Source organism: Paenibacillus sp. PastM-3, from assembly GCF_029893965.1.
Lineage (GTDB): Bacteria > Bacillota > Bacilli > Paenibacillales > Paenibacillaceae > Paenibacillus_AQ.
In genome coordinates this window covers 1-115343 of the sequence record NZ_JARXXP010000018.1, presented here as the reverse complement: position 1 = coordinate 115343, position 115343 = coordinate 1, and the positions used below count along the sequence as shown (strand labels likewise).

General features: G+C 48.9%; 100 protein-coding genes, 1 tRNA gene, 4 pseudogenes and 1 riboswitch (1 of these 106 running past the window's edge). Of the genes and pseudogenes, 21 read left to right on the top strand and 84 right to left on the bottom strand.

Translation table 11 applies throughout. The features are described 5' to 3' along the window. From M2108_RS22260 to M2108_RS22225, 8 genes are all read right to left on the bottom strand, one after another. Positions 1–206, bottom strand: partial view of a LacI family DNA-binding transcriptional regulator gene (locus M2108_RS22260; protein WP_277471543.1) — the 5' end (the start) only. The gene continues 847 nt to the left of window position 1, outside the view; only the first 206 of its 1053 coding nucleotides appear in the window; the start codon lies at positions 204–206; its stop codon lies beyond the left edge, outside the window. A 189-nt stretch (positions 207–395) separates the two neighbouring features. Then, positions 396–7589 (bottom strand): S-layer homology domain-containing protein, encoded by a 7194-nt coding sequence (locus M2108_RS22255; RefSeq protein ID WP_277471542.1) that lies wholly within the window; start codon positions 7587–7589, stop codon positions 396–398. 19 nt (positions 7590–7608) lie between these two features. Then, on the bottom strand, positions 7609–8892 hold the full coding sequence (locus tag M2108_RS22250) for a glycoside hydrolase 5 family protein (RefSeq protein ID WP_277471541.1): 1284 nt from the start codon (positions 8890–8892) through the stop codon (positions 7609–7611). A gap of 123 nt (positions 8893–9015) precedes the next feature. After that, positions 9016–10344: an ABC transporter substrate-binding protein gene (locus tag M2108_RS22245; RefSeq protein ID WP_277471540.1), complete on the bottom strand. Its 1329-nt coding sequence runs from the start codon at positions 10342–10344 to the stop codon at positions 9016–9018. Between the two features lie 180 nt (positions 10345–10524). After that, positions 10525–11697, bottom strand: a complete 1173-nt coding sequence (locus M2108_RS22240; protein ID WP_277471539.1) for a glycoside hydrolase family 130 protein — start codon at positions 11695–11697, stop codon at positions 10525–10527. A gap of 33 nt (positions 11698–11730) precedes the next feature. Beyond that, positions 11731–12564, bottom strand: coding sequence for a carbohydrate ABC transporter permease (locus M2108_RS22235; RefSeq protein WP_277471538.1), 834 nt, complete (start codon positions 12562–12564; stop codon positions 11731–11733). Beyond that, the gene (locus tag M2108_RS22230) at positions 12564–13448 is read right to left on the bottom strand and encodes a carbohydrate ABC transporter permease (RefSeq protein WP_277471537.1); all 885 of its coding nucleotides are present in this window, start codon (positions 13446–13448) and stop codon (positions 12564–12566) included. The genes M2108_RS22235 and M2108_RS22230 overlap by 1 nt, the downstream gene beginning before the upstream one ends. 243 nt (positions 13449–13691) lie before the next feature. Then, a complete protein-coding gene (locus M2108_RS22225) occupies positions 13692–14999 on the bottom strand; it encodes a glycoside hydrolase family 130 protein (protein WP_277471536.1) in 1308 nt (435 codons plus the stop codon). A 409-nt stretch (positions 15000–15408) separates the two neighbouring features. Here M2108_RS22225 and M2108_RS22220 point away from each other — a divergent pair, with 409 nt between their 5' ends. Further along, positions 15409–15600 (top strand): hypothetical protein, encoded by a 192-nt coding sequence (locus M2108_RS22220; protein ID WP_277471535.1) that lies wholly within the window; start codon positions 15409–15411, stop codon positions 15598–15600. Positions 15601–15823: 223 nt separating this feature from the next. Here M2108_RS22220 and M2108_RS22215 read toward each other — a convergent pair whose 3' ends face one another. The 7 genes from M2108_RS22215 to M2108_RS22185 all read right to left on the bottom strand — a co-directional run bounded on the left by M2108_RS22215 (position 15824) and on the right by M2108_RS22185 (position 23721). After that, positions 15824–16219: a hypothetical protein gene (locus M2108_RS22215; RefSeq protein ID WP_277471534.1), complete on the bottom strand. Its 396-nt coding sequence runs from the start codon at positions 16217–16219 to the stop codon at positions 15824–15826. Positions 16220–16549: 330 nt separating this feature from the next. Continuing rightward, complete coding sequence (locus tag M2108_RS22210) at positions 16550–16954, bottom strand: GNAT family N-acetyltransferase (protein WP_277471533.1); 405 nt, start codon at positions 16952–16954, stop codon at positions 16550–16552. A gap of 309 nt (positions 16955–17263) precedes the next feature. Continuing rightward, on the bottom strand, positions 17264–18004 hold the full coding sequence (locus tag M2108_RS22205; RefSeq protein ID WP_277471532.1) for an SDR family NAD(P)-dependent oxidoreductase: 741 nt from the start codon (positions 18002–18004) through the stop codon (positions 17264–17266). A gap of 256 nt (positions 18005–18260) precedes the next feature. Next, positions 18261–19490, bottom strand: a complete 1230-nt coding sequence (locus tag M2108_RS22200; protein ID WP_277471531.1) for a mannitol-1-phosphate 5-dehydrogenase — start codon at positions 19488–19490, stop codon at positions 18261–18263. A 42-nt stretch (positions 19491–19532) separates the two neighbouring features. Beyond that, positions 19533–20198 (bottom strand): HAD family hydrolase, encoded by a 666-nt coding sequence (locus tag M2108_RS22195; RefSeq protein ID WP_277471530.1) that lies wholly within the window; start codon positions 20196–20198, stop codon positions 19533–19535. A 445-nt stretch (positions 20199–20643) separates the two neighbouring features. After that, positions 20644–20782: riboswitch (cyclic di-AMP (ydaO/yuaA leader) on the top strand. A gap of 68 nt (positions 20783–20850) precedes the next feature. Then, the gene (locus M2108_RS22190; protein ID WP_277471529.1) at positions 20851–22431 is read right to left on the bottom strand and encodes a ClC family H(+)/Cl(-) exchange transporter; all 1581 of its coding nucleotides are present in this window, start codon (positions 22429–22431) and stop codon (positions 20851–20853) included. A gap of 51 nt (positions 22432–22482) precedes the next feature. Then, positions 22483–23721 (bottom strand): cation:proton antiporter, encoded by a 1239-nt coding sequence (locus tag M2108_RS22185; protein WP_277471528.1) that lies wholly within the window; start codon positions 23719–23721, stop codon positions 22483–22485. Positions 23722–24112: 391 nt separating this feature from the next. On the opposite strand from M2108_RS22185, the pseudogene M2108_RS22180 reads away from it, so the two are divergent. Continuing rightward, positions 24113–24610, top strand: a pseudogene (locus M2108_RS22180) (MFS transporter); the annotation flags it as partial. A 15-nt stretch (positions 24611–24625) separates the two neighbouring features. Here M2108_RS22180 and M2108_RS22175 read toward each other — a convergent pair. After that, positions 24626–25426, bottom strand: a complete 801-nt coding sequence (locus tag M2108_RS22175; protein WP_277471527.1) for a helix-turn-helix transcriptional regulator — start codon at positions 25424–25426, stop codon at positions 24626–24628. Between the two features lie 251 nt (positions 25427–25677). Here M2108_RS22175 and M2108_RS22170 point away from each other — a divergent pair, with 251 nt between their 5' ends. From M2108_RS22170 to M2108_RS22160, 3 genes are read left to right on the top strand one after another with little or no spacing between them, the layout of a single operon-like run. Next, positions 25678–26598: an ABC transporter permease subunit gene (locus M2108_RS22170; RefSeq protein WP_280768207.1), complete on the top strand. Its 921-nt coding sequence runs from the start codon at positions 25678–25680 to the stop codon at positions 26596–26598. Further along, positions 26595–27554, top strand: a complete 960-nt coding sequence (locus M2108_RS22165) for a carbohydrate ABC transporter permease (RefSeq protein ID WP_277471525.1) — start codon at positions 26595–26597, stop codon at positions 27552–27554. Before M2108_RS22170 ends, M2108_RS22165 begins: the two co-directional genes overlap by 4 nt. A 53-nt stretch (positions 27555–27607) precedes the next feature. Further along, the gene (locus M2108_RS22160) at positions 27608–29398 is read left to right on the top strand and encodes a type 2 periplasmic-binding domain-containing protein (RefSeq protein WP_277471524.1); all 1791 of its coding nucleotides are present in this window, start codon (positions 27608–27610) and stop codon (positions 29396–29398) included. 67 nt (positions 29399–29465) lie between these two features. On the opposite strand, the gene M2108_RS22155 is transcribed toward M2108_RS22160, so the two are convergent. The 14 genes from M2108_RS22155 to M2108_RS22090 all read right to left on the bottom strand — a co-directional run bounded on the left by M2108_RS22155 (position 29466) and on the right by M2108_RS22090 (position 49805). Beyond that, positions 29466–30254, bottom strand: coding sequence for an alpha/beta hydrolase (locus tag M2108_RS22155; protein ID WP_277471523.1), 789 nt, complete (start codon positions 30252–30254; stop codon positions 29466–29468). A 33-nt stretch (positions 30255–30287) separates the two neighbouring features. Beyond that, on the bottom strand, positions 30288–31721 hold the full coding sequence (locus M2108_RS22150; protein WP_277471522.1) for a family 43 glycosylhydrolase: 1434 nt from the start codon (positions 31719–31721) through the stop codon (positions 30288–30290). Positions 31722–31899: 178 nt separating this feature from the next. Then, a complete protein-coding gene (locus M2108_RS22145) occupies positions 31900–32817 on the bottom strand; it encodes a carbohydrate ABC transporter permease (RefSeq protein WP_415841092.1) in 918 nt (305 codons plus the stop codon). Between the two features lie 21 nt (positions 32818–32838). Then, positions 32839–33813: an ABC transporter permease gene (locus tag M2108_RS22140; RefSeq protein WP_277471521.1), complete on the bottom strand. Its 975-nt coding sequence runs from the start codon at positions 33811–33813 to the stop codon at positions 32839–32841. Between the two features lie 94 nt (positions 33814–33907). After that, complete coding sequence (locus M2108_RS22135) at positions 33908–35617, bottom strand: type 2 periplasmic-binding domain-containing protein (protein ID WP_277471556.1); 1710 nt, start codon at positions 35615–35617, stop codon at positions 33908–33910. A 110-nt stretch (positions 35618–35727) separates the two neighbouring features. Next, positions 35728–37500 (bottom strand): sensor histidine kinase, encoded by a 1773-nt coding sequence (locus tag M2108_RS22130; protein WP_277506332.1) that lies wholly within the window; start codon positions 37498–37500, stop codon positions 35728–35730. Positions 37501–37519: 19 nt separating this feature from the next. Beyond that, positions 37520–39091, bottom strand: coding sequence for a response regulator transcription factor (locus tag M2108_RS22125; protein WP_277471519.1), 1572 nt, complete (start codon positions 39089–39091; stop codon positions 37520–37522). Positions 39092–39311: 220 nt separating this feature from the next. Continuing rightward, entirely contained in the window at positions 39312–40940 is a 1629-nt protein-coding gene (locus M2108_RS22120) for a response regulator (RefSeq protein WP_277471518.1), read from the bottom strand. Then, the gene (locus M2108_RS22115) at positions 40894–42606 is read right to left on the bottom strand and encodes a sensor histidine kinase (RefSeq protein ID WP_277471517.1); all 1713 of its coding nucleotides are present in this window, start codon (positions 42604–42606) and stop codon (positions 40894–40896) included. The genes M2108_RS22120 and M2108_RS22115 overlap by 47 nt, the downstream gene beginning before the upstream one ends. 60 nt (positions 42607–42666) lie before the next feature. After that, on the bottom strand, positions 42667–44370 hold the full coding sequence (locus M2108_RS22110) for an extracellular solute-binding protein (RefSeq protein WP_277471516.1): 1704 nt from the start codon (positions 44368–44370) through the stop codon (positions 42667–42669). 96 nt (positions 44371–44466) lie between these two features. Continuing rightward, positions 44467–45345 (bottom strand): carbohydrate ABC transporter permease, encoded by an 879-nt coding sequence (locus M2108_RS22105; RefSeq protein WP_277471515.1) that lies wholly within the window; start codon positions 45343–45345, stop codon positions 44467–44469. A gap of 18 nt (positions 45346–45363) precedes the next feature. Continuing rightward, entirely contained in the window at positions 45364–46323 is a 960-nt protein-coding gene (locus M2108_RS22100) for an ABC transporter permease (protein ID WP_481856939.1), read from the bottom strand. 484 nt (positions 46324–46807) lie between these two features. After that, a complete protein-coding gene (locus M2108_RS22095; protein WP_277471513.1) occupies positions 46808–48754 on the bottom strand; it encodes an alpha-L-arabinofuranosidase C-terminal domain-containing protein in 1947 nt (648 codons plus the stop codon). A 37-nt stretch (positions 48755–48791) separates the two neighbouring features. After that, positions 48792–49805, bottom strand: a complete 1014-nt coding sequence (locus M2108_RS22090; protein ID WP_277471512.1) for a glycoside hydrolase family 5 protein — start codon at positions 49803–49805, stop codon at positions 48792–48794. Between the two features lie 187 nt (positions 49806–49992). Here M2108_RS22090 and M2108_RS22085 point away from each other — a divergent pair, with 187 nt between their 5' ends. Then, on the top strand, positions 49993–50769 hold the full coding sequence (locus tag M2108_RS22085; protein ID WP_277471511.1) for an AraC family transcriptional regulator: 777 nt from the start codon (positions 49993–49995) through the stop codon (positions 50767–50769). Here M2108_RS22085 and M2108_RS22080 read toward each other — a convergent pair. From M2108_RS22080 to M2108_RS21930, 31 genes and pseudogenes are all read right to left on the bottom strand, one after another. Then, complete coding sequence (locus tag M2108_RS22080) at positions 50718–51038, bottom strand: hypothetical protein (protein WP_277471510.1); 321 nt, start codon at positions 51036–51038, stop codon at positions 50718–50720. The two genes, M2108_RS22085 and M2108_RS22080, sit on opposite strands and share 52 nt — an antisense overlap. After that, positions 51035–51307, bottom strand: a complete 273-nt coding sequence (locus M2108_RS22075) for a hypothetical protein (protein WP_277471509.1) — start codon at positions 51305–51307, stop codon at positions 51035–51037. Before M2108_RS22075 ends, M2108_RS22080 begins: the two co-directional genes overlap by 4 nt. Positions 51308–51525: 218 nt before the next feature. Next, complete coding sequence (locus M2108_RS22070; protein WP_280777183.1) at positions 51526–51690, bottom strand: hypothetical protein; 165 nt, start codon at positions 51688–51690, stop codon at positions 51526–51528. Between the two features lie 150 nt (positions 51691–51840). Next, the gene (locus M2108_RS22065) at positions 51841–52296 is read right to left on the bottom strand and encodes a GH39 family glycosyl hydrolase (RefSeq protein ID WP_277471507.1); all 456 of its coding nucleotides are present in this window, start codon (positions 52294–52296) and stop codon (positions 51841–51843) included. 141 nt (positions 52297–52437) lie between these two features. After that, positions 52438–52695 (bottom strand): hypothetical protein, encoded by a 258-nt coding sequence (locus M2108_RS22060; RefSeq protein WP_277471506.1) that lies wholly within the window; start codon positions 52693–52695, stop codon positions 52438–52440. 111 nt (positions 52696–52806) lie between these two features. After that, a complete protein-coding gene (locus M2108_RS22055; protein ID WP_277471505.1) occupies positions 52807–55083 on the bottom strand; it encodes a GH32 C-terminal domain-containing protein in 2277 nt (758 codons plus the stop codon). Positions 55084–55086: 3 nt separating this feature from the next. Beyond that, the gene (locus M2108_RS22050) at positions 55087–57528 is read right to left on the bottom strand and encodes a PfkB family carbohydrate kinase (protein ID WP_277471504.1); all 2442 of its coding nucleotides are present in this window, start codon (positions 57526–57528) and stop codon (positions 55087–55089) included. 29 nt (positions 57529–57557) lie between these two features. Continuing rightward, entirely contained in the window at positions 57558–59183 is a 1626-nt protein-coding gene (locus M2108_RS22045; RefSeq protein ID WP_277471503.1) for an ABC transporter substrate-binding protein, read from the bottom strand. A gap of 109 nt (positions 59184–59292) precedes the next feature. Further along, entirely contained in the window at positions 59293–60189 is an 897-nt protein-coding gene (locus tag M2108_RS22040; RefSeq protein WP_277471502.1) for a carbohydrate ABC transporter permease, read from the bottom strand. Between the two features lie 13 nt (positions 60190–60202). Continuing rightward, entirely contained in the window at positions 60203–61153 is a 951-nt protein-coding gene (locus tag M2108_RS22035) for an ABC transporter permease (protein WP_277471501.1), read from the bottom strand. Positions 61154–61316: 163 nt separating this feature from the next. Then, positions 61317–62285 (bottom strand): LacI family DNA-binding transcriptional regulator, encoded by a 969-nt coding sequence (locus M2108_RS22030; protein WP_277471500.1) that lies wholly within the window; start codon positions 62283–62285, stop codon positions 61317–61319. A gap of 654 nt (positions 62286–62939) precedes the next feature. Further along, the gene (locus M2108_RS22025) at positions 62940–63746 is read right to left on the bottom strand and encodes a Nif3-like dinuclear metal center hexameric protein (RefSeq protein ID WP_277471499.1); all 807 of its coding nucleotides are present in this window, start codon (positions 63744–63746) and stop codon (positions 62940–62942) included. A 28-nt stretch (positions 63747–63774) separates the two neighbouring features. Then, on the bottom strand, positions 63775–64668 hold the full coding sequence (locus M2108_RS22020) for a carbohydrate ABC transporter permease (RefSeq protein WP_277471498.1): 894 nt from the start codon (positions 64666–64668) through the stop codon (positions 63775–63777). A 12-nt stretch (positions 64669–64680) separates the two neighbouring features. After that, positions 64681–65610, bottom strand: a complete 930-nt coding sequence (locus M2108_RS22015) for an ABC transporter permease (protein ID WP_277471497.1) — start codon at positions 65608–65610, stop codon at positions 64681–64683. A 71-nt stretch (positions 65611–65681) separates the two neighbouring features. Further along, the gene (locus M2108_RS22010; RefSeq protein WP_277471496.1) at positions 65682–67223 is read right to left on the bottom strand and encodes an ABC transporter substrate-binding protein; all 1542 of its coding nucleotides are present in this window, start codon (positions 67221–67223) and stop codon (positions 65682–65684) included. A 145-nt stretch (positions 67224–67368) separates the two neighbouring features. Next, positions 67369–68964, bottom strand: a complete 1596-nt coding sequence (locus tag M2108_RS22005; protein WP_277471495.1) for a helix-turn-helix domain-containing protein — start codon at positions 68962–68964, stop codon at positions 67369–67371. A 1-nt stretch (position 68965) separates the two neighbouring features. After that, the gene (locus M2108_RS22000) at positions 68966–70678 is read right to left on the bottom strand and encodes a sensor histidine kinase (protein ID WP_277471494.1); all 1713 of its coding nucleotides are present in this window, start codon (positions 70676–70678) and stop codon (positions 68966–68968) included. Positions 70679–70976: 298 nt separating this feature from the next. Continuing rightward, positions 70977–71771, bottom strand: a complete 795-nt coding sequence (locus tag M2108_RS21995; RefSeq protein WP_280777180.1) for an alpha/beta hydrolase — start codon at positions 71769–71771, stop codon at positions 70977–70979. A 23-nt stretch (positions 71772–71794) separates the two neighbouring features. Then, entirely contained in the window at positions 71795–73261 is a 1467-nt protein-coding gene (gene gtfA, locus M2108_RS21990) for a sucrose phosphorylase (RefSeq protein ID WP_277471492.1), read from the bottom strand. 11 nt (positions 73262–73272) lie between these two features. Continuing rightward, positions 73273–74229, bottom strand: a complete 957-nt coding sequence (locus M2108_RS21985) for a carbohydrate kinase family protein (RefSeq protein WP_277471491.1) — start codon at positions 74227–74229, stop codon at positions 73273–73275. A 128-nt stretch (positions 74230–74357) separates the two neighbouring features. Continuing rightward, positions 74358–75293, bottom strand: a complete 936-nt coding sequence (locus M2108_RS21980; protein ID WP_277471490.1) for an alpha/beta hydrolase — start codon at positions 75291–75293, stop codon at positions 74358–74360. 52 nt (positions 75294–75345) lie between these two features. Further along, complete coding sequence (locus M2108_RS21975; RefSeq protein ID WP_277471489.1) at positions 75346–76320, bottom strand: LacI family DNA-binding transcriptional regulator; 975 nt, start codon at positions 76318–76320, stop codon at positions 75346–75348. 119 nt (positions 76321–76439) lie between these two features. Further along, positions 76440–77429, bottom strand: coding sequence for a LacI family DNA-binding transcriptional regulator (locus tag M2108_RS21970; protein ID WP_277471488.1), 990 nt, complete (start codon positions 77427–77429; stop codon positions 76440–76442). Between the two features lie 74 nt (positions 77430–77503). After that, positions 77504–78328 (bottom strand): carbohydrate ABC transporter permease, encoded by an 825-nt coding sequence (locus M2108_RS21965; RefSeq protein WP_277471487.1) that lies wholly within the window; start codon positions 78326–78328, stop codon positions 77504–77506. Further along, a complete protein-coding gene (locus M2108_RS21960) occupies positions 78328–79209 on the bottom strand; it encodes a carbohydrate ABC transporter permease (RefSeq protein WP_277471486.1) in 882 nt (293 codons plus the stop codon). The genes M2108_RS21965 and M2108_RS21960 overlap by 1 nt, the downstream gene beginning before the upstream one ends. An 88-nt stretch (positions 79210–79297) precedes the next feature. Further along, on the bottom strand, positions 79298–80662 hold the full coding sequence (locus M2108_RS21955; protein WP_277471485.1) for an ABC transporter substrate-binding protein: 1365 nt from the start codon (positions 80660–80662) through the stop codon (positions 79298–79300). Positions 80663–80762: 100 nt separating this feature from the next. Further along, a pseudogene (locus M2108_RS21950) lies at positions 80763–81119 on the bottom strand (ATP-dependent DNA ligase); the annotation flags it as partial. Positions 81120–81781: 662 nt separating this feature from the next. Continuing rightward, a pseudogene (locus tag M2108_RS21945) lies at positions 81782–81925 on the bottom strand (N-acetylneuraminate synthase family protein); the annotation flags it as partial. Continuing rightward, positions 81921–83144, bottom strand: coding sequence for a glycosyltransferase family 2 protein (locus M2108_RS21940; protein ID WP_277471484.1), 1224 nt, complete (start codon positions 83142–83144; stop codon positions 81921–81923). The gene M2108_RS21940 and the pseudogene M2108_RS21945, both read right to left, overlap by 5 nt. 32 nt (positions 83145–83176) lie before the next feature. Then, positions 83177–84727 carry a glycosyltransferase gene (locus M2108_RS21935; protein WP_277471483.1) on the bottom strand — a complete coding sequence of 517 codons (1551 nt, stop codon included), beginning with the start codon at positions 84725–84727 and terminating at the stop codon, positions 83177–83179. 163 nt (positions 84728–84890) lie between these two features. After that, the gene (locus M2108_RS21930; RefSeq protein ID WP_277471482.1) at positions 84891–85244 is read right to left on the bottom strand and encodes an LbetaH domain-containing protein; all 354 of its coding nucleotides are present in this window, start codon (positions 85242–85244) and stop codon (positions 84891–84893) included. A gap of 388 nt (positions 85245–85632) precedes the next feature. Between M2108_RS21930 and M2108_RS31660 the strand changes: the two genes are divergently transcribed. The 7 genes from M2108_RS31660 (at position 85633) to M2108_RS21905 (ending at position 91085) form a co-directional block, all read left to right on the top strand. Then, positions 85633–85740 (top strand): DegT/DnrJ/EryC1/StrS family aminotransferase, encoded by a 108-nt coding sequence (locus M2108_RS31660; RefSeq protein WP_481856937.1) that lies wholly within the window; start codon positions 85633–85635, stop codon positions 85738–85740. Between the two features lie 13 nt (positions 85741–85753). Further along, positions 85754–86131: a DegT/DnrJ/EryC1/StrS family aminotransferase gene (locus tag M2108_RS31655; protein ID WP_346780780.1), complete on the top strand. Its 378-nt coding sequence runs from the start codon at positions 85754–85756 to the stop codon at positions 86129–86131. A gap of 120 nt (positions 86132–86251) precedes the next feature. Continuing rightward, the gene (locus M2108_RS21925) at positions 86252–87043 is read left to right on the top strand and encodes a Gfo/Idh/MocA family protein (RefSeq protein ID WP_277471481.1); all 792 of its coding nucleotides are present in this window, start codon (positions 86252–86254) and stop codon (positions 87041–87043) included. Further along, positions 87040–87702, top strand: coding sequence for a glycosyltransferase domain-containing protein (locus M2108_RS21920; RefSeq protein ID WP_277471480.1), 663 nt, complete (start codon positions 87040–87042; stop codon positions 87700–87702). The genes M2108_RS21925 and M2108_RS21920 overlap by 4 nt, the downstream gene beginning before the upstream one ends. A gap of 85 nt (positions 87703–87787) precedes the next feature. Continuing rightward, on the top strand, positions 87788–88735 hold the full coding sequence (locus M2108_RS21915) for a glycosyltransferase (protein WP_277471479.1): 948 nt from the start codon (positions 87788–87790) through the stop codon (positions 88733–88735). Between the two features lie 12 nt (positions 88736–88747). Continuing rightward, positions 88748–90070 carry a UDP-glucose dehydrogenase family protein gene (locus M2108_RS21910; RefSeq protein WP_277471478.1) on the top strand — a complete coding sequence of 441 codons (1323 nt, stop codon included), beginning with the start codon at positions 88748–88750 and terminating at the stop codon, positions 90068–90070. A 1-nt stretch (position 90071) separates the two neighbouring features. Further along, on the top strand, positions 90072–91085 hold the full coding sequence (locus M2108_RS21905; protein WP_277471476.1) for an NAD-dependent epimerase: 1014 nt from the start codon (positions 90072–90074) through the stop codon (positions 91083–91085). A 205-nt stretch (positions 91086–91290) separates the two neighbouring features. On the opposite strand, the gene M2108_RS21900 is transcribed toward M2108_RS21905, so the two are convergent. The 5 genes and pseudogenes from M2108_RS21900 to M2108_RS21885 all read right to left on the bottom strand — a co-directional run bounded on the left by M2108_RS21900 (position 91291) and on the right by M2108_RS21885 (position 95770). Next, the gene (locus tag M2108_RS21900) at positions 91291–91800 is read right to left on the bottom strand and encodes a glycosyltransferase family 2 protein (protein ID WP_277471475.1); all 510 of its coding nucleotides are present in this window, start codon (positions 91798–91800) and stop codon (positions 91291–91293) included. 105 nt (positions 91801–91905) lie between these two features. Beyond that, positions 91906–92217 (bottom strand): glycosyltransferase, encoded by a 312-nt coding sequence (locus tag M2108_RS31650; RefSeq protein WP_481856938.1) that lies wholly within the window; start codon positions 92215–92217, stop codon positions 91906–91908. A gap of 18 nt (positions 92218–92235) precedes the next feature. After that, a pseudogene (locus tag M2108_RS21895) lies at positions 92236–93206 on the bottom strand (IS3 family transposase). Between the two features lie 300 nt (positions 93207–93506). After that, entirely contained in the window at positions 93507–94250 is a 744-nt protein-coding gene (locus M2108_RS21890) for a glycosyltransferase domain-containing protein (protein ID WP_277471474.1), read from the bottom strand. Positions 94251–94354: 104 nt separating this feature from the next. Next, entirely contained in the window at positions 94355–95770 is a 1416-nt protein-coding gene (locus tag M2108_RS21885) for a nucleotide sugar dehydrogenase (RefSeq protein WP_277471473.1), read from the bottom strand. 770 nt (positions 95771–96540) lie between these two features. Here M2108_RS21885 and M2108_RS21880 point away from each other — a divergent pair. Continuing rightward, positions 96541–96735, top strand: coding sequence for a hypothetical protein (locus M2108_RS21880; protein WP_277471472.1), 195 nt, complete (start codon positions 96541–96543; stop codon positions 96733–96735). Positions 96736–96897: 162 nt separating this feature from the next. Here the strand turns inward: M2108_RS21880 and M2108_RS21875 are convergent. The 3 genes from M2108_RS21875 to M2108_RS21865 form a co-directional block, all read right to left on the bottom strand. Beyond that, positions 96898–96983, bottom strand: a tRNA-Leu gene (locus M2108_RS21875). Between the two features lie 479 nt (positions 96984–97462). Beyond that, positions 97463–97990 (bottom strand): WGxxGxxG family protein, encoded by a 528-nt coding sequence (locus M2108_RS21870; RefSeq protein ID WP_277471471.1) that lies wholly within the window; start codon positions 97988–97990, stop codon positions 97463–97465. A 76-nt stretch (positions 97991–98066) separates the two neighbouring features. Continuing rightward, positions 98067–98747 carry a M15 family metallopeptidase gene (locus M2108_RS21865; protein ID WP_277471470.1) on the bottom strand — a complete coding sequence of 227 codons (681 nt, stop codon included), beginning with the start codon at positions 98745–98747 and terminating at the stop codon, positions 98067–98069. Positions 98748–98964: 217 nt separating this feature from the next. On the opposite strand from M2108_RS21865, the gene M2108_RS21860 reads away from it, so the two are divergent. Next, a complete protein-coding gene (locus tag M2108_RS21860; RefSeq protein WP_277471469.1) occupies positions 98965–99126 on the top strand; it encodes a hypothetical protein in 162 nt (53 codons plus the stop codon). 3 nt (positions 99127–99129) lie between these two features. Here the strand turns inward: M2108_RS21860 and M2108_RS21855 are convergent, their stop codons facing one another. The 4 genes from M2108_RS21855 to M2108_RS21840 form a co-directional block, all read right to left on the bottom strand. Continuing rightward, the gene (locus M2108_RS21855; protein ID WP_277471468.1) at positions 99130–99432 is read right to left on the bottom strand and encodes a YolD-like family protein; all 303 of its coding nucleotides are present in this window, start codon (positions 99430–99432) and stop codon (positions 99130–99132) included. A 222-nt stretch (positions 99433–99654) separates the two neighbouring features. Continuing rightward, a complete protein-coding gene (locus M2108_RS21850; RefSeq protein WP_277471467.1) occupies positions 99655–100269 on the bottom strand; it encodes a hypothetical protein in 615 nt (204 codons plus the stop codon). A 160-nt stretch (positions 100270–100429) separates the two neighbouring features. Beyond that, a complete protein-coding gene (locus M2108_RS21845) occupies positions 100430–101893 on the bottom strand; it encodes a glycosyl hydrolase (RefSeq protein WP_277471466.1) in 1464 nt (487 codons plus the stop codon). 158 nt (positions 101894–102051) lie between these two features. Then, positions 102052–102471, bottom strand: coding sequence for a cytidine deaminase (locus M2108_RS21840; protein ID WP_277471465.1), 420 nt, complete (start codon positions 102469–102471; stop codon positions 102052–102054). Positions 102472–102609: 138 nt separating this feature from the next. Between M2108_RS21840 and M2108_RS21835 the strand changes: the two genes are divergently transcribed. The 3 genes from M2108_RS21835 (at position 102610) to M2108_RS21825 (ending at position 104297) form a co-directional block, all read left to right on the top strand. Beyond that, positions 102610–103047 carry a NucA/NucB deoxyribonuclease domain-containing protein gene (locus M2108_RS21835; protein ID WP_277471464.1) on the top strand — a complete coding sequence of 146 codons (438 nt, stop codon included), beginning with the start codon at positions 102610–102612 and terminating at the stop codon, positions 103045–103047. A gap of 410 nt (positions 103048–103457) precedes the next feature. Then, positions 103458–103634: a YjfB family protein gene (locus tag M2108_RS21830; protein WP_277471463.1), complete on the top strand. Its 177-nt coding sequence runs from the start codon at positions 103458–103460 to the stop codon at positions 103632–103634. 120 nt (positions 103635–103754) lie between these two features. After that, the gene (locus M2108_RS21825) at positions 103755–104297 is read left to right on the top strand and encodes an ImmA/IrrE family metallo-endopeptidase (protein ID WP_277471462.1); all 543 of its coding nucleotides are present in this window, start codon (positions 103755–103757) and stop codon (positions 104295–104297) included. 121 nt (positions 104298–104418) lie between these two features. On the opposite strand, the gene M2108_RS21820 is transcribed toward M2108_RS21825, so the two are convergent. The 9 genes from M2108_RS21820 to M2108_RS21780 form a co-directional block, all read right to left on the bottom strand. After that, positions 104419–105195: a 2-phosphosulfolactate phosphatase gene (locus M2108_RS21820; protein ID WP_277471461.1), complete on the bottom strand. Its 777-nt coding sequence runs from the start codon at positions 105193–105195 to the stop codon at positions 104419–104421. 192 nt (positions 105196–105387) lie between these two features. Continuing rightward, positions 105388–105522, bottom strand: coding sequence for a hypothetical protein (locus M2108_RS21815; protein ID WP_277471460.1), 135 nt, complete (start codon positions 105520–105522; stop codon positions 105388–105390). Positions 105523–105620: 98 nt separating this feature from the next. Then, positions 105621–106457: a YitT family protein gene (locus M2108_RS21810; protein ID WP_277471459.1), complete on the bottom strand. Its 837-nt coding sequence runs from the start codon at positions 106455–106457 to the stop codon at positions 105621–105623. Positions 106458–106657: 200 nt separating this feature from the next. After that, positions 106658–107152, bottom strand: a complete 495-nt coding sequence (locus M2108_RS21805; protein ID WP_277471458.1) for a DedA family protein — start codon at positions 107150–107152, stop codon at positions 106658–106660. 4 nt (positions 107153–107156) lie between these two features. Beyond that, entirely contained in the window at positions 107157–107681 is a 525-nt protein-coding gene (gene pssA / locus M2108_RS21800) for a CDP-diacylglycerol--serine O-phosphatidyltransferase (RefSeq protein ID WP_277471457.1), read from the bottom strand. Positions 107682–107721: 40 nt separating this feature from the next. After that, positions 107722–109470: a sensor histidine kinase gene (locus M2108_RS21795; RefSeq protein ID WP_277471456.1), complete on the bottom strand. Its 1749-nt coding sequence runs from the start codon at positions 109468–109470 to the stop codon at positions 107722–107724. Next, positions 109467–110147, bottom strand: coding sequence for a response regulator transcription factor (locus M2108_RS21790; protein ID WP_277471455.1), 681 nt, complete (start codon positions 110145–110147; stop codon positions 109467–109469). Before M2108_RS21790 ends, M2108_RS21795 begins: the two co-directional genes overlap by 4 nt. Positions 110148–110416: 269 nt before the next feature. Then, on the bottom strand, positions 110417–110623 hold the full coding sequence (locus M2108_RS21785; RefSeq protein WP_277471454.1) for a hypothetical protein: 207 nt from the start codon (positions 110621–110623) through the stop codon (positions 110417–110419). Between the two features lie 66 nt (positions 110624–110689). Beyond that, a complete protein-coding gene (locus M2108_RS21780; RefSeq protein ID WP_277471453.1) occupies positions 110690–111478 on the bottom strand; it encodes a class I SAM-dependent methyltransferase in 789 nt (262 codons plus the stop codon). Between the two features lie 208 nt (positions 111479–111686). Here M2108_RS21780 and M2108_RS21775 point away from each other — a divergent pair, with 208 nt between their 5' ends. Continuing rightward, a complete protein-coding gene (locus M2108_RS21775) occupies positions 111687–112181 on the top strand; it encodes an RNA polymerase sigma factor (protein ID WP_277471452.1) in 495 nt (164 codons plus the stop codon). Further along, the gene (locus M2108_RS21770; protein WP_277471451.1) at positions 112178–113134 is read left to right on the top strand and encodes a hypothetical protein; all 957 of its coding nucleotides are present in this window, start codon (positions 112178–112180) and stop codon (positions 113132–113134) included. The genes M2108_RS21775 and M2108_RS21770 overlap by 4 nt, the downstream gene beginning before the upstream one ends. A gap of 141 nt (positions 113135–113275) precedes the next feature. Here the strand turns inward: M2108_RS21770 and M2108_RS21765 are convergent, their stop codons facing one another. Next, positions 113276–114334 carry a leucine-rich repeat domain-containing protein gene (locus M2108_RS21765; protein WP_277471450.1) on the bottom strand — a complete coding sequence of 353 codons (1059 nt, stop codon included), beginning with the start codon at positions 114332–114334 and terminating at the stop codon, positions 113276–113278. Positions 114335–114386: 52 nt separating this feature from the next. Next, a complete protein-coding gene (locus M2108_RS21760; RefSeq protein WP_277471449.1) occupies positions 114387–114860 on the bottom strand; it encodes a GNAT family N-acetyltransferase in 474 nt (157 codons plus the stop codon). Between the two features lie 78 nt (positions 114861–114938). On the opposite strand from M2108_RS21760, the gene M2108_RS21755 reads away from it, so the two are divergent. After that, the gene (locus M2108_RS21755; RefSeq protein WP_042179246.1) at positions 114939–115130 is read left to right on the top strand and encodes a hypothetical protein; all 192 of its coding nucleotides are present in this window, start codon (positions 114939–114941) and stop codon (positions 115128–115130) included. Positions 115131–115343: the final 213 nt, after the last annotated feature.

Below are 115343 nucleotides of genomic sequence, written 5' to 3'. Positions count from 1 at the left end.
GGCATCAGCACCGCGATATTGCCGGTCTGAGCCGCAGAAAATTTCATTCGGGCCAGCTTGACGCGGTAGCCCATCTCCTCGGCCTTCTTCCAAATGTTCTCTTTGGTCAGATCGTTAACGCTGGGATCATTGGATAGCGCTTTGGATACCAGAGCTTTGGAAACGTTCAGTTCGTCGGCAATTACCTGCAACGTAACTTTTTTCATATGAAGCATATCCCACTTTCCGGAGAGTTATTAGTTCGTTAGCTTAAAGTTATTCTGTTATGTATAGCATAGCGCTTTATTAAACAAATTTCAACATTAGCTGAACTAAATATTAATTTTTAATAAAAATATAAAAACAGAGCAGACACCCGCAGGCATCCGCTCTGAAATAAGCATATCTCTTATTAATTATTTCTTCATTAAAAGGTAGATAAGCTGCACACTTTCCGCACGGGAAGCATTCTCCTTGGGAAGGAAGGAACCGCCGGTATTTCCGGTTACTATTCCTGCGGCAGTCAGCCGGGCAACAGCATCTGCAGCCCATCCGGAAATCGCCGCACTGTCTTTGTAGGAAACGGCTGAAGGGATGCTTGATTCAACGGCCGAACCGCTCATCCGCATGGCCCGTTCCGCCATCACAGCCATTTCCTCTCTGGAAATCAAAGCATCCGGGTCAAATTGGCCGCTGCTCCGGCCCTGCACAATTCCGCGTTCAACGGCTGCCGCTACATAAGAGGCATACCAGGAATCGGCGGAGACGTCCGCGAAACCGGAAGACGGTTGCGCCGTCCAGCCATAGGCTCTGACCAGCATCGCCACAAATTCAGCCCGGGTCACAGCACGCTGTGGACCAAACAGCAAATCTCCAGTCCCGTTTACTACGTGCTTGGCGCTTAAGGCTGTTATGGCCTGATAAGCCCAATGCGCAGCTGATACATCGCTGTAGGATTTACGGTATTCGAGCACAGCATATTTGCTGAAATGCTGCAAATCTGCAATAATGGCAGCTGCTCCGGCACGGCCGCCGGTGTACTCTGCAACTCCATCCTCATTGATGTAGTAAATGCCCAGTAACTCACGGTTCACATTATTTCCTATTGGAAGCTCTACTTGAACCGGCTGATTAAACCGGCTCAGACTGTGTCTGCTGCCATCCGCAGCTTGAACCGCCAGACTGAAGTCATACATCAGCCCCGTAGCGTTCAGCTGCACACCATTCACCGGTACCAGTGCCGGAATTGCCGAACTGTCTATGGAGAATGTAATGGTTGCGCCAGTCCACGCCTTTGGTTCCAGCGTTTGTGTAAGCTGGCTGAGCACCGCCTGAGGCAGCGTAAGCTTCACGCCCGGCGTAACAATCTGCACAGCTCTGCCATCAAGCAGATCCGCCAGCTCTGCCGGCAGTACTGCTCCCTGATCGCTGCCCTCAATAACAATCGGCGCTGTCCCGTTCACGGCCGCAGCAATCCTGCGGGTTAGTTCCTCCAGGCTATGGGACAGAGGCCCTGCAGTTGGCGCCGCACTGGAAGAAGGCATTGGTGCTGTAGGGGTTCCTCCCGGCAGTGCAGGCGGTTCCGGTGACGGCGATGACGTTGCTTCCGGCGCTGGCGTTCCCTCTGGTGTTGCCGTCGCTCCCGGCGTAGGTGTTGCTGTCGGCTTCACTGTCGGTGTCGCCGTTGCCGTTGCCACCGGTGTTGCTGTCGGTGTCGCCGTTGCCGTAGGCGTTGCTGTCGGCTCCGGTGTCGGCGTCATTGTCGGTGTCGGCGTCGGTTCCCCGCCGCCCGGCAGATCGCCAGTGCGGACCAGCTCGGTATCCTCAACAGCGAGCCAGTTGCCGCCGAGATCCTTGGAGTGGAAGCCCGCCACTACCTTCCCGTCTTTCACTTCAATGCCCGGAATCCTCATATAGGACCAGGTACCCGTGCCTGTCGGAATCGCAGCCTTCAGCGTTGCACCACCTGCTGTAGCAGTCATCTCCACAACCTGCTGCCCGCCCTTGGATTTAGTCCAGGCCCGCAGCTCATAAATACCGGCCGGAAGATCCGCTGCCTCCTGGGAAGTGGTTACTTCATAGGCACCGGCATTCCAGTGCACGAGCCGGTAAGGGCCCGTCCGGACATCTGTTGCTTCCAGCTTGACTGTGCCGTCCGTAACGTCCGCACCCGCCGCATTCTTATGCGTCCATTGCTGCGGAAGGAGCGGCCAGGCAGCAGCATCAATCACTTCATCATAGCTTGGATTCAGCAGATAATTATGCAATGCAGGCTGCGTACCGTCTTCGGTATACGGATTGTTTGCTACATCCACCTCAACTGTGTGGCTGTCAGTCTGCACGGCTGTGCCATTATACAGCTCGATGGAGGCTGTAATTTCACGCGTCCCGTTCGCCAGCTTCGAAGTTGAGTAAGACCATGTGCCGTCGCTTTTCACAGGGGCATAGAATACCTGCTTCCCGGCGTGGATGGCAATATACTCTGCTCCTGCTGCACTACCATGGATCGTATACGGCAGGGCAGTAATCTCCTTGTCCGTCTTATCCATCGTTACACTACCGCTCTGCAGCCGGCTGGTGAAATCCGCACCATTAATATCATCAATGTACATCGTACCCGATGAGGCAACAGATTCAGCAGATGCACCAAGATAGAAAGACACCGTCGAAATATTATGTCTGGTATCAGGACGGGCCGTCTGGTCACTGCTGTACCAGCTCGGGTAGCGGAAGTCATCAAAAGGAACATACATGATCCGCGGCTCCGTCCCTTTAACAACCGCCTTGGTCTCCCAGAACTTTCCGCCGGCATCGGAGAACTGGATCGCCAGCTCATTGTTCGAGCCGTCCGGCTGGAGCCAGAAGCTGAAGCCGTCATAGCCTTCAAGGTTCAGGAAGTCGGGGCTGAAGCTGCCGCCGGCATAACCCGGACCGGAGAAGTTATAATCAATCTTCAGGCCATAGCCGCCTTCCGATTTATGCCCGGCATCAAGCGAAACCTCGAACGCGCCTCCCCCGGTATTGCGGGCAAAAGCTTTTTGCAGCAAGGCGTTGTACCCGCCGTAGCCTTCGAAATTGTCCAGCTTGGCCGCATTGGCGAACCGGATATCATCCACCGTTACCGAACCGGCCGCAGGAGAACCGTCTGCCCGCTCAATAATCATCGAGAAATGAACGATGTCACTCCAGTCCGCTTCACCCTGTCCCGCACTGCGTCTGATTTCTACTGTTCTGCCCTCCGTACCACTAACCGGCACTTCGGCATCCCATACCTTGCCGTCCTGTGCAGTCAGCCGGAAAATAAGCTTGGCCGCTGAACCGTCGCCCTTTACCCAGGCATGCAGGGCATCGAACGCTGACAGATCAGCATGCTCCAGTACTCTTCCAGTCCCCGCAGAGCCATACTGCCCGAAGTCATAGGACAATTTAACCCCATAGCTTCCGTCATTTTTATTGGCTGTATCCAGTGACAGCGAAAGTTCACCTGCCCCCGGCAGAGCCGTGTAGCGGGCGGCAATATTGCTGTCCAAACCGTAATCATATTCCCCATCCTCCATAACATTAACCGGAGGCTTATCGGTCAGCGGGATACTGTTCGCACCGTAGCCGATCTCCGCAAGCGCGATGCCCGGCGCTGCTCCGGCGGCAGAGGCCGGATAGACGGCCTTGATATAACGCGTTGAAGCCGGGACGGCAAAGTCGGTGTAGATCACTTTTTTCCAGTCATCAGACACCGGGCTTTCATTGACTGCAGGCAATACTGCGGTATAAGTCTCACCATCTATAGAAGCATAGAAGCTCAGACGTTCTCCCGTATTTGCATAGGTAGTGAACCGGTAAGCATTCACATCACCGCTCACTCCATATACAACCGAGCCTTCACCGGTGCCGCTCTTGACCAGCACAGCCTTATTCTCCGTATCAGCCGAGCCTTCCTTCAGTGTCAGGCTGCCTGACTTCACCGGAGCACTGTCGAATGTGCTGTCCACTACAAAGCCGTTCTTTTGCAGCACCGGCAGTGCTTTATAGCCGCTTCCGTCATAGTGATACGTCAGCTGCACCTTATCGAGCTGAACCGTATTGCTGCCGGGAATACGGAATTTAACAAACCGGATACCGGCCGGCAGCTGATCTGCGGTGTACCTGCCTCCGGACAGCGAAGGCTGAATTTCCTTATAGGTAACGCCATCCTCCGAAATAAACCAACCGATGCTTCCGCTTCCTGCGGCCAAAAGACTGATGCTGTTCAGCGGCACAGGGGAGCCGTACACCAGAAAGCCCGGTGCTGCCGTTGAGACATAAGCCTTGTAGCCGATTCCCAGCTCATTGCCGTCCGGCGAGCTGGTCAGCACATTGGAGGAGCTGTCATACGTGTATACCTTTCGTTTCTCCGTATCGTTATAGAGCAGGCTCAGCTCATCCGTGATCACATGCTGCGCAGAGGTGGTCACAATATTGGACCAATCCGATACCCCCGACTCGTTCACGCCGCGGACCCGGTACGAATACGTAACTCCGCTAAGCGCCTGCTCATCATGGAAGGCTGGCGTACCCGCCCGGCCGCCGTCCGAAAAATCACTGGTTACCGTGATCCAGTTCTGGCCGTCCTCAGAGCGCTGCACCTCATATCCTGAGGCCCCGACTGAGCCCTGCCAGCGGATGTCCGCGACCGAAGTAACCGGGAACAGGACCGGCGGATTAGCCGGAGCCGGAATGGCCGGCACAGCCGAAGTCTTCCCTTTATCGTTTTCCTTCATATAATAAGCGTATTTGTATACTGTACGGATAATGGCAGTTTCACTGTAATAATCACTGGAGGAGAAGCCCGGCCAGTGATAGGAGGCCCAGTTGCCCGGGTTCTCATCATGCCAGAAGAACCCGCCGTCCTCCTTATGCGGACGCAGCGACCAGATCATGATACCGCTGCTGCCATTCTGCAGCGCCGCATTAAACAGCGCCTCTACCGGAGCCTGAGTCGTATAAAGGCCGAATTCACCAAGAATGTACGGCTTCTTGCCCTTGGCCATCTCCCGGTCGGCATTAATTTTATCAATGAAGTTGCCGGTATAGAAATGGTTGCCGACGATGTCGATATTGGCATCAGTCAGCGAATCCGCATGTACGGCGAACCGTCCGTCAAGCAGCAGCTGGGACGGCTGCTCCTCTTCCTTAATGTAACGGGCGATTTCGGTGGTCCAGGACTGCGGGAATTTCTCCTGGTTGTAGCCCCCGAGCTCATTACCCGTTTCCCAGGCGAGAATCGCTTTGTCTTCCTTGTAAGGCACACCTGTGATGGTATTGACCCGGTTCATCATATAATGGATGACCTGCTTGAAATCCGAAATGACCAGCGGATCGGTGTAGAATTTCCAGGCATCCTCGTCACTGGCCGCTTCGCCGCTGATCGTGCCCGGATAACGGAAGTTTACATAGCTTTCGATGCCGCCTTCCCACTGCCATTGATCCACAAACGGAATGATCAGCCGCACACCGTACTGGTTAGCCAGTGCCAGCAGATTATCCAGCTTGCGGAACCCGGCTTCGTTAAACTGCATCACGCCGTTCTCATCCGGCCCGAGCACCAGCGCATAGCTGGCATTCGCATTATCATACCGTTTGACCGGAGGAATGTAGGTACGGGTCACCTGACCGCCCATCTCAGAGAGTGTGCGGATCGCATCCTCCTGGGAGAAGTCCGGATCACGCATGCCGCCCGGATAGTTCATTGAAGCGAACCGGAAGAGCTGATCACCGTCCATGAGCTGGTCTCCGTCTACCGTAACAAAATGCTCGAACACCGAATCCTGCACACCGGCCGCACCAACCCTGACCGGCTCACTCTGCACCGGACTGCCGAATTTACCCGTAGCGTCGACCGGCGTCACTTCGAATTTGATATAGGCCTTGCTGTGCGAACGCTGCAGCACCAGCTCTTTGGCTGCTGCACCGTCAATCGGCAGATATGGACCATCTTCCGTGCTGCTCAGCAGCCAGCGGTAAACCGAACTTCCCTCCGGAGAACCGGAGACACTGCTGTATTGATAGCTGCCGGTCAGCGTTCTGCCGATCTCCGGTGTTCCTTCAATTACAGGCCGGCCTGCCGTAATGCCTTCATCCTTTCCGAGAATGGCAGCGAGCTTATCCGCCAGCTTCACATGGGCGCTCTCGTTCGGATGGGTGCCGTCGATATAATCTGCATCCGAGAGCCAGCCTGTTGTATCAATATAATGTACCTTGCTGTCGCCGGCTGCCTGGCGGGCATTTACAGCAGCCAGGGTTTCTGCTGCATACACTCCGTTGAACAGGCGCTGCGCATAAAGCTCAGCATTCGGGTACTTGCCGCGGATTCCGGCCAGAAACTCCGTGTATGCCGACTGATACATATCTGAGGGCACATTGAAATTCTTATCATTTGTTCCCACATTGATTACGACCATGTCCGGCTCGGGGCCGGAGAAGTCATACGCTGTATCGTCGCCGGAATCCGCATTTTTCAGCTTGAAAAACTGCTTGCTGAGTCCTGCTTTATTGGCAATATAGCTGCCGCCGGACCACTGGTCCACCAGCCCCATACCGGACTGGGCAATCTGCGTATGCTCGTAGCCGAGCTTTTCTGCCGCCAGCCAGCCATAGTCGGACAAAGCCTGCTTGGGCAGCAGGTAGCCTGCAATAATGGAAGCGCCCGTGAATTCAATCGTCTTCGCTCCCACCGGCGGAGCAGCTACGGAAGCGCCTTCATCAATGATCAGCCCTTTGAAGGTCAGAGACTGATCCGTATAGGGAGTAGCTATCATAAGCGTATGCGTCCCCGGAGACAACGGAACCGGCGTCAGATCAACCGTACCGTTCACACCGGTATAGCGCTGCTCAACCCCATCAATCCGTGCATAGAAGCTCACACTGGAACCGACGTTCAGCTTGACTGTTGTTCCGGTAAAGTTAACCTTGAAATAAGTACCTCCCCAGGAGGTTGAATAAGCAGAGGCATCACGGGTATCCCACCGCCCGAAATAACGGATGCTCGGATCATCCGGCAATATATTGGCCATTTCAGACTCTCCACTCTTTACTTTCTCCAGTACTACTTCATCAAAGTATACCGTACCCGTAGCTTTCAGCACAACCCGGATGGATGTATGATTACCACTGTTAAAAGAAGTAGTGTATGCTTTCCAGTCCCCGCTGGCGTCCGTCGCCGTCAGATCCTGGATGGCCGTGTTGGAGCTGTCAGCCGAGGCAACCCGGTACTGCAGGATAGCTGCTGCATTCTCCGTTTTGGCATAGAAGCTTAAACGGTAGTCCGTACCCGCCTCCACTGCAAGCGGGAGCTGCCGCACATAAGGATAGCTGCTGTCACCCTGAATCTTCAGTGAGTAGCTTCCGCTTTTGTAGACATCGCCCGTTACGGTCGTTCTGGTTTCACTTCCCGACTCCCACGGCGCGAGCTTTCCGCTCTCAAAGTCTCCGTTTACAATCAGATTGCTGTCCGCTGCCCCAGCAGCCTGCACACGGTTATCCTGCAATGGCACTACCAGACTGGCCAGCATAGAGACAATCATCAGCATGGTTATCCCACGCTGAATGAATGTCTTACCCGAACGATGATTCATAGTCCGCCTCCTCCTTCTATTAAAAAGCCTCCGACTCTATTACATCCGAATATGGCCCTTCTGCCCCGCTCATGCTCAGCGCTTTGATGCGGTAATAGGCTTTCGCTGTTTTGACCCTGACCGGATCCAGCCAGCCCCCGCCGTAATTGGACGGACTCCGCTCAATCAGAGTTGTCCACGGTCCCTCCGGACCTTCTGTTGCTTTTTCCAGCGTATAATAGGCTCCTCCGGCAACACCTCTGAAGCAGATTCTGCCTTCCGCTGCACCCAGCAGCACAGGTGCGTCTCTAACCTCCGTCTCCGGAGCCTCTTCTCCCCTCATCCGGTACGCATGAGCGCGCAGCGACTGAATACGCTCCAGATGTTCGGAATTGTAGCCGCTGCCCGGGTAGTGGGCCGTAAAGCCGTCATAATGCTGGACATAACCGCCGTGATCATTATGGCCGAACAGCGACCAGAAGCAGGTACCTGATACAGCTGCATTGCGTTCTCCCTCGTCCAGAAAAGCCTGCAGCTCCCCGTAGGACCAGCCATACTCGCCTGCAATGAACACTTTACCCGCGCCGTTTACCTGCGCCGCATCCGCCGCCAGCTCCCCGCCATCCGCCGGATAATAATGCACATCCATAATATCCAGCTCCGGAATGTCCAGTTTGTCTGAATCAACCTCGAACTGCTTCCCGTGACTGACAAGGTGGTTAGGATCAAGCTCCTTGATAAAGCGGCAGATGTCCCTCACCCACTCCGCGGGCGCATGATTCAGCTCATTCCCGAGCTCCCAGGCCATAATGGCCGGGTCATCCTTGTAGACCACACCGCTAATCGTATTGGTCCGGTTCAGCACCTGGCCGATGTACCATTTGTAATCCGAGATCACATCAGCATCAGTGTAAAAAGCGTTCTCGTCGTCAATGCCCCGCCATCCGGTAAACGTGGACTTGCCGCCGTGATAATAACTCCAGTTGCAGACGAACGGGATAATCACCCGTAGCCCGCGCTTAGCGATCTCATTGAGTGCAAAGTCAACTTTGACAAAAGCCTCCTCATTCAGCTCCCGCAGCCGCGGCATCAATGATTTGGGATGGCCTGCAGACACGCCGAGCGTATGCGATCTCAGGGCATTCGCCCCCATCATCACCGCCGTATCCAGCGCATTGGTCACCCTGAACGAAGTGGGCCAGTCAATGCCGCCGACATTCTCATCCAGCCCCAGCCAATAGATGTTGGGCCCGGCGAACCGGTACAGCTCCTCTCCAATAAAAAGCCTGCTTCCCTTCCTTCTGACAAAATTAGTTTCTCCCATCGCTGCTCATTCCTTATCTCTGTAAATTAGTTGTGTTCTAAAGCTGCCTGATAGACCTGCGGCGGATTAGCCTGATGGTCAATCCGCCGCAGCAATCATGTTATTTATTTCCTTCTGCCCTGCTTACTTCGCTACATCCTTCTTGGCCTTGGCCCAGGCTTTATTGTATTTGTCCAGGACGCTCTGCGGATCTTTGGCGAGCACGAATTCCTGTACCATGGCTTCCTTGGTAATCTGGGCTTTGTTCACTACATCGGTAACCTGAGGTTCATCCGGCACAGCTTCCAGCGTAACAGGGTTAAAGCTGTTGAATTCCTGCAGCTGCGGTACGGCTGGTTCCTTATCCTTAATAACAGGAATGAAGCCGCCAAACTCATCGAAACCAGACTCTTCAAGCATCCATTTTACAAAAGCTTTGGCCGTTTCCAGATGCTTGCTGTCCTTGTTGACCCCGTAAGCCCAGTCAGGCGCCAGCGTTACGTTAACTTTGCCGGAGTTGTCATACGGAAGCGGGAAGAAGCCGACATTGTCAGAGGTTGTTCCGCTGGAAGCGACCTGCGGGATGGCCCAGTTCCCGATCATAAACATGGCGAATTTGCCGCTGGCTACATCCTTTTTGGACTGCTCCCAGTTCGTAGAGTTCACATCCGGCTCCAGGTAGCCCTTCTCATGCATGGTACGGAGGATGCTCATCCCCTGGCCGTAGGCGTTATCCATCTGGAACGGCTCATCGCTGTTGATGCGCTCGTTGTTCAGATTGGCGTTGCCGGCAATGCTCGTCGGGATTTCAGAGGCCCACGGATACAGCGGCCACTGATCCTTGAAGTTGGAGGCCAGCGGCACAACCCCGTTTGCCTTCAGCTTTTCGCTGGCAGCGTAGAATTCATCCAGTGTCTTCGGCAGCTCGGTGATTCCGGCATCGGCGAAGGCTTTTTTGTTATAGACAATGCCCGTTGTTGTTGCGCCGACAGAAATGCCGTACAGCTTGCCTTCATAGGACTTGAAATCCTTAAAGTAGATCTTATCGGTCAAGCCCAGATCGTCCAGCGGGGCAAAATAATTCGGCAGATCAGAGTTTGGAATCGTCGGAATCAGCACAACATCGGGGAAGTCTCCGGAGGACATGCGGATCTTAGTGGTTTTGTCCAGATCGGTAATCGCTTCGAACTGAATCTCGGCATTCGGATATTTCTCTTTAAACCGTTTGGCGTAATCATCGTATTCCTTGCCGATCATATCCGTCCGGTTCGTCAGGAACGTAATGGTTCCGCTGATATCCTGGTTAGCAGCTTCGTCCCCGGAAGCATTTGAGGCCGCCGGTGCCTCACTTGCCGGCGCCGTGTTGCTGCCTGTATTACCTGCCGTGTTGCCGGCATTGTTATTATTGCCGCAAGCAGCAAGCAGAACAGAGGCCATAATCATACTTACAAGAGCGGTTGAGCTTTTTTTCATTTTAAATCCCCCTTGAATGATGTTATCGCTTACAAACCGAATATTAACATTATTTAATTTTATATTCAACAGTTTATTTTAAATATATTAAACAATTATAAATTAAGTATAATTTTGTTTCTGAAACAGCAGCCGCACCGCCATCCTGCAGCGGCCGCAGCTGTCCTGGATCAGCAGGCCCTACCGCAAATTACGCTCAATCAGCGCAGAGCGCTGCTGCACACAAGCATGGGAACGCATGGCGTCTTCAGGGGTGTTTCGGACGTAATCCGCCAGTCTGTCAACTGTAGTCGTTGCCACATGGCAGCGCGTATCCGAGGAAGCATAATACAGGAACAATTCTCCGTTTTCAGTGGCAACCATACCGTTGCTGAACACGACATTGGACACATCCCCGATGCGCTCCTCTCCTTCAGGAGCCAGCAGATGCCCGCCGGGACGGTACGTCTGCACCCAAGGCTTGTCCAGATCTGTCATAAAGGCGTACAGGACATAACGCAGTCCGGCAGCCGTATTGCGTACACCGTGGGCAACATGCAGCCAGCCGTCCGCTGTTTTGATCGGAGCCGGTCCCTGCCCGTTCTTCACTTCCTTAATCGTGTGGTAGGCCCGTTCATCCACAATAATCTCTTCCTCCACTACCGCAGGATTCATCGATTCCGCCAGTCCCCAGCCGATTCCGCCGCCGGAGCCCGTATCAATGAAGCCGTCCTGCGGACGGGTGTAGAAGGCATATTTGCCGTCTACGAATTCCGGATGCAGCACAACATTGCGCTGCTGCGCCGATCGGGTCTGCAGATCCGGCAGCCGCTCCCAGGTCTTCAAATCCGTGGTGCGCACAATCCCGCACTGCGCAACCGCGCTCGACAGATCGCCTGCAGGTGCAGCCGGGTCCTTGCGTTCCGTGCAGAACAGCCCGTAGATGAACCCGTCCTCATGCTTGACCAGCCGCATATCATAGACATTCACATCCGGATCGGACGTTTCCGGCAGCTGGACCGGGTAATCCCAAAAAGTAAACCCGTCTACGCCGCTGTCACTCTCAGCCACCGCAAAAAACGATTTCCGGTCCGCCCCCTCCACCCGGGCAACAAGATAAAACTTCCCGTCCAGATGGATCGCGCCCGGATTAAACACACAATTCACGCCCAGACGCTCCATAAAATACGGATTAGTCTCCGGATTCAGGTCATAACGCCAGGACAGCGGGATATGGCGGCTGGTCAGCACCGGCTGCTCATACCGTTCATAAATGCCGTTTTCCGAGAAAAGCGGCTCATTTTTCCGTAGGGTAACCTCCTCATAGCGTGCTTTTACCTGTTCATACCGCTGCTCAAAAATAGAAGAATTCATCTGCTTAATCCCCTTTCAAAGGTTTCAAAATGTTTATCCCTTAACCGCCCCGTTGGTTACACCGGCAAAGATGTAGCGCTGCAGGAACAGATACAGCAGAACCGTCGGGATCATGATGATCAGAATCGTGGCACAAATATAGCTCCACTGGGCCTGATTGTTGCTGGCAAACCGCATGATGGAGGTCGAGACCATCACCAGCTTTTGCTTGGGCATATAAAGGAAAGGAATATAGAGCTCGTTGTAAATATTGATCGTCTTCAGAATAACCAGTGTTACTGTAGCCGGACTGAGCAGCGGGAAAATAATCGACAGATAAATCCGGAACAGGCTGGCCCCGTCAATCATGGCGCTCTCGTCAAGCTCCTCGGGAATATTGCGGATAAACTGCAGGTAGATTGTAATCTGCAGCACGTCCGCTCCAACAAACAGCAGAATCGGCGCGAACAGCGTGTTGAACACACCCAGCGACTGAATCAGCGAGAAGATGACTACCTGGGTTGTAATGGTCGGAATGATGCTGGCAAACAGGAACAGCCCGAGAATCAATCCCTTTCCTTTAAAAGCAATTCGGGCCAGCGCGTAAGAGACCATGGTGCCGAAGAGGATATTTCCCAGCAGGGCTACCGCAATAACCAGGAACGTGTTGCCGAAAGCCTGCAGAATATTGGCCTGGTCGATGACAATCCGGAAATTCTCAAAGTTCAAAAAGCTGGCCGGCAGCGCAAACGGGCTGGAGCTCTCATCCGGTCCCTTGAAGGCGTTGAGCACGACAACATACGGCGGAAACAGCACAACCAGGCTGGCAATGCCCAGCATCACGTATTTGAGCCATTGCACGGGATCGGTTTTTCTGTTCGTTATCATCAGGCATCCCCCTTGCGTTTTAGCGCGAAATTCTGTACCAGCAGGATCACTACGGTCAGAATCAGCAGCACAATGCTCATGGCCGAGGCCAGACCATAATTATTGAAAGTAAACGCCGTCTCCGTCGTCTTCAGCAGGAAGGTCTCACTGGAGCCGACAGGCCCGCCTTTGGTGAGTACAAACGGCAGATCGAACACTGCCAGGGCACCGCTTAAGGTCAGGAACATATTCAGCTGAATAACCTGGGTCAGGCTCGGCAGCGTCAGATACCACAGGGACTGGAACCGGTTCGCGCCGTCGATGGTAGCAGCTTCGTACATATCACCGGGAATCGACTGCAGCGCGCCGAGATAAATGATCATCGTATAGCCCATGTACCTCCAGAAGCTGACCGAGGCCAGTGAAAAGTTAACGAGCGAGGTGTCCCCGAGCCAGCTGTGCTGCAGAGAAGACAGGCCGGCCATGCCGAGCAGCGCATTCAGGGAGCCGTTATTGGTGTCAAAAACATACTGGAACATAAAAGCGACCGCCACACCGTTCATAATATAAGGAACGAACAGCAGCACCCGGAACAGATTGCGTCCCTTAATCCGCGAATTCAGAATAACGGCGAACAGGATCGCCACGATATTCTGCAGCACCCCGCCGAGCACATAAGGGATCTGGTGAATAAACACCCCGAACAAATCCGGATTGGTGAAGACCTCCCTGTAGTTGTCCAGCCCGAGGAAATTAACTGTCTTGCTGATCCCGTCCCAGTCCGTAAAGCTGAGGTATAGCAGCCTGACCGCCGGATAATAAGTAAACAGCCCCAGCAAGCCAAGCGGTACAAACAGAAAAGTGATCAATATAAGAATCCGTTGTCTGTTATAGGAGCTCCCCATCTGCCGCACCGTCCTTCCCGTTGTTCAATATCCAAAAGCCCATGTCCAATCCCCCTGGTTCACTTGTTATCGCTTACAGTAGGATTTTATCATGTTGAATTTATTTCTTCAACTATTAATTAAACTTTATTCAAAAAATATTAAAAATGTTTAAATGGCGCTTACTTCAACATCCTTTAATTTCCTGTAGAAACACAAAAAAGCATCTGCTCCGTAGTGGAATAGATGCTTTTGGCCTGTACATTAGTTTGCGGACTGTTCCTGAATCAGCTTGCCCTCCTGGTCATATCTGCGGATATGGGTTACCAGCTCCTCAAGGTTCACCCAGGCTATCCCTGCTTTTTGATCGGCGGCACCGTATGACATGATTAATTCGCCGTCCATCACAATCCCCCCGGTCGTGAACAGGCAAGGCGTCGGGTAATCGGCAGGCATCTCCCATTCTCTTTCTGCAAACATAAGCCTGTCCGGACAACGGTGGCGCAGCACCGGAAAATCATCCTCCTGCTCCTCCACGATCATGAAGGATTGCGTATAGCCGAATTCGACATTCTTTTTCCCGTGATAAGGCACCAGCCATTCCCGCTCCCCGATCTGAACAGGCGGCCAGCTCGCCCCTACGCGGTGTTCTTCCCAATCAAAGATTGGAGAAGCAAGCAGACGATGCTCCGCTTCAGGTGAGGCAAAATCGTCAATGCGATCAGCCGCAGCAAGGTAAATCGAAGGCTTCTGCACCCGCTCCCCTTCCGGGAACGGCAGAACATTCATCGGCCTGTGTAGCATTACATATTTGGATTCGCCGCTGATGCTCATTTTGTCCGGAAACAGAAAGACATCACGGTTATCGCTGACCTGCCCCTCCGTTAACGGACCGATATAATGAAAGGCCTCCTCATAGCTTCCGCTCTTCAGCTTGTCCAAGTCCAGCTTATACAGCACGGTTACTGTGTCATTGGAGCGGGCTGTTTGGATAAAAGGGTCCTCATCATCTGCATCGGCAATCCAGTCCGGCACATACTCATACCGCGTCTCCACCGGCGGGTTCTGGTCACTAAGCCAGTACGGCCCCGGAGGAAAAATCCGGCAGGCAACGGTTACATAAAGCTCCCCTTCAACCGGAAAAATCCGCGGGTCCTCAATGCAGCCGTTCGCATAATTCCGGACCCTGTTTCCATTAATATCGGTAGTGTACAGCTCGTGCTCCTCATAGCCTAACGCCGGCGCGAGGGCTGGTCTGCTAAAGTCGGCATCCCAGGTCTCGCCGCGGTCGCTGCTTTTGGCATAACCCAGAAAAATCGGATACGGATCATGACAGCCTGCTCGCTTCTTCTGCGGCCAGGGGCCTGTCGCCCGGAACAGCATATGGATATCGTCTGAATCGGGGTCTTTGACGATCGCCGGATTCAGCACCATTTTGTCCGCCCAGGCGCAGCCGGGAACCGGCTCCAGGACAGGGTGATCCAGATAACGGAATTGCGGATTCATAAGTTCCTCCTTAATAAAGCTGAGAATCGCCTTCATGCTGAGCGCTTCACTTTTCCTGCTTCGCACTCACGACCTCACTTTATCACAGAGTAAACAACCATTCAATTATTTTCAACAAATTAATTAAACATTTTTATATTATAGTTGAACATACTTGAAACATTTTTATAGTGGGGCGGAATGGTGTTCCTCTCGATTCTCATCAGCGACAGAAAAGCGACTAGCCGGATACCGTGAGCTTTCAACGCGTCAATAAAAGGATACAAATCCTCCGGTTTCCCCAGATGCGGTGGGCGCATCAGAAAGACCCGCTCCACCCCTTCAAGCGCCGAAACAAACGTTTCCCGTTAATTGAAAAAGCACGCTTTCATTTATTGCACAATATCTTCGTACTGCGCATTACTACCTTTTAATAATGAAACCTACCTTTGGAATAATTCGTATTAATTTCTATATTTTATTGGGGGTGGTCATTATGAACCAAGAAAACTTAACTTGTAAAGCTTGTGGAAGTAATACCTTTGCTAAAGGTGAAATTAAGAATGGATACGGCAACGTAATGCCAATCGGTAAACCTTTTACTTTCGGATCCCCGGTTATATATACATTTTGTAAAAAGTGCGGAGAAGTAGTCTCAATTAAAATTGCAAAGCCCGAGAAATTTTGAGCCCACATAACGGGCTCTTTTTAGAATTCACTAATGAGCAGTTTGCGTCAAATGCGACTTAAAACCACCACTTATCTTTTTCAACTAAATATCCTGCCCTATAGTTGAACAAAAGCAGCCGATCACATTGATCAGCCGCTTCTTTGGCTCTTTGGTATTATTCAACTAACGTTCTCCGTTAATTTAGTAATGTATACCGAACGTGAGATCTTCTGTAATCTGGTTATATAAAAAAGGGAGGAATGATGTCGAGGCGATTCTGCTCCCAGATTCGTTTGAATGAATGTTCTCTTACATTCTCTTTGCTCTGCCATGACTGATCATTTCGGCTTACAATCACATACTTTGCATGTGGTGTCTTTGATTCCATGTAATGAGGGTGGGGGGTGTCTTCAAAGTATGCTGGAAGTCCAACACTTCCAGCATTAACAAAATCATCAATAATACATGTTCTATTAAAAGATTGAATCCAATGATTTATTTCTTGAGTCAGCAATGGCTTTACATAATGAAAAGTCAATGAATCCTTTTGATCTTGAAGCAAGTACCGGTCACAATTCCCCATAATGTTAGTTATATGTATATCAGATATGACAGCCATAGAATTACTTTTATTCAACTGCAATCGCCACTTTCTGTATGTTTATAACCAATGTACGATTCGATTCTGCAGCCGTACTCTATTTGTCAGCCGAAATTCTCGGTCACTCCTCAAGGTCTTCAAGCGCTGGAACTCATGTGACTGACGCGTGTACTCGTAGTAGAAACCTCGGCTGACCGAATCTGCGATGGTCAGTGTAACTTTTGGGTCATTCTTTGACGGGCTATTATGCTTAAACTTCATAGTAAGAGCTTCTCCCTGATGTGTTCTCGACAAACCCATCATACCGAGGCGCTCCTTTTTTTTACAAAGCTCATTTCTTAAGCTCTACAGGATTGTTTAGTTAAATCATATCAGCTCTGAAATAAACATTGGTGTGGCTCCATCCTCTGTTTTAAAGCCAACTTTATTATAGAAATTCACTGCATGAGGATAAGAAATTAATACTTTTGTTTTACACCCTTTATATCTATCAAGCATCATATTCATTAATTCCTTACCTATACCTTTACTCTGATAACTCGGATTAATAAGCATATAATGAAAATATACCGTTAAAACACCATCTGACAAAGCATTTATTAAACCGACAAGCTTTTCTCCTTCCCAAGCTGTAACAATTGAATGAGATCCTCTGATTGCTTGGAAAAGCTCATTTGGATACTTGCCAGACTCCCATTCTACCGAAAGAAATAACTCTTGGAGTGCATCCTTAGTGATATCCTCTATGCTTGAAGCGTAATAAATACTCATCCCTATATCTTCCTTTCATAAAGCTATCTACGGCTTCAATATTACCATTAAAAATATGTATAGAAATGGATTGACTGAAGAAGAATTTGTATTCATTTACATAGAGAACTCATAAAAATACTTTTCTTGCTTAAGCATACTAATCCTGAGGGCTTATAGCGTTAAACTGCCCGTTACCTCAACAAAGACAACCGATCGATAAGACCGGCTGCCTCCTTATTTTTATTCAGCTAATGTTGTCTGTTGAAGTCTTAGTCTTGTCTGATTCCGATTTTAGAAAAACTTAAATTATGAAGTCCGCTCCTGTATTTACCAGGGCAGCGTCTCTCCGGCATAATCAATCAGCGCCAGCCCCTCACTCACATACCCCGGGTCAAGCCGTTTCTCTACAAGCTTCAAGATACTCCATGCGGACTCGTCCGGTGTCAGCTTGCCCGCTGTATCCAGCTTGCCCTGCATATAAGTCTGAACATGGCCGGGATGAATGACCATCACCTTGCCGCCCTTGGGGGCAATCTGGTTGTGGATCAGATGAGACTGCATATTGAGCGCCGCCTTGGACATGCAATAGGCATACCAGGCGTTCCGCCAGCAGCTGCCGATGCTGCCTGCCTCGGAGGAGATATTGACGATGAGCTTATGTTCACTCCGCAAAAGAGGCTGAATCAGCCCGTTCGACATCCTCAGCGCCCCCAGCGCATTCACGCGGAACACCTGATCCATCTCCTCAAAATCCAGCTCGTCCTCAATCGTCGCCTGCATATCTCCCAATATAGCCCCATTATTAATCAGAATATCCAGCCGGCCGGTGACCGCCGCCACAGCTTTCAGCGCATTGCTGACACTGTCGGCGTCGCTGATATCGAGCGGAACAAGCTTTAGCCGTCCCTCATTTAACTCCTCCAGCTGCTTCAATTCACTCCCGGCTCCAGCGCTTCCGGCTCCGGCATATTGTCCGGCAAATACATGATAGCCTTGTCCCAGCAGTCCCTTAACCAAGCTGAGCCCAACTCCACGGTCTGCTCCTGTAACGAATGCCCATTGTATCAACGTTATTTCCTCCTTTCGACTAATCACAAATCCTGTCAGATAAAAGGACGCCGGTCCAGCCACCCTTATTACATTGTAGATGATTAGAATAGAGGCAGATATAATCTAATGGCCGTTGTTTATGGCATAATGACAGATCGTGCTCACCCGTACAGGCTTTGGGATCAAGTATTCCACTCGAATAGATCCAAGAAGGTTTTCCATTTTTACAAAAGCAACTATAACAGAAACAGAATTTTTTAGTATTTTTTCGTTGTTATGAGAATTTTTTAGGGGCAGATTCACGAATGCGGAGAAACATGGACTGAAATCCGCTACTTGACATATGCGGATACTGCAAACAAAGCTTATTATATCCCCTGACAATTTGGAAATGAAGCGGATGCTCCAAGGGAATTCCCAGCTTTGTTCTAATCACTTCACTAACGCCTTGATTACGGATAGCTTCCTGAAGAACAACGGCTTCCTGATCCTTGTTATCATCGAAGAAAAGCGCATTGGAAATAGCGAGAACCAGATATGTCGTCTCCAAGCCCAATTCATTAGCAAGCATAGCGGGTTTAACCAGTCTTTCTGATGGAGAAAGCTTGCGAAGCGGGGAACGCGCAACACGATTAACGGTGTCTGTAAAGTTAGGATTCGAAAAGCGGCCCATCATTTTCTGTATATACTTTTCATGAACTTCGGGATCAAATCCATACTGATGAATTAACAAGCTTCCAGTCTCACGCAGAACCCCTTGAACCCGGGATCTGATACCCGGATCTGACATGGCCTCCTGAATACTGTGATAACCTTCCATGTAACCAAAGTAAGCTGCACTGCAGTGCCCGGTGTTTACGGTAAAAAGCTTGCGCTCGAGGTAAGGATCCAGTGAATCCACATAATGTGCGCCTTTAATTTCGTTATAGTCACCAATCATATCACTGCGGGGAATGACCCATTCACTGAATGGCTCTACTAAAATTTCAAGTGGATCTTTATTTTTTTGAACGGGGACGATCCGGTCAACCATCACATTAGGAAAAGCGACAAAACGATCTGCAAGCTCCTTACAGGAGTGCTTCAAATGCCGGTAAACAGCCTCCTTCAATTGCTGACTGCTTTTCATCCCGTTCTCACAGGCAAACACATGAAGCGGTTTGGATTGCTCACCGTTGCTCAATCTCAGCTCAATTCCCCGCGCAAGCGTACTGGCGATATCTTTTAAAGCCGTTATCCCCACTGCTGTAGTCACGATTTCGGCCTTAGCGATTTCCTTTGCTACCTCTGCAGTGTCCCCCAGATTGACAGCAGTCACGTTATCGACAATATAACTGTCCCTATTCTCATTGGCAAACGTAATAGAATACTGACCCCGCCCTTGCAGCTGGGTTATTTTGTTTGTGTTTCTCCCGACAAAACAAACTCTGTACCCTGAGTTAGACAGCATTGGTCCGATAAACCCTCTGCCAATATTGCCTGCCCCAAAATGAACGGCTCTCAATATGTTGTCCCCCTTGGAATGAATTTAAATTTAAAAGCTAATTTAATTGCGGAAGTAGCTCCGGGAAGTTGCCTGATCAAAATCCAGCTGGCTTAGACATTCTATTTTGGAATACGTGTCATCAAACTCCAGCAATGAGGTAATAGCATTTGGAATAATTACGCAGTTCATCCCAGCTGCTGCCGCTGCCCTCGCTCCATTTGGTGAATCTTCAATGGCAACTGCCTCTTCAGGAGCAATATTAAGATACGCTAAGGTTTGATTATAGAGTTCGGGATCAGGCTTCACGTTTTTAACATGATCAGAAGTCCGGATGCATTCAAAATAATCGCTAATCCCCAGTTGATCCAGATATCTGCCGACCCATTCCATTGATGAGCTTGAAGCTAACCCCATGCGTAGTCCGGCATCCTTGGCAGAATCAAGATAATGCTGAATCCCCGGACGCATCTCTTCGAGCTCCATCAGTTTGCTGTGTCTCAGCTGAACATCCGTTCTAAATTTATCCCGGTCAATATCCAGCTTCAGATCCGTTATGAGATATTCGTAAGGATTGAAGCTGTTCAAACTCGTGCCTATACAGGTTGAATACTTCTCAAGAGTCAATTCCACTCCATGTTCTTCATAGGCTTCACTAAAAGCAGTGTACCAAGCAGTCTCCGTATCGATAATAGTTCCGTCGAAGTCAAAAATAATACCTTTGATCAAATCAATCATCTCCTCAGCTTAATTTGGTCAGAATAGCTCACACAAGAAAGAATAATACGCCACAAAAAGTTTGTTTTGTTTGCGTTTGTCTAGAAAAACCATAACAAAGGCTTTTAGATTACGTCAAGCACGTCAGCTAACATATCACGTAATGATTGCGGTTACATTGATGAAGAGACAAGCCTATAATCAGTGCTGTTTTTTGGATGTACTCTTCGGCTGCCCACTTTGGCAATACAACCCGAATCCTTTGATACACCAGGTTTTTCCGCTCACATTTACAATATTCACCTGTATGGTTAACTCTTTTTTCCTTCCTGCCTTTTTTACGAGCAAAAAAAAAATTCAATCCCTTCAGATTCCAGGGGTTGAATCATTTCGTCTACAACATGCAAGTGTAAGATCTTCAGCAAAGCTTTTTGACTTCTGAAAGCTTCATGGGTATAATACAATTACGCTTAGTTTCCGGTTCTTCAGCCGGAAAGCGGGGGAACCAGTTTATTGGGGCGAATCATTCAATATGAGTGTAGGGTACCATCTTACCCGAGTCCGTCAGCTAACCTCGTCAGCAGTGGATGGGTCTGCCTTATGTACTTTAATTAACCAGAGACCCTTGCTAAGGGTCTCTTTTTATGTTCTTTTGACCCGCCTGCTATTGAAACTGGCTGATATTTGCAGCTTGCCCCAAAGATTCGTTGACAACAGGAACATTATGGTCCCCCGTTAGAATAGTCAGATAATCTCCTGCTCTTAATATTAAATCGCCGTAAGGAATCATATCCTGTGAACCGCGTTTGACCGAAACAATCAGGCATTGGGCTGGCCATGAGAACTCTTTGATAGAGAGACCATCAAGGAGAGCGCCGTGATGAATGGGAATTTCCAGAATAATTTTTGACGAAGATTCCGAAGATTCAGGTGAGCGTGTTCCTCTGCCCTGGTGCAGGAAACGCTCAAGAAGCACCTCGTAAACAGGATAAGAGCGGAATAACTCTGCTGTCATGTATGCCGCCAGACAAACCACGCCAGTGGAGAGTAGATTGGTAAATGAGCCTGTCATTTCGGTAATTAGAATAATTCCTGTGATCGGAGCTTTTAAGCTGGCAGTGAGCAATCCGGCCATGGCCAAGATCAGAAAACTGCTTTCACTAAGTACAGGCGCCCCAATCAGACCATTCATCAGTTTGCTGTATATTACACCGATTAATGCGCCAATGACCAGCATCGGCAGGAATATACCGCCAGGAGCAGACGACCCGTAGCTAAACATAGTGAATAATAATTTGACTGCCAGGATAATGAGCAGAAACTTTATTTGAAATGCACCGGCTACCAGATCATTTACCAGATTGTTCCCGCCTCCAAGAACCGAAGGCAGACATAACCCAAGAATGCCAGCCATCACAAAAGGAATGACCGGTCTGTAATGAGCAGGAAGCCACGTTATTTTTCGGTACAAATCCTGAAAGGCATATATGCCTTTATTAAACCCGATTCCTGCTGCACCTACGATAAGCCCCAACAGGATCAAGTGGAAATACTGATTAAGCGGAATCGTGCTAATACTGGAAAAGTGAAACACCGGATTCAGTCCAAAAAACTCTTTCGATACAAAATCGGCCATAAGTGAGGAAGCCAGCGCGGCAATCATGACCAGAGGAGAAAAGTTCATATGCACTTCCTCTAATGCAAATATCACGCCCGCAATAGGTGCATTAAATGCCGCGGCCAGTCCTGCGCTTGCTCCACAGGTAATCAGCATATGCTCTTCCGTTTTTGTTTTTCGTAATAACCTGCTGAAGCCTTGGGCCACCAATGCGCCAATCTGAATGGAAGGCCCTTCTCTTCCGAGAGATAATCCCGCGCCAATACTAACGGCTCCTCCAATGAATTTGGCGCATACCGCTTTCCACCAGTTCACCTCTAGCTTGTTCTGTAGTACAGCTTTAACTTGAGGAATCCCGCTGCCAGAAATCGCAGGCTGTTTTTTTACAAGCATACCCGTTGCCCATCCGGATACAATCAGTACGATAAACCACAAAGGTACGATCCATAAATGATTAAGCTGATAACGATAAAAAATAAGCACCTGTTCCAATACATACTCCAGGACAAACCGGAAAAACACGACGACTACACCAGATAACACGCCTACAGCTATTCCGCCGACCAGCAGCCGGAACTTAAAATCAAACCAGATGTTCAGCGATTTCCGGGTATCATTTTCATTCAATTGCAGGACCTTCTTCGCTAATTTTTTGACACGGTTACTATCTTACAGCTTTCATAAAGACTTTTCCATCACATTATCCCCGGTCAATTTCATTTTCTTCACCAGCGGTTTGATGGACAGCCCTTGAACCAGAAGGGAAAACAGGACAATACTGAAGGTTAAGACCAGAATATCCTCCCGGCCATCAAAAGATGCAGGCAGACTTAGTGCGAGTGCAATGGAGAGACTTCCCTTTAATCCGCCCCAGTTCAATACAACTTTCCAAGAGGCCGGGAAATTCTTCAGAAAGCTAAGACTGGCATACAATGCGAGAGTCCGTCCTGCCAGCACAATAAGAATCGAAGCTATAATAAGCAGCCATTTATCGGTAAAATTAATATTTCTGATCTCAAGTCCAATCATCAGGAAGATCAATGAGTTAGCTACCAGGGTGATGACATCCCAAAATGAATTGATATTTACCTTAGTAGTCTCTGACATGCCTATCCGCGAACCGTAATTCCCAAAGATCAGTCCACTTACAGCAACAGCAATAACTCCGGATACATGAAAATGTTCTGCTATAAAGTAGCTCCCGAAAAACAGCAGCATGGAGAAGCCGATCTCCAACGGATAATCATCATACAAACGAATTAATTGCGAGAATAAATAGCCCATTACCGTACCGATAAGGATACCGCCTAAAGAAAATTTCAGAAACAGCAAAATACCGCTGCCAACCCCTGCCCAGCCCATTTCCATATAAGACAGCAGGTACACCGAAGATATTTGAAATAGTACTACAGCAATTCCATCATTAAAAAGCGATTCTCCTTCTATGATCGTAACAATGTTCTTCGGGACACCCAAAGATTTAAAAATTGAAATCACACTAATGGGGTCTGTCGCGCTCATCAGTGCAGCAAAAGTAAAGGAAACAATAAGCGGAAGGCCAAGTCCCCAATAAACAGCCAGGCCGATGATGAGAAATGACAGCAGGGTTCCTCCAAAAGCCAAGGCCAGCACCGGCTTATGTTGTTCCCGGAGATGAGCGAAAGGAAGCTTTAAGGTGGCATCACCCAGGAGGATCGGCAAGAATAAGGAGATGATTATGGCCTGAAACACATGCGATTGGGTGATAAATACCTCTGCTTCCACCAAAACAGGAACATGCAAAAATCCCAGCAGAAGCCCTACCACTACAAGCGCGATGGAATAGGGCTGATTCAATTTTTTTGCAACTGCAATGACCGCCATGGATATGGCAAGCAGAATTAAAATCTGAATAAACACATCATTAAAATGGTTCATATTACACCCCTTATCTTATTTTTTTCAGTTTCGCTCCTGTATCAGCCAGCCTAATCCGCCCGCTTTTCAAAGAATTTGATCAGCATATACAGCAGTACCAGATGATAGATTAGCCCAATACCGAAGTGAATGCTCCCTGAAACGATTCCAGCCGTTTCAATATCCATGAAAACTTGTGCTGTCCAGTAAGAAGGAAGCCAAACCCCAAGAAGCTTCCAAGTAACGAACCTTATTCATCCCCCGTTCCCCCTGACGATATTCTTGAGAACATGAAATTCGTAGGAACGTTTGGCCCACATATACGCTGCAACGTTCCAGATTATGAGTATAACAATAGAAAACAAATAATCACCCGGCGGTACCATCTTGAAGCTGCCTTGTAACAGGCTTAACAGCCGGTCAGGACAATCTCGGTCGGGTGATGGCTATCGTCAGCACTCCGATGATCTTCGGCCCCATCCTGGGACCTGTAATCGGCGGCTTTATTGTTCAAGGAGCGTCCTGGTACTGGATTTTCTTCATCAACGTGTTCGTTGTTGTCCTTGCTGCGCCGCTGATGATGAAAAAGATCCCTGACTTCGAGCCCTTCAACAAAGAAAGTAAACTCGATCTGTTCGGGATCATTGTTTTGTCTTCTATGAGTGCAGCCCTGATCTACGGTATTACAAAAGCAGCCGATCACGCCTCCTTTAACAACCGAGAAACGATCCTTTGGGCCGGCATTGGCCTTGCTTTGGCTGTTATCTATCTGGCCTATAACCGGATCAGAAGAAATCAGACGGTACTGCCCCTAAACTTATTCACCCACACAAGCTTCACGGCCTCCAGCATCGGCTTGTTCCTGGCCAACATTGCCATCATGGGTCCTATGCTCATCCTCCCCCTGTTCTGCTTCTCTCCCTTTTTAATTTGAGTCTGCCGGAAGATCCCGATTGGTCATGCCTTCATTACCGCTTTGGAATTTCCCTGGGGATGTTCCCGTAAATTGCTTGAACTGCCGGCAGAAATGCTCCACATTATGATACCCGCAATGGAAGGCGACTTCAGCAATGCTCAAGGTATTGTGGAGCAGGTATTCTTTTGCCAAACGGATTCTGCTGTTAATCACATCTTCGATACATGAGATGCCAAAGGTCTTTTTATATATACTCTGTAAATAACCTGCGCTGAGCTGCAGCGATTGAGCCATTTTTGAAACCGTCCAATGATCCCCCGGATTAGTCTGAATAGCGGTGCGAAGCTTTAACAGATTGTAGTACTGGGCCTGGAACCCTTCATGATGATAAGACTCCAGCAGTTTATTAAAAAGCGTGCGCAATAAGCAATCGACGGATGAATCCTTATAATCCCTGTTGAAGTTATGTTCAACGATCAGGAGTTCAAAAAGCTTGCTGCAGTACTCGGGATCATCGAGTGCAAACGGAACACCGAACGGCAGTGCCGCTTTTGAAATATAAGTCTCATCGGAAGAAAAACGAAGCCAGTCATTAACGTACTGCCCCCCGCAAGCCCGGTAATAAATTTTCTGGTGCGCCTCATACAGGATCGCACTGTGCGCAGGGTATTCCTTCATGTGCCCGTTGACCCAGAATTGGGCAGGTGTCTTGGTGATCACCAGCAGCCAGCACGGATGGCCCTGGGGAATATCGAATACAAAATTGCTCTCATGCGTTGCATCCGTCTCAATGTAGTGAATCTGGTTCATCCGGCCCTCTCCTTCCGCCCCTGCCTGCCAGTCAACCTTCCGGTATTCTATATAATAGATTCCGCCTCCGGCAAAAACAACCGCTAACGAAGCAAATCATGCCCTATCTAATAATAGATCAATAACCAGTGAGGATAGGTCATTGTTCGCAGGAAAATGAACCTTTATCATAAACCCATAGTTGTGTAAGCGTTAACAAAGAGTAAAACCGTTTTGTTGAACGCGCAAAATAGACACAAGGGGTGGATTGGATGCCTGGTCCCAAATACAGTACGGGAAGCAGATCAGTAAGCAAATTTCTTTATATCCTGCCATTTATGATTTTACTGGCCGTCTTTGCCTATTATCCGCTTTACGGATGGGTCTATGCCTTTTTCGACTATATGCCGCCTATTCCTTTGTCCAAATCGCCTTTTGTCGGCTTCAGATGGTTTCATTACCTGGTAGAAAATCAAGTCAAAATTGATCAGCTGCTGCAGGTGGTCAAAAATACGTTCGGTATAAGCGGATTAAGCATCCTGTTCTCCTGGCTCCCCATGATCTTTGCTATCTTCCTGACCGAAATAAAGGCGGTCCGGTTCCGGAAATTTATCCAGACCGTTACCACCCTTCCCAACTTCATCAGCTGGGTATTGGTCTACTCTTTAGCCTTTACCATGTTTTCGAGTGAAGGCATCGTCAACGGCTTTTTGCACCAGCTCGGGCTTGCAGATTCGCCTATACTCTTCCTTCAGAGCTCAGAGCATGTCTGGATCACTCAATGGGTCTGGATCACCTGGAAAACACTGGGCTGGTCAGCTATCCTGTACATTGCCGCCATTATGGGGATTGATGAATCTCTCTACGAAGCAGCCTATGTTGACGGGGCAACGAGAATGCAGGTAATCAGGCACGTGGTGCTGCCTAGCATGCTGCCAACCTATTTCGTGCTTCTGATGCTTCAGATTGCAAGCTTCCTTAATAATGGCCTGGAGCAATATTTTGTGTTCCAGAATGCGTTTAACAAGGAGAGTATCCAGGTTCTTGACCTCTACGTGTACAACCTGGCCATGGGAGGCGGCAGCTACTCCGTTTCTGTTGCCATCAGCATGCTCAAGAGCCTGATTAGTGTAGTGCTTCTCTTTTCCGTAAACGGACTTTCAAAATTACTGAGAGGAGAGGGCATTGTATGAGCAGCATGGAAGCGGAACCGGCAACAAAGAGCAGACGTCGCTTTTCCAGGAAAAGCAGAATGCAGGTCAGCACCGCTGACAAACTGATCTCCATTACCATTTACGTGCTGTTCTCTCTGTTCACCTTCATTTGTATTTATCCCTTTTATTCCATCATCATCAATACGATCAGCGCAAACGATCTTAGCGCCAAAGGGGAGATCATCTTCCTTCCGAAGCAGATTCATTTTCAGAATTATATTGATGTGTTCAAGATTCCCGGCTTATGGAATGCCTTTGTCATTTCATTAGGAAGAACGGTCATTGGCACCCTGCTGACAGTGGGCGCTTCTGCATTTCTGGGCTTCATGTTCTCCCAAGAGGACATGTGGGGCAGAAAGTTCTGGTACCGCTTCACGATCATCACCATGTTCTTCAATGCCGGGATTATTCCCTGGTATCTGACCATGCGGTCGCTGCACCTCACCAACAATTTTCTGGCATACATTCTGCCTACTATCGTCGCCCCCTTTTTCATCATTCTGGTAAAAACCTTTGTGGAATCCACGCCGAAGGAACTGCAGCAGGCGGCCAGTATTGACGGAGCCGGAACGATGACGATCTTTTTCAAAATTATTCTGCCGATCAGTAAGCCTATTCTGGCGACTGTCGCTATCTTCTCGGCAGTGAACCAGTGGAATTCCTTTCAGGATACGCTGCTGCTGGTTACGGACAGCAAGCTGTACAGCCTGCAGTTTATTCTCTACAACTACATTAATCAGGCGAGCTCTCTGTCCACCATGGTTAACCTGCAAAATGCCGGATCAACGGCAATGGCGAGCCTAGCAACCAAGCAGACCACTACGTCGATCCGCATGACGGTTACGATCATCGTTGTAGCGCCCATTCTTCTGGTCTATCCGTTTTTTCAGAGATTTTTCGTGAAAGGAATTATAATCGGGGCTGTGAAAGGCTAAGGCCAATCGGGGCGCCGTTATAATACAAGATTACTACTTCAGGGGGTTTGTATATGAGGAAAAAGAGCAAACTGCACAGCAAGACTGTATTTGCGCTCGCAGCCTGTATGCTTCTGGGAACAACAGCTTTGAGCGGATGCGGCGGGAATTCAGGCAATTCTGGGGCAGCAAACGCAACCGATTCTGCGAATCCGGCAAACCAGTCGGCAGACCCGGGGAACGGAACCGATCATAGCAAACCGCTTACCATCACCGTGTTTAACAATGCGGCCAATTATCAGGGAGAGCAGACGGGCTGGTATGGCAAGCTGATCAAGGACAAATTCAATATCACACTGAATATTCTCTCCCCACAGGTTGCTGGCGATCAGCTCTACAAAACAAGATCGGCATCCGGGGATCTCGGTGATCTGCTGATTATTGACAACAGTCAGCTGGAGGAGCTGATTCCTGCCGGACTTATTATGGATATTACCGACAAGGTCAAGAATACGCAGTACCTGTCCAAATATGTAGACCAGCATTTTCAGCCTTTTAATGCGGCCTTTGACAAAGTGAATCCGGACGGTAAAATATACGGCTTGCCGACCTTTGTAGCCGATACCTCGCCGACCACCTTCTCGGAGGAAATCCCTTATTCCAGCCCGCTCATGCCCTGGGATTATTATAAGGGGATCGGGGCGCCCAAGCTGAACAATCTGACTGACCTTTTGGATGCGCTGCAGCTTATGCATGAGAAATATCCGGCTACGGCTGACGGAAAACCTATTTCTCCTATTACGCTATGGAAGGATTGGGATAACGGGAGCATGGAAAACGTCCGCTGGCTGAGTAACTGGTACGGCTATGAGCAGCCGGACGGAACCTCAACCATACAGCTGAATGCCAAAGGCGACATCGTTCCGCTCATTGATGATAACAGCATGTATAAGAAAATCCTCCAGTTTTATTTTGATGCCAACCAGAGAGGGCTTGTCGATCCGGATTCACCAACCCAGGACTGGAACAAGGTGTCCGAGAAATTGACCAATAAACAGGTGCTCCTGTTATGGTATTCATGGCAGAGAGGGTTCTACAACACGCCCCAAAGAGGCGCGCAGGGTGACGGAAATGTGGCTATTCCAATCAGCGACACCCATATTATTCAGAATAGTGATGCTTATTTCGGCAACGGACGCGTCTTTGCCATCGGCTCCAAAGCCAAAAATCCGGACCGCATTATGGAATTCATGGACTGGATGTCTTCGCCGGAAGGGTTGCGCTACTACACCAATGGTATGGAAGGATTCAATTATGAAAAAACCGCGGACGGTAAATTTAAGCTGACTGAAGTCGGCCAGACCGCCTTCCAGGATAATACCCCTGTTCCCGACGAGTACGGCGGCGGCGGCTATCAGGATGGACAAAGCAAAATCAACAGCATGATTATCGGTGATTTTTCGGTAGATCCCGATACCGGCGAATTCTACAACAAGGACTACTGGAACGCAACAATAGAGGCTAATAAAACTACACTTACAACCGAATGGCAGAGTATGTTCAATGCCGTTAACCCGACTGATTATTATCAGAAAAATAACATGATTGATATTGTCCCCAATATCAATACGAGCCTCGGCACCGACTCTTCCGACATCAAGAATAAACGGAGCCAGATTTCCGATTATGTAAAGGATACCTCCTGGAAAATGATTTTCGCCAAAAATCAAACGGAATTCGACCAGCTGTGGACCAAGCTGAAATCGGATGTGAACGGTCTCGGCTGGACGGATGTGGTCGCTGCAGATACAGTGAAGGCCGAAAAAATCGTGAAATTGCGCGCAGAGGCAATGGCCAATAAATAAGCAGTAAACAAAGCAGGGCAGTGACTCTCCCGTTAACGGGAAATCACTGCCCTGTCTTCTTGCTTCATTAAAAGAGACGTTTAGCCAGCTGGTACAATCCGCTTTTCCAGACAGGCCAATCGTGATCGCCCTGCTCCTCCACCCAGATATGCGGTACAGCATGCTGCGACAGGTACGCGTGTGTCCGGTCGCTGACATGCTTCAGCGAATCCAGATTCCCGCACGATATCCATAGCAGGCGAAGCATTTCCGTCGTCCGCTTTGGCTCTGGAACCAGTATCTCAGGCAGCCTGGTGTTCGGTGCAGGAGAGAACGCCCCGATCCAGGCGAACTTGTCCAGATTGCCAAGCCCGATATTTAAGGCCTGCCCGCCGCCCATGGATAATCCGGCAATGGCCCGGTGCAGCCGGTCCGTCCGGACCGGATAATTCGCTTCAATATAAGGGATAAGGTCCTGGAACAGCTCCGTCTCAAACGTCTCGAACGCCCGGATCTTCTCTTGATCAAAAATATCCCCCTCTGCCCGGTCATTCCACATGGCCCGGCCATTGGGAAAAACGACGATCATGGGCCGAAGCAGCTGGTCAGCATACAGATTATCAAGAATGGTCTGAGGCATTCCATGCGTGTACCACTCATTCTCATCTCCGCCGATTCCGTGCAGCAGATAAAGCACACTGTATTCCTGATCAGCTGAATATCCGGGCGGCGTATACACCCTGGCTTGCCGGTTACGGCCTACCGTTCCGGAAGGGTATTCAATCATCTTCATTATTCCCCGGGCAATAGCTTCCCGCTCGGTGTCAAATCCAGCCGGCGCCTCTGACACTTCAAAATCCTGGATATTTCTATTCATTGCTGCTCTCTCCTTTATTCAGCATAGATTATTCTATTCCAGGGCAATCGAAGCCAGGCTGGCACTTCCATTACCGGTAAACGTGAAATACAGGGCCTGTTGTCCGTCAGGAATGCTGATTTCCGAGGCATATTCTGTCCAGACGTTGGTGAAGCCTACGGCAATATGCCCAAGGGCCGGTCCATCCCATGCTGTTTTCACTTCAAACACGCCCTGGCAATAGCCCCGCACCTTGATCCGGACCTTTTGAACTCCCCGGCAATCAAAATACTTAAACCCTGCTGTAGCCGAGTCCGTCATGTTGGCAATATAACCGTTTTCCTCATCGCCGTCGCGGCCGTCTTGTGTAATTTTCGGGAACCGGCTGTCCATCCAGGCCCCGGAACGGCCAAAGCCGCCGGTATACATTTCTTCAGACTTACAGAATAAGTGGCATGCCAAATATGCCGGATATTCCCCTCTACCTTCAAACGGCCCCCGGTTAGGACCACAGGATGTCATTTCAACCTGGGGAATCGTTCCGTCTTCGAGGAAATGGATGGGCTCAAGGCAGCCCTGCCGGGAAAACGCCGTTCCATTGGTATGCCGGTGGTAAAAGATGTACCAGGCCCCATCGACTTCTACGATGCTGCCGTGGTTATTACCGCCGTAATACATCGGTTTGGCAGCCGGCTTGTATGTACCGATATGAAGATCGCAGTTGCTTACGATTACTCCCTGGTACTCGAAGTTCTTCGTAGGATGTTTGCTGGTCGCATAACACAGCTCATGCATGACAGCCGAGGAATAGATGAGATAATAGGTATCTCCTCTCTTGCGGATGGAAGGCGCCTCGAAGAACGCATGGCCTTCAAAACCGCTACCGGTACTGTAGGGCTCACTCGGCGCGACAAATACAGGCTCTTCCCGGATAGTAAGCATATCGGGACCTAATACAGTAGCCATGGCCCCGCTTCTGGACTTATCTCCCGGTGCGCAAAACCCGGTATATAAATAGGTCAGTTCTCCTTCTGTGAGTACACCGGGATCGAACTGGGGCTCATCGCCCTCCCGTTCTCCGAGACGTGTCCCGTCGGCATATTTCACATGACCGTAGAAACTGAAAGTGCCGCAGGGCGTATCGCATACAGCCACAGAGACGATGGGGAGCTTATCAAGCACGTAGTACAGATAATACCGCCCGTCTGGACCGACAGTAACATCGGGGGCATACAGGCACATGCTTCCCTCCGGATTGAGCGGGTCATCCGTGGAATGATAGATTACCCCTTCATACCTCCAGTCGGACAGATCCTCAGCCGGCGCAGACCAGCTGACATAATCATTCAAGCAAAACACATGTCCGTTAAACCGGTCATGCGAGCCGTAAATATACACCCGGCCGTCAAATACATAAGGCTCACCGTCAGGGATGTATTCCCATGAAGGAAGGTATGGATTCATTCCTTGTTTTTTTGCCAACGTCATTTCACCCTTTTAACAGAAGATATTAATAGACAATTCGATTATAGGTACACGGGAGGATTGAAGTCCATGACCTAAACAAACCTATAGTTGACCTATCCTCATATTCTTATAGTCAAAGAAAAAGCCGCCGAAAAATCCGGCAGCCTGAACAGTAAAGATATAAGCGGCTTCCCTGTCGTCAGCCCTTTACACCGCCGACCATCATGCCCTTGACGAAATATTTCTGCAGGAACGGATAGACCATAATGATCGGCACCGAAGCGACAATCGTCATCGTGGCCCGGATCGACAACGGCGTAACCGCACCCTGCTGCGAACCGTTCGCTCCGTTGATCATGCCGTCCATGCTGGAGGTACCCGCGGTGGCCGTGGAATTTTGCAGAATCTTCTGCAGCTCGTACTGCAGTGTACTCAGGTTGATCTTCGACGAATTGTACAGGAACACGTCAAACCATGAATTCCACTGATAAACCCCCGAGAATAAGGCTACGGTTGCCAGTACAGGCATGGTTAGCGGAAGCACGATACTGATGAAGGTTTTAAAATCGCCGGCACCGTCAATTTTTCCTGACTCTAGGATGCTCTCGGGCAAATTTTCAATAAAAGAGCGGATAATGATCAGATTAAATACACCGATAAGGCCCGGCAGGATGTAGACCCAGAAGCTGCCGACGAGATTCATATCGCGCATCAGAAGGTAGTTTGGAATCAATCCGCCGTTAAAGTACATTGTCAGAATAAAGGCAATTGTAATGAATTTGCGCAGCACATAATCCTGCCGGCTGATGGTGTACGCCACCATGGCTGAACCCAGTACCGTAACAACTGTACCAATCACTGTGCGCAATATAGAAATCAGGGTGGCATGGAAAATGGTAGCTTCTTTAAATACATACTGATAATTATCCAAGGTTAAGGCCCGCGGGAACAGGTATATCCCGCCCTTGATCGAATCCTGCGCATCATTTAAAGAAACAGCAAGTATATTAATGAACGGATAGAGTGTAACGATCATCAGCAGAATCATAAAGATAAAGTTGCAAATCTCGAATACTCTATCGCCCCTGGATGTCCGAATCCGGTTTCTTTTCTCCACTTCGATTCCCTCCTTCTTCGTCTAGAACAGCCTGGACTCGCCAGCGCGTTTGGCAACGGAATTCGCCACGAACAGCAGAACAAAGCTGACGATCGTCTTAAACATGCCGGCTGCGATGGAAAGAGAGAAATTGCTTTGGGCAATCCCGTATTTCAGCACGAAAATATCAATATTCTCCGAATAGTCTACATTCATGCCGTTCCCCAGCAAATATTGCGGTTCGAATCCCGATTCCAGCAGATAGCCGATGTTCATTATAAGCAGTACGACGACAACACTTTTAATGCCCGGCAGCGTGATGTAGAACATCCGCTTGAACCGTCCTGCACCATCCATTTCTGCGGCTTCATACTGCGCCGGATCGATGGTGGTCATGGCCGCCAGATACACAATCGTATTCCAGCCGATATCCTTCCAGACCGAGCTTGCCCCGAAGATTCCCCAGAAAAAATGCGGAATTCCGAGAAACAAAAATTCCTGCCCCTTGTCAATGAACCCTGCCCAGATCAGCAGCTGATTGATAATACCATCCGGAGACAAGGTGGTTTGAATGATGCTTGCCGCCACCACCCAGGAAATAAAATGGGGTAAATAGCTGACCGTCTGTACGATGCGCTTAAAGGCAACCTGACGGATTTCATTCAGCAGCAAGGCCAGCACGATAGCGGTTAAAAAACCCAAAATAAGATTAATCGAACTCATGGCGAGCGTATTGCGAAGCACCCGGAGGAACCGTTCGTCACCAAACAAAAATTTGAAGTGCGAAAAACCGATCCATTTCTGATCCCAGAAGCCGAGCGCCGGCCGGTAGTCCTGGAAAGCGATTGTCCAGCCCCAGAGCGGCAGGTATTTAAATATAAACAGCCAGATCAAAAAAGGAACCGACATAAACACGAGCACCCGCTGCTTCACCAGTTTGCTCAGAAACAGCCGAAGGCCTGCAGGCTTCTGGTCAGTCTTTATTTCAGGCGTTGCCAGTATTGTTTTTGTATTCATCTCATTATCTCCTCCAGCCCCTATGCGGATTACCGAGGAAAAAGGGCAGCCGGCCGCCCTATTCACGCCAAGCCCCGGCCGCCCTTCATCTCCTTTACTTGCTTGCGTTGCCCATATTGACCTTCTTCTTCACTTGCTCGGTAGTCCATTTTTCATATCCTGCAGTGTCCAGCTTGCCCCATTCCTTCTGGAAATCGTTCCAGATGGAATCGAATTTATCCGGGGAGGACAGAACCAGCTTCGGATAATATTTTTTGGTCAGCTCATCTTTATTGGTCTCCCACATCAATTCCGGTGAGTTCTGCTCCTTTACAAAGCCCCATGCCGGATACCATGGACGATCAATCGGCTCGGCGAACATTTGGGTATAGGTCTGGGCGTCATATTTGGCCAAAATTTCTTTATCCTTTTCGGTAAGGCTCATCTGGAATACTTCCGGCTGATAACCTACGCCTTTGGCATTGCCGTCAGAGAGCGTCGAGTTGCCGCCATAGCTTGGCCAGTTCCAGCTGTAATACTTAAAGCCGAATTTCTCGTTAAAGGCCTCGTCGATTTTTTTGATCTGTTCCTGGGTCCGGTAGTAGCGGCCTTCTTCATTGACTTCATAGGTTTCGCCTTTGATACCCCAGGAGGTAAGGATTTGATTTTCTTCCTTCAACATATTGTCAAAATACTGGATGATCCGTTCGGGATTTTTGGCGCTGACGGTAATACCGACTCCGCGGTTGGTAACCAGGCCGCCAGGACCGTCAACATAAGCATCGGATATACTTTCGTCAAAGGTAACCGGCAGCGGGAAGTAGTTGTAGCCGTCGAGCGACGGGTCCTTCCGGGCCGCATCCTTCAGCACATTCAGCGCGGTCTGCACCTGCCAGCGGTAATCGAAGAACCCGAGCACCTTATGCGAGGTCAGCTTGGCAATATATTGATCGTAGTTATCGACGAAGGACGCTTTATCAAACATCCCCTTCGAATTAAGCTTATTCAGAGCCTGCAGCCATCGTTTGGCGCCGTCTGACCCGGAGTAGGTTGTGGCCTCGAGTGTAGCCGGGTCCACCATCACGTTGCCGTCATTCGGGTATCCCAGCAGATGCATCGGCGGGTTGGCGGTGGCAAAAAATCTCCAGTCATGGGTAAGCGACACCATCCCGGTCAATCCTTCATCCTTATGCTTAGCTGCATAATTCTCAATCAATTCCATGTACTGGTCCAGCGTCTTAATCTTTGGATATCCCGCTTCTTCCAGCACCCGGCGCTGTACCCAGAACGCGGCTGTGGGCTCGGGGTCAGGTACAAAATCGCCGACCTGGGCTGACATCGGCAGGAAATACAATTTGCCGTCTGCGGAACGCATCTGGTCAAGGTCGTCGCCGTAAACGCGCTTGATGTTCGGTCCGTACTTCTCGATCAGATCGTCGAGCGGAATAAAAGCGCCGGCGTTCAATACCTCTTCAATAGCCGCATCGGGAATCAGTACATCCGGATATTCGTTAGCGGCAATCATGGTTCCGATCTTGGTATTCAGGTCGCCGACGAGAAACTCCAGTTTAAAGTTGACGCCTGTCTGATCCTCCAGCATTTTGCCGATTGTCGTCTCGTTAGTGTTGCCGTCCTTCGAGCCGGCAACGCCGTTAAAGATCGTATAAGTAACCTTGTCCTTTTTGACTTCCTCACTGCCGGCATTCGCACTGTTCGTTGAATCGGGCTTGCTGTTTGTTTCTGTACCGGCGTTGTTCCCGTTATTTCCGGAACAAGCTGTTGCCAAAGAAGACAATAGAAGCATTGCAAGACTAAGACGAAGCATTTTTATTGTTTTCAAAGTCTTTCCCCCTCGTTATCAATTCCTTGCTTTTTCATTATAAAAGCGATTACATTTCCTGATTACCCTCAAGAATATAGACAGTATTGTAGAAATTATTGTTCCTTTTCACTTGAATCGGGTAACCGTGGAATCCGCAGTTCGATCTCTGTTCCCTGCCCGGGAGCGCTGTTCACCGAAAAATGGAACCCTGCACCATATATCAATTTGGCGCGGTAGATTACATTTTGAATCCCGATCCGTTCGCCCATAATTTCATTGGTTTCAAGGTAGCTGTACAGCTTGCTGATTTGCCTGGCGTTCATCCCTGTCCCGTTATCCCTGATTTTAAAAATCAGATTCCGGTCCTGCATAGTGATGGTAATATGGATTCGTCCGCCCTGTTTCAAAGGCTCGAGACCGTGAATGCTGGCATTCTCCACAAAAGGCAGGAACAGCATCTTGGGCAGCTTGCAGACATAGGCCTCCGGCTGTACATCAAGCGAATAGTCAATCCGGTCCTCGAAGCGGTATTTCTGGATATCAAGGAAGCAGATGATAAATTCCAGCTCTTCCCGGACTGTAATCATGTCTTTGTTCCAGGTAAGCGAGCTGCGGAAAATCTTCGCCATGCTGTGAATCATGGCCGCTGTTTCGTTCTCGTCCTTGAGAAGACTGCGCATCCGGATCGTCTCCAGGGCATTGAACAGAAAATGAGGATTGATCTGGCTTTGCAGCGCATTAAGCTGCGCCTTGCTTCGCTCCAGCTCCAGGGATTTCTTTTGGATCTCGGCTATGTACACATCATCGATCAAGGATTTGATCTGCAGAATCATCCGGTTGAAGCCCAGACTGAGCTGACCGATTTCATCCCGGAAGTCGGTAACCGGAATCACTTCGAAATTTTGGCTGCGCACTTTTTTCATATGTTTGAGAATTTTGACTATGCGGACATTGAAGGACCGGGTGATAATGACAATAACGAGGGTAGGGAGAATCATCATCAGACAGGCCGATATCAGAATGAAGTCACGGGACTTCCTCACCTCCCGGATCACTTCGTTCTCGTCCACCGTTCCGACGATACTCCAGCCATCGAGGTAACTGACTCCGCTGTACCGGCTTGAGAATTTGATCCGGTCGCTGGAGCGGATCGTGCTGAAGGCTGTCTTGTCTGACGTCTTCCAGTCGATGGAGGAATCGGTGGTATACTCGATGCCGCCCGAGGGATTCAGCAGATAGACCGCGCCCTGCATGTTCAGATTATTAAAGATTTCGCCAATGTCGATGGTCTTGAAATCGATCTTGACGACCTTTTCCTTGTTCAGCCTTCCAGAGTAATAATCCATCTTCCGGATGAGCGAGAATTCTTGAAACCGACCGCTTTCGCTTTCGGTCCTGGTAAAGATCGGATGGGAGGTATTGGTGGCCAACGCCTGCCTGTACCATGGTTCCTCTCTCAATTCATCTGACAGGTAGCCGATATTTCCCGAGTGTAACAAGGTATCATTGTCGACATAAATCGTCACATTCTGTAATGAGAAGGATAACGGGGTATAGTTGTTCAGCATACGCCGTAAATAGGAGTCGTAAACCTCCAGATAATCGGCCGCATTCGCAAAGTTCCGGTCCAAAATTTCATTCGTGCTTAAATCGGCATAGAAAAAGGAAGATAGTCCAACGGCATTATCAACCTGCTCGCGGAAATCGTTGCTGATCTGCTCGATGGTCCGGTCGATATCGCGGATCCGCTGATTTCGCACATTTTCTGTAATGGTATTGTAGAACAGAAGATTCGTAAGCACGATTGGAATAAACACGCACAGGAAATAGATCAACAGCATTTTGTTGCGCATCCTTATATGATTGAGCAGCCTGTTCACTTTCATCTTCTCCTCCTCGTGCAGCTTAGCGGCTAATAATGCGGTTCCGGTACTCTGTCGGTGTCATTTGCTCCAGCTTTTCAAACTGGGTAACAAAATAATCAGCGTTGCTGAATCCGACCTTCTGGGCAATTTCATAGATCCGCAAATCGCTTTGCCGGAGCAGGCGTTTGGCTTCCGTAATACGGAGCTGCTGCAGATACTCATTGAAATAGCTTCCGTAAGTTTTCTTGAATAATTGGCCCAAATAGGCAGAATTCATATAAAACCGGGCAGCGATCTCCTTTAACGTAATCGATTCATGATAATGCTGATCAACGTAGCATTTGATCTTCTGGATACCACCCTTGCACTGGTTCTGGCTGAGCTGCCCCAGAAGTCCGGCCGCTTCCTGGGCAAACAGCGTAAAGATCCGCGTAATCTCCCCCAGCGTGATGTTCCGGTCATACCAGCCTACCACCGCCTCCAGATAAGCCAGTTCCTTTTCGTCGCCTTCCAGGGTCTGGATCGACTTCACTATGCCCAGCACACATTGGGTGACTGCCGCCTTCATCGCCTCCGGCGAGAAGCTTTTTTCCTGCATGAATCGAAACAGATGGTTTATTTGTTCAGCCAGCATCTCCGTATCGTTCTCTTCTACCGCGTCAATCAGCTTACGGTACAATTCATCCTCCAAATGCCGGTAGTTCAGCATTCTGCCCGAAATATCCTCATACGCAATGACAGACTGTGCCGGTATGAGATATTTGTGCTGCTGGACTTCCTTGGCTCCGAGATAGGAATGTTTGATATCCTTTAATGAAGGAACACCTGGACCGGCGTAAATACGGAACGGACAGGAAAAGGCTATGCGGATCAGACCTGCAAGCTCCGTCAGAAATGCGCTGACATCCCCGCCGAAGGAACGGGCATACAGATCAGGGATAACCAGCCCGTACGTCTGGTGATGCTCATACAGTACCGGCTCAAACACCGTTCCCGAGGCTGTATGTACAGCCTCACGGATGCCCTTGCGCAGCATATCCTTGGCCGGCAGTACATTACCGTTCCAGGGAAGGACATCATTCCACTCAAGCAGGGCGTAGGTAAACGTCTGCACAGCTTCACCTTCCCATGGAGCCTTCCAGGCTGCATCATCCAGGACGCCCTCCTCTCCCCGGATCAGCGCTTCTACCCGGCTCTGGTCCAGACCAACCTGAGTACGGGCCTTGTGCCGTTCTTTTTCCTCCAGCCGCTCCTTTAGCTTGCCGAGCGTCTTCTCGAAGTCCTCCTGGTCAATCGGTTTGAGTACATAATCAAAAGCACCGTAGCGCAGGGCCTGCCGGGCATATTCGAACTCATTATATCCGCTTACAATAATAAACTCCGTATCCAGCTTTTCAAGCACAGCAGCACGAATCAGGCCAATCCCGTCGATAACCGGCATCCGGATATCGGTAACCACCAGATCGGGTTTGTGCTCGCGGATCATAGCCAGCGCATCCTCCCCGTTGTCGGCCTCTCCGGTCACCACATATCCGCTGCGCTCCCAGTCAATCATTTTGATCAATCCCTTGCGCACAAACAATTCATCGTCAACTATAAGCGCAGAAAACATGGCTAGCACCTCTCATTCGGGTATAGTGGGTTATCTTTCTTTTATGCTAACCTCAACCATGCTTCCATGACCATAGCCTTTTATCAAAAAGAAGGTAATTTCTATACTTTTCAGAGAAAGCACTATAATATGTACGGGTTGACTAAAGCTTTATTTAAAAGTAAAAAGGCGCCGGTCCTCCATAACAGAGAACCGGCGCAATGCAGCGACAGCTGCAGCCTTACAATTTCCCCCTATAATCCTGGGGGGTCATTCCGAATTGTTCCTTGAACACTTTTATGAAATATTGGCTGTTGGCATAGCCGAGCTGTTCCGAGATTTCGTAGATCTTCATATCTGAATTACGCAGATTCTCCACGGCCTGCTCCATCTTCATATTAAGAATATACTCGCTGATGCTGACTCCGCTCACTTGCTTGAACAGTTTGGATACATATGCAGGATGAAGCGAGACGGAATCCGCTACGAATTGCTGGCTTGCTTTCGCCAGATTGGCTGCAATACAGCTCTGTATCTCTTTGATGATGTCCATCCGGTTATTTCGGGTGTCCCGTTCGAGCTTGACCTGCAGCGTATCCACCAGCGTCTCCCCCCAGCTGATCAGCTGGGATATTGAACGGAAAAGTGTCTTACCCAGAAGCTCCCGTCCAATCAGGTCGGATAACAGTGTATGATTTTTATGGGCTATGTAGTGAAAAGAGCCCAGAATCATGCTGCGGATTTCTTCTATATATTCTTCATTATAAGCAGGCAGGCTGTTGCTGAATTCTTTCATCTGCTGCAGTCTTTCTTTGTAGCCCTGCCACTGGCCTGTCTCCAGCAAATGCATCAGTGTCGGAGAAGCATACAAATCCTTAAGCGGCTGTACGGGTGAGCTTTTATGCTTATCCGTCAGGGAGATGAAATAGCCCTTGTCATCGCCTACCTGCTGTCTGAGCGCAGACAGGGAATCCTCATACATGGAGCGTATATGCATCGGAAATTCCCCGGGGTACGACAATATAACTGAAATGCCGCCATTCAGATATTCGTTCACACTGCTGTGCAGCTGGTGGGTGTTATGGGTCAGCTGCTTTAATATGATTTCCGGGTCCATAGCGGCCCCTTCAGTGCTCTTTACAAGAAACACCAGGTTCTCGTAGGCATCCCGGCAGTGCCATACCCTAAACCCTTCACCCAGCAGCTCGCAGGCTATATTCGTAACTGCATACTCAAAGAGCAGCTGGCTATCCAGCCCAAAATTCGTGAAATGCTCCTCCAGACGGATCAGAAACAGGAAAACACGGTCCTGCATCTGAAAGCTCAACTGATATCTGTCCAGCTTATCCTTCAGCCTCTCCTGCGGGTAGGATTTTCCCTGAATCAGTTCAAGCAGCAGCTTGTCCTTCAGCGCCGGAAGATGCTCCTTGAAGGCTAGCAGCGCCTGTTGATAGGAGGCAGTTCTATCGAGCTCAGTCTGAATCGTCATGATCGTGCTCTCCAGTGCAGCACGCAGCTTCTGATGATCCAGCGGCTTTACCAGATACTCGACTACCCCATGCTGAAGGGCCTCCCGAGCATATTCAAACTCTGCATAACCGGTAAGCAGGATGCACTTTATCCTCCTGTGGGTCCGCTTCACCTGTTTTACCAGTTCAAGCCCGCTCATTCCCGGCATCGCAATGTCTGTAATGACAATATCCACCGGGACCTGCTCAATCAGCTGCAGAGCTTGGGCTCCTGAATAGGCTTTATATACTTTATCAATTCCGAATTCCTGCCAGGGAAAGGCAAGCTCCAGATCATCTACGACATATTGTTCATCATCTACCAGCAGTATTTGCAGAATAGGCTTCTGCCTCCTTTTCAATTCGTATCCGGTAACAGGTTCCTTGGGACGGGGCGGACTCCAGGGATAACCCGGAACGCTTGCCGAAGTACAGCCGCAGCCGCTGATTCACATTCCTCAGCCCCGTCCCAAGCTGCTCATTACTGATAATGTTCTCATCAATATGACGGCGGACCACACCCAGCTTGTCCTCGTTCATTCCGGTTCCGTTATCCTTCACTGTGATCAGAAGACAGGAATCCTCCTCTTTCGCTGTAATGGAGATTACTCCAGGCCTTAAGCTCGGTTCAATTCCATGCTTAATGCAATTCTCCACCAGCGGCTGGAGAATCATCCTCGGCAGGCGGTATCTGCCCGCCTCTGCTGTAACGTCAATCTCGAAGATAATCTCTTTTTTGCGGAGATGCACCATATGAAGGTAATGCTCCACAAAATCCAATTCATCCTGAAGGGTGGAATCCAGCTGTTCAATTTTGTTAATATACCGGCAGTACGAGCCTAAATGAAGCGTCATGGCAGTTACAGCCTGATAGTCCTCAATGCTGGCTTTGCTCTGTATGAAATTCAGGCAGTTATAGAGAAAATGCGGATTGATCTGTGCCTGATATTGCATCAGCTTCGCTTCCTTGACTTCAAGCTCTCCCAGCAAGACCTGCTCAATCAGTTTCTGGGTGTTCTCGGCCATGCGGTTGAACGAATTGCCCAGCACCCTGAACTCATTAACCTGCAGATCAACGGCGCGGCTGGAAAAGTCCCCCCTGTCAAATCTGTCAATGGCCTTGCGCAGCGTAATAACGGGCTTCTGTACCTGTCTGCGGAGCAGCAGCGTGTAGAACATAATGCCCACCAGCACAACCAGTACAGCGAAGAGGAACAGCCTGTTGTTGCGGTTAATCGGTTCAATATACTGGCGTTTGGGATAAGCGTCAATGAAATACAAATCCAGCATGTCCGACTTCATGTAGTTAATCAGGTACTCTGCACGTTTCTCGTTCATGGAGATGGTACCGCTGTCCCCGTTGATCCGGGGGATCATGTACTGCAACAACTCTTCCGGAAATTCTGCCCCGGTCTGAATAAACTCCTTCTGTGAGGCATCATACAGAATCGGCGTGCCGGATACATATTGCCCCATCATCTTCACAAGATTCTCCAGAGAAATCCGGACTTCAATCAGCAGCGAGCTGATATGACTGCGCATAACATTGGAGTAATACCCTTTACCGTCCTTATCCATGTGCAGAACCCAGCGGTTGAGACCCTGCTGCGGGGGCATAAAGGAGCTGAAGGAGAAAGACGAATCCGAGGATACAGTCTCTTTCTCATCCTCATAATACAGAATAACGGTATTCTTCCAGGTAGTGGAGGCTGTGTTCAAGGCCAGCTTATCAATGATGGTCAGCTTCATCTCATACTTGGCATACTGATCCCCGAACTTCAGAATATACGGATATCCACGCACAGACTGGTCCTGTGACAAAATAATGGTATTTGTCAGCACCTGTTCAAACTGCGTGGATAGCTGGGAGGTCATAAATTCAACCTCGTACATTTTATTTTTTCTCAGCTCACTCTGGATGTCCTTAACATTCAGCCTGTATATGATCCAGAAGGCACCCACAATAATCAGGAGCATCAGCATCAGGACTAACGACAACCACTGAAAGATAGATAGGCGATATTTCACATTGGCTCCTCCGAATGAAAGGACGGCCTTAGGGGCCGCCCTTCTCTCTTGTTTCTTGTACTACTGAATGGATTGATACCACTCATTGACCTCTTCGGTCACTTTGTCGCCGCCTGTAGTTTTCCATTTCTCTACAAAGGTGTCGAATTCGTCCACCGGCGCTTTGTCATAAATAATTTTGTTCAGCACTTCTTTCTCCAGCTTCTCAAGCATATCTCCACGGGAGAGCTGGGTTTCTGTAGGCGTACCTGTGAACATCTCAGGCATTACGCTGTCCTTCTGGTCGATGATGATCTTGGCCGCTTTGATCTGTTCAGGAATCCGCTCGGACAGATTCTTCTCATATTGATTGGACGGCTCTGCCCCGTCTGCCAGCTTGGCCAGCGTATTCATCATCAGATTCGGAATAATCGCTCCGTCGTAGGTAAGGGTATAACGGATTGCATCGACCCAGCCGCCTGGAATCTTATCGCTGTCCTGCTCTTTTAGAACGGTTCCGTCCGGAGCGATATCATAGTCGTAGCCTTTGGCGAATCCGTCTACGAATGTTGTGCTCTCCGGATTGGCCCAGTTGTCAAACAGATAATTCTGATAGACGAAGAAGGCGTCTTTATGCTCCATATCCTTGTTGATCAGAACAGCACCGGAGGCGATCTTCGTACCGTGTCTGCCTACCTTGCCATCAGGGCCTGCCGGAAGCGGATAAGCCTTATACTCGGCATCCGGAACGTTCTTCTGCAGATCCGGGAGCGGCCAGCCTGTCATCCAGTAAGGACCGACAATAATACCGGCTTTGCCTGCTGTGAAAGCTTCTGTCGCTTTGTTCTCGTCATACAGACCGGATTCGGAGGAAATATATCCTTCCTTCATCCATTTCTGCATTGTCGCCAGCCCCTGCTTCATCTCAGGCTGCACAGAACCGTAGGCCAGCGTATTATCCGCCGTCTTGTTCCACTGGTTAGGCATTGCGCCGAACATCCCAAACACCCATCCGGCTTCAGACATCCATGTATTCAGGTTATTTTTGAAGCCTACAGCGAGTCCCGTGGTATCCTTCTTGCCGTTGCCGTCAGGGTCCTGATTCGTGAAGGCATCAAGCACGGTCTCCAGCTCAGCAAGATTGGTCGGCGCCTTGAGATTCAGCTTCTTCAGCCAGTCTTCTCTAATATACATTACCGGGTCATTATTGTAGGCGTTTTCGAGAATCGGAATGCCCATACGTTTGCCGTCTCTAATGTAAGGGTTCCATACGCTTGGATCTTCCGCCATCGCTTGCTTATATACATCGGAGGCATATTTGTCGAATAGCTCGCCGGCATCCGTGAACTGGCCGCTGTCAATCAGATCGGAAATAAGGGAAGGACTACCCCGGAAAGAGATGATATCCGGCATTTTTTCTCCTGAAGTGAGCATCAGGCGCAGCTTGGTTTCATAGGCGTTATTCTGGTCGCTTACGGTCCAGAGATATTTGATGTCAATGCCCAGCGTATCCTTGGCCCATTTGGTGTGCACGTTATTCTCGATGTTCTCGCCATTCTTGAATTTCAGGCTGCTGCCAATCGGAAATACGGTTGTAATAGTCACAGGTGTTGTGTATTTACCATTCTCGAAGGGAGCTGAATACATCGAGTCTTCACCAACTGCCGGCTTGTCATCTCCGCCTGCATTCTCCTTGTTACCGTTGCCGCTGCAGCCTGTCAGCAGGCCGGCCAGCATGGCCGTAGTTAACACTGCCATAGCAGAGAATTTCATTTTCTTTATCATTAATCTTGCACCCCTTTAAATGAAATTTAAGCATATTAAGTTTCTGAGTCAATCTTTTTTCAGCGCGTGCATCACCCCCTTTTATAGGAAGGGCAGCTATTCTTTAACCGCCCCGAGGACAATTCCCTTAACAAAGAAACGCTGCAGGAATGGATAGACGATGAGAATCGGCGCCATTCCGATGAAGATCTGAGCCGCTTTGACCGTTCTTTGCGAGATGTTCTCAAGATCCTCCGGACGCACTGTCACCTTACTGAAGTCCTGCTGGACAATGACCGACTGCAGGAAGGTAGCGAGCGGATAGTTGCGGTGATCCGTCATATAGAGCAGACCGTCGAACCAGGAGTTCCAATGCCCGACGATCGTAAACAGTGACAGCGTGGCAATCGCCGGCATGGATACCGGGAGATATACACTGAACAGTGTTCTGAAATGACCCGCGCCGTCTATAAAGGCTGCCTCCTCCATCTCTTTGGGGACCGCCCTGAAGAAGTTGAGGAGCAGGATGATGTTCCATACCGAGACGGCACCCGGAAGAATCAGAACCCATATCGAATTCATCAAATTCAGCTTCTGAATCAGAATGTACATCGGAACCAGGCCGCCGCTGAACAGCATGGTGAATACCAGAAGCCAGATATACAGATTCCGGCGTCTGAAACGGGCGTTCTCTTTTGACAGCGCATAGCCTGCCAGAATGACTACCCCCATGCTAAACGCAGTTCCCAGCACCGTCCGCTGCAGCGTCACCCAGATGGAACGGGTGAAATTTTCATTGGCTACGGTCTTGGTATAGGCGTCCAATGTGAAATCTACCGGCCACAGACCTACCAGATTGGCGTTGGCTGCCGACTTCCCGCTGAACGATACAGCAAGGACATGAATGAGCGGAATCACGCACAAGGCTGAGATAGCAATCATGAAGATATAGTTGAACACGGTGAAAATGCGGTAAGATTTTGTTTTATGATACATGCCACGTTGGCCTCCATTCTAGAAAATACGGTAGTTAGCAAATTTGTAGGAGATGCGGTAAGCCGATACGATCAGCACAAAGCTGACAACGGATTTGAACAGTCCGACTGCTGTTGAGAAGCTGAACTTACCGTCCACAATGCCAAGTCTGTAGACAAATGTATCGATAATATCACCTTTGTCGAATACAAGTGCGTTATAGAGGTTAAAGATCTGGTCAAACCCTCCATTAAGAACGTTTCCAAGAGCCAGCGTTCCAACCACGATGGTAATCGGCAGCATAGCCGGCATCGTAATAGCAAGGGTCTGCTGCCAGCGCCCTGCTCCATCCACTTCAGCGGCTTCATAGAGAGCCGGATTAATTCCCGCCAGGGAAGCCAGGAAGACGATGGTGTTGAAGCCGAACTCTTTCCACACATCACTTACAACCACAACAAATCTGAACCAGTTCCCGTCACCCAGGAAAAAGATCGGCTGGATTCCAAACACACTCACCAGCACCTGATTGATCAAGCCCCCGTCTCTCGCCAGCAGGTCGGACAGGATCCCGCCCAGGATGACCCATGACAGAAAGTGAGGCATATAGACGATGGTTTGGACCGTTTTCTTGAACGCCATTTTTCTGATCTCATTCAGGAGCAGCGCGAACAAGAAGGGAACGATCAGCCCGGCGATCATCTTGAGTCCGGCAATAATCAGCGTGTTCCAGATAATCTGAACGTTCTCCGGGATACTGAACAGGTATTCAAAATGCTCCAGGCCCACCCATTTAGACCCGCTGAACCCTAACCCCGGCTTGTAATTTTTGAAGGCAATTGCCAGGCCCGTCATCGGAATATAGGCGAAGATCAAGGTTAAGATCAAAGCCGGAAGGACCATCAGATCGAGACTAATCGTGGATTTCCATTTGGATTTCTTCCGGGGCTTCCCCGCATTCATATCCAGTTTTTCGCCTTTTACGCTGGCGGGCGTAACCAAGTTTTTCATGCTTCTGCTCCCCTTTGCTGATCAACGTTGTATCCGTTTACTTTGTTTATAAGTTAATCATACCTAGTGGAGCATGGCAGATACATGATAAATACAGAACATCGATAACAATTTGATAACTATGAATAAAGAATCGGTTAACAAAGAGCAGCGGTTCCCCAATGTCGGAGAACCGCTGCCTTATGAATACATATTCTTTGCCGATAGATTTATAGATTTACTGATACACGCTATACACCCGGTTCACTTTTACAGCGGCCTGAGCTTTGTGCGCCTTGAATCAGATCTGCAACCCGCAGCTTCTCAACGGCGGCGAAGGCCTCCGGATTCAGCTGATTCAGATCCCTGAAGTCTTGTACAGCTGCTGGATCCGTCTTCAGCCCGATCTGCTTTAACGGAATAAGCCTATACATAAAAAGAGAGACGGCAAACTGCCGCCCTCCCTTTATCTGACCTTATGAGCTTCTGCGTCAGCTCACTTTACCCTGTAATCCATTTTCAGCACATGAAACGACTTGGGCCCTACCTCATAGAGCATCGGGCTGGCGGTCTCAAGCGGAGCGCAATGAGGGGCAATGTTACGCGGTGTCTGTATGGAGTTCACTTCTTCTTCCTGTCCCTGCATAACATATACCTCCCCGCGTCCGCTCAAGGCCATCTGCGTCTTCAGCTCCACCTGAACTGTACGCTCCAACGTATTAACCAGCTTCACATAGATCACCTGCTCCGCTTCGTTATACGACACCGTGAACGGGATCTCTTCTTTCTCATTTACGGTCTGCAGCAGCTTCGTCCCCATAAGCGTGCTGTACATTTGCTGCACATAATAACTTGGCGTTCCGTAGCTGCTCTCCCCGTCGAACCAGATCATGTCAGGAGACCACTGGGCATAGCCCAGTCTGGCAAACAATGGAGCATAGGAGGCAAGCACCACAATATCGGCATTTCGCTCAATTCCGGTCAGGAATGCGGCTTCCGCGAGTGCTGCCCCCCAGCTGTTAAAGTGCTGCGCATTCATCCCATTGCCATAGTGACCCGCATATTCCCCGGCAAACACCCTGATATCTCTGGGATAGTGATCGTAGAAATGAACATTCCTGCACAGCCATTCGGGCTTCACATAATAATGCTCATCAACGGCATATACGAAATTCGGGTTGTCCTCAGTCCGTTTGCGGTAATATTCCCACGCCTGGCTATAATGTACAGAGCTGATATCCGGACCGGCGGAACCAATGAGCTGTACGGAAGGGTATTGTGCATGAATCGCCTGCTCGAACAGCTCGTATCTTGTGAAGAAATCAGCGTGCTCGCACTCCCACTGTTCATTGCCAATCCCGATCATCTCCAATCCGAACGCCTCAGGGTGGCCCATCTCCATGCGGAGCCGGCCCCATTCCGAATCCGCCGTCCCATTGGCAAATTCCAGCAGATCCAGTGCATCCTGAATATATTCCTGAAAAGCAGCATCATCTACACCCACATGCTCTGTTGACTGGAACTGGCAGGCCAGTCCGACATTCAGCACCGGAATCGGCCGCGCATCCAAATATTCGCATAAGAGAAAGTACTCATAAAAGCCTATTCCCAGGCTCTGATTATAGTGGCTGTACTCGCTGGTGTACTGATTCTCCTCATTATTCCCGTGCATGGCCCAGCGGCTGCTGTTATTCTTGCGCTGCTCGGCGGCGCCCACACTCCGTTTCCACTGGTACCGGTTCTCCAGGGAATATCCTTCTACAATACACCCTCCCGGAAACCGCAAAAAACCGGGTTTCATCTCCTCCAGCAAATCGACCAGATCCCGGCGGAATAAACCCAGCACAGCATCTGAGGGAAGCATGGATATGAAATCAAAGTATACCGTTCCTGGAGCATCCAGCCGGATGACGAAATCTCCATAAGAGACAGGCTCACTGCAGCTGAGCTGCGCCGTATAGCGTGTCCATTCTCCGCTTACTGCCGGGGCTATGGCAGCCTGAGCCATAACCTTGTTGTTCTTTTCCACAGAGACTTCAATTCCGCCTTCATAACCCTCTGTTCTGGAATACAAGGATACCTGATACTGGACTCCCGGCTTCAGAGAGACTCCATCGTAGGCCTTATTTGTAAAGGCGTTCCCGGCTTCTGCGGCAGTAAACTCCAGGTAATGGGGATTGATCTGATTCTGGGGATGCTCCGTTTGAATCTGCAGCCTTGCCGCGTATGCCCCTGCGGGATAAGCGCTCCAGCCATAAAGGCTGTCATAAGTTTCGCTGAAATTACCCTTATCGCCTCTCGCTTCCATGAATTCGAAGGACCGGTTCTCTATCATTTCGGCATGCAGCCCGCCGTCCAGACCGTAGTTTATATCCTCAAAGAAGAGCCCGATCATCCCCTTCGAAATCGGTGCACCGGGTTTGTCTGTAATTTGTATTTTCATATATAGGAACCTCGCTTATGGATTAGTACGTTGACGGCTACAAATAAGAAATGATCTCAGGGGTAATGCTGCTGTCGTAGCGGTCAGAGATGCCGAAGTCCATCTGTTTATAGGTCCATGCTGCCCTGCCGATCTTATATTGTTCAAAAATATCATGGACATCCCTGTACCAGTTCACCACGCTTTGAGCCGGGGCTTGTTCGATAACGCCGTATTCTCCGCAGTACAAATACACATTACGCTCTGCAGCGACATCAATGGCATTCCGGATCAGGCTGGTCATATAGGCTGGACCCATCCCGCTGATGCCTTCCGCATGCAGCCCCGAGCCGAAAGCCCCAATGGCCGCCGAAGTGCTGCGGTATGTCTCCAGGTCGCCCGGATACTCTATACGGCTCTTTGGCATCTGTTCCACCCAGGCTGCACGCTGGTGCGTGAACAGGAACGGCTCATAGAAATGGAAAGTGTACACGATATTCTCGTCATACGGCTGATCGAGCAGCCCGAGGGTATGTACGCTGTTCCACTGGATGCCGCCGATGACAATTTTGGTCTCCGGCGCATACTTGCGGATCTCGGCAACCGTCCTGCGGGCCAGCGCATTCCAGCGACTGCTGTCCTTCTCCACAATTTCATTTAACAATTCAAAGGCTACGGTGTCCTTATAGCTTGCGTAACGGCTAGAGATTGCCTTCCACAAATGAAGGAACCGGAGCTGGAGCGTCGGGTCGTCAAACAGGGAATTGGAGGCCACGCTGTCGAAGGAGAATCCGGGGGTCTTATGCAGATCAATAATGAGGTTCAGTCCGTTATCGGCGCACCAGCGGATGCAATTGTCAATATGCTTGAATCCCGCATAAGCCTCTGTGTTCCCCGACTCTTCAATAACTTCATAATCTACCGGCAGCCGGACATGGTCCAGGCCCCAGGAAGCAATCATCTCGATATCCTTCTCCGTTATGAAGGAGTCATAATGTGCCTGCTGATACGGACACTGGGACAGCCAGCCTCCCAGGTTAACCCCTCTTGAATAACCGATCCATTCTTTCATCACCTATCATCCTCTCTGGCTTCCGCCTGCATCATATGTTGCTCCTGCTACCTGCATTAAGCATAGATAACCCCGGCCGTAAGGACAATTACACATCGTGCGCAAGTACTAACCTATTGTGCAATCATTATTTACAAGACCGCCTGCTTGCTTTTACAATAGACCTATCTGCTGACCGGAGGTTCCCATGAACATATACAATATCGGCTACAATCACAGCCACGACGCGGACTTTATCATCAACAGGCCCCAAGGCTCCGGCGACTATATGCTGCTGCTGCTGAAGACACCGGCTATCTTCACTTTTGACGGAGAGAGCCGGATTACCGGGCCTGACTCCTTCATCCTGTACAGCGAGCATACCCCCCAGTTCTACCGAGCTTACGGGTCACAGTTCACCAATGACTGGTTTCATTTCCGGCTGGACAAGCCGGACGATGAAGCGCTGCTGGACAGGCTGGCTATTCCCAAGAACACAGTAATGCCGATTGGCGATTTAAATGAGCTGTCCATTATTATTAACAATTTGTGCTATGAGGCTTACTCCTCCAACCCGCATAAAGACGAGACCATAGAATTATATTTACAATTATTCTTCATCAAGCTGAGCAACCGGATCCATTCCACCGGGCGGGAAGTCGGCACTACGCATTACAACAAGATGTCGATTATACGCACCAAAATTTATAACCAGCCCTACCTGAACTGGACGATCGACGGACTGTCCCACGAGCTGACCATGAGCAGGTCGTGTTTCCAGCACTTGTATAAGGGCTTCTTCGGTGTAAGTCCGATGGCCGATGTCATTGCCAGCCGGATAGAACATGCGAAGTACCTGCTCGCCACTACAGATATTTCCGTCAAGAAGATTGCCGAGATGTGCGGCTATGCAAGCGAAATCCACTTCATGCGTCAGTTCAAGCAACAGCTCAGGCTGACCCCCTCCCAGTACAGGGCGAAATGAAGCGGATAGACCAGAACCCAGCCTGTAGTTAAAATAAGGGCAATCGGCACGAGAAAATCAAACCAGTCCATAATGAACTCCGGAAGGGAGGAGCCCTTTTTGAAGAACGAGAATTTGTTGCACAGATTCATGACAAGAGCCACAAACACACCAACCAGGAGTGCCGTAATCATCCCCGAAGGCCCAAACCGTTCCAGAATGAACTGGATGGTTCCGTCTTCATTTAGGGTCGGGTTAAGCAGCAGCACAAAGAGCGATACCCCGCTCATTCCCGCCAGCAGCGCTCTCTTTTTTCCATGACGGTATACGGCGTTAAAAAAGCAATAAACAACCCCAACAGCCCGAAGCTAAAGGTCGTGATAGGTGTAAGATCCGGCATCCCCGGAATGAAATCCTTCAAGATTGAAATGAGTGTAATAATCGAGCCGATAAAAATCATCGGAATCGCCACCATAATGGCTTCCTGGATGGATGCCACCCAGAGATTATTTGTAAACGCCTCCAATCTAGGTGCAAACGATTCTGTCATCCACTTCATGAACGCTTCATCTAAATTCCCCCTGTCTTTCTCTTAGCTGATGCTGATACAACCCTAGTATAGTGTTTTATGATACCGTTTTCTTGTTGTAACTTACCGCATCCGGGTTCGTATTTTGCCTACTTCCTTGCCTCTTATACTAGCTTGTCTGCTTCGATCCAAAATAAACAACAAAAAACACCCCTTCATCAGAAAAGGGATGTTTGCGCGGTGTATTTTCAATAATACTGCCTTTCGAGCTGGAGCAGCAGCACCCCATGGGGCGGGAGTACAATCTCTTTGCGCCAGCTTTCCTGCTCAACAAGCTCTGTCCGGATGACCGGACCGCTTCTGCTGTTTAAATACTGAATTTCCTCCTGCGTTAAAAAATCAGGCGCGCCCATAGTCATCCACTCATCGAATACCGACCTATGCTCCCGGTCCAGCTGATAGCTGGTGCATTTATAGGGTCCAGTCAGCTGGTTTAGCGTGATTTCAAAGGCTTTGCTGCCTTTTTCCTCAAATACATCATAACGGGTGGAACCGGACAGCTCTTACCAGTCTCCGCTCGCAAACAGCTGATCCACATGGACATAGTGATAGAACAGAAACTGCAGGCTTCTGTCACTTTTCCTGGTACAAGCATAACCATCCCCCTGCATCAGCAGCTCGTCACCCAGCTTCTGCATCAGCTCAAACGCGTAATATCCGGGTTTCTTCAGCCCGTCGCGGTTGATCAGGCCAAAGCCTCCATAGAACGGGGAAGCGGGAACGACACTTTCTTCAAAAACATCGGTAAAGGACCAGTAGGCCATTGCCTCCACGTCCCCGAGCGTGTTCATCGTCTGGTAGATGACAAAAGGGGCCATAAACATCGTATCGTGCAGCAGATTCCGGTCGTACAGCGAAAAATTCCACTCGGTAATATGAAGCTCAACGTCACTGTACGAGGCCGCCTTCATTTTTTGCCGCACACGGTCAATGCTTTCTTTGAAAAATGCCGGGGGCATGATCCGGGTTAAACGGCCTTCTTCCGTTTTTAGCTTGGGATATTCCGAATAACCAGCCTAAAGGTAATCCAGCCTGTTCCCCCAGCTCGAAGGTGCTGGAACGAAGCGCACCTGTTGCTGCTTCATTGTATTTCCAGCCGTTTAACGATAAGTACCCTCCTGGTTATACGGGATTTGTTCCGCCCACCAGGTGGATTCTCCGGATACACTATCCGGACCAAAGGCGTTTCCTTTGGTTACAGTCCATCCCGTCAAGCCTCCGGTTTCAAAGCCCGGGTTTACAATTTCATAGACCGCATCCGCGGCTGTTCCTTGAATACCTGGAGCCGCAAGCTGCAGAATCAGCCCCCCTGCTACCACTCTGGAAATCCAGGATGTCTTTCGATTAGCTTTCCTCATTAACAAGCCTCCTTCATTATGTTTGATTAAATGAAGCGCTTACAAACAATTATCTACTTCTTTGCGTTAATTGCTGTATCCATGAGGGAAGGAGCGCCGTGGCGCTCCGCATTACCATATAGACTTCATTTCCCAAATTTCCAAAGACTTCACCAAGGACTCCCCATCTCCCCATAGTCTAAGCCCCAAAGCATCCTTGCGGCCCGGATATACGCGGGTCGTCAGGCTTTTGAGTCCGTTGGCATAGGCTTCGACCATGGAGCGGTCCAGATAGAGATGCAGCTTCAGATTCTCGCCGCACAGATCCAGCTTGCCGCCCTGAATCCCGCTGCATTTTTCTTCCGGATGCTGCGATGTTTTCGTCCGGTCGGCCAAAAGCATCGATTCCTTCCAGTCATAATACAGCAGCGTCTCTTCCTCTCCATCCGGTGTACACCGGACCTTGATTCCAAGCTGTGCAGCACTGCCCCGCCCCATTTCCAGCTGAATCTCCAGCATATCGCCTTGAATAGCCCTCAGCTGGTCATTTGCTTCTGATAATGACTTGTCACGAAGCGATAGTCGCTTCTCACCCCGCAGTGACTGCAGCTCATGAATCGGCTCGATTCCAAGCCTGCCATCCTCCCTCAAGTACACGCTTACCGGCAAACCGCCGTTATGAGCCCAGCCTGATTGATACTCCAGCACGGATGTACGGTCACCCTGCGCGATCGTAAAGACGATATTTCTGCCTGTCACCGGATCGACCATTCCGCTCGGGCCGGTAAAATGAAAATCACCGACATCCATCAATTGAGGTTCCTCCCGGTCCGGTATGAAACTCAGATTGTGCTTGTCCAGCTGTCCGATCCAGTAGAACACTTCAACATCGGCGCCGGCTCCCACAGGGCTGACCAGCAGGAGATGCTTACTCACACCTTGCTTGTCACTGCCCAGAGGAAGAAATACAGGGAGCTCCCAGATCGGTCCAAGATAAGGGAACTTCCGAATGTCCGCTTCAAAAAATGATCCCTTGTACGTCCAGTTCAGCATGTCGTCTGACGAAAAAGCCAGCGCGGCTCCCCCGCCGCCTTCCACCCCTGACCCGACCAGGGCATACCAGCCGTCCTCATCCTTCCACACGAACGGGTCCCGGAAATCTCCGAATGCCCCCATCCCCTGCTGCTGTACAATGAGCGGCTCGGGATGTTTGATCCACTTTACCAGATCAGGGTCACCGTCTGCGGAATAATTGCTTCTGGCCAGCGCCACGCTCTGATTCGGTGATGCACTGTCATTGCCGGCCGTAAAGAACAGGACAGGCAGGCCGTCAGTATCATATGTCGCGCTTCCCGACCAGATTCCGTCCGGTGCGAGCTGATCCTTCTCAGGTGCCAGGGCTACAGGAAGATCACGCCAATGCACCAGATCTTCACTTACCCAATGCCCCCAATGAATATGATGAAAGTACGGCCCTTGCGGATTGTGCTGATAGAACAGATGATATTGCCCGGCAAAATAGACCGGAGCATGCGGCTCGTTCATCCAATGGGCCGGGGGGCTGACATGATATTGCGGTCTGTGCCGGTCCGCAAGCAGTGGCGTCCTGTCCAGCTTGATGTCGTCATATTCCACCTGCGGCCGGATGCCTCCATTTGCCGCGAGCACCTCCTGATAAGATGAGGCCACTTCCTCGTAACTCAGGGCGCGGCTATAAATCTTCAGCTCATCCATAAGTCCGCTGAACATGTGCAGGCTGAACACCTTTGCAAGCTTACTGCTGTGATTGTTCCTGCCGATGAGCAGGTCAGTATCCGCCGCTACTGCCAGCCTTGAACCGGCAGGTACGACCGCCGAAGCGATCTCGCTGCCGTTCAAATACAGCTTGAGTTCACCCTCGTCCCCATTGAACACGGCATTTACGTAAGACCACTCATTCTTGGGCAGTTCACAGCCGTCCGGCGAGCAGATTTCGATCCATTTTCCTCCCTCAAGCCCGATTTGGAAGGACCAGGAGCCGTGACGGAACATGCCAAGCAGGTACCCCTGCTTAGCATCCTTATTGTGCCTGTTCACAATGGCGGCCAGCTTGCCCCCGTGCCCCCACTCATAGGTTCGCGGGGCAACCCATACCCCGATACTGAGTGCCGGCAGAAATTCCGGCTCCCCATTAGGTTCATCCTCATGGGCAGAATGAGCAATATAGGTTGAGTAACCATCAAAGAGGAGACTAGTTCCTGCCACTCCCTGCCTCCATGGCGGAGTACAAGGATCGGTAAACTCCGCATTATTAAATACGTAGTGAACATTATCCATCGTCTTAGTGACGCTCTCCAGCGCACCTGCTCCGACTCCTTCATCAAAAGCCCAATACAGCGTTAGTCCGCGGTCTCCCGCTGAGCTGCTCATGCCTTATTCCTCCCCCGGTATCCGAATAGACTCCAGCGTATGGATCTTAAGTGAATTCATAACAATCTGTCCTGACTGCGTACTTACCCCGATATGCTCAATCGGAGATTCAGGGAAAATCTGATCGGTCAGCACAACCAGGCCATTATCCGCATACACCTCAACCGCATTGCGGTCCAGCCAGATCTGCAGCCTGAGCTGTCCATTCACTGCAGCCAGTCTCGCACCATGCCGGCTGGCAAACGCCGGATGGAAATCAGTCACACCGGAATGGGAACGGTCGGTGAACAGCCGCTTGTCAGCAGGGTCGTAACCGATAATGATCTCGTCCTGTCCGGAGGATTTCAGATGAATACATACCTCGCCTCCGGAACGGACATCCAGTTCTGCCTCTATCTCCAGCAGATTATGATTCGTCTGCTGTATGAAAGGAGTCTCAGGCGTAACGGTGACATCCTTCCAGCTCACGGAATCTTTGCGCAGCTGCCCGATTTCCCGGACAGGCATTTGGGTTAGCACGACACTGCCGTCCTTGCTGGTCAATGACAAGGCGCGGGGCAGAGTCATGGCACCTCTCCAGGAACCTGTAGGGGTCTCGTTGGCATATTTCCAGTTGCTCATCCACCCGATAAGGACGCGTCGACCGTCTTGCTCCGGAATATCCGACCAGGTAACGCCTGCATAGTTGTCTCTGCCATAATCCAGCCACAGAATATGATCGGCCGGGTTGTCATTAATAAACGTCTTTCCGTCGAATTCACCAATGAAATATTGCGTGCGTGATCCCTCGGGACAATCGGGATTGTCACCAATGCTGATAATAAGCACCCATTTGGACCGGCCGGTGTCATCCACCGGCAGCTGAAACAGATCCGGGCATTCCCATACGCCGTCATGGGAGCCTTCTCCCTTGCCGAATTCACCGGTCAGCGACCATTCGCGCAAATTATCCGAGGCATAGAAGCGGGCATGGTCTCCCGCAACAATCGCCATAATCCACCGCCCGCTTTGCTGATGCCAGAACACCTTGGGATCCCGGAAATCTATCAGGTCATCCTCGGAGAGCACTGGATTACCCTGATACTTCTGCCAGGTTTGGCCTTCATCGCTGCTGTAGGCCAGACTCTGACGCTGCCGCGGCTGGCCTGTCTCCGGATGGGTATCCGCATGCGTAAAGATCGCAACGAGTCCTCCTTGGGAATCTTCGAATATACCGCTGCTATTATTCCAGTCCACTACACAGCAGCCCGAAAAAATCGCACCATGCTCATCCGGGAATAGCGCAACAGGCGCGTGCTCCCAGCGAACCAGGTCTTGACTTACAGCATGGCCCCAGTGCATCGGCCCCCATTTATTACTGTAAGGATGATATTGATAGAATAGATGATAGCTTCCCTTGTAGTAGACTAATCCGTTGGGATCATTCGCCCAGTTATCGGGAGGTGAAAAGTGAAACCCTGGTCTGAACCGGTCGTCATTGTCCGGTTTGGCGGACTCCATCAGGCGGTTAATCTCATCTGTCGTAGGCATGGACCCAAGAGCCCCCTTTCGTGTTGTAACCAGCGCTCCGCCGGCATTGGCGAAACTCAGCATGCTGGTGATTTGCCGGGTGGTCAGCTCCTGCAGAGAACCCCCGTTATCGAGGATCTTATATAACAGGCAGCCCAGAAAAGCATCCCCTGCTCCAGTCGTATCAATGGCCTTGACCTTAAAGCCCGGCACATATCCATCCTGGCCGGCCAGACGATAATAGCAGCCCTTTTCCGCTAAAGTAACGACGATCAGTCCGATGTCATATTGCTGCTGGAGCTCCAGTGAACCTTTTCCAATATCGTTTGTGCCTGTAATAAAAGCAAGCTCTTCTTCCGAGATCTTCAGGATATCGGCATAATTCAAACCCCAAAGAATATGCTGTCTCGCTGCCTCCTTGCTCTCCCATAACGCAAACCGGATATTCGGATCAAACGACAGCAGCACTCCCGCTTCCTTAGCCTTAAGAACGGCCGTCCTGGTTGCTGTACGGGCAGGGTCATGAGTCATAGACAATGAGCCAAAATGCAGTACCTTGCAGCTGTCAATCCGCTCCAAAGGGATATCCTTTGAATGTAAGAAGGTATCTGCTCCCGGCTTCCGGAAGAAGCTGAAGGACCGGTCTCCCTGTTCATCCAGATGAACAAAGGCCAAGGTTGTACTTGCTTCGTTCGTAACCGAAACTCCTGTTACATCCACACCGTTATTTAGAAGTGTATTTTGCAGTAAAGAACCAAATTGATCCTCTCCAACCTTGCTGACGAGTGCCGATCTTGCACCCAGACGGGACAGCGCAGCGGCCACATTGGCCGGAGCTCCTCCAGGATTGCACTCAAACTGCTCATTCCCTGCGGCTGAACGGCCTGCCGGAGTAAAATCTATTAATACTTCTCCAATCGCGATAACATCAAGCACAGCTTCTCCCCACCTAACCCTCTATTTATTTATAGTTTTAGATTTGCATTGTAGCGGTCCAGTCCGGTCTGATAGATTTCCATCAATTCATTCAGACCCATCTTTTCCAGCGTCTTGATATAGCTGTCCCATGCCTCATCTGCGCCGCCGTCTACAATGAACTTTCCTCTTTGTGTATTTACATATTTGATCAGTTCTGGCTCAATCTTGTTGATGGTGTCCAGCTCTTCCGGCTCAAAGAAGATACTTGGATAGTTTTCTTTTTCCATATACGGATTGTAGTATTTCTCCAGGTCCGCAGCGCGCTGCTGGGCACGGGGTTCCATATCTACCACTTTTCCGAAGTCCTCAAAAGTAATGATGCCCGGCGCGCCAGATCCCGGAGCAACCTTTTGACGGAATTCACCTGCAGAGGCTCCCTCAGGAAGCGGCAGATTCACGAGCTTACCGTTTTCGTCCTTCTTGTATACGACATCCAGCGGGCCCCAGTGGATTTGAGCAGCCATGTAAGGCTCATACTGCTGGTCGATCCAGCGCATGGTGATTTCAGGATTGCTGTTCTCTTTGGTAATGACAAACGACCCGCGTCCCGGCCCGCCGCCATTGGCGCGTCCAATCGTCTGCTCTCCACCCGCGCCTTTAAGCGGGGACAGCAAAACATAATCCTTGGCACGTTCGGTACCGACAACCTCTTCTACTTCCCACCAGACATAGGAGCCCAGCGTCTCATCTGTCGTTTTGCCTTTGGCCAGATACTGCGCTGCATCCTGGGTGAAGGATTCCGGATCGATCAGACCCTGCTTATACCATTTTTCATGAAAATAATTCAGGGCTTCCTTGTATTCAGGCTGAGTCGCCGTAAAAATAACTTTGCCGTCCCGGACGACACGGTGCTCCAGGTTATCCGGAAGTCCAAAGGCGCCGAATAGTCCGGCAATATCCATACACCACTGCATGTGCATGAAGCTGAGCGGGATTTCATCCTGCTTGCCGTTGCCGTTCGGGTCCTGTGTTTTGAAGGCCAGCAGCGCTTCCGTGTATTCATCTAGTGTTTCCGGCACTTTCAGGCCCAGCTTATCCAGCCAGCTTTTATTGATAACGTGAAAGAAAGGGTTCGTTCCCAGGTTATTCTCTTCCCAGGACGGCAGCCCGTAGATGTGCCCGTCTGGTGCAGTAATGGATGATTTGATATCAGGACGGCGCTCCAGAAGCGCTTTCAAATTAGGAGCATATTGCTCAATTAAATCCTCCAGCGGAATCAGGGTTCCATCTTCACCGTAATTGATCAGCTCATAATCGGTAAATCCAGCCGCATAAAAGGCATCAGGCAAATCGCCGCTTGCAAGCAGCAGGTTTTTCTTCTCTGTATAGTCGGTATCAGGAATGTTCTCCCAGTTAATCTTTACGTTAGTATCCTTCTCCAGCCGTTTGAAGATTTCCATCTCCGAGAATTCCGGCGCCAAAGCCGCCTTCGGGGCTACCATTCTTAAGGAAACGGTTTCGTCTACAATCGGAAGACCGGTTGCATTGAAATTTGCTTCCTGATCCGGATTCTCCGCCTGATTCTTGGACCCGTTTCCGTTACCGGAACATCCGCTCAGCGCAAACGCTCCGGCCAGCACCACAATCCCCGCATTTTTGAATAAAGACTTCATTATCCATAACCTCCCTTTTGTTCATCCACCCTTTAAACGCTTGTGTTGCTCTGCTATTTTGGCCTGAATACGGCGGTACATCCCCCCTCTCAAGTGCCGGAAATGAGGATCAGCCTTTAATCGAGCCGATCATTACGCCTTTGACAAAATACTTCTGCAGGAATGGATACAAAATCAGCAGCGGCAGACTGGATACCATGATGACCCCGTACTTAATCAGTTCGGTCACGCGCATCTTGGCTGCATAGGATTCCACATCGATCATCATTCCGGAATTGACCTGATTCTGGACCAGGATGTTGCGCAGCACCAATTGCAGCGGATACTTGCTCTCATCATTCAGGTAGATCAAAGCGTCGAAGAAACCGTTCCAGAATCCGACCACATGGTACAGCACCATCACTGCCAGAATGGACTTGGACAAGGGGAGCACAATGCTCCAGAAAAATCTGGTGTTTGAGCATCCGTCAATCGAAGCCGCTTCCCACATCTCATCCGGTATGGACGACTGGAAAAAGGTTCTGACAATGATGACGTTGAACACACCGCCTGCCCCGGGAATGACCAGAGCCCACATCGTATTCAGCATGTGCAAATCTTTAATCAGCAGATAGGTGGGGATCAGACCGCCGCTGAAGAACATCGTAACCAGCAAAAACCACATAATCACCGACTTCCCGGCCAGATCCTTACGGGCCAGCGGATAGGCTGCAAATACCGTGACGGCAACTCCAATTAAGGTCCCCAGAGTCGCGTACAGAATGGAGTTTCCATACCCGATCCAGATGGAGGAGTCACTGAATATCCGCTCATAGCCGTCCAGCGTGAAGCCTTTCGGAAACAGCCAAACCTCACCGGAGTAGATATAATTGGGATCGCTAAATGAGGCAGCCAGCACAAAGTAAAGCGGGTATAACACAAGCAGCATGATGATGGTCAGCAAAATATAGTTGATGATGTCAAACCATACATCCCCTCTGCTCTTTCGCTTCAATAATTGGTTCATGATTATTTCCTCCTTACCACAGGCTGGTTTCTGTCATTTTTTTGGCGATCCGGTTTACGGTAAAGATCAAAATGATATTGATCAAGGAGTTGAACAGGCCGACTGCCGTGGAAAAGCTGTACTGGGCCTTCTGAATCCCCATTTCATATACATAGGTCGGGATAATATTGGAGGTGGCATAGTTGAGATCACTTTGCATCAGAAATGCTTTTTCAAAACCGATGCTCATAATATTGCCCAGTGCCAGAATCAGCAGAATAACAATCGTCGGCAGAATGCTCGGAATATCCACGTACCACACGCGCTTCCATTTGCTCGCCCCGTCCATAATAGCCGCTTCATGCAGTTCGGGATTGACTCCCGCAAGCGCAGCAAGGTAGATAATTGTGGCGAAGCCGGTCTCCTGCCAGATCCCTGAGAGGATATACAGCGGACGGAACCAGCCCTCATCAGCCATAAAGAGGATGGGCTGCCCGCCAAACGCGGTAATCAGGTGGTTAACAAGACCGCTGTTGGGCGATAAAAACACATTAAGCATCCCGACAAGCACAACGGTCGAAATAAAGTGCGGCGCATAAATCACGGTCTGGACAAACTTCTTATAGGACTTGCCCAGCATCTGATTGAGCATAATAGCAATGATGATTGGCGCCGGGAAGCCGAACAACAGCGAAAGGAAACTGAGGGAGAGCGTATTATTGATAATAGTCCAGAAATTATAAGCATCGAAAAAATCTTTAAAGTGCTGGAAGCCTACCCATTCACTCCCCCAGATCCCCTGGCTCGGCGAGAAATCCTTAAACGCAATTTGCACCCCGTACATCGGATAGTATTTGAATACGAGATACAGAATAATGATCGGCAGCAAAAACAGGTACAGCTCATAGTCGCGCTTGAACCGGCTCCATCTTTTGCGGCTCGGTTTGATCAGGGTATGGTCTGCCGTACTGATTCTTGAATTCACGCATATACTCCCTTTCAATGTAGAATAAACAGTCGTTTTGAAACGTTTCCAATTTAGAATAAAAAATATATCATTGAACTTGAAACGTTTCCAATTTAGAAAAGAAAAACGCCAGTTGGTGCATTCATACCGATAGGCTGATGTTTCTCTGATCTGCAGGAGATCATGTAGTCTCGCCTTGCCTGAACGCAACAGGTATGCGGTACACCTGTTTTTCCAGCGGAATGCCTTCGATCTTGTCATACAGCAGTTTGATCGACATGCGCGCCATTTCTTCCACCGGCTGCCTGATGGTAGATAGAATAGGATGAAAATACGGACTGTCCTGGATACCGTCATAACCGATGACCTTCACGTCCTCCGGAACCCGGATCCCCTGCTTGCTGGCCTGATCTATATAGCAGGCGGCAAGCATATCGGTAATGGCAAAAATGCCATCTGCATCGCCGTGGTTATGCAGGAATTCATTAATAAAGGCTTGGTTGTCCACGATGGGGTCGGGCTTCTCGTAGATTACATAATCTACACCCAAAGCCTGCGCCTCGTGGATAAAGCCCTCTCTCCGGTTCATAGTCTCACTGAACACAGAGGTAACGCTCCCCATAAAAGCCGGCTTCCGGGCTCCCGCTTTCACAAGCTCCCTCAATGCAAGACGGCCTCCTTCATAATTATCCGAAGTGACGCAGGTAATCTTCTTGTTAAAGTGCCGGTCAATGCTTACGATCGGAATATCATTGCTCACATTATTCTCGATATCGTTGTAAGTTATGCCGACAATTCCAGCCACCTTGTTCTGCCGCAGCATATCGAGATAATACAGCTCCTTTTCGGGCTTGCCGCCGCTGTTGCACAGCATCAGCTTATAGCCTTCCTGGTCCAGCTCATCCTCAATGTAATACGCCAGCTCAGAAAAGAAGGGATTCCAGATACTCGGCAGCAATAAGGCGACCATCTTGGACTTCTGCATCTTAAAATTCCGGGCCACTTCATTCGGGAAATAATTCAGTTCCTGTATGGCTGCTTCTACCTTTTGGCGTGTCTTGGGTTTGACGGCACCAGAGTTGTTAATGACCCTGGATACGGTACCTACAGCAACGCCGGCTAAGTTGGCTACATCTTTAATGCTTGTCATTTAACACCTCCGACCTCTCTTCTGAAAATTATAATAGCACCAAAGTGGAAACGTTTCAATAGTTAATTTGGAAACGTTTCAAATTTGTCGAAAAGTTAAGCAAGCTTAATTAAACGAAGTTTTCAGATGATGGGGTTCCTGGAGGTATTCGATCTCTTTTTTACTCGATTAACAATATAGGCATTCACACTTACTATTCACAAATGCACACATACATTAGTGTAGAACGTTTCAAGGGAGGGATTGGAATGAGCGAATGTGCAGGTTATCCTCACGTAGTCTTCACGTCTACTACAGTCATTCTTGTTCTCTACATTCTCCTGGTCATTGTATTGAAAACATTTTAAGTTCAAAAAAAGTCACGCTCCCGAGTGAGTGTGACTTTTTCTTATACATAGGCAAAAATTACGCCGGGGCAAGCTTAGAATTATAACGGTGGACGTGTATTAGGAAAACAAAAAAACCTTGATTTCTCAAGGTTTCCACTGTAGTGCCGAGGACGGGGGTCGAACCCGTACGAAGGTCACCCTTCGCAGGATTTTAAGCCTTTATTCGGCTTTTCGCATACATTGTGGACTCCTAGCACCAACAACAAACTAAGGCAGCCCCAGACTAAATAGCGCCGGGACTGCATTAGTTTATTTCCCTTGTATCTCACAAATACACAAACGGCTCCTTCGCATCCACGAACGTCACCGGAAGCCCGTCCACCAGCGGGGCGAGCCAATGGGCCATATATTTCATGCCCCATTCCTCGGAGCGCTCATGGCCGACGACAATCATCGCCTTGTTCATGCCCAGCATAGCGGCATCGTTGACGTAGGCACATAGCGTCCACTCGGTAATATCGCCGCAGATCATCACATCCAGCTTCTTCTCCTGCATCAGCTCCATCGGCATTTGCTCCCGGCCCAAGCCCAGACTGCCGCCGCCGACCAGAATGCCTACACGCGAACAAGGGGACGTGAGATCGCCGACGATCTGAATCACCTTCATACCCAGCCGTTGCTTTAGCAAGCCTGCCAGCTCACCCACAGTGGTCTCCTCAATCAGATACCCCCAGGCGTCTTTATCATCCAGCTTCTTGTCTGTCCAATCCAGCTCCTTCAGCAGCCCGTCGTAGATCCGATCCGTATCCGCCAAATGCATATGGTCGTGGAACCTCCAGATGACAATGCCGTGCTGCTCGATGAGCTGCTTCTTGGCCAGGTAGACCGGGTCTTCCTCCAGCCAATCCAGAGTATCCATTCCCGTAAAATAGGTCGGCTCATGGGTAATGATCAGGTTGGCTCCCACCGCAATCGCTTCCCGGATCACCCCCACCGTCGCCATGAACGTGGTCACAATGCCTGTGACCTCCACATCCTCACTGCCACTGACAAGCACATCACAGGTCTCTTCCAGCCTCCGTCCCCCGCAGCAATCGAGCAGAATCCGGTCAATAACCTCCTGCACTTTCATACGCCCATTCTCCTTTGCCTAATTATTATTAGCCTTTGACAGCGCCGATGACGACACCGCGGGTGAGATACTTCTGCATGAACGGCAGTACGAACAGCACCGGCACAATGCCCAGCACCGCCATCGCCATCCGCACCGCTGTACTCGGGAGCTGTACTGTAGCCGCACCCAGCACACTGCCGGCCTGGCCGGAATTCAGGAACTGAATATTGGTCATGAGCTGCATCAGCAGGTTCTGAATCCCGTACAATTGCGGCTTTGATACAAAATATAACGCATTAATCCAGTCATTCCAATACGCCAGTCCCATGAACATCCCCACGGTCGCCATCACCGGCATGGACAGGGGCAGCATAATGCGGAAGAAGGTCCGCAGCTCCGAGGCGCCGTCGATCTGGGCCGCTTCGATAATCTCCAGCGGGACATTATTCTTGAAATAGTTGCGGACCAGCAGGACGTTGAAGCCGTTCGACAGCAGATTCGGAAGAATCAGCGCGAGCAGCGTGTTTTTGATATGAAAATACTGGGTCCACATGATGTACGAAGGCACAATTCCGCCGCTGAACAGCATGGTGAAGAATACAACGAACGCCAGCACATTATGGTATTTAAAGTCTGACCGGGACATCGGGTAAGCCAGCATACTGGTGATCAGCAGCCCGGCGGCGGTACCCAGCAGGGTCACCAGGAAGGACACCCCATACGCCCTCACGAAAACGTAGGCAGAGGCCCGGATATACCGGTAGGCGTCCAGGCTCAGATGCTCGGGGAAGAAGCTGTATCCGTTGCGGACCAGCGCGGTCTCATCCGTGATTGAGGCAATCACAATGAGCAGGAAGGGTACAAAAGCAAAAACCGTAAGCAGGAGCATCACAGCCGCAGAAAACACCGTAAATGTCCGTTCTCCCCTGGTTTGGATCATTAGTAGTTCCTCCTAGAACAATGCGTTTTCGGGATTAACCTTCTTGACGATGGTATTGACCGTAAGCACGAGGGCGAAGCCGACGACGGACTGGTACAGGCCGGCTGCGGCCGACATCCCGATATCGTTCAGCTGCATCAAGGCGCGGTACACATACGTATCAATCGTCTGGGTGGTGCTGAACAGCGCGCCGGAGTTCATAGGCACCTGATAGAACAGGCCGAAGTCGGAGTTGAAAATCCGCCCCATCGACATCAGCACCAGCACGATGACCGTCGGCTTCAAGAGCGGCAGGGTGATCATGCGGATCTGCTTCAGCTTGCCGGCGCCGTCGATTTTGGCCGATTCATAGATACTCTTGTCGATCCCGGCGATGGAGGCGAAGTAGACGATGGAGCCATAGCCCGCTGTCTTCCAGAGCTGAATCAGGACCAGCAGATACGGCCAATACTTCGGCTCTGAATACCAGTTGATCTCCGGGAGGCCGAGCGGCTGCAGGATCGAATGGTTGACGAACCCGCTGTCGGCGTTCAGAAAAGCAAAGACCAGCAGCGAGAGGACGATCATCGAGATCAGATTCGGCAGAATCAGCCCGGTCATGAACAGCTTCGAGTACAGCTTGGTCAGCAGCTCGGACATCAGAATCGCAATAAGGATCGACACTACCGTTCCCAGCGCAATGAAGGCCAGGTTATAGAGCAGTGTGTTGCGGGTCATGATCCAGGCGTCGCTGGTCTGGAACAGGAAGGTGAAGTTCTTCAGGCCGGTCCAGTCGCTGCCGAAGATACCCTTCGCATAATTGACATCCTTGAAGGCAATGAACACACCGAACATGGGAAAGTAGCTGTTAATGAGAAAATATAGCAGTCCGGGAGCCGCTAGAATGAGCAGCGGGAGTGTTTTTTTGAGCGGCTTCGATAGGGACTTGCGTCTGGCAGTCATGCCGGATTCACCTCCATGGCCGGGGGCGAAGCCACTGTAGCCGCTCCACCCTCAGCGAATTCATATATTGGTTATTGCTGCGCGGCAAGCCATTCATCGAGCTGCTTCTGCTTGCTGTCAATAATGGCCTGGGCGCCCGCATCCTTCAGCGCACTGACGAACTTCGGAATAATCGTGTCCGGGTCCACCGAGCCGCTGACCAGCGCCGGCATGTATTGGCTCACCACGTTGTTCACCGCACTGATCTGTGTCTTCACCTGGCCCTGGTCAAAAATAAATCCGAAATACGGCGATCTTGCCGTATCCTTGTTCTCCTTCAGCTTCAGCTCCACATCCGACCAGTTGATGCCTTCGAGCTGGTACTGCAGTGACTCGGAGCCTACAATCCCGGAGCTCAGCATAGCGGTATAAGGAACGGTGTTGGCATCCAGCCCATCCGGGAATTTCACATGATGGTCATCCACCTTGATATAATCCTCCCCTTCAATTCCGAAGAGAATGGTGTTAATCAGGTCTTTGTCGGTATAGAGCAGGTTCAGGAACTTGACCGCAGCCTCCGTCTGCTTGGAGGTACTGGAGACCATCCAGGTCACGGAATTCACGGCACTGGTATCAAAATAGAACGGGGCAATCCGCTTGGTTTCAATATTCTTGCCGGCTTGCGCACTCAGTGTCTTTCCTACCTCCATGCCGCTGTAGCCGCCCAGGAAGGAGAACCCGCGCCCGGAGGAGACCATCTCCATGGCAGTAATGGTCGTGGTTGCGGTATCCTTCTGCAGATAACCCGCATTGTACCAGTCGCGCATCATTTGAATGCCTTTTTTGAAGACATCGGTTTCATAGAAGTTGACCACCTTGCCGCTATCGCCGATGACAACGCCAACCCCGGTGGTATCGGTCAGGTAATCGACCTTGCTGGCACCCTTCATCCAGTTCACAAGTCCCGTATCTGTCGGATTCACGTTGATCGGGCCGAACGGAACCACATCCGGCAGCTTCTGCTTAACGGCGGCAAATACGGCGGGCAGATCCTCCACCGATTGGATCGAGTCTGCCGCTACGCCTGCTTGTTCCAGCATATCAGCGTTGTAGATGATATTCGTCGGCAAGGCCATGCCTTTATTCACCGGAATGCCGTAGACATGTCCATCCATCGTGGTGGTCTTAAGGATATCTGCGCCGAAATCCTTCTCCAGGATGGCCGTCAGCTCCTTGCCGTGCCCTTGCAGCAGCTCTTCAAGCGGCGCTACCTGGCTCTTGGATACATAGTTGGAGAACTGGCCGAGCGTAGTGAAGATGTCCATCTTCTCCCCGCTCTGCAGCGCCAGATTCACCTTCTGGGCATAGTCCGCAGGCCCGAAGAGACGGAAGTCCACCTTCACTCCGATCTTCTCCGTTGTGATGGCATTAATCGCATCCGTTACCTTGCTCAGATCATCGGGAATCCGGTTGAAGGACGGCAGGGCGAATACAATCTCAGCCAGCTTGGCCTTGGCTCCCCCGGATGCGGAGTCCGTGGAGGATGTATTGGAATTGCCGCCGCAGGCGGAGAGCAGCGAACCGCAGATAACCATGGACAACAGCAGTGAACCTAACCCCTTTTTATTCTTCATGTCTCTTGCCTCCTGTTCTGTATTTACACTCTCATTGTACCGGCCGCGGAGGGGGGCTTACTTTCAAAAAGACGGGCTGTTTTTATAAAAAGCCGTACTACAGGAAGAAGCTCCGCCTCCCGGGCGGGGGAAGCGGAGCCTCTTGCTATAGAGCGGCCTTGTGCCTCAAGCGGTAAGCGGCCGGAGTCTCGCCTGTCAGCTTCTTAAATACCGTGGAGAAGTATGAAATCGTATCGAAGCCGGTATCCATCGCAATCTCACCGATACTGGCCGTGCTCTCGATCAGCAGCTGCTGCGCCGCCCGGATGCGGCACCCGTTCAGGTACTCCTTGACACTCTGCCCGGTTCCGTTCTTGAACACCTTAGCCAGATAATCTGCGGTCAGGTATACGCTGGCGGCGACATCCTCCCGGCTGAGGTCCCGGGTATAGTTCTCCTGGATGAACCGCTTCGCCCGCTCGACTACCCCTTCGGACTGCAGCACCTCCTTGATGGAATCCACCGTCTTGTCTGTCAGCGCCTGCGCCCATTTCATGAAGTCGAACACACTGCTCTCGGCAGCCTGGGCCAGCCGCTGGCTGTGTGCGTCGGCGAAGAGCCGGTGCGCCTGAATATGGTGGCGCGAGAGCAGCGAATAGACCACCTGCACCAGATCCTCCCGGATGGAATGGAGGGTGGCTGCGTCCAGCTTGCTCAAGCTAGCCAGCCGCTCCAGCTCCTTCTTCAGCCGGTTCACGATCTGAGCCTTCTCCTTCTGGACGAACAGCAGAGTGAACAGCTCGGTATCCAGGGTGAAGCGCTCGGTAAGATCATAATGGAAGGGCTGGCCCGGCACATGCACCCTCCCCCGGAAAATAATATTGGACTCATCCGCCTGCTCCAGTTCCGTCTTAAGCTGCGCGAGGCTGGTGATCCCGGAGGTCTCACTGAAATAACAGGTCGCTGCACATTTCAGATAGTCTCTGCACAGCTGAATAATCTCCTCTGCCCAGCCGTGCAGCCAGCTCATGTCTACCGGACTCTCGGCGACAACCGCAATGTAGAATACCTTGTCCGCCTGGTAGGGGATGATCCGGCCACCGCTCACACGGCTGCTGAGAATTTCTGTGACCAGATTTGAGAGCGCGTAATGGAAGATGCTCTCGTCCCACTCCCGCTCGATCCCGGAGCGGGGCACACTGACGAGCAGCAGCAGGTAATCCGACTGGGTGGAGACAGACAGCTCCCGCTTTCGCACCTCGCTCTGGATCAGCTGAAGCCTTGGCGATATCGCCGCCGTCAGCACATCGCTCCAGAAGCTCCGCTCCAGCAAATCCTGGTTCTTCAGCCAGGCCTGGCCCAGCTTGCGGTATTCGCCCATCATGATCTTCTTCTTCAGCGTGTCCATCGACTTGCGCAGCGCCGCCTCCAGCTCCTGCTTGTCCAGCGGCTTGACCAGATAGGAATCCGCATCATAGACAATAGCCTTGGAGGCGAAGCTGAAGCTCTCATGGCAGGTGAGGAAGATGAAGCCGCCCTCATAGTGCTGCTCTCTGGCCCACTGGATCATATCAATCCCTGAGCCTCTGGGCATTTCAATATCGCAAATAATCAGGTCCGGCTCGCCGCTCCCGAATAATCGCTTCGCATCCTGGATGTTATGGGCGGCTATCACTTCGGTAATTCCGAATTCCTCCCAGTTCACAATGCCGCGCAGGGCTTCAACCGTAGGGATATCATCATCAATCAGCATACAACGCATCTTATTCCTCCTTCTGGATGTGGTCTGCCGGTCTCACCGGAATCCATAGCTCCACTCTTGCGCCTGTAGACTCCGTATTATTGGACAGCTCAAGCAGATCATCCCGTTTGTAGAGAAGCTGCAGGGTCCGGCGGATATTGGCAATGCCGACCCTGGCTCCATCCTCCACTGCGTCCGCGTGCTTCTGCCGGTTCAGCCACTCCTGAGTGAAGCCCGCCCCGTTATCCTCAATCACGATCCAGGCCATCGGGATGCCATTCTTATTTGTCATTCGCGCCCGGATGAAGATCGACAGCATCTCCTGAACGAACATGGCGTGCTTGAATATGTTCTCTGTGAAGGTCTGAATGATGAATTGCGGAACCGGTACATACCGGACTTCATCGCTCATCTCAGTCATATAGAAGATTTGTTCAGGATAACGGATCTCCTGCATCCGGATATAGTTCTCGGTGTGCCGGATCTCTTCCTCCAGCGTCACTTCCGTCAGCCCCCCTCTGAACATATACCGGAGATGCTCCGACAGGGAGTGAATCAGGCTGCGGATTTCTTCATTTTTGTTCTGATAGGTCAAGCTGGTTATGGTCGAGATGGCATTCAGGAAAAAGTGCGGTCGGATCTGCATCTGCAGATATTTGATCTCCGCACGGCTGGTTTCGATCTGCTCCTCATACGACTGAATCTTCAGCGCCTTGATCTCGCTGACCATAGACTCCAGCGCATGGAACAGCTTCCTGAACTCCAGCGAATACGGGGATCCCCGGGGAATCTGGTACTCGGTCTGCCCCTGTTCTACCGCCTTCGCGGCCTTGGCCAGCTCCAGAATCGGCCTAAGCACATCCCTGGCCAGGAACCTGAGCACAAGCGGGACCACAATGACGGAGAGCACCGCCAGCAGTGCAATGCCCCACTGGATGAGCTTCAGTCCCGAGAACATGCCGCCCTTGGCGACCATGTTGGTGATCCGGCCGAACTCGCCGATCGGCTCGGACACAATCAGGAAGCTGCGCTGATATGTCCGGGTTAAGCTCTCCAGTGTCGTATCCGCTTGGGGCAGAGCGATATGATTCGCAGCCAGCACCTTTCCCTCCGAAGTACTCAGGATATACCGGTTCTGGTCGCCCGCTCCTCTGTCCACCATCGCTAACAGGCTGCCTGCTTTGACGAATGTTCCGAAGCTAACCTCCGAATAGGTAATATATTTATACAGATAGTACTCGCCCCGCAGCCGGAATACCTGCCATTCCCCGTTCTGCCTGGGCGCAGCAGCACTGAATTCTTTCGTGTTCAGATAATCAACTACAGCCAGCTTGTCCTCCGATTCGATCCGGGCGTTGAATTGCTCCAGAACCAGTCCCCCGGGCAGCCGGATGAACATGCCGTCGCTGGAATAGCTGCCGGCCATTTTGGCCTGCAGATTGTTTTTGAGCTGCTGGACCTTGAAGTATTTACTGTTCTCGTCCATTCCCGCTGTATTCACCGCAGCATCGATATTGCGGTCAAACACCTCGATCAGATCCTTGGAGAAGTTATTGAAGTTGTTATGAATGTTCGCCTGATAGAGGGCAAGCGTATTGCGCGAGCTTGTTAATGCATTGCTCCGCAGGACCTCCAGGGAGTAGATATTGCTCAGCACAAGGACAGACAGCAGGATCGCCAATATCACTGCCATCTGCAAGGAGAACTTGAATACGATGCTGTTCGTTCGGATCATTGGCCTGCCTCTTCCTCCCTGGAATTCAGCACGCCCCTGAGCCAGCCGGACCCAGGGGCGTACAATGGATATGATTTGTAGTTTTATAAGAAGAACTTAAGATTTGCCCTTGAAGCGTAATCGTCACTACGGTGAACATTTGGACTTCCGGCCGCTGTTGTCCCCAGATTTCTCTAATTATACTGCGGTTTGCAGTAGAAATCCGGTGACAAAGGCGGTCGCTACCGCTCCTACAGTTCCAAATTTCCCCTCCGCTTCTTTTTGCTTTTCGTTTATTTCTTAAGTGCTTCTTATATAGTTAATTAGCCGCCCAGCTTAAAGCAGCTCCGATGTGCTTATCCCAGTACACCCAGTTATGGTCGCCCGGGCCCTCTTCATAGTAATGGGCAGCCTGCTCGCCTTCCAGGAACTGATGGAACCGGCGGTTCACATCCAGCAGCATGTCCTCGGTTCCGCATGCCATATACAGCTCCGGCAGGTCAAGCCCCTGCGCCTTCACATCACGCACCAGTTGCTCGGGGTCCTTGTCGCTGCCGAGCAGCCGGCTCAGATCGCCGAAGACGCTGGCATAGTAGGAATAACTGGCAATTTCGTCTTTATAGTCCGGGGCAATATTGGCAACTTTATACGGAATTAAGGCCGAGGACAAGGCGATAATACGCCCGAAGCGCTCTGCATATTTCAGGCCGTTGCGGATCGCTCCGTAGCCGCCCATCGATAAACCGCCGATCCAGGTATCCTCGCGGGCCGCCGACAACGGGAACAGTTTGCGGGTGAAGTCTACCAGCTCCCTGCCGATATACTCGCCGTAGTATTCTTCCCGAAGTTCATCGTTCACATAGAAGCGGTTCTCCCCGGCAGGCATGAACACCGCTACCTGATGTCTGTCCGCCAGCTCCCGGATTCTTGAGAAGTTTAGCCAGTCATTATGGCTGCCGGAGAAGCCATGCAGCAGATAGAGCGATCTCAAAGACTGGCCCGACCAGGCCGGCAATCCCCAGCCCTCCGGCAGATCCACCGGCAGTATTGCATTAATAGTGACTTCCCGCTTCAGACTTGCCGAGAACAGGCTGATTTGCATTGTAGCCATCATCTTTTCCCCCTAACGAATTAGAATCAGACACAGTATACAGTTTCTTGTCCCTGCTCATCTATATATTCGATAACAGTCTGATAACTCTGCAGGTTAATATGCAGCCGGCAATATTCAGCCCCTTGCTCCCACATCAGCCGGATTTCATCAGGCTCTGCCTCAAGCACCCGGAAGGTTCCTCCGAAGGCTCCGTATTCATTGCGGAAACGAATCAGCTTCATCAGCCGCTGTACAACCTCCCGCTGTGATTCGGCCTCAATCTCCTCCAGCGTATAGTTATGGCGGTTGATCTCCCGCCCTTCGCCTGATAGGGCCACCTGCTCCAGGTCGTTACGGCCAGCCAGCAGGCCCACATAATAGACCTGCGGAATCCCCGGCGCGAAGAATTGGATCGCCCGGGCTGCCAGATACGCATCGTCATCCTCATTCAGCGCGCTATAGTACGTGCAACGGATCTGATGCACATCGAAGCCGTCCGGCGCCTTATGCTCCTCCGACAGAATCAGGCTCAGGTTCGCTCCCCGCTCTTCGCAGAGGCCCACTAGCTCCCGGGCCTCCTTCGTGTCGATCAGATCATCCAGATCCGGCTTCACCGGAATGCCGTCATGGCAATCCAGCATCGTGAACTGCTTGTGCGGGCGGGTCCGCAGATAGTCATACAGCGCTGTATTGGTTCTGCCGGTAAGGGCTTCGAGCACCCGGTAAGGCAGAATGAAGTCGTAGATCCAGCATCCATAATCTGACAGTTTCTGTTGAATACTGTAGTGGGAATGGACTTCCGGCAGCAGCTCGATCTCAAGCGAGTCCGCCATCTCTTTAATCCAACCCAGGAATTCATAGATTTCCGGCTCCACAAAAAAACAGCTCGTGCCCAGCTTCTTAATGACATACCCGACCGCATCGAGCCTGACAATCCGCACATTCTGCTGCTTGAAGTTCAGGAAGAACTGCCGCAGCAGCTCCCGGGTCAGCGGAGAATTGACGTCAAGGTCAATCTGCTCGGAAGGATCGGTCTTGCCGAAGGTCGTCCAGACCTTCTCCTCTTCACCGCTTCCGAGGGTGTAGGAGGAATAAGGCAGAAGCCGGCGCAGGAATATTTTCTCAATGTCGGCCTGCACGGGCACTCCATCCTCCCATATTTTATCTAGCGTAATGAACAGTCCGGCATATTCCGAGGCCCGGCCCTTCGCCAGGAAGTCCTGGAAGTACGGTGACTGCCTGGAGATATGATTCACCATCAGATCCACCAGCACATCGAACTCTTCACCGATGCGGCGTATATCCTCCCAGGTGCCGAACGCAGGCTCAATCTCCAGGTAAGTCAAAGGAGCGAAGCCGCGGTCCCCCGAGGACGGAAAGGGCGGAAGAATGTGGATGCCCCCTGCGAACAGGCCATCCAAGGGTCCATGCAGCACCTGATAAAGCTGCGTCAGGCCGCCGCCCAGCGAATCGGGATAGGTAATCAGCTGTACTTGATTCTTTAGTGTCATCCCAGAGCCTCCTACAGGTTATATTCTTTTTGGATCGCTTCCAGCGCAGGCAGCTCTACTACCGCACCTGTATATTTCAGTTTATAGGCGCTGACGGCAAGCCCCGACTCCAGCGCCTCTCTAAGCGTGTAGCCTTTGACTACAGCGGTGTAGAATCCCGACCAGAAGGCATCTCCTGCTCCCGTCGTATCTTCAATTCTGTCAGCCTTGGTTGGAAGCGCCAGAGTCTCTTGTCCATTGGAGACCAGGGCGCCATCCTTGCCCAGCGTCAGAATGACCAGCTTCGCGCCCAGCGCTTGGAACCTGGCCATCTGCTCTTCCGGGGTTCCGGGGCCGAACAGGCGCGTGGCATCATCCTCCGAGGGCTTGATGATGTCCACCTGCGGGATCATCGCTTTGACATAGGCTGCCCCGTCCTCCCCCTGCTGCCAAATCGCCGGATGATAATTAGGGTCGAAGCCAATCAGCAGCTTATGCTTTCTGGCGGCCGCTATCACCCGTTCCATCGTATTCCGCGACGGCTGTCTGGAGACCGGCCAGCAGGAAAAGTGAACGATTCTGGATTGAACCAAGGCCTGCTCCAGCGCCCTATTATACTCCAGCCGGCAATCCGCTGCGCGGTAGAAGATCGGGACCGGTGTCGCCTGACTCTTCGTAATCACCACCATGCTGGTAGACTCCTCCACCTGCTGGATTCCGCTTATATCCATACCGGCGTTCTGTAATGTGTTAATCAGGAAGCTGCCCAGGCTGTCCCGTCCCACCGCAGAAGCAACATGCGACCGGATGCCCAGCTTACCCACATTGATGGCAATATTCGACGGCGATCCGCCGAAATGCCGGGTATATCCGCTACATGCCGTGGCGTCGCCGTACTCATTGGAGATCATATCCACGAGCAGCTCGCCTACTGTCAGCACATCATTCTTCTTATTTTCAAACTGTATGGCCTCGTCAAAATTAAACACCCATAATCCCCCTAACACTCCAGTATCCTGTGGTCATATCTATTCTATGGTTTCCGGACAGGCGCAGCTTTCAAAAAACCGTGAACTTTTTATAATTCAAAGGGTTCTTTCCCGAAGAACGGTATGACTTAGGGGTTCAGCGCCTTCGCTAGAGCATGGATGTACTCCTGCATGGCTCTGCGGCTAACCTCAGCCGCCGGCACAACATGCTCGAAGCCGTGGTACCCGCCCGGATACAGATGGAATTCCACCGCTACACCAGCCTGCGCCAGCCGGGTTACATATTCCATTGTCTCATCGCGGAACAGGTCGAGCTGCCCGATACAGATATAGGCGGGCGGCAGGCCCGTCAGATCCTCCGCCCGGGCAGGTGCGGCATAAGGCGATACTTCTGCCCCTCCGGCAGATGAGCCCAGAACCATCTCCCATGCCACAAGATTGTTCATCCGGTTCCACAGCGCAGGATGGGTTATTTCATGGCTGGAGGGTGTCAGATTGCGGTCGTCAAGCATCGGGTACAGTGGAAGCTGGAAGCAGAGGGCGGGACCGCCCTTATCCCGGGCCATCAGTGCCAGAGCAGCCGCCAGACCGCCGCCTGCGCTTGCACCCCCGACAGCAATCCGTGAACGGTCAATCTTAAGCTCATTCCCGTCTTCGGCCAGCCATACCAGTGCCGTGTAGCTGTCCTCGACCGCCGCCGGAAACGGATGCTCCGGGGCCAACCGGTAGTCGGGCGACACAATGACACAATTGGCCGCTTGGACGAAGCGGCCGCATAACGCATCATCCCCGCCTGGATTCCCCAGAATATAACCGCCGCCATGCGTCCAGAGCAGGGCAGGCAGCGCATGTTCATTTCTGTTGGCCGGCTCGTAGATTCTAACCGATACAGGATGAGCGCCGGGCACGGATAGTACCCGTTCTGTAATGCGGACGCCGTCCAATGATTCGGCAGGCATGGGAACACTGCTTCTGGCTGCGGCCAGACCTTCCGGCAATTGCAGCGGTGGCAATCCGGCTATTCCCTCTTGTAATTCAGGGGCGACGCGGTGAATGAAATCCATCTATGTTTCCTCCATATCGTTATGTGTGAATGATTCGCTGTGTACAACCAGTTCAAGTAGTTCCCTTTTCGGACAACCGGACAGGGAGAATCGTCTCCAGCGGGACCGGCTCCCCGGCAATCTGCTGAAGCAGATATTGCACGGCCAGTTCACCCATCTGCTTGATCGGCTGTACGATGGTCGTCAGATCCTCGGCATCCAAGGTGGCAATGCCGTCGTATCCTACAATCTTAACCTGGTCAGGTACTGCTCTGCCCAGCCGTCTGCACTGCTTAAGCACCTGCATCGCCAGCATATCGCTGCTCGCAAATACCCCGTCCAGATCCGGACGCTCCTGAAACAGGCTGTTGACGAGCTGTTCATACTCCTTATATTTGAAGCCGTTCAGGTCGGTCTGCCGCACGGTATATTCCACATCTTGTCCGCTGACCTGCTCCAAGAAGGCGTCATACCTTTGCTTGGCCAGCAGATTGAGGCGCAGATTCCCGCTGAGGTAGGCAATGCTCCGGCATTTTTTGCGCAGCAGCAATCGGGTAGCCAGCACGCCACCCTGATAGTTATCGGAAGCAATGAACGGGATCGTCTTAGAGATCTGCCGGTCCAAAGAAACCAGCGGCAGGTTGATCGACTTATAATCGTTCACGCTCATCGTATGGCTGCCCATAATGATGCCGTCGACTCGGCTGGCCCGCAACAGATCAATGTATTCCTTCTCTTTTTTCTTATGGTGAAGGGAATTGCACAGCATGAGCTTATAGCCTTGCTCGTAGGCGTAAGCCTCAATATGCTTGGTAACCTCTCCGAAGAACGGATGAGAGATATCGGGAAGAATGAGGCCGATAATGTTGGACTTCTTGCGCAGCAGGGAGCGGGCTACCTCACTCGGATGGTAATTCAGCTCCTCCATGGCGTTGTTTACCTTTTGCTTCAGGTGCTCACTCAGGTACCCCCGGTTATTAAGCACACGGGAGACAGTAGTGACTGACACGCCTGCCTTCTCTGCGACATCTTTGATCGTTACAGTCATCCTTATCCTCCTGGCCCGGGTCAGCCTGCCGCCTCAGCTTCATGAGAAGGGACGGGGCTCTGTGTTAACCGGTTAATATAACAGCCCGAACTCTGGCAGGGAAGCTGCCAGCTGCCGGGTCAGGTTGTGCCGCGTTCAATCACCGTTACCGGAAAAGTATTCATTTTCGGCACAACCTGGCCTTCAATTTGCTGAACCGCAAGTTCAATAAGCGCTTCGCTCATTGCCTGAACCGGCTGCCCGACAGTGCTCAGACGTGGTGAGATCAGTGAAGCGAGCTGTATATCGTCATAGCCCACGATACGCATCGCTGAAGGAATGGGCTTATCCAGCAGGTTACAGGCATGAATGACCTCGGCAGCAATCACGTCACTGCTGGCGAACACCCCGTCAATTTCAGGATGCTCCTGAAGGTATGCGGCAATCGCCGTGTCGCCCCCGGTGTAGCTGCCGTCTGTCACTTCAAGCTGCAGGTTCAGCGGCTCCAGTTCCGCCCGCTTCAGTTCCTCTTCATAGCCCTGCCTTCTCAGGCTAGCCAGCATGAAGTGATGCTGGGGGCCGTCAATCCCCCGGTAGATATAGACAGGATGCAGACAGCCCTTGGCGATTAACAACCGGGCAGCAAGCCGCCCGCCCTCCAGGTTATCTGAGGTGACCACCGGAATATCCTCCGAGATGACCCGGTCGAAAGAGACAATCGGCAGATTCAGATGCAGATAATGCTTAACATCCAGCACAGCACTGCCCATGATGATGGCATCGGCCTGATTTTTGGCGAGCATCCCGATGTATTCCACTTCCTTCTGAACATCGCGATTGGAATTGCATAGCAAGAGCTTGTAGCCCTTCTGATCTGCATAGTATTCAAGATAGCTGGTTAACTCTGCAAAAAATGGATGGGAAATCGTCGGGATGATCAATCCGATCATATTGGACTTCTTGCGGAATAAGGCCCGGGCCATCTCATTCGGCTGATAATTCATTTCCTTCATGACCCGGTAGACCTTCTCTTTCGTCTTCTCACTGATATAACCTCTATTATTAAGCACCCGGGAGACGGTATTGACCGACAGCCCCGCCTGCTTCGCGACATCCTTCAGATTCGCCATAGGAACCACCTTGTTTTTTAGTTCCAATTATAGAGGAATTCTGTATGAATTTCAGCTGTATTGGCGACTTCCTCTTATTTCAGCGCACCCTCCGTGATTCCCTTGATGATCTGCTTTTGCAGGAAGAGGTAGATGATCAGCACCGGAATAATGGTCATGATCAGTCCGGCCATCAGCGGGGCATAGTCCACCGAATAGGAGGAGAAGAATGTGTACGTGGACAGCGGCAGTGTCTTCTGGTCCGGCGACAGCAGCACGAGGCTGGGCAGGAGATAGTCATTCCAGATCCAGAGTACATCCAGCACCAGCAGCGTCACGAATACCGGCTTCAGTAAGGGCAAGACAATGCTGAAGAACGTCCGCAGCGTAGTGCTTCCCTCAATAAAAGCTGATTCTTCCAGCTCATAAGGAATTCCTTTGATGAAGCCGTGGAAGGTGAAGACGCCAAACGGCACCCCGAAGCCGAGATACATGAACAGCAGCGTCAGCTTGGTATTCAGCAGCCCCATATTCCCGTAGAGCATCACCATTGGAATCATGAGTACCTGGAACGGAAGCGCCATCGAGGCCAGCATCAGGAAGAAGATCACGCCATTTACCTTCCATTTGAAGCGGACGAACAGGTATCCGGTCATCGCCGAGAAAATAATAATAATCGCAACAGATACTGCCGTGATGATCAGGGAATTCATGAACCCTTGCAGGAAATCCATATTCTTAAAGGCGCTCGCATAATTGTCGAAGCTAATCGATGTGGGCAAGGACAAAGGGCTCTCGAAGAATTGCTGGGTAGTCTTGAAGGAGTTCATAATAATCAGCAGGAATGGCGTCAAAAAAGCCAGCAGCAGCAGGTACAATAATCCTGTCTTGAATCCGGCGAAAATGCGCTGGTTCATCATTATGATTCCACCTCCAGCTTCTTGAGCAGATAGGATTGCGTCAGCGCAATCACAGCCACGACGGCGAACAAGACCACCGCTTCGGCCTGACCGACCCCGTATTGGTTGGACAGGAAGGCCTTCTGCACGATATGGTAGGTGGCCAGCTCGGTTGAATTGAACGGTCCGCCCTTCGTTAAGGCCAGGTTGATGTCATACGTCAGGAAGGAGCGGGACAGTGATATGAAAATGCAGATGACAATCGCCGGAACAGTAAGCGGCAGAATAATTTTGCGGATTACCGAAGCCCGGCCCGCTCCGTCGATGCTGGCTGCCTCCAGCACATCTCCCGGAACGCTGGTGAATCCGGCGATGTAGATGATCATCAGATACCCGACGAGCTGCCAGGCGGTCGCAATAATCAGCGCCCAGAAGGCGGTTCCCGTATCCGTCAGCCAGGAGGTCTGAAACAGCGCCCAGCCGTATTTATTGCCCAGGTAAGGCAGCACCTGTGAGAACAAGGTCTGCCACAGGTAGCCGAGTACGATCCCGCCGACCAGATTGGGGGTGAAGAAGCCGGTGCGCAACCATTGCTCCCCCCTCCCGCCTCGCGACAGGGCCAGCGCAATGAAGAAGGCGAAGAGATTGGCAATCACCACGGTGAAGAAGACATACTTAAGGGTGAACCACAATTGATTCAGGAAGACCTTATCCCGGAATACCTCGACATAGTTCGTGAACCCGATCAGGCTGCTGTCCCCTGTCCGCACATCCCAGTTCGTAAAGGTCAAATATAAGCCGACAATAAACGGTATGATCACAACGGCGGTAAAAGCCAAGATGGAGGGACCGCCGAAGACCAGAAAGGTCCCTGCGTTCCTCAGTGATAACTTTTTATTCATGGTGCTGCCCCCTTTCCTGCTTACAGGATGGGCCGGGGAATTCCCCCAGTCCATCCCGTTTCATCAAAAGATTATTAAGCTTAAGTCTCTATTTCCCTGCGTAGGATTTCCAGTAATCCTGAACTTCCAGGGCGAGGCCCTGACGGTCGATGTTTCCTACGAGATACTTCTGCATCGAAGCGCCGGTCTTGGCCCAGTAGTCCTGCGGCAGGTAATTGATGACACCGATGTTGATGATCTTTCCTTGCTTCACGTATTCACTGACGGCGTTGGACATGATGTTCGTGCTCTGCGCCTTCAGATCCTTATAGGGCATGGACAATCCCATGTCGGTAATAATGGCCTTCTGCCCCTCTTCACTGGTAACCATCCATTCGATGAAGGCCTTTGCGGCCTCCTGCTGTTCAGGTGTAGACTTCGAGTTGTCAATGGCGAACAGCTTCGGCTCGCTGTAAGCGATTTGTGTGTTGCCGAAGTCCTCCGGGTTGTTGCTGATTGGCAACGGCAGGATACCGAACTCCGCATCGCGGCCTTCAAGCGACCCGATCACCGCCCAGCTCCAGTCGCCCATGAAGTAGAAAGCGGCATTGCCCTTGGCGAAATCAGCGCTGTCCCGGTTATAATCGGAGACCAGCGGATCGCTCTTGCGGGCATTATATTGCTTCAGCAGGTCGAAGGTATCCATCAGGCCGGTAAACAGCGGATTCTCCGTCAGATTGACCTTCCCGTTCTTCAGCTCGTCCACGAACTTCCGGTTGTCCTCCACCTTCTGCGACTGCAGGGAATAGGTCAACCCCAGATAGTGGGCGCCGAGCGACCAGTCTGCCCCGTGAATCATGACCGGCGCCTTGCCGGCCGCTTCAATCTTCTTGAAGACCGCTTCCAGATCGTCGCGGGTCTTCACTGATGCAGGATCAAAGGTCCCGCCGATGCCCTCTTCTACGGCACGCTTGTTGTACAGGAGGCCGTACCCCTGGGCGGTCCAGGGAATCCCCAGGAATTGGCCGTCCAGCAGCGCGCCTTCTACAGCACCCGGGTTGGTGAGCGATTCATATTTAGCTTTCTCGGGCTCCAGATTCAGAAAATCATCTTTATACTGAAGAATTGTTCCAGCATCCAGATTGACCATCGTAGCCGGATTGCCGGAGGCCAGCAGGGATTGAAACTTCTCCAGCTGCGCCCCCCCGATCGGAGTAGGAATCAGTTCAATCGTTACGTTGGAATGAAGCTCGTGATACTTCTTGAACAACTCTTCGAACACGGTGTTCACTTCTGCGGAGGTGTTGAAGAACGTAAGCTTTACTTCCTTGGAGGCCTGCTCTGTTTGTGTTGCCCCATTCCCCTTGTCTTCCTGGACAGCATTGTTTGCTGAATTCCCTTTGGAGCACCCTGCGAGTAATCCGGTGACCACCGTCAGAGCGATAGCGAAGCCTGCAGCCTTTCTCAATTTCAAGTGAACTCCCCCTTGCTTTCGATTGGAATGAATACGCATTCATTCTGAATGCAACTTTATGATAACCGGTTAACATATTTATGTCAATCGGTTATCTTATTTAAATTTTAGCTACTGGAATCCGCCCCTCACACCCTCGCGCCTGCCCAGGAAGCGTGAGCCCCGCGAGTATCTTTTTGCGCTCCATCAGCGGTCGATTGCGCAAGTCCTCGCCTTTATAGCGGAGAATATCGAAGATGATGTATGTTACCGGCAGTCTCTCCATAAGTCTGCGAATTTTGTGCGCGCGTTCTGCATTTAAACGCGACGTGACAGCTTCTATTTCCACTGCGCCGGTGACTGGATCAACGCATGCGATTTCCCCGTCAAGCGTTATATCGTGCGGGAAGAGTGCGCATGTACTTCCATTTATTTCGGTGAACTGGCGTGTAAATACGTTGTTATAGCGGGTGTAAAGGTGGACGTGGCTGGCGTAAGGTTAGAAAACAAAAGGGTCCGCTCAATGAAGCACACCGCCTGGGGAGCATTCCCTCCGCATGAATATGGGACAATTTAACCTGATCGGTCGGATCAACCCTAAATGGAGGAATCCATAGAACAGACCTGTGAATGCCGGATGGATCCGCAAAGTTCTGTGTATCTTGATCCATCTTGTAGCGGTTCGCTTCAAGCCAGCGTTCGTGGGTCCCGATATCAAAAAACGCTGCGGTCGTTATGCTGTACGCAACATGCCCGCCCTCTGAAATCAAAATTGGGGGGCATCCGTCATCTCGTATTCAGATTGACAATTTGCCCATCTTCGATGACGGCAACGCCAAATTGACCAGGTTCCTTAACCTGCTGAAGCAGTATCGACGCCGCAGCCTTATCTGCGTCCAGTGGATCGGATTAATGGCTTTATCTGATGGATCGCGGGTATCTCGGTTAGGGTAAGTACGATAGCCAGGTCCATCCGGTGCAGATCATCACGAACAATCAGGCTGCAAGCAGAAAAAAGCCCCAATATCCATATGTACATGGATATTGAGGGCATACCAAGGGGCTTCTTCGCTAATTACAATAACAGCTCCCGGCTTAATGGGGTTCCACTTTTTATATTTATTTACTTTTCTTTCCTAAAAGTACATCATCATATTTCGGATCCAATGCCATCCCTGTTGAAATAATCATCGGCGATGTGACCTTTCTTAATAAAGGGATATCATTATTTTCGAAGGAGGCAATCTTGTAGCAAGCAACATCAAGGGTTTCTATAAATTCAATGTTTTTCTACGGTATAATAAACATCTTTAATATGGTCATAATTTGCTGCAATTTGCCGTAAAGTATCATTAGCTTTTAAATCAGCGGCAATTACGGTATCAAAATGCTGACTAATTGAAATCAATTCACTTTTATTTTCGTAAAATATAAAATGAACTGCTTGATGTGGATATATTTTTGTAAGATATTCTTTTAAATGAAAAGGTACAGCCAATTTTAGTAGTATATTATCTCTATATATTCTTTTTGTTTCTTTTATCAGCGTTTCAAGGTCGCTGTTATTTTCCAGGTCAGAGCAGAAAAGCAAAATAGCCCTATTGTAATCATACATCCAACTGCTATTAGTTAGCGCCAGATCAATTTCTTCCCTTATTCTTGCAAGTTCAATGTTATTTTTTATTTCAGTGTAATGATGTTTAACCATTGTTGGTGTATGTTTTTCCCGTAGAAGTCTCCCTGCATCTTTCCTTTTCTCGTTTTTTTCTTCAGTATTATAACTTTTGGATTTGTAATGATAAATATAGCAATCATCGGCAACCTTTAGTTTAAACCCTGCATTGACTGCCCGAATACAATAATCATCCTCTCCCCCGTAGCAAGGAAAGTTTATTTCATCCTGATCACCTATTTTTTCAATGACGGAACGGTTAATCATATAACAAAACCCATTCACTTGATTAACAACCGGAAATATTCTTTTTGATTGTTGTTCTATAAAATATGCCATTTGTTCAATGGTTAGCTCTTTATCGCCTAATTTCTCTAATTCGTTTACCGTGCCTCCATTTCCATTAACATCCTTAGGTACTGACTGATAGCTGGCCGAATTTGATAAAGGTCCAACAATCCCTGTACTGCTTTCAGATTCCATACAATCCCTCAGTTTTTCTAACCAATGAATAGATACAATTGTGTCACTATTTAATAACACACAATATTTTGATGTAGACAATTTCAGTCCTTGATTTGATGCAATTGTGTAATCAGTCTTTGAGTTATTCGTTTTTAATTTACAATCATATTTCCTTGCGAAAGAAGCTAAATAGTCTTTTGTTTCTTTTTCACTCCCACTATCCACAATGATTAAATTGAATGGAATGGTTTTTTTTGCTATCAAGGATTCTAAGCACAATTTGACATACTCCAACGCGTTATATACACAGACTATTACATCTATAGTATGTGATCTGTTTGAATTAGCACTTTCCAATAATCTCACCTCTACCTCTATTTTCTTCTCCCTTTCAAAGGCTAAAAATTCATTCTATATAAGCGATTTCGCATTTTAATAATATCTGGGCGTCTTTTTGAAAGACTCGATGAATCAACAATAAAAGTTGAATTAGCAGTTGGAATTAGTTCGTGCTTAAACCCCTGTGAATACGTGCGTTTAAATATTTCTTGTGTTGCCCCACCATATTCATCGACACGCTCACAGAACATGCCAGCTCTTATTAGATCATTTCGGTAAACACAGGAGAAGTTCTCAACAAATCCTTTTATTATTCCTTTTGTACCAAATAACCATTTTTTAGGCATTAGATTTTTGACAAATTCACTAATAGCATTGGAATGCATACTTATACGCTGATCGCAAAATACTAAAATATCACCACTTGCCTCTATGATCCCTACATTACGAGCTCTAGCTAGCCCATAATCATTTTCCTTTCGGGATGTGTTTCGATATACAACTGGAAAAGAGACTGAACGTGCAAATTCCTCTATTACTGACTGATTCTCACTATTCGGATTGTCATCACAGATAATTAACTCTTTATTAACATAATCTTGGGCAGCAATAGATTGCAAACAATTAAGTATTGTATGATTATATTCATAAATTGTTACAATTACAGAGACTGGGGTTCCAGGAAAAAGGGAACGGTAAAGCTTTTGATAATTGTATGCCCTGCGTTCGTCTGCTTGTTTTGAGCCAATTTGCCAAGCTCTCTCGCGCATAATTAAGAGCTCTTGCTCGTTGCTCAGAAGATTCTCAATAGCATTTGTCAATGAAGCGACATCATTTAATGGAGACTCTAATAATCGCATACAATTCTTTTTGTTAAGTTCTGGCACATGTCCGACTAAACGGGAAAGAATGGGCACCCCAGAGATCATGGCCTCCAATATTGAAACAGGTCCAATCTCACTTTCATCCGAGTTACAAACGAATAAGGTAGATTGATAATACAATTGTTGAAGTTCTTCCTTACTTATCTCTTGTCGGTAAGTAACACTTCCGGTTTCTAACACTTTAGTTAAATAGCTTTCATCCGATTTTCGACCAACCAATACAAGGTTTAGCCCAAGGTTACGGCATGCAACTGCTACTTCAAAAACTCCCTTTTCTTGCTTTATTTCATCGGTAACCATAATCAAATTTTTATTCTTCGTCCACTTGTCATTAAAAGTCCAGAAATTAGTATCCACTGTTAAAGAAATAAACACGCTGCCATGTATTCTTCTTTGCATCGTTTTATTTGAATAGACTACTTTATCAAACAGGCTATATTGACTGTTATTTAGATAATCAGGAGTATGGTTGGTTAATATTTTTTTCTTTTCTGAAAGCCAGGAATACCTGTTTATAAGCAAAAGCGCAATATGAGGATGTTGAAAATCAATAATGTCTGCATCCTTACCATATTTTTCGAATCGCATAAGTTGAGAAGTACTTGGGGTTGTAGGATGTACATCGAAAACTTGATAATCATAGCGATCCATATAGGGCAATAAACCATTAGCTAAATAATCTATATCTGAACCGATCTGGTCAATTACGCTAACTATTTTTAACAAAATTATATCCCATCCTTTCCTCCCCTATAAAATAATAAATGCTCTTGTTTACTCACTCGTTCTTAGATTTTCCACTCACATCCTCAATTAACTTATGTCTCAAATTTAATCATTGTCACTTCATTTGAAAAAAAAGGCTACTGATTGTATCCCCCCGGCCACATTAGCGGGTATATCTTAAAAATTTTGCTGGGTTACCAACAACCACATTGTTTTTTGGAACATCACGCAAAACGGCACTATTCATCCCAACAAGTGAAAAATCACCGATGGATACATTTTGTTTTATTGAGCTATTTGTTCCTATATAGCATGATTTACCAATTACAACAACACCGGAAATACAAACTCCACCAGCAATACAGGAGTAATCTCGGATAATAGTTTCGAATTTTTCGATACCGACAAATCCGACACATTCATATTTTAATTGAATAGCATTAATGTCATTTATTGTATCCAAAATATCAATACAGTTCCCACCGGTACCTAAGATAACAATGGGTCTGATTGTCATTATTACACCCTCCTTGAAAGTCGATTAGTTATATTAATGTATGAGACATTAAAAATGTGTTTAATTGGAAATTCCATTCATGTCTATGGAATGTAAAACATCCAATGCATACTATAAATTTGAAACTTGTAGATGGATTTTTAATGAGTTGATTGTATTGACTAATTTGAAAGGAGGAACTTATGAAAAAAAATCAAGATATTATATATTAGCCGTGATTTTTCCAAAAGGACGGAAAAACATCCATATTATCTCTCTCGTGCATTGTCTAAGGTAAGCGATTTAGTGCTACGGAGTGAGCCAGGGGATATTCAAAATATCTTGAATCATATCAGGTCTCCCCTTTACCTTCTTTGCCACAGCAGAGGTTATTGCTCGTGTCGGGGCAATGCCTGTTTTCGTCGATATTGATCCCATAACGTATAATATGAATCCCGCTTTGATTGAACAAGCGATAACAAAAAAACGAAAGCAATTATGGTTGTACACCTTTTAGTCGGTTAGATGAAATCCAAGCAGCCATATTTAGAAGTGAAATTGCGAACCGCTACTCAGAAAAGTTGATAGGTTTGGTTAAAACCCCTATTACGGTTAAGAATCGGGAACACGTCTTTCACCAATACAGCATTGAAACAGACAATCGCGACGAATTAGCCTCATACCTAAACCATAAAAAAATTGCTACAGGCATCTATTATCCCCTACCCCTTCATCTTCAACCTGTCTTCCAGGGACTCCATTATCAAAAAGGAGATCTTCCAATAGCAGAAAAGGTTTCGGAAAAAATCCTGGCCCTGCCGCTTTATCCAACGTTAAAAGAATACGAACAAGATTATGTAATATCCTCAATTAAAGAATTTAAGAGTGATAGTAATGGAATTAATTAATATTGGGGTAGCCGGAGTCCGAATTATGGGCATGAATCATTTCCGAACCCTGGATAAGATGAAAATAGCTAATGAGTACGATGTTTTTCCTTTTGCGTCATTTAGTGAATTATTAAAAAAGTGGATGCAGTAATCATTTCTGTTCCAACCAGTTTACATTTCACTTTCATCCAACAGGCATTGCAGGAAGGAAAACATGTTTTGATTGAAAAACCATTCGTCAGTTCGATGAAAGAGGTAGAACCAATCAAACCATTAATCAAGGCTAAGAATGTCATTGTTCAGGTAGGACATGTGGAAAGATTCAATCCGGTAATTCAACAGCTAAACAAAATTATTAATCGCCCCAAAATGATTTCCATTGAAACGAGGCGATTAGGGGCCCTCAACCGAGTGATTGACATAGAGGTTATTTTTGACCTTATGATCCATGACATTGATATTGTCTTAAGTTTGGTCGGAAGTCCGATTCAAAGCCTTTCTGCGGTAGGTTATAGCCTGACGGAATCTGGGCAGATGGATGTGGCTAATGCTGTGCTTACTTTCAAAAATGGGGTCATAGCAAATCTGGTAGCCAACCGCTTATCCCAGGAAAAAGTAAGGACGTTGACAATCACCGAAAGAGATCGGTTGATCAAATCTGACTATATGACCAAAGAGTTATTTATCTATCAAAAAGTGGATTCTGTTATAGAAAAAAATCTATCCTACCGACAAGAAAGTATAGTTGTGGCTGCCGATTCCTTCTATTTGAAAACACCGGTCAAGGCTAAGAGAACGCTTCGTGGCGGTCCTGGACAACTACTCCAGCTATTTTCGGACAACCCGCCCCATCCTCTTTTGGACATTATGTGGTACGTAAGTTATCTTAAGCGATCATTCGCTAATAGACTTGAGGAGGGCATACTATGAAGGTAGTTGTTTATACTTCATTATTTGGTGATCATGATTCCGTTAAAGAACCCTTATGTATAGATAAAAGTGTGGATTATATTCTGTTTACGGATGACCCAAGCATAAAGTCTGATAAATGGACGATTAAAGTATTGGACAAACAATTTGAAAGCCCAAGAAAAATGGCTCGTTTAATCAAATTGTTATCTCATAAATTTCTACCAGAACATGACCTAAGCATTTATTTGGATGCAAATTTCAAATTAAAAGCAAAAGATATTCATGAGATGATAGTGAAATGTCTAGAGGGCCAAGATATTGCCTTATACAAGCATCCAAGACGAAACTGCACCTATCAAGAATTAGAACACTGTTTAAAAGTCAACAAAGTAAGCACCGAAATTGCGGACCGTGTAAGAATAAAGTATCTAAATGAAGGATTTCCTCGCGATTATGGGTTATTTGAGAGTGGATTTATTATTAGAAAAAACACGGAAAAAATAAACCAATTGAATGAACTTTGGTGGAACGAAATCGCTACTGGAAGCGAACGAGATCAGTGTTCTCTAGTGTTCTGTCTGTGGAAATTGGGAATCACTGCAAATGAAATCAAAATTGGCCAACAAATTCGTATAAATCCCTATATCATTGGGTATAAACATAAAAATAATTCATAAAAACCTTTTGTTTAGGCATTTTAATCAAGCATAACAAAATTTAACGCATATTATTATATAAGACTATTTTGGGAGGGGAGTAAAAGTGGAAAATAATCCGATTAAGATAACATTTATCCCAAAAAGAAGACCTTTTATAAAAAATGCCACATCAAGACTTCGGGCTTTATATCTAATAGATCATCTTCAAAAGTTATTTCCCAACAAGTATATAGCTAATCTTGATGATCCGGAGAATGCTGACATTATTGTTGTGAATCAAACCGCTTCACAAGAAAATTTAATAAAAATTCTGGATCAAAAAAAGAAACGAAAGGTTTTTCTCATCTATGATGTGGTAGGACGGCAGTACGATGATGCCAGAGAATCATTTAACCAAGTTGCGCAGCAAGCTGATTTAATTACTGTTGCAAATGAAACTCAAAAAGCGCGGATAGAGGAATTGAAGCTAGGTAAACCTTGTTGCATTTTGAATGATGGTATCGATTATGTTGAACAATTGAACCCTTCCCTTTCACCGTTTAACGGAAAAGTAGTTTGGTTTGGTAATCACCAACTAGGTAATTTAGAATCAGCCATGTGGGCAATTGATTATATATCCGCGCAACCTAAATATTCAGTAGGTGTTATAGGCAATAAAGAAATTAAATTAGACAATGTTGAGTTAATAGAATGGAAATATGAAGGATTTATTAATAATCTAAAACGCTATAGTCTATGCTTTTTGTCTCACGATAGTTTGGAAAAACAAAAGAGCAATAACAGATTGCTAGTGACGATTGCAAATGGTATTCCCACAATTGTATCAAATTCTGCTGCTTATTCTGAGTTACTTCGTAAGTTCAAGTTAGATTATGCCATTGTCAATAATGAAAATGAATTACAAAAGGCTCTTTCCATCCTTAGTGATGAGGAACAAAGACAAAAGTATTTGAGTGAGATACAGCCTTATATTTTAGAGAACTACAATTATAATGCTGTAGCTAAAAAGTTTGATCAGATATTAAATCTCTACTACTTAAAAGGTATATAAGAGGTGTAATTAATGTCCAGAATTGCCGTAGTAGGTACAGGTTATGTTGGTTTAGTGTCGGGTGCAATCCTGTCAGACTTTGGCCATAAAGTTACATGTGTTGATATTGATCAAAACAAAATTGCTCGTTTAAAACAAGGGATTATTCCCATATATGAGCCAGAATTAAAAACAATGGTCGAAAAAAATTATTATTATAAACGACTATATTTTACAACTAATATCCAGGATGCTGTAGAAAAAAATGACATTATCATCATTGCGGTTGGAACACCGCCAGCAGATGACGGAAGCGCTGATCTTCAATATGTTCTTACTGTTGCCGAGAGTATAGCTACTTACATGAATGGATATAAGGTGATTGTCAATAAGTCGACTGTACCCGTAGGAACAGGACAAAAAGTCAAGTCACTGGTGCAAGATGCTCTAAACGAAAGAGGGGTAAACTATACTTTCGACGTAGTTTCAAACCCTGAATTTTTAAGAGAGGGATCTGCAGTTAGAGACTTTACTCATCCTGATAGAGTAGTTATCGGTGCTGAGAATGAAAAAGCTATCAATCTAATGAAAGACGTATATCGAGTCCTATATATCAATGAAACTCCTTTTGTCATAACCAACATTGAAACGGCAGAAATCATTAAGTACGCTTCAAATGCCTTTCTTGCCATGAAAATTACCTTTATTAATGAAGTAGCTAATCTTTGTGAAAAGGTGGGGGCTGACGTTCAAAAAGTAGCTAAAGCAATGGGAAAGGATGGACGCATCTCTCCCAAATTTTTACATGCAGGTCCTGGTTATGGAGGAAGCTGTTTTCCAAAGGATACCAGATCTCTCGTTAAAATTGCCCAAGATAGCGGTGAACCTCTCTCTTTAATAGAAGCTACTATAAAAGCTAATGAAAGACAAAAACTTAAAATGGTAGATAAGATCGTGGATGCTCTGGGTGAAGTTGAGGGAAAAACTATAGCGGTTCTAGGGATTACTTTTAAACCTAATACAGATGATATGAGGGAAGCACCTTCATTAGTCATCTTACCTGAATTAGTGAAGTATGGTATAAAGCTAAAGGTATATGATCCAAAAGGACGTGAAGAAGGTACATGGCGTCTTCATGGTATACAAGATAACCTGATTTGGTGTGAAGAAACTTACGAGGCTATTGCAAATACAGATGCTACTTTGATTCTCACTGAATGGAATGAATTCAGAAACCTGGATTTTGATAAATATGATGAACTGAATAGTGGAAAGTATTTCTTTGATTTTAGAAATATTTACGATAAACAAGAATTAACCGGAAAAGGATTTAAATACTATGGTGTAGGTGTGTAAAATGAATTTAAAACCTGTAGATCGCACAAAAACATATCTTGTTACAGGTGCAGCCGGCTTTATTGGTATGCACCTTTCCAAAAAGTTATTGAGCATGGGTTGCAAAGTAATAGGATACGACAACATGAACGATTATTATGACGTGAACCTTAAACTTAGCCGTTTGAACATATTGAAGAAATTTGATCATTTCACTTTCCATAAAGCAGATTTAATTGACAGGGACTATCTTGAAACCTTGTTTTCAAAAAACAATATTGATATAGTAATCAACCTGGCGGCACAAGCAGGTGTAAGATATAGCATTGAGAACCCACATGTTTATATACAATCCAATATTGTGGGATTCTTCAATATTCTCGAGATGTGCAGACACCACAAAGTAAGCCACCTGCTCTATGCTTCCTCAAGTTCTGTGTATGGTTCTAATCAAAAGATACCATTTTCAACAGAAGACAGGGTTGATCAACCCGTTAGTTTATATGCAGCTACAAAAAAGTCTAATGAACTAATGGCACATACTTATAGTCACCTTTATAAAATACCTGCAACCGGATTGCGTTTCTTCACAGTTTATGGTCCGTATGGAAGACCTGATATGGCATATTACTCTTTTACAAAGGCTATTATTGAAGATAAAATGATAAAAGTATTTAATAATGGAGATATGTACCGGGATTTTACTTATATTGATGATATTATTGAAGGTGTCACTAGACTTATAGAAAACTCTCCAGCAATATTTAATCAAACCTTACCCTACAAGGTTTATAATATTGGGAATAATAAACCTGAAAGATTATTAGATTTAATTCAAGCGATTGAACATTCAACTGGTAAAAAAGCGAAAAAAAATTATTTTCCAATGCAAGCTGGGGATGTGTACCAAACCTATGCTGACATAAAAAATTTAGTTGAAGATGTAGGCTTTAAACCAAATACATCAATTGACGACGGTATCAACAAATTTATAACCTGGTATAATCAATATTACAATCAAGTGGACATGAATTAGGGAATTGACTTATGTGTCAATTCCTTTTTCTTTATTATTTAACATATTATCGAAAAACTGATACAGCGAAAGCCTTGCTTTTTCTATCGAATAATTTTTAGCAGTTGATAAATCAATAAAAATATTGGAGGCTTGTAAAAGCTCTGCAACTTGTTCCCTATAGAATATCCCATGATATAAACCTCAATTCCATGATTTTCTTTTATTATATTACGGATCCAATTCGTTTTGGCAAAAGCATGGGGTGACATTCGATGATGTTTTTTAACATTTTCACCGTTTTAAATACGGTAGCTACTACGATGTCAAAGTGTTGAGAAAGGCGAATTAATTCATCTTGATTTTTATAATAAACACAAAATTCATCAACATTTAAGTATTTTTCGGAAAATGGAATCTTATGGTTAAGATTGTTGGCTATTTTTGCATTTACATTCAATGTACGAAGTCCCATTGTTTCCTGTACAACTGAGTGTGATCCCCCATCTCCTCCTTTTGTTGGCAAAATAAATAAAATCGAGATATTACTTCTTTTTACCTTTTCACCGTTTTCTATCTCATTTTCAACTTTTTCCCTCAAACAATCATCGGCTACTTTTAGTTTGAAGCCAGCATTTTTTGCTCGGATACAATAATCATTTTCTTCGCCATATCCTTCTGAAAAAGTCTCCTGATCAAAATAACCAATTTTATCTATAACCTCTCTTTTAACCATTAAACAAAATCCATTTAAAAGTGGAACTTCTGGATAAACATTTATCTGACTGGTTTTCCACTAAATTCGACATTTGTTCCAAGTTCATTTTTTCTGGGAGTGAATTTATTGTGCCCAATCATTTTGTTCAAACAATTTTGGTGCGGATTTCCAAGAAGCTGCATTGGAAAGAGGACCTGCTATACCTACAGCCCTCTCAGATTCCATACATGCAATTAGCTTTTCTAACCAGCGAAGTGTAACGATTGTATCACTATTAAGTAACACACAATATTTAGAAGAGGATGCCAGTAACCCTATATTAGCAGCAATTGTATATCCTTGGGCATAATCATTTCTAATAAGCTTACAATTATAGACTTCAGCATATGCCCTTAAAAATCTGCTTGTTTCCTTGTTACTGCCATCATCAACTATTGGATTGTCAACAGTAAATCAGACAACTTTTTTAAAGGCTTCTTGACGATACTGAACCGGTGTCTGGATCCAATGTGCCATGAATACGATGCTTGTTGAACCAATTGACGTAATCGTATAGTTCGATTTCCAAGTGCCGAAGACTATGGAACTCCATTTGGTTAACGAACTCGGTTTTCAAGACTTTGTATGTCGCTTCGGCCACGGCATTGTCATAGGGACAAGCCTTCTTGCTGAGGGAGCGTCCGATTTCAAAGGTGAGTAAAAGCTCGTCCATCGTTTCTTTTTAAACTCGCTGCCACGGTCCGTGTGGAACCACTCGATTTGGCGTAGATCGCCTTTTACCGAAGCAAAGGCGCGGGAAACCAAAGCAGCATCCTTGTTTGGCCCTGCGCTGTGTCCCACAATTTCTCGATCGAATAGGTCAATGAGCACGCAAATATAGTGCCATTTGTTCTGAACCTTTACATAGGTCAGATCACTCACGACAAAGCGCCTAGCCTTCGTCTGCTCGAATTCACGGTTCAGCACGTTCGTCGTAGCCGCATCGTTACAAGCCGTCTTATGGGGCTTAAACTGCGCGATAGTGTAGGTGGAAACCAACCCCTGCTCTTTCATGATTCGTCCAATACGGCGTCTAGATACTACCAATCCCTATTCTTTCAGTTTTACTTTAATTTTGCGTGTGCCGTAGGCTTTACGGTTCTTGTGGAAGATTTCCACAATCGCTGCGCTCAGCCCAATCTTCCTTCTTTTCGTCCTTGGGTTCATAGTAGAACGTGCTTTTTGCGATTTGCAGGACTTCGCACATTGCTGGATACCGAGTATTTATCGCGGTTATTCCGGATGATAGCTACTTTCGTCCCATGATCAGCGCGGCTTGCTTTAGGATGTGAACCTCCATTAGCTCGTGATTTTCCATTCTCATAGAGTTGTACTATCTGATTCTTGAATTCTGCTGTAAACGTACGTCGTTGTTGTTTTGGCATTGTAGAGTTCCGCTCTTTAACTTGATAGGTTTATTCTACAAGCCCTTATTTTTTATGTCCAACTAAGTGTAGACGATCCACCTTAAATATGGATTGAATTGTTATTTTATCGCTACCACCAAACCTCATTTTAATATCACCCTTTTTCTTTGAACATTAGCATTGCATCGAGCTGTCAATGCAAGTAACAGTCACTTTCGCTTAGAGAGCCCCCTCCCCGGCTGGCTCTCACTTATTATCCCAATGACTCTGTTCCACCGAAATATTCATTCTTCGTGACTTTAATACTTCGTATTGACATTAGATCAAAGATTTTTTTTGATTTGTCTCATGATCGTGAATTCTCCATTTGAAGTATTTATTATCTCTAATGTAATCATCGAGAATAGAAAAAGGGGTATTATACTTCCAAGCGATATAATTAAAGCTCATCTGATCTCTTTTACTGAAGTTTTCAACTTCATTCCACCAAGCGTCCATTGTTCCTATAATTTTTGGATCATTGTGCCTCCTTAGAATTACTCCAGTAGAAATAAGGCCATTATTTTCTGGATATCTCTCTTTTTCATATTTTTCAGCTTGGGCAAGAATGACATTTTTGTCGTCTTTGTTTCTCCGTATGCAAACTTCTGCTTCTTTATATATACAGTTTCTTCCATCAGAGTGCCTAAAAAAGACAAGTGAAGATTCCTTCAAATAACTTTGCAGCAACTCGTGTAGATCTCCAACGATAGTAATATTTGCATCTACCCATACACTGTAGTTATAGTCTTGAAAAAACAAGTGAGGTTGTATTTTTACATATCTTGCCTTTCTTGTCGAATCAAGATTCTGACGCGGAAAGGGTATTATTTTCCAAAAATTTGATTTAAGTTCCGGATTATCTGTGAAGCATACATAATCAAATTTATCGGATTTATACTGGGGTTCATAAAGATTGTCATAATTAGCTGTGATAGCAGTATAAACGACAACTTTATTTTTATTACTTTGACCGACTGAAGTACCTACTTCAGATTGATATATTATTTTGTTTTGCTCCATTAGTAAATACCTCCAGTATGTTTGTTAATCTAAACGTGTACCACTTACACAGCGTCTGCTAACGCAAAAGTTCTGAGCCAGGTACCTGTTATGCTGAATGAAGCTCAGCAACCTGGAGGAGAATCTCCGATCCTTACAATGTTAGATTTATCTATATTTTTAAAGGCATTTCTTGTATCCATAATTAAGTTGGAATTTTCCGAAATCTCGTGGTAGTTATAAACATTATGGTTTGTTAATAAGATAATACAATCAAAATTACGAAGATTTTGATGATCCAATTCAATGGAATGTACAATATTCCCTTCATTATCTGTAAACTGGGTTGCATAAGGATCATTGTATTTAACTAAAGCGCCCATTTCTTTTAATGTATGATAGATCGAAAGACTAGGAGATTCCCGTAAATCATCAATATTCGGCTTATACGCCATGCCTAGTAATAATATTTTAGAGTTTCTGACAGATTTATTAACCTTATTAAGCGCTATTTCAACCTTATTTAACACATACTCCGGCATATAATGATTTATTTCATGTGCTAATTCAATGAAACGGCTATAAAAGTTTAATTCTCTTGCTTTCCATGATAAGTACATAGGGTCAAGAGGAATGCAGTGTCCTCCAACACCAGGGCCAGGAGAAAATGACATAAAACCAAAGGGTTTTGTACTCGCCGCTTTAATTACTTCCCATATATTTATTTCTAATTTTTCGCATAACATCGCCATTTCATTAATGAATGCAATATTCACACTGCGAAATGTATTTTCTAAAAGCTTACTCATTTCGGCTATCTTAGGGGAAGAAACAGGTACAAGTGATTGAATGGCATCCTTATATAACAAGGTTGCTATTTCAGTACAGAATTTTGTTTTTCCTCCAATTACTTTTGGTATGTTTTTTGTGATATATTTTCCATTACCAGGATCAACTCTTTCTGGGGAAAAACAAAGAAAATAATCCTCGCCAGCTTTATATCCTTTTTGGGTCAATTCATATTCGATCAACTCCTCTGTTGTACCCGGATAAGTAGTACTTTCTAAAATAATGAGTAATTCTTTATGCATATATTGTTTTACTTCTTCAACTACTGATTTTATATACGACACATCCGGGATGTCATCCTTTGTTAAAGGAGTAGGAACACAAATGTTAATAGAATCTAATGATGAAATTACTGAAAAATCATTTGTAGGAATAAATTTTTTACTGTTTATCACTTCGTGTAAATCTTCTTTATTTACTCCTGACATATAGAAATCCATGTTCATTAATCTACTGATTTTTTCTACATTAATATCAATTCCATAAACTTGGTAACCTTTTTTTGATAATTCAATTGCTAAAGGCATCCCTACATAGCCAAGTCCAATTACGCCAACTTTAGCCTTTAGAGAAATTAATTTTTCTTTTAAATTAGAATATGGTGAGTTCTTCTCCAATTCTAAAACCTTCCTTCTTTCTACATTTTGATTGAATGGACTTCGTGATATAACAGGCTTATTGTAACTAGTCATGATTATGGATACCCTTGTTAATCAATATCTCTCCCCCCTAGTGCTGTATACTTTCATACTATGTATTGATAATCAAAACGGAATAGGATATAAGACTAATTTAGCGTGTGAATTAGTCTCATGCATTTCGCATGTTGTTTTTAATGTGGCAAATATCATCGGATCCCCGAAAATTAAACCTGGTTAAATATCGCAAGAAGGAAAGCTGGCGTTTTACTCCCTGGTAGATGAACATGTGCGGCAGCTGATTCAGCTTGCTTCTACACATAGTCAGGAGTTGATGTCAGTTGGAAAATAATACACAAAACGAAGATGAAGAAGGGCTGATGGAAGTCAATTGTTACTGCTAGTACAGAATCTATGAAAAATCGAGGAGAAGTTCAATGCCAGCTATTACACTGTCGAACAGCTCGAAAAGCTATTTGAGGTTTGTTTGGGTACACCGATAGAATCGGCAGTCTATCCCGCGGCTCACTATAGACTTCGGCGTTCCGGGGTACTTGGATTAAAGTGGGATTGCATCAATTTCGAAGAAAAACATCTCAAAAAACAAAGAAAAAATACAAACAGCAATACGGCAAAGATTACGTCGATTGCGGTCTTGTATGCTGCTGGCCTGATGGCAGTCCCATGAAGACAGAATACCTAAACCACAAATTCAAGGACATACTCGCAAAGAATTCCCACACATCAGATTCCATTCAACAGCCAGCTTTTTGATTAAGTATGGAGTACGCCTGAAAGAAATCCAGGTGTAAGGAAGAATCTCAATGAAGTACAAAGCCTGGAGAGCTTTAGATAATGAGGCGATCAGTTCTGCGCTGCTGGACATTGCCATACTCCACGTAAATCTTGCTTTGGAGCATAGCAACAAGAATACTTTACCTTGTCGTAAAGAAGTCATCAGAGCAGAAATCCTGCGGCTGAGAATGGAGAGTGACCGAATTCTCGAACGCAGAGTTTGAACAATAACAACTCGTCGTGGAGTCTGACAAACACCACTTCGAGCGTACCGGAAACCTCGAATCCACACCAAAAAAGAGGCGCCGTTAGCAAAATGTTAGCAAACCCGCTTAAAAACAAACAAGGGTTCCAGCTCTAATGAGCTGAAACCCTTGTTCTTCTAGTGCCGAGGACGGGGGTCGAACCCGTACGAAGGTCACCCTTCGCAGGATTTTAAGTCCTGTGCGTCTGCCTGTTCCGCCACCCCGGCATAAAATGTACGCTCTAACACGACAATAAATATCATATCATGTATACGGTGATCACGCAATCCATATTACCAATATTTTTTATTTTACATTAGATTAGGGCTACTTTAGCATACCTGCACAGGTCTTGTCCTATAAAGTACCCTTAATTATCACACAATGAAGTTGTTACTTCAGTACACCGAGAGAGTAAAGTTACCTATAATTCCCCGCCAACAGCATCAAACGAGCTATTTCAAAGGCATTTTTGCCTTTGATTCCCGCCTTCAGCCGCCCATTACCCTAATTCAAAGGCATTTTAGCCCTTGATTCACGCCCATAGCGGCCACAGCCACCTTCAATGCCCGCACAAGCCAAAATCAGGGGCAGCCCTGCCCCTGATTCCTGCTCATTACCGCCCAGCAAAGGGCTAAATATCCTGCGGCAACATCCGGTAACATCCGCCAACAGCCCGGCTGTCATTACAGCAGCAGGTTACCTGCTAATGACGTTCCCGCTCGCCGCTACGGTTACGCATGCCGGCCAGACCCAGCAGACCGATCAGACCGAGCCAGCCCCAGTTGGAGCCTCTGTCGTTGTCTGTATTGGTAGTTGTGCTAGTGGCGCGATATCTGTGCGTCTGATTTGTGGTGGACAGCGGGGAGACGGTGCGGTTGTCACGATCACGGACCGCGTTGTTCACCATGTTCTCACCTTTACGAACTGTACCGGTAGTTCTGTTCATCAGCTTGTCGCCGCTCTGCTCGACTCTGTTCATCAGTGTATTGTCGTTGCGGTTCATCGTATTCCCGGTCTGATTCATCATCCGGTGGTCCGTTCCGTTCAGTATATGAGTACCCGTTCCATTCGTTTCACGGATGCGCTCGGTTCTCATACCGTTTGCTCCGGTATCCGGAATGGATGTACCCATTCCCCCACCGGTGCCAGCAGCATTAACTGCATAACCCGATCCCAGCAGACTCATGGATAACAGTGTAGTGCAGGCAAGGCTTGTGACCAGCTTGTTCAAGAGAAATGCCCCCTTTGAGGAAATTGTATTTCGCTGATAATTTCCCCATGTGGCTCATCATCTATACAGGTGGTCCTTATTCCCTGACGAGGTTCACAGTCCTGCTGGCGGCATCGTAAGTGACCTGTGCGCCCAGTGCTTCAGCAACCGCCCGCACCGGTGCATAGGTTATGCCGTTTTCCAGAAGACCGCTGGTAATTTTAACTCCATTCAGTGTGACTGTAATGGCCTGATCCGTTCCGCCGGTTGTCCCGTTAATCAGGGCCAGTGCATCCTTAACCTGCTGCACCGTCGGCTGCCTGCCCGCCCGCAGCTGCTCCGTGGTCAGCCCGAAGGTCATCTCGAGATGGGAATAATCCTTGAAGGAGGTCCAGTCCCCGCCCCAGGCAAAACCCAGCTTCTTGGCTTCCAACGCCACCTGCTGCCAGTCAGCCATCTTGTCATTGTTGCCGTCACGGGATGTGTCCCAGGAGACAGTCTTGCCGTCCGGCAGGAGCAGGGCAAAATCAATAGCCAGACCATAGTTGTGATAACTGGAGCCGCCCCTGGCATTCGTTACAATGTTTCCCGGCTTGGTGCGGCCTTGCGCATACAGTGCATTTTGTTCGGCTATAGTCCGCATGCCCTGGGTGATGACGATCGGGATGCCTTTGGCGTAGCTGCGCTGGATCAGAGCGCTGGCACCTGCCAGCAGAACCGGATGAAGCTTGCCCAGCCAGCCTGCCGATTTACTTTTCACCTGATCTAAAGTCAGCATTTTCCTCACCCCCTGGTATAGTAGATGCCCTCTCTGCCTGCTTTGCTTGTACGGTTTGCCTAAAGTGTGTGCACCCATTCCGTAAGAAACCGCTCAGTAAATGACAAAAAGACCCCGGCCAGCAGGGTCTTTTTCCGATCAGAAGCTTTGGATGTTTTCCCGCCTAAAAGGCCACACTATCCGAAATGAACTCCATTCCCGAAAGGCGGATTAGCCCATGGACATTCACAGTGACAGCTATAAGATTGCCGCGCTTAGCGACCGGAAGGACGCCGTTGAGGTGATCCGGCAGGCCGAGGAAGCCATTGCCCGGATAACAGGCAACAAAGAGGTCACACTAATCGCCTATGAGAAAACAGACGGCCCAGCCATATATTAGGTATTAGGCGATGTAAGCCTCCGCGATGTCATCTATACGAACCCATTTCCATTCCTCTGCCCACTGCAGCTTAATCTCACGCGAGTGGGTATGAATGGAGGTGACAAAACCGCTCAGCTGCCTGCCCTCACCCTCACCATGCAATACCAGTGTTATACGGATATGACTCCGGAGCGATTGTGCAAGCGTACTCTCAATCCCTTCCAGTCTCCGCTGATTTGCAGCGGGTTCATCTAGATGCAGTGCATCCTCTTCGTTCCTGTGAACAAGACCTCCCTGCAGGCCTTCCTCCAGCTGTTTGCCCATCGCCGTTCCTCCTTATGTTGTTGGTAATCACTCACGCTCCATTAATACGAACATATGTTTGTATTATTATATCTGCATATCCGGTTTTTAATCAAGCATCAAAAAATGACAACAGACGAATTTCCATTCACTGGTACATGCTGCAGGTTGCAAGCAAAAGGCGCGCACAGCCAAGCTGTACAGCGCCTCTAATAAAGTTCATAATCCGCATAAAAAATTGCTTTATTCTGTGCTTGTATTCGTTAGTGCTCCGGTATCCACGGCATCTGCTTCTGTACCCACCACGGTTCCGGGAACAGTCCCCAGTTCTGTCTCAGCTGCGCTGTCCTCATCCAGCAATCCTACGGCGACTCTGGCTTGATTCACTTTGGAGATCCCGTACAGCATTGCTACATCCGCCTGCTGGTTCATGGCGTTGAACTCGTCTGCTGTTACCTCCGGGGAAGCCGCACTTTGCGAAGCCTGCTCTTTGATGGAATAGGCGCTCTGGAACGCAAAGGCTGCATCTCTCAGCAGAGTCTCAATATTTTCCGGCAGACTCTTGGAAATTTCCACATCTTTGACCTGGTCAGCAATATCTGAGGCTGTATCCTGAAAAGAATCAAGCGCCTCTTCAAGCTCCTTGTCCGTGGCCGCTCCTGTCGAGTAAGAGGTTAATGTCGTATTGAAATTTTCCAGCGACGATTTACCCATTTCGTCGAACTTCGTCATTTCATTGTAGAAGTTCTGTACAGTCTCCTGAACCTCCTCCTCTGAAGCTGGCGCAGAGCTGTTATTGCTGCAGGCATTAAGGATCATTACCATTAAAAGTACGGTTATCAGTAAGGCTTTTTTCATCGTCTCAAATCCCTCCACTTAACAGAATAATGGCGGGTTTTGTAAAGTGCAAATGAAATAAATGTAAAAAAAACTCGAAAGCTCCAAATTTCAAATTTAAAGCGTCTTCATCGCAAAAAGATCTCCAAAAATTTTGGAGATCTTCTGCAAACATACCTGATTAAGCAAGCACATAAGCTGTGGCGGGAATGACGGCCCGGGGCTGGCTGTGGCTCTCCCACATCAGAATAGCCTTGGCATCCCCCTGGTTTTCATAATACTCTACCTTCAGCTCATGCAGCTTGCCTTGTATCAGCTCTACAGTTCCTGTACGCTCTGTGCCGCTCTGCTTGATCCAGCTGTCGATGACGGGAACCCCGTCAACCCACACCCGTATGCCGTCATCCGAGTAGGTGTAGAGATTATAGGTTTCGCTGAAATCTGGCTTCAGTTTACAGGTCCAGCGTACCGCGAAGAAGTCGGCATTGATTAACGGATCAGGGCTCGCCTGTCTCCATGAAAAGTTAATTGTGGAATCTGTCCGGATCAGTGCGGGAGCTCCGCTCAGCGTGATGTTATTGAAATACTCCCCCTTAATTCCAGGAGGATGTGTTTGCTCCCCTTCAGCGGCCAACGCTTTATACTCTTCTCTGGTAATCACAAAGCTGTCATTCATAAAAGACTTGATCACCGCCTCCGTATTCTGCTCATACAGCAGCTTGGCCCAGGTCAGCTGGTAGGACCATTTGTTCTGCGATTTCGCCAGCTCTGCCGGTGAAGGCAGCTTCCCGTTCTCACCGATGGCAATCAGCTTGCCGCGTCCCAGGTCCCATAAGCCGTCATGATGACTGGCCTTATAATCCCCGTCATAGATGTCCATGGCCAGCACATCCACCCTGCCTGCGCCGGGATAGTATTTGGCAGGCTCCTCGCTCCACTGGTTTTTGGCATTGGGGCTCCACACCCACAGCAGATTATGCAGGCCGTGGTAGACCGTATAACGCTCGAACATCAGATTCCACAGCTCCAGGAAGCGGGTTTTCTGTCCCCACCAGAACCACCCGCCGTTCATCTCATGATAAGGCCTCCAGAGAACGGGAACACCCGCGTCATTCAGTTTCTTCAGGTAGATAGCCGTTTTGTCGAGATCCGCCAGCAGTGCTGTATACTGAGGCGTACCAGGTGTGATATATTTGGCAAAATTCGCTTCGCTGAGATTCATCGAGACATTTGACCACGCCTGAGCTGTTCCCGGCAGACTGGCATGGTAGCTCATGGTTACAATTCCTCCAGCCTTGTGCCAGCGGATGGCACTGTCTGTCACCCACTGACGCTGGCTGGCTATCAGCGCTTCAGTCTGGTTGCCGATCGCTCCCATCTCGTAGCCGTGAAGCCCGGCATATTGACCGCTTGTATCCTTAAGCTTGTTGCTGAACTCATCCGCACTTTCCAGATAATCGTGTATTCCGCTGATAATGCCTCTGCCTTGAAGCGTGTATAGCCTGTTCAGGAGATTCAGCGCCGGAGCTGCCAGCTTCTCATCGGCAGGAGCCCGCAGCAAGGCGCGGAAGGCAGACTGCCATGCTGCATCGTTAACCAGCCGGGATGCTGAATCGAGCAGATCCCGGAGTATGCGCTGTTCCATCTGTTCCACCATCCTTTTTTTGTACCATTGTATGGGGACAAACGTTACAGGGAAGCGGCGGATGGGATGGCGGGTAAACCGATATTCATTTTATTTTTAAATATATTGGGTTTAAAACATGACATTACCTGTATGTATACTAAAAACAAGCTTGCTGCTTACTTGCGGGAATAACGAAGGGGCAGCAGATCAAGAATATCGGCTTTGGCCAGCCCCTCATCCCCGGGAAGTATTACTTTGCAGTCACTGGCGTAATCGGCGATCAGCTCCCGGCACATCCCGCAGGGTGATACCACCCTGATTTCCCTGTCTTCACTATCCGGGTCGGGATGCCTGACTGCAACAATGGTATCAAATGCCTTGTAGCCCTCCGAAATGGCCTTGCCGATCACCATAGCCTCTGCGCAGACCGTTACACGGGACAGACTGGCCTCCAGATGCACCGCCGTAAAAATCTCGCCCGTCCTGGTGCGCAGCGCCGCACTGACATGATGCCTCTCCCATTCGTAGCGTTTTGTTATAATCTCTTGTGCGGCAGCAACCAGCGTTTCATCTTCAATTGAAATACTATATTTCATCGGTTCTCCTCCTGATCATTCCGGACATCATCCGGCTTACCAATCCATTTTCTTAATTTAGTATACTAAAATCTGCTAATTATAAGCTATACTGAGTAGACCGCAGCAACAAGATTTCAGCATAATCAGGAGGAGCACGTGAACAAACAGAAATTTATCCCCAGTCTTATTATTGTTGTCCTGCTGGCTCTGGCAGCTTACTGGTTCGAGGAGAACGGCCAGTCCGTAAGGGAGCCTTCCACCGGCGGTTCCGAGGTTGTACAGCTGGTATTCCCCTCAGACCGTTACCCTGAAACCGCGGAGCATATCCAGGAAGCGATCAGAAACGGTGAGTCAGCGATATGTACGATCAACCGCGAGGACGCCGAGGAGAACCGCAAGGAATCCCTCAAGGGGGTACCGACCAAAAAAGGCTATGACCGCGATGAGTGGCCGATGGCAATGTGCGCAGAGGGCGGTACCGGAGCAGACATTGAATATATAACTCCCGCCGACAACCGCGGTGCAGGCAGCTGGGTAGGCAATCAGCTGGAAGGCTATGCCGACGGAACCCGGGTGGAGTTTATGTTCAAATAAGCAGCAACAACAGCAGCTCCGCACGGGCTTTCGCGTGGCGCGGAGCTGCATATGCCGGAACTAATTTTAGAATATACAGGCTTTTGTAATAATAACAAGCAAAATGAACAGAACCAGAATTGCATTGGTAGAGGTCATCCAAGGATTAACTACCGGTACTACCGGAGGTCCCTGATTTACTCCCCCAACATTATTGTCGCAACCGCAGCCGTATTCTGCACCCATTTTTATTCCTCCCTGAAATGTTTAATGCCCACAGCACAGAGTATGTAGCAGGCATACCTGCAGTTTGGGCCAATCGGCAAACAGTTCTCTTCGCCTTATGAAGGCTAATAAATCTTCGCTATGCAGTCGATATACATTAGGAGTGCCGGCCATACCCCCATTTTTAATGAAAAAGGAGGTGCGAAATGGACATTGCCGCCTTATCCATTGCCATGAGCCAGGTGTCCCTGCAGCAGGCTGCCGGACTTCAGGTCCTGAGCATGGCCAAGAATTCAGCTGAAATCATGGCGCAGAATATGACCCAGATGCTCCAGCAGAGCCCGCATCCGAATCTTGGAAAAACACTTGATATTCAGGTTTAATTGATTTATTCTTAAATACATAAGAACGCCAGTTCCGGTCTGATACCGGTAATCCTTAGCCCTCCGGGCTTTTCTTTTACCCATAAATACGAACATACGATCTTATTTAGAGGTGATAATGTGAAAAACTACTACCAAATGACCGCGCTTGAGAGCTGGACCGAAGATTTATATCAGCGTCTGCAGGTCCGTAAGCCGGCAGATATTTCCATCATGTACATAGCTGAACGGCTAAACATCTGGGTCCATTACCTGGATGTGCGCAGCAAGAGCGTCGAGGCCTCAGCCGGCATGTACACTATGTTCCTGGACAACCGGCTTCCGCCGGAGCTGCAGCGTCTCGAATTTCTTCATGAGCTCTGCCATCTGCTCCGCCATGCCGGCAACCGTAATCTGATGCCCGGTCATTTCACACAGGCGCAGCAGGACGAATCCGAGCGTTTTATTCTCTATGCGGCTATGCCCTACTCTATGATCTCTGCCGGACCGTTGCCCGAACAGCGCGAGGATGCCGTATACTACTTAGCTTCTACGTTCCAGGTACCCGAGGAGCTGGCGCTGCAGCGGATCGACCAGATTCAGCGGCGGATATTTCAGGGGCAGCTGATGGCGGTGATGGAACGGAGCGAGGAGAGAAAATTCATCCAGCGACATATTCGTTAACCAAAAAATGACCCCGCCGGCGTCCGGCAGGGTCCAAATCTATGAATAAGGGGGGTATGTCATTACTATACAACCCTTAACTTAATTCCTTATGAAATTCTGCTTAAGCCAGGCTGAAATTTTATTTTTTCTTTGCAAGAGAGGGTAAATTAACAAACCGGTTATGCTGCAGTACCGGCACGGCATAGCTGATATCCACCTGGCAGCAGTAGGTCACATCTGCTTCGTATCCCCGTTCCCGCAGTTCACGGCTGCTGGCAGACTCCCATATCAGCTCCCTGATCCGTTGCCCGGAAGATCTCAGAGCACCGATGCAAACCTCCGCTTCCGGAGACTTGCTTCCGGCTAACTTGGAGAGTATCAGACCAGCCCCCAGATAATCTTCGATGCCGGGACGCAGATTGTTTTCAGAACCGATCACATCCAGCCATTTCTCACCGCAGGGCACTACGGTAACCGGTGTCCCCCGCTCAAGCCTCAGTCTGTTCGCAGTGTCGGCAACAGCTGAAGCATTCAAGAGGCAGCCGACCAGCAATGCGGGTACCTGTGCCGCAAGCCATATGCAGGCTGCACCGTTCGTGGAGCACAGAACAAAGTCACGCTCGTAATCAGCCGAGCTGAACGACAGCGGCGACAATGAATGCCCTCCTGCTCTGAGCGCTTCGGCTCTGCCGCGGATCATTTCTGCCCCGAGCCCCTTGGCATAAGCTTTGGCCTGCTCATTGACCGGCGAAGGATACGGATAGATGGTAGCCTTGTGCTGAACCGCTGTTACTACGGTCGAGGAGAAGCTTAGTACATCGACCATAACGACGATGTCCCCACGTTCTGCTGCAGCCCTCGCCCCTCTTTGGCCCCATTCCAGTTTAATGTCATAGGGCGACTGATCATAAAACACAGGATTCCCTCCTCTCTTCAGGACTCATCTTATATGAACCTTCAAAGAGGGAGTTACCCATAGAAGGCAGCCTGCGAACCGCCAAATTACCGTTTTATTTAATTTTTTATGGAAATATCCTGCAGATCCTGCTTCAGCTTCCAAAGAAATAGCCCTGCCGGAAGTCCGGCAGAGCACGTTTTATCAAGTTTATTATACCCAGAAAGCCTTAGTGATGATTACCAGCAGGATGTACAATACCAGAATTGCAGCAGTAGAAGTAAAAGGACTGCCGTATCCGCAGTTTGCTCCGCCAACCGGACCTACATTTTCACCATAACAACCCATTACCAATTCCTCCTTCATGATTGAGAATACACTATAGCATATGTGACTTGCCCGCTGCTGATTGGGTGAAACGGCAATGACTTTTCGCCCGGCTGCCTTTATTTGGAGATATCAATAAACCCTTCGCCGAACACATCACGCACATCATGAATGGTGACAAAGGCATGTTTGTCCTCGGCCCGCACGATTTTTTTGAGCATGGATACCTCCTGTTTGCTGATGGCGATGTAGAGCACGTTTTTGTCCTCACCGGTATAATAGCCGTAGCCCCGCAGCACCGTCACTCCGCGGTCCATAAGCTCGGTAACCTTGGCCGCAATGCGGTCGTGCTCAGCCGATATGATCGTTACTGCCTTTTTGGGGTTTACCCCCTCAATGATGAACTCCATTGCCTTGGTTCCAATGAAGAGAATAACGAAGGTGAACATCACCTTCTCGAGCCCGATGACAAAGACGGACAGACCGGCAACGATCAGATCAAAGAACAACAGCGCATAGCTGATATTCCAGTCCCAGTATTTATTGGCCAGCCGGGCCAGAATCGTCGTTCCTGCCGTTGTACCGCCAACCCGGATAATTAATCCGATCCCGCCACCGGCAAGCAGACCGGCAAAGACCGCATTAATCACCGGCTCACTGGAATCAATCCGCCAGTTCTCGGTCAGATACAGGAACAGGGAGTTGAAAGCAACGGCAATAATGGTATAGATGATTGTTTTGTTATCCAGCAGCTTGTAGCCGATAATCAGCAATATTCCGTTGAGCGTAAAGCCGACCAGTGCCGGCGACCATTTCAGCAGATAAAAGAGAATGATCGATACCCCGGTTACTCCCCCTTCACCAAAATCATTGGGGATAATAAACACATTGACTGCCAGCGCAAACAAAAACGCTCCAACCAGCAGCATGAACAGCTCGTAACCTCTTTTTTTCATACAAAACGCCTCCAATACAGTACAATGTCTACAAAATAACCCGGTAAATAACCCACAAAAAAAAGCGACTAAAGGAGGTCTTTCATCCTTTAATCGCTTCGGGTAAGCTCTTTTGATACTTCTGATCATAACAAGCAATCTATGGAATGTAAATACGCCGCGGGTATTGTTAGCCGATGGACACTCCGGAATTTTCTCTGCTATGCAAAGGACAACCTGGCTCCGATAAAGTAGCCGATAGAAACAAACAAAATGGACCAGATCAGGGCACCGGCTGTGGTAATCAGCAGATACTTCCGGAACGACATGGCGCTGATGCCGGAAATGTAGCTGCAGACATGTCTTAATCCGGGAATGAAGTAGGCAATAAACACCGTCCAGTGGCCGAATTTGTGAAACCATCTTTTAACACTGGCAAACCGCCTGGGGGTAAGGCCCACCCATTTACCGAATCTCTCGACAACCGGCTGTCCCACTCTCCGCCCGATAGTATAGCTGATCAGCGTGCCTGTTATGGCTCCCATGAAGCAAACCACTACGGAAACGGAATAATTGAGCACCATAACCGAGCACAGATAGCCTACGAACAGCATCAGCAGCTCGTCCGGTACAGGAATGCCGAGAATTCCCAGTGCCATGAGCAGGAAGACTGCCAAATATCCGTATTGCGTAATCATCTCTATGATCCAGGGCATGAACTCACTTCCTGTTAACGTATTTTTTAAGTGACGGAAACGGAATATGACTGATCATCATTACGGATAACAGACCCATCATCATGATGACCCATCCCGGTTTCATATATTCAACAACTAATGAGAGCATAGACAAAATCACGCCGGCTGCTGTAATCGGCATACCGGTGAAGCCCCGGGACGGGGCTGATATATTGAATCTGGCCAGACGCAGCGCACCGCAGATCAAAAAAACAACGGCGGCAGCCGGCCCCAGCCAGTGCACATTGTCCAGCTTGTATAACAATATGAGAAATGTCGGTGCCAGTCCGAATGAGATTATATCAGCCAGTGAATCCAATTGCTTACCGAACTCGCTGGTACAGTCCAGCATTCTTGCCAGCATTCCGTCCATCACATCGCAAAATGCGGCAAGCAAAATCATAAATAATGCCAGCTCATAGCGCTCCTGTATCGTATACAGCAGGGATAATGATCCCAGCCCCAGGTTACCCAGCGTGCACATTGAGGGCAGCCAGTTCCATCTCACAATTACTCCACTCCTTTTCAGTACGATGCCGGCCGCCTGCTCATCCTTCAAAGAACACACTGAAACAGACGCCATTCCCGATGTTTTCCACTTTATACCGGCAGCCGTGCATATCCAGAATCCGTTTAGTAATGGACAGCCCCAGCCCGGTTCCGCCTGTCAGCCTGCTGCGGGAGGGCTCGGCCCGGTAGAACCGTTCCCAGATCTGCTGCAGCTGATCCTCCGGAACAGGCTCCCCTTGATTATGAATGCTGAAGACACAGGTCTGCCCCTGCCCATCGATCCTGACGGTCACCGTGCTTCCTTCGTCCGCATGCCGGATGGCATTGGTCATGAAATTAAGCACCACCTGTTCGATCCAGTTGCTGTCGGCATACACCGGCGGCTCGTTCACCGGAATAACAACCACCTTCAGCCCCTTGCCGTCCAAGAGATGGATCAGCTTGTCAGCTACCTTTTCTGTCAGCTCACTCAGCATAAAAGAGCTCTTCTGCAGCTTGATGGTGCCAGACTCCAGCCTGGCCAAATCCAGCATATCCTTTACCAGGAACTCCATTTTGTCGGCTTCCTCAATAATGACCTTAATGTAGTGATCCTGCTTGCCTGCACTCACACCATCCTCCAGTCCCTCAGCGAAGCCCTTAATAATACTTAGCGGAGTCTTCAGCTCATGCGATGCATTGGCAAAAAAGTCCTGCTGCATTATCTCCATCCGCTGTTTATGCTCCATCTCCTCCACCAGCTGCCGGTTAGCCTCACGCAGCTCGCGAAGTGCCGAATCCAGGCTTACCGATAAGGTGAACATGCTGTTTGAGAGGCTGCCCAGCTCATCCTTTTGCCGGATCGAGTTATCTCCTGTAAAGTCCAGTGAGACCATCCGTTTGGCGATATTATTCAGCTTGATCAGCGGCCTGGTGACCATCTTGGAGAAGAACAGCGAGAGGATCAGAATCAGCGCAAGCCCGCCCAGCCCCAGATATAAAAAGAACCAGCGAAGCGCTTCATTTGAATCCTTGACATCCTGCAGGGAGGTAACCGTGAACAGGAGCTCGATCTCTCCGCCGGTCTGCCGGACAGGAAAAATAATGACAGAATTGCGGATCCCGCTCCAGGGAGCGGTCCACTCCTGCTTCTGCATTTCCAGCTGCTCAAAACCCGCCTTGTGCTCAGACGTCAGCGGGAACCATTCCTCCAGTGCCTCCAGCAGAATCCCCTGGCGCGGATTCCATATTTTGAGATCGGGCAGCACAATTTCTGTGACGGTTCCTGACAGCCGCGTCATTCCCTCCTCATGCATCCCTATCGTTCCCCCGCTGGCGGTTATCCTTACAGGATAGATCAGATCCGGAGTGCTGCTGTCTCCTTCAAAAAGCTCTCCCTCAAGCGTCAGCGTATCCTCTTCCTTGATATCTGCCGCCCTCAGCGCCTCCCCGTATTCACTCATGAACATCGACAGGGAAACAACCAGCTCCCTGCCCTCCTTCGTCCGCAGCTTCATATGATATGGGTCATCCGAATTCATCTTGCCGTCCAGCTTCACAATCGCCAGCTGTGTCTTGTTGCGCAGCATAAAACGGGCCAGCTCCTGAGACAGCCGGCTGCCGCTCCACTGCTCACTGATGTAGCTTGCACCAAAGCTTTTGAGATGCTTTTCGACCCGGCCCTCCTTCTGCTGCTGGTAGAACCCGTCAAAGAACAGCAGCTGACTCAGAATGACCATCCCGTAAAAGCAGAGAAAAAAGATCACCGTCATCACAAACAGCTTAAAAGTGATTCCCTGCCTTCTCATGTCTCTTCCTCGAACATATAGCCGGTGCCGACCACCGTACGGATACAGCGTGATTCTGCACCCAGCTTGCTGCGCAGCTTCTTGATATGGCTGTCAACGACCCGGGAATCCCCGTCAAATTCTATGCCCCAGACCCGGCTGAGAATGGTATCACGGGAGACGGCAATGCCTTTATTGCGGATCAGCAGCCATAACAGCTCATATTCTTTGGGGGCAAGCTCCACCTCTGCACCTCCGATTTCCAGCCGGTGGGCAGAAGTGTTAAAGACCGCAGAGCCGAATTTGAGGCTGCCGGAATCCGGCAGATGACCGCCTTCAACCCGCTTCATCAGCGCATTGGCCCGCGCAACCAGCACCTTGGGACTGAACGGCTTCGTCACATAATCGTCCGCCCCGACTTCAAAGCCGTATATTTTGTCGTCATCTGCAGACTTTGCCGTCAGCAGAATAATGGGAATCGCCGATTGCCGGCGGATCTCCCGGCACACCTCGAACCCGTTCAGCCTGGGCATCATAATATCCAGGATGATCAGATCCGGCAGCTGGGAGCTGAACCAGAGCAGCGCATCCTGACCATTGTCTGCTTCACATACTTCCCAGCCGTCCTGTATGAAATAGTCTGACACCAGCTCGCGGATCCGGATTTCATCCTCGACGAGCAGAAGCTTCTTCTTCAATCCAGTCCCCGCCTTCAAACATGTTATTGGTACTAGCATAACTTGATGTTATGTCCTTTATGTGCCCTTATACTTCTACATTAATATCGTCATCCCCAAGAAGCAAAGGTATAGGAGACTTGAAGTTCCGCAGATCCTTTTCTGCATCCGCTGTGAAATTTTTGCTGACGAAGATCCAGTGTGCCGGGAATATCAATCGCTGCCTCTCTGCTCGATCAGTCTTATACAAAAAGACCATCCTTATAAGGATGGCCGCCCTGCTGCTATGTTTATTTTGCCAAAAGATTCTTCAGCATAATCAGCCTCTTGAAGCCTTCTGTCCCCGCCCAGCCGCCCGCACTGGCCAAAATCACGTTATGGAACAACTTCATCGCAATAGAGTAGGTCATCGTTCCAAGCACGATCTCTATCGCTACAAACCGGAGAATATCCCCTTTGGTAATGATATAAACTCTGAACTCATGGTTACGCAGCACTGGTCCACCACCCCAATAGTGTTTTATGTACCCATATGCTTACGTTTGGTTGTCTAATGCCTAAAATCAGGGATTCAGCGGAGACAGCTGCACATTTGTTTTGTCGGCAATCAGGGTATAGAACTCGGGAAAGCTCGGATCGGCTGCGTTACGGATCTCTTCAAAGGTACGGATATACAGCCCGCTCGCCGCGACTGCTGTAAGAATATCGCCCACTGGCCAGGCCCTCGTCAGAACGCTGGATAATCCTGAACGCTCTGATTCCGGGAGCAGCCTGGCAAAGGCCACCTCACCTTCCCGGACCGTATCGTCAAAATAGTTACCTGTCGGCTGCCGGAGCGTCTCTGTGATCTTCCACGCCCTGGCAAACGGATGAAAATCCGTCAACAGCAGCCGTCCATCTGCACCCAGCCTGCGATTCACCAGTGTGAACAAAGGCTTCAGATCAGTAAAATAATGCAAAACCCCAAACTCCATCAGCACATAATCGAATTGCCCGAGACTTTCTTCATCCGGGATATGCAGGACATCCGAGCAGATATAATTCAGCTGCACACCCGCCGCAGCCGCAACCTCAAGGCAATACCGGCGGTTCTCCGCCGAAATATCGACCACCGTCACCTCTGCACCAAGCAGAGCCAGGGGGATCGCTTTTCTGCCGTGGGAGCCCAGCAGGTTAAGGACTTTTTTGCCGGACGGATCACCTGTGTATTTCAGCCAGTAACGCAGCGGGTGCCGGGGGTCCTTCTTCAATTCTTCGGCAAGCGCCTCCGGAGCCCCGTGATGCTGCACCCAAGCCTGATAAGCCTTCGTTTCCCAAGCCGCCTTGTTGGCACGTGCCAGTTGTTCCTGCATACATTCAGCCCCCTTGATAAATATGGAATTTATTCCAGAGTTATCAGTTTACTACAAAGGCCGAAGGTTAGATAGCGGTAAATGCATAATTACCGGATTTCACCCCGTTCCCCCCTGGCGTAATCAGATTTATATAAATTCCCGGAAACAAAATGTGACCAAATCCCGTTCGTAATGGTGTTACAGGTATAAAGGAGGTCATTGCATTATGCAGCGATCCATGATCCGGCCGGGAAATCATGTGATAAAGAGTTACGAGGCTTATTCAGATATGCTATTCAGGATTGCTATGGTCCATTTGGGCAGACGCCAGGATGCCGAGGAGGCCGTTCAGGATACATTCATCAAGCTGATGGAGAAAGCGCCGGATTTCAATGATGCCGAGCACCAGAAAGCCTGGCTGATCCGCGTGCTTACCAACACCTGCAAAACGATGCTGGGCAGAGGCTGGCGCAAACGTGAAGTTAAGCTGGACGGCGCCGAGGCGCTGGCTGCGGACGGTCCTGAGGATCTGGCGCTGCTTCAGCTCGTAATGGCCTTGCCTGTGAAGGTCAAAACAGTGATCCATCTATATTACTACGAGGATTATTCTGTACAGAAAATCAGCAGCATTCTGCAGATCAGTGAGTCCGCTGTGAAGATGAGGCTTCAGCGGGGACGGCAGCTGTTAAAACTGGAGCTGGAAGGAGCGGAAACCGAGTGAACGACAAACAGTTTCGACAACAATACAAGAAAGCGGTGGATTCCATGAAACCAGGTGAAGAGATGAAAAACGGATTGATCAGCAGGCTGGAACAGCAGCAGCAGGAGCGCAAACGCCCGCGCAAAACAATGTACATCGCAGCAAGTCTGGTAATCGCCGCCGGGATCGGCCTCGCAGGGCCGAATATCTGGCAGCAAATCAATGGCCCGGCGGCTCCGGCGCAGGTGGCCCAGGTAGACCCGGGAACGGGCATCACTATTCCTAAGGTGGAGCTTCCAGATCCGAATGCCCAGGTGCAGGCAAACATGATCCAGCTGGTTGTATATGAAGGTAATGTATATACACAGTCCGCTACCCGTATTGACGCTGCAGACGCTGCCGCCCTGCGCGGCGACAAGCTGGGAACCACTACAGGCGGCATTGACGAATGGACCGGCAAGGATGGTTATACTGAGCTGTCCTCCAACATCGGCGTGACGGATATCTATACTGTAAAAGGTTACGATTCCGGCTTCCTGATCATGTCCTACTCGGAAATCGACGGTCAGGTATTTGCTGATCTGTATGAGCATACCAACGGCATTACCGTCAACAGCGGCGCCGACCTGATCGGCAAGCTGAACCTCGAAGGCCGGGTCGCCTCGGCCCAGTGGGAAAGCTTCGACAGCTGGAACAACGGCCAGCAGCAGTATGCACCGCTTGCCGGCGGCGAAGCCCTTGACGGCTTCCTGTCAGCACTTGAAGCTGCCAAACCATTAGCCGCTGAGCCGCTGATGGAGCAAGGCATCTACGAGAGCGAAGACCGTAAGATTGTCTATCTGGAGCTGGAAGATAAAGCACAGGTTCAGCTGGTGCTCTTCGGCCAGGGGCTAGTGCGCTACGGCAATGCACCGGTGTTCTTTGAAGTCGAATCCAGCGTATTCCAGGCGCTGTGGGACAGCATGACTCAATAAGAGATGGCTATGGCCCGCGGCAACGGGCAGAGCCTGAGATAAACAAAGCAGCCCGGCCTTTGTAGGCGGGCTGCTTTGCTGTGTACCCGTTTTTCATGATCCTTCTTCTGCTTGTCCGTCTTTTTCTTTCTGCGGTTTTCCTCACCATAAAGAGTCCTGCGACAGATTGATATACTTCAGCTGCTGCATCTCCCGCAAAAAGCCCGGCTTTTCCGGAATCATGCACATCCCGAGATCCAGAACCTGCAGCTTTTTCAGCTTAGTCAGTTCAACCGGCAGCTCCCGGATCGCGGTGTACTGTATGGTGAGCCGCTCCAGCTGCTCCAGCTCTCCGATCTCCGGCGGTATGCGGTTCAGGCTAATCTCCTCTTTAGGTTTGGCTTGGTAACCGGGTACCGGGCGGTCTGAGCTGGCACACTGGATGGTGAGCTCTTTCAGATTTTTTAGCCTGTTTATGGATCCAGGAATCTGTTGCAGATCAGCCGTCATGATTATTAAGCGCTCCAGCTTTTCCAGCTCAAACAGCCCGTCCGGCAGACGATACAGATCCTGCTCAAAAATCTCCAGCTCCCGCAGCCCGCCAAGCTCCCTTATCCGCTCAGGCAGCTCCGTCAGCCGGTATCCGCTGATGTACAGCTTGTCTGTCCTGTGCCTGATGGCATCATCCAGCAGACAGTCCAGCTCCCGGTGCGCCGCAAGCTCCATGAAGAGCCCCGTAACTTGCTCCATCAGCCCCGCTGCCTCTTCCTCCGTTACTTCCATACCATAGATGCGTTCATGCACGACTGAGTAGAGATAGTCCCCGCCTTCTTTTTTGAGGAAACACAAATCCTCCGGCAGCTTGGGATACATCCAGTCCGCCAACCGGTTGGCTGCTTGCTTCAGCACATTCCCGCTCTCCTCACAGCAACGGTAGAAATAGTACGTGCCCGAGCCGTAAAAGGCGTGACTGTCATATGTATTTTTGAGCTCGCCAAGTTCCTTCATGATTTCTTTCGTATCCTTGTCCTGAATCACAATGGTCTTCACGAGGTAAGGCTTCAGATGATTTAAGACAGGTGCGTATCGCTCCCTTGCTGATGTATCCACCCCAGGTTCAGTCGAAAACTTCTCCCCCAGCACAAACCATTCAGCATTCTGTATACCTAAATCGATAACCTGCCTGTAGGCTTCCCCCCGGGGGTCTGTATGCATTTCCATCCTGTTGTAGCCCCTCCCTGTATTCCATTCGAAGACATTCGTTTGGCCGATTTCAGCGCAAGCTTTTCACCATAATATAATTTTCCAGCTTCACACCCTTGCGTTCCACAACCTGCTGCCTGACCACCTCAAAACCTGCTTGCTCAAAATAAGGCTTCGCCGTTATACTCGCTTCCGTACGGATCTCAGTCAAATCCAGCCTGTGTGCCTCCGCCTCCAGGGTATTTACGAGTGCCGATGCAATTCCCTGCCGCTGATATTCCTTATGTACAAAAAGCCTGTCCAAATACCCCTGGGCCGTCATATCTGCAAACCCGGCGATTACGCCATTATTCTCTACAACCAAGGTGATGTTACGGCTCAGAGCGTCCTTCCATGTGCTAAGCCGCTGACTTTCATCCTCATACGACGCCCAGGCGTTGAGCTGTTCCTGCGAGTAATCCCGTTTGTTGACCGAATGTACCGTTTCGTAGAAAAGAGTGACAATCTGGGCGATGTCCTGCTCGGTGAAAGTTCTGATTTTCATATGGGGGGCTCCTGTTCATGAAACATAATAACTGAACTCAGCGTATACTATTAAAATACTTTCTGCGGGGTGGATACGATGAACCAGGCACAGCCAGCTTGTAAAGCATGCGGAAGAACCGAATTCGTTAAGGGCAAGCTAAATAATGGTTATGCCCGCGTGATGCCGATCAACAAGGCGTTTTCCTTAGGCTCGGGAGTGATCTACACGTTCTGTAAAAGATGCGGCGAAATCGCCTCGATGAAAATTGAGAATCCAGAGAAGTTTTGAGCCCCTGGCGGGCTTTTTTAATGTAAAGCAGTAGACGAGGGCCAGAGGAAAAAGGGCGTAAAATGGATTCTATTGTACTTTGTACAACAGAATGGGCTTCTCGGTCATTTGGCAAAGATTCTATCCTGAAAATAAACCAAAGTAGCTTAAAAGGCCGCACGAAACTAAGCCCCTCTCCCCTTATTTTTTAAAGGGGCTGCTACCAAGAAGAAG

Bases quoted from the DNA above. Each gene is read 5' to 3' on its own strand.
- M2108_RS22005 (WP_277471495.1), bottom strand. From the start codon at position 68,964: ATGCGTTGTATGCTGATTGATGATGATATCCCTACGGTTGAAGCCCTG.
- M2108_RS22240 (WP_277471539.1), bottom strand. From the start codon at position 11,697: ATGAATTCTTCTATTTTTGAGCAGCGGTATGAACAGGTAAAAGCACGC.
- M2108_RS21975 (WP_277471489.1), bottom strand. From the start codon at position 76,320: ATGACTGTAACGATCAAAGATGTCGCAGAGAAGGCAGGCGTGTCAGTC.
- M2108_RS22255 (WP_277471542.1), bottom strand. From the start codon at position 7,589: ATGAATCATCGTTCGGGTAAGACATTCATTCAGCGTGGGATAACCATG.
- M2108_RS22080 (WP_277471510.1), bottom strand. From the start codon at position 51,038: ATGAGCGGGGTATCGCTCTTTGTGCTGCTGCTTAACCCGACCCTAAAT.
- M2108_RS21995 (WP_280777180.1), bottom strand. From the start codon at position 71,771: ATGATGGCTACAATGCAAATCAGCCTGTTCTCGGCAAGTCTGAAGCGG.
- M2108_RS21920 (WP_277471480.1), top strand. From the start codon at position 87,040: ATGAAGGTAGTTGTTTATACTTCATTATTTGGTGATCATGATTCCGTT.
- M2108_RS22015 (WP_277471497.1), bottom strand. From the start codon at position 65,610: ATGACTGCCAGACGCAAGTCCCTATCGAAGCCGCTCAAAAAAACACTC.
- M2108_RS22155 (WP_277471523.1), bottom strand. From the start codon at position 30,254: ATGAATAGAAATATCCAGGATTTTGAAGTGTCAGAGGCGCCGGCTGGA.
- M2108_RS22135 (WP_277471556.1), bottom strand. From the start codon at position 35,617: ATGCTTCGTCTTAGTCTTGCAATGCTTCTATTGTCTTCTTTGGCAACA.
- M2108_RS22055 (WP_277471505.1), bottom strand. From the start codon at position 55,083: ATGAGCAGCTCAGCGGGAGACCGCGGACTAACGCTGTATTGGGCTTTT.
- M2108_RS21795 (WP_277471456.1), bottom strand. From the start codon at position 109,470: ATGAGAAGGCAGGGAATCACTTTTAAGCTGTTTGTGATGACGGTGATC.
- M2108_RS21880 (WP_277471472.1), top strand. From the start codon at position 96,541: ATGAAGTACAAAGCCTGGAGAGCTTTAGATAATGAGGCGATCAGTTCT.
- M2108_RS22245 (WP_277471540.1), bottom strand. From the start codon at position 10,344: ATGAAAAAAAGCTCAACCGCTCTTGTAAGTATGATTATGGCCTCTGTT.
- M2108_RS21830 (WP_277471463.1), top strand. From the start codon at position 103,458: ATGGACATTGCCGCCTTATCCATTGCCATGAGCCAGGTGTCCCTGCAG.
- M2108_RS22075 (WP_277471509.1), bottom strand. From the start codon at position 51,307: ATGAAGTGGATGACAGAATCGTTTGCACCTAGATTGGAGGCGTTTACA.
- M2108_RS22110 (WP_277471516.1), bottom strand. From the start codon at position 44,370: ATGATAAAGAAAATGAAATTCTCTGCTATGGCAGTGTTAACTACGGCC.
- M2108_RS21960 (WP_277471486.1), bottom strand. From the start codon at position 79,209: ATGAATAAAAAGTTATCACTGAGGAACGCAGGGACCTTTCTGGTCTTC.
- M2108_RS21805 (WP_277471458.1), bottom strand. From the start codon at position 107,152: ATGCCCTGGATCATAGAGATGATTACGCAATACGGATATTTGGCAGTC.
- M2108_RS21900 (WP_277471475.1), bottom strand. From the start codon at position 91,800: ATGGTTAAAAGAGAGGTTATAGATAAAATTGGTTATTTTGATCAGGAG.
- M2108_RS22170 (WP_280768207.1), top strand. From the start codon at position 25,678: ATGCCTGGTCCCAAATACAGTACGGGAAGCAGATCAGTAAGCAAATTT.
- M2108_RS21775 (WP_277471452.1), top strand. From the start codon at position 111,687: ATGCAGCGATCCATGATCCGGCCGGGAAATCATGTGATAAAGAGTTAC.
- M2108_RS22130 (WP_277506332.1), bottom strand. From the start codon at position 37,500: ATGAAAGTGAACAGGCTGCTCAATCATATAAGGATGCGCAACAAAATG.
- M2108_RS21780 (WP_277471453.1), bottom strand. From the start codon at position 111,478: ATGCAGGAACAACTGGCACGTGCCAACAAGGCGGCTTGGGAAACGAAG.
- M2108_RS22045 (WP_277471503.1), bottom strand. From the start codon at position 59,183: ATGAAGTCTTTATTCAAAAATGCGGGGATTGTGGTGCTGGCCGGAGCG.
- M2108_RS22165 (WP_277471525.1), top strand. From the start codon at position 26,595: ATGAGCAGCATGGAAGCGGAACCGGCAACAAAGAGCAGACGTCGCTTT.
- M2108_RS22040 (WP_277471502.1), bottom strand. From the start codon at position 60,189: ATGAACCAATTATTGAAGCGAAAGAGCAGAGGGGATGTATGGTTTGAC.
- M2108_RS21840 (WP_277471465.1), bottom strand. From the start codon at position 102,471: ATGAAATATAGTATTTCAATTGAAGATGAAACGCTGGTTGCTGCCGCA.
- M2108_RS21755 (WP_042179246.1), top strand. From the start codon at position 114,939: ATGAACCAGGCACAGCCAGCTTGTAAAGCATGCGGAAGAACCGAATTC.
- M2108_RS22175 (WP_277471527.1), bottom strand. From the start codon at position 25,426: ATGAACCAGATTCACTACATTGAGACGGATGCAACGCATGAGAGCAAT.
- M2108_RS22010 (WP_277471496.1), bottom strand. From the start codon at position 67,223: ATGAAGAATAAAAAGGGGTTAGGTTCACTGCTGTTGTCCATGGTTATC.
- M2108_RS22140 (WP_277471521.1), bottom strand. From the start codon at position 33,813: ATGAATACAAAAACAATACTGGCAACGCCTGAAATAAAGACTGACCAG.
- M2108_RS22235 (WP_277471538.1), bottom strand. From the start codon at position 12,564: ATGATAACGAACAGAAAAACCGATCCCGTGCAATGGCTCAAATACGTG.
- M2108_RS22230 (WP_277471537.1), bottom strand. From the start codon at position 13,448: ATGGGGAGCTCCTATAACAGACAACGGATTCTTATATTGATCACTTTT.
- M2108_RS22070 (WP_280777183.1), bottom strand. From the start codon at position 51,690: ATGGGCGCGCCTGATTTTTTAACGCAGGAGGAAATTCAGTATTTAAAC.
- M2108_RS21860 (WP_277471469.1), top strand. From the start codon at position 98,965: ATGGACATTCACAGTGACAGCTATAAGATTGCCGCGCTTAGCGACCGG.
- M2108_RS22095 (WP_277471513.1), bottom strand. From the start codon at position 48,754: ATGAAAATACAAATTACAGACAAACCCGGTGCACCGATTTCGAAGGGG.
- M2108_RS21765 (WP_277471450.1), bottom strand. From the start codon at position 114,334: ATGGAAATGCATACAGACCCCCGGGGGGAAGCCTACAGGCAGGTTATC.
- M2108_RS22210 (WP_277471533.1), bottom strand. From the start codon at position 16,954: ATGAGTATTTATTACGCTTCAAGCATAGAGGATATCACTAAGGATGCA.
- M2108_RS22160 (WP_277471524.1), top strand. From the start codon at position 27,608: ATGAGGAAAAAGAGCAAACTGCACAGCAAGACTGTATTTGCGCTCGCA.
- M2108_RS22125 (WP_277471519.1), bottom strand. From the start codon at position 39,091: ATGTTTTCTGCGCTTATAGTTGACGATGAATTGTTTGTGCGCAAGGGA.
- M2108_RS22030 (WP_277471500.1), bottom strand. From the start codon at position 62,285: ATGACAAGCATTAAAGATGTAGCCAACTTAGCCGGCGTTGCTGTAGGT.
- M2108_RS21850 (WP_277471467.1), bottom strand. From the start codon at position 100,269: ATGAAAAAAGCCTTACTGATAACCGTACTTTTAATGGTAATGATCCTT.
- M2108_RS31660 (WP_481856937.1), top strand. From the start codon at position 85,633: ATGCCTGTTTTCGTCGATATTGATCCCATAACGTATAATATGAATCCC.
- M2108_RS21980 (WP_277471490.1), bottom strand. From the start codon at position 75,293: ATGGATTTCATTCACCGCGTCGCCCCTGAATTACAAGAGGGAATAGCC.
- M2108_RS22250 (WP_277471541.1), bottom strand. From the start codon at position 8,892: ATGGGAGAAACTAATTTTGTCAGAAGGAAGGGAAGCAGGCTTTTTATT.
- M2108_RS21970 (WP_277471488.1), bottom strand. From the start codon at position 77,429: ATGGCGAATCTGAAGGATGTCGCGAAGCAGGCGGGGCTGTCGGTCAAT.
- M2108_RS22185 (WP_277471528.1), bottom strand. From the start codon at position 23,721: ATGAACCATTTTAATGATGTGTTTATTCAGATTTTAATTCTGCTTGCC.
- M2108_RS22060 (WP_277471506.1), bottom strand. From the start codon at position 52,695: ATGAGGAAAGCTAATCGAAAGACATCCTGGATTTCCAGAGTGGTAGCA.
- M2108_RS22020 (WP_277471498.1), bottom strand. From the start codon at position 64,668: ATGATCCAAACCAGGGGAGAACGGACATTTACGGTGTTTTCTGCGGCT.
- M2108_RS21845 (WP_277471466.1), bottom strand. From the start codon at position 101,893: ATGGAACAGCGCATACTCCGGGATCTGCTCGATTCAGCATCCCGGCTG.
- M2108_RS22090 (WP_277471512.1), bottom strand. From the start codon at position 49,805: ATGAAAGAATGGATCGGTTATTCAAGAGGGGTTAACCTGGGAGGCTGG.
- M2108_RS22150 (WP_277471522.1), bottom strand. From the start codon at position 31,721: ATGACGTTGGCAAAAAAACAAGGAATGAATCCATACCTTCCTTCATGG.
- M2108_RS21885 (WP_277471473.1), bottom strand. From the start codon at position 95,770: ATGACTAGTTACAATAAGCCTGTTATATCACGAAGTCCATTCAATCAA.
- M2108_RS22000 (WP_277471494.1), bottom strand. From the start codon at position 70,678: ATGATCCGAACGAACAGCATCGTATTCAAGTTCTCCTTGCAGATGGCA.
- M2108_RS22105 (WP_277471515.1), bottom strand. From the start codon at position 45,345: ATGTATCATAAAACAAAATCTTACCGCATTTTCACCGTGTTCAACTAT.
- M2108_RS22065 (WP_277471507.1), bottom strand. From the start codon at position 52,296: ATGCCCCCGGCATTTTTCAAAGAAAGCATTGACCGTGTGCGGCAAAAA.
- M2108_RS21815 (WP_277471460.1), bottom strand. From the start codon at position 105,522: ATGGGTTGTTATGGTGAAAATGTAGGTCCGGTTGGCGGAGCAAACTGC.
- M2108_RS22220 (WP_277471535.1), top strand. From the start codon at position 15,409: ATGAACCAAGAAAACTTAACTTGTAAAGCTTGTGGAAGTAATACCTTT.
- M2108_RS21910 (WP_277471478.1), top strand. From the start codon at position 88,748: ATGTCCAGAATTGCCGTAGTAGGTACAGGTTATGTTGGTTTAGTGTCG.
- M2108_RS21810 (WP_277471459.1), bottom strand. From the start codon at position 106,457: ATGAAAAAAAGAGGTTACGAGCTGTTCATGCTGCTGGTTGGAGCGTTT.
- M2108_RS21890 (WP_277471474.1), bottom strand. From the start codon at position 94,250: ATGGAGCAAAACAAAATAATATATCAATCTGAAGTAGGTACTTCAGTC.
- M2108_RS21760 (WP_277471449.1), bottom strand. From the start codon at position 114,860: ATGAAAATCAGAACTTTCACCGAGCAGGACATCGCCCAGATTGTCACT.
- M2108_RS21855 (WP_277471468.1), bottom strand. From the start codon at position 99,432: ATGGGCAAACAGCTGGAGGAAGGCCTGCAGGGAGGTCTTGTTCACAGG.
- M2108_RS21865 (WP_277471470.1), bottom strand. From the start codon at position 98,747: ATGCTGACTTTAGATCAGGTGAAAAGTAAATCGGCAGGCTGGCTGGGC.
- gtfA (WP_277471492.1), bottom strand. From the start codon at position 73,261: ATGACACTAAAGAATCAAGTACAGCTGATTACCTATCCCGATTCGCTG.
- M2108_RS22085 (WP_277471511.1), top strand. From the start codon at position 49,993: ATGAACATATACAATATCGGCTACAATCACAGCCACGACGCGGACTTT.
- M2108_RS22025 (WP_277471499.1), bottom strand. From the start codon at position 63,746: ATGAAAGTGCAGGAGGTTATTGACCGGATTCTGCTCGATTGCTGCGGG.
- M2108_RS21930 (WP_277471482.1), bottom strand. From the start codon at position 85,244: ATGACAATCAGACCCATTGTTATCTTAGGTACCGGTGGGAACTGTATT.
- M2108_RS21965 (WP_277471487.1), bottom strand. From the start codon at position 78,328: ATGATGAACCAGCGCATTTTCGCCGGATTCAAGACAGGATTATTGTAC.
- M2108_RS21905 (WP_277471476.1), top strand. From the start codon at position 90,072: ATGAATTTAAAACCTGTAGATCGCACAAAAACATATCTTGTTACAGGT.